Source organism: Candidatus Margulisiibacteriota bacterium, assembly GCA_003242895.1.
In the GTDB taxonomy this organism is placed as follows: domain Bacteria; phylum Margulisbacteria; class Riflemargulisbacteria; order GWF2-39-127; family GWF2-39-127; genus GWF2-39-127.
Genome location: QKMY01000023.1, coordinates 1 through 82,303, shown reverse-complemented (window position 1 = coordinate 82,303; position 82,303 = coordinate 1). Strand labels below are relative to the sequence as shown.

The window sequence follows — 82,303 nt, the reverse complement described above, 5'->3', positions numbered from 1 at the left end:
TCCTATTCCGGCTGGATGACTACTTCCTCCTACCAGACGACTTATAACGATGCCGGGACTCACAATGTACTGCTGACCGTTTACGATAACTATGGAGGACTCGTTACCCGCTCAATCCTTGTTGTCATCGGTAGTATCAACCGTATTCCAAGTGTCTCAACTGCTGCACTGATCACGGCCAATGAAACTGAAACTGTCTCAATCAATCCCCTCTACTCAGATCCTGACGGCGATACCCTTTCGGTTTCCTATTCCGGCTGGATGACTACTTCCTCCTACCAGACAACCTATAACGATGCCGGGACTCACAATGTACTGCTGACCATTGACGATAATAATGGCGGTATCGTTACCCGCTCGATCCTCGTTATCATCGCTAATGTTAACCGTATTCCGATTATTACCGTAACCGGACACATGGCAGTCAGCGAGAATACCATAATAAGCTTCTCGGTTACAGCCTCAGACCCAGATAATGGCGATAACATAGCGACTCTGGGTATAGGGAATCTTCCCATCGGAGCAACCTTCAACACCGGGACCTTCAACTGGAAACCTGATGGAACTCAGTCCGGAATATACCTGCTGCTGTTTTATGCGGAAGACAGCTACGGTTCAAGAGTAACAGGATCTGTCACAATAAATGTACTGGACGCCAACGGTTTATCTTCAAATGAATACATTATTAGCAAACCGTCTTCGAATAGTATCGTAATGATTAGTCTTCCGGTTGGAACCATTCCCAACAATCCGCTCATGTACTCCTGGAAAAGTGACTTGTATAACGATATCGGTGGATACATAAGTGTAACGCCTCTTGACCTCACTCCTGGAAAAGCTGTCTGGATCAAGTTATCAAACAACCTTACTATCGACCTTTCTACCTGTATTTTTGACGCGAAGGAAAAACAAATAGCCATCCCTGCGGGGTGGAACCAGATCAGCAATCCACAACTTACAGATCTCGAATGGAGCAAAGTAAAAGTACTTCATAATGCTACAGAGTATTCAATTAATAACGCTATTATTAACGGATTAGTAGCGAATGGACTGCACGAATACAGAGACGAATCCTATTACGTTTCTACGACAATCAAACCTTGGAAAGGCTACTGGATAAAAGCCCTTCATCCGCTGACACTTATATTTCCTCCTACAAACAATTCAGAATTCACACCACAAGCTTTCAATCAAACCGATGGCGAACTCAAACTATCATTAGCTATAGAAGACCAAAACCAACAAAAATCGGTTATTTCGTTAATCGGGACAAATAAGCTCCCGATCCTCATTGACGTTTTAGCTCCGCCTGAAGCGCCAGGACAGGTACTGAAAGTTTTCGCAGCAAAAAACAATAACTGCTATGCGATACTCGCAGCTACTCTCAAAAAGGATTACGTTGAATGGGACGTACAGATTTCCTCGAAAGAACCAGGTACAATAAGAATAAACGTCTTGGATCTCGTCAATAACACGGATACTAACTATACCTGGGTTTTACTTGACATGAAATCCGGCAAATCGTATCCCATTGAGACCAAAACATTGAGTTTGACAATTGATAAGGGAATGAACTATTTTAGAGTCCAGGCCCAGGGACCGACAGATAACTCTTTATTTTCAGTAACAGACATCAAGAATTACCCGAACCCTTTCGACCCGAATACCGGCGAAACCTCGAAAATTGCATATACACTAACAGGTTCTAATGCGAATGGGAGTTTTAAAATATATAATAATCGCGGACGACTAATGAAAAAAACAACCATATCCGCAGCACAAATCGGAGGCACTATCAATTATAATGTAATAACTTGGGACGGAACAGATGAGAATGGAATAATGTTGCCATCTGATGTATATATTTATTTACTTGAATTGAACAGCACCAACGGAACTGGTAGCATCAAGAAAAAAGGCAAAATAGTATTATGGAAAAAATAAAAAGATTAACATATGTCATCGTAAATATCGTAATGGCTATCGTAATTATTACCCTCACCGGATGCGGCAGCAGCAATGATACTACAGAAAACATTTCGACTATTAATCTGTCCGGAATATGCCGGCTCGAAGGGATAGCGTCAAACAATGCAGGAGTCATTGTAAGTCTGGCAGGCACGAATACTTATCAAGCATCGACATGCCCAACAGGGCAATTCGCGATGACAGTCCTTCCCGGCGCTTATATTCTAACTGCAACGACATCGAATTTCGAGGAAAATACCCGTACCATATCAGTGACGGAGGCGACTGCAAACTACAATATAGGAACAATAAATTTAAAAAGGATACTCCCTCCCTTACCACCGGAATTTTAGGAAAGTTTATGAATAAAAAACTATTATATTTACTATTAGCAGCTTTAATTATCACAACAAATACTACTGGGTATGCTGCTTTTTTCCTTGACCACGGGCTTGACCTCAAAGGGATGCAATATGGTGGCGCATATACGGCAAACCCGGAAGGCAGCGGTGCACTCTATTGGAATGTCGCCAATCTTTCATTCCAAAACAAGACGGAACTCTACACTGCCTATTCAAAATTGTTTTCTGAAGTGAACGACTTTTCGTTATTAATGAATGGCAATATACGTGGGATCGGTTCCTTCGGCATTGCCTACTACCGCTCAGGAGTTGAAAACATCAGTTATACTGACAATTATGGCAACCCTATCGGTAGCGGTAATTTTTCATTTGTTAATCAAGCATATTACCTCGGTTATTCCTGCAATTATAATGAAACACAAGCACTCGGCATAACCGCAAAAGGAATCACGCAGACTGCTGGTACAATAGGTCAAAAAAAGTATCTTTCCTGCGATTTCGGTTATAAAATTAAATTATCCGGCACCCTTGCCCTAGGCATCTTATTACAAGACGTTGTTAGCACTTCACCAAAAGAACTATACGGCATTTACAGATGCGGGATTTCTTATGACCTCGCGGTTTTAAAATTCAATATAGACTATCTCAGCCACCAACTCTTCAAAAAAACCTACATTAATCTAGGTGCCGGATACGAACCGTTCGACTTTTTTAAAATCCGCGGAGGGTATAATGCCTATGAGAAAAACTGCTACCTAGGGATTTCAATAATCATCAATGAATTAGGCTTTGATTATCTCACTTCAGAACAAGAATTAGGAATAATCCAAAAATTCGGATTAAGCATCCGGATTTAATCCTAAATAATTTTACAGTTGCGTTGAACTGAGTTACACCCCCCGACAACCGCCATACCTGCAAAACAATATTCATCCTTGACGTATATGTTGAACTTCATACAATACATCAAGAATCATCTCTACCATAAAAAATATCAGGTTATTAATAGGATATTTGAGATTCTAGGACTAGATAATGTCATTAGCCAGGGAAAAAACAGATAGCTTTTTTTTACGCCCTGCCATATTAATTCAATTAAATTATAAAAGGAGGAATAATTATGGACTATCAAGAATTCATCAGGGAAGTTGAATCTCTGGATTTTATAAAGGACCAAGAGACCGCCGATGCAGCTATTAAGGCATCATTAGGCATTCTAGTCAGCAGGATACCTGAACCGCAAGCAAAAAAGTTAGCGGAGGAACTACCGGACCCGTTAACCTATGAAAAGTTACGAAGCCATCAAAAAGGGATACAGCTTTCGATCTCTGTTGACGAGACTGTTGCAGAGCTCAGCAAACAATTCGGATTTAACAATATACAGTCACGACAATTATTGAACATTGTATTTGGTGCCGCAAAGGATGCTGTCGGTGACGATACCATAGACGATATAGAAGAAAAATTGCCGGATGATTGGGTAGAAATGCTTGAAGCGGCTTAACGAAATAAATCCATTCACGTGAGTAAGTCCGCCTCGTCACGCTGCTCCAATAATTCGGAGAAAGCTGTGCTGAGGCGGCGATGCGGGATCAGTAAGAAAATAGGCAACAACTACATATATATATCGTTGACTCGGATACTACAAAGGAGTAGTATCCTCACCAATACAAATTAATAATAGTTACAAGGCTACTAAACCCGGAAAAGCAAGGGGCTATTTATGGTAAATAATGCCGAAAAAGTGAAAGATTATTTAATACAAGTTCATTAAGTATCCGGACAACCATACCCTCAAGATAAAACGAATTAATTTTTTACTAGAATAATCCTTCATCTCAAGATCGTATATACACATCCAAAAGTAAGTTGGAATAAACCCTTCAAAAAAGAAGGTTATTCTAATTTTTTGCAAACGGAAGGAGTTATTATGGATTATCCGGAATTTATAGAAGAAATAAAAAAATTGGATTTCATTAATGATCAAATAACAGCAGATGCCGCAATAAAACTCACATTAAAAATCCTGGTAGATATGATACCTGAACAGCAGGCCAGATTGTTGACCGAGAAGTTACCGGAACAATTTCACTTTGATAGACTTGGCAAGCTGCCAAATGATATAATCAAACCAATTTCAATTAATGAATATATACTCGATATAAGCAAACAATTAAGATTAAATATTAAACAATCGCGACTGCTCATTAACCTGGTCTTGCGTACTATCAAAACTGCGATCAAAGAAGAAGCTCATAAGACAGAAAACGCAGGCGATTTAGATAATTTCTTTAAAGTGGCCTGATTACAAATAATTGCGCTTTCTTGCAAAGAACAGCGCAGAATAAAATTACCGTAATAATTAAGCTAATGTCTTATTTTCTTAACAATATAAAACACAAGAAAAATAACCGCAAAAAAAAGTACCAGGAAAATAGCAAAATATATTTTTGCTAAAGCAAAAGCAAAATTAGAAACCGTACTAAACCCTAAAAACATAGCAATAAGAGCTATAACAATAAAAGCTATTATCCATCGCATCATGGTTATCCCCCCTCCAAGATTCTTGCAGGCACTCTATATCGAGGAAAGCACATTGTCAACTAGCTCGCAAGGATGTAACCATAGAGAGGCGTACCAGCGGCACGCCCCTACCAGAATCCCCGGATCACACAAATTTAGCTATTAGGGCTACGATATCAAGAAGAGCTTTGACCCGACAAAAGTATCCGGGACCTAACGCATTGACCGAACACCCCAGCAGCAGTAGTATCGCCCCAACACAGAAACCGGAAAAATAATATAGTCCTTTGAGAAAAACTGATAAAGGAGCAGTCCTATGCCAGGAAATCCGCAAACAAAAAGATACCTATCAGTTTTTGACAGCATCGCAATTGTAATGGGGATCGTTATCGGTGCAGGAATATTCAAAACTCCGTCACTGGTAGCTGCAAGTGCCGGGAACGAGGTAACGATAATTATGGTATGGCTGGGGGGCGGGATTATCTCGCTTATCGGAGCATTATGTTATGCAGAACTTACATCTACTTACCCAAATATCGGAGGAGAGTATTTTTACCTGAACAGAGCCTTCGGCAAAGCACCCTCATTCTTATTCGCGTGGGCCAGAATGGCTGTCATTCAGACCGGCTCAATCGCCATGATGGCATTCCTCATCGGCGACTACGCTTCAAATATTCTCAACCTTGGACTCTACTCTTCTTCATATTATGCCGCATGCACCATTGTCATACTGACAGCAATAAATATCGCCGGAGTGAGCCAAGGAAGCTGGATACAAAAAATTCTTATTATATCAACCATTTCCGGTCTCTTATTTATCTCATTCTCAGGTTTCTTTCTCGCATCTTCAGACAAAATTCTAAGCCAGATATCACCATCAAGCGCTTCAGGAATAGGGAAAGCGATGGTCTTTGTCCTGCTGACCTACAGCGGATGGAACGAAGCTGCTTATCTTTCTTCAGAGGTACGGGATCCGCAGCGGACTATGGCAAAAACCCTGATATATAGCATTGCAATAATAACAGCTGTTTATGTCATGATTAATATAGCCTTCATTGAAGGCTTAGGCATTCAAGCGATGTCGAAATCTGAGCTGGCAGCAACCTCTTTAATGGAAAACGTATTTGGAGGCTTGGGAGCAAAACTCACAGGGCTCTTGGTAGCGATTGTAGCCTTAAGCACGATCAATGGGATTATCATCACAGGAGCCCGAACGAATTATGCTCTCGGACGGGATTTCAAACCGTTCGAATTTCTTGGAAAATGGAAAGAACAAGTCGGGAATCCTGTAAACGCCTTAATAGTTCAGGGAATCATTTCGATCATGCTCATCGGAATTGGGACCGGAACACGCAACGGATTTGTAATGATGGTCGAATATACCGCTCCGGTGTTCTGGCTTTTTTTCTTGCTGGCAGGCATATCAATTTTTGTCCTACGAAAAAAAGAGCCCTCCATAAATCGCCCGTTTAAAGTCCCATTATATCCGATCCTCCCCGCAGTTTTCTGCCTGATATGTATGTATATGATGTATTCAAGTATCATCTATACCGGAATAGGCGCAGTAATCGGAATAGCCGTCCTACTTACCGGTTTACCAATTTTTTTTCTAAAATATCTTTGCAGCAAAACATCAAAGGAGGTATAAAAATGAAAAAATCAGTAATGGTCTTATTATTTGCAACCATCATAATGATCCAGGGCAGCGGGGCAATCGACAGAATAAGCACCGTGGATACAAATCCAAGCATTCTATCAGCAGCAGAAAAAGAACTCGATGTGCCCTACGTACCGACAGATGAAGAAGTCGTTAATAAAATGCTAAACATAGCCAATATCGGAAGCACGGATATTCTCTATGACCTGGGCTGCGGTGACGGCAGGATAGTAGTAACAGCCGCAAAGCAGTATGGAACAAAAGGTATCGGAGTTGATATCGATTCGGACCGCATCAAAGAATGTCATCAGAATGCTGCATTGGCTAAAGTCGAAGACAGAGTTGAGTTCTTACAACAAGACCTCTTCCTCACTGATTTCAGCAAAGCAACTGTCCTGACAATGTACCTTCTTCCGAGCGTAAACTTAAAGTTACGACCGAAAATACTCAGTACGCTCAAACCAGGGACGCGGGTGGTATCTCACGACTTTGATATGGGCGAATGGAAAGCCGATCAGGTAGCAGAATTAAAAAGCCACACGATCTATTTCTGGATTGTCCCGGCAAACGCCACCGGTACCTGGTCCTGGTCAGAACCGAATAAAAAAAGCGCAAGCATACAATCATTAACAATCGATCAGGAATTTCAAAATATCAATGGAAACGTCATTTCTGAATCAGCAAGCGCACCGATAAAAGATGCAAAAATAACTGGAGACAAAGTACAATTCACTATTGAACAGGAAATAAACGGTCAGTCAATTCCGTTAACATATGTTGGAAAAATTGTTGGCAACTCGATTGAAGGAACGATACAGTCCGGCAACAAATCAATTATCGCAGATCGTACCTGGAAAGCAAGTCGGGAACCTTCGACAGCAACCACACTCGAAGGTACCGATGAAGGTAATCTCGACATTATCCGCATTTAACCTGATTTAAATCAATTCCGGCGGCAATGGTAATAAAGACTATTGCCGCTATTTTTTCTGTTTTAGAGTATCGAGGACCATTCTCAGATTGACCTTTGCATATCTTGAAAAAGAATCGGATACGGCATACGGGATACACAAGTATCCATTATGCACGAGCGATCCGCAGGAATAGACAACGTTAGGGACAAGTCCTTCTCGTTCTTCATCCTGAGCGACTATGAGCGGACACGGCAACCGGCCGATTATCTTCGTCGGATCATTGAGGTCAAGCAGTGCAGCACTTATAGTATATTCTCTCTTCCAGGCAACGTCATGAGTAATAAGTAGCCATCCGTCATCAGTCCTGATAGGAGAACCGCAATTCCCCATATGAACGATTCCCGGCCACTGCGGTTGTAATAACAGCGCAGATCCTCCCCAGCGGTAGAGGTCATAAGAGAACATGATATAAATGTTCCGGCCATCTTTTCGAGAGATCATTGCATACCGGCCATTAATCTTTTCCGGAAAAAGAGCGAACCCTTTATTCATTATTTCCGGACCATGAAGCTTGCTTATAGTAAACCTCACGAAATCCGTAGTCTCGATCAAACTCGGGACCGCATCCCGCCCATCATAAGCATTATACGTAGCAAAATATGTAACCTGTCCTTCATCATGAACGAAACGGACAAAGCGAGCATCTTCCATTCCCCCGGCTTCATATGGAGCAGAAGGAAATAAGACCCGCTCAGTCAATGAAGTCTCAGAATCGAATTCCGTTGTGTAGGAATCCTCCAGGGATAACCGGATGAGGTCGAGCGCTTCTTTCTGGGAACGGGTTAATTGCACTTGCATCCCTAGCTTATAAAAATGAAATTCCAGTTCATCACACTTCAACTCGTCCGGCATTATGGATATAAGATATTTTATCTCACTATATACTGCAAGATTGACTGCCGCTGTTACAAGATCATTTCTAGTAACCATCAAAGGTGAAGGTACTGTTGCGTACCGGCTAGAGAATTCTTCTTCCAAAGTACTATTCTCCATCCTGATGAGACACTCACTGTCGATAATCGCCTGGACAAAACTGATTGTCGAGAACTGCCCTTCTCCCATTGAACGCTGGCTAACTATTACCCGGAGTTCCCCGTCCCGAAGAGAACTTTGATCAGGATGAGGGACCATAGAATGGTTGAATGTCGCAACGTTTTCGAAAGAAATCTCTTTGGTAAACATCGCACCGATGAGCAGCTTTTTATCGTATTCAAGGAAATCAGGAATTAAGTTTTCGTCACTTCGAAGACGCACGATTTTTTGATAATTCCGAACGATAACATCACGATACTTTCGATGCCGCGACTCGTAGTTGTCCATTATCTCAGAAAGATATTCAGCTGCCTGATTGCCGCTCATCTCCAGTACCGACCGGATAACGTCACTGTCATTCTCATCCCCTTTACACCAGAAAACCAGAAGAACCCTGTTCGTCGGCTTGAGCTCGAAATCCTTTTGCTTAAAAACATGAACGCCGCCATTACGGCGCTTCGCGATACGCTGTCCTAATATATCCCGTGCCATAGCAATTCCCCCTTTTGCCCACAGCTATCTATAAAAATATATTTTCTGGATTATTGACGTTGCAGTAGGATACTATAAGTCGCCATATTTCTCTATACCAAATAAATGAGGTAACGAAGGCGGGGAAAGTAAAAAAGTCTGATGCAATAACGAATGTTGGATTGTGTTGAAACAATGCTATCTTCTAATGATTTGCCAGAGCAAGACCGACCATGCTAGCAAAAGATTCTAATAAGCGAATCTGGTCAGCTGTAAGGAAATGCTCTTGATTCGTACTTCGAATACCGACGACACCTATAGTGCTTTCTTTAACATTCATCGGTAAAAAGTACCACATTGAAGACGATAACGTACGTGTATTTCTTCCAGCCGGCTGACCGTTTTTATAGACCCAGACGGCGATAGCCTTTTCGGCTTCATCAATAATTGATCGAGTATGAATGTGCGTAGCGAGTGTAAGATTACCGTCAGCGTCAGGAACGAATATCACGGCGTCGCTACTAAAGGCCTCCGAAATATTCGTCGCTGAACGGCTGAGAATATCCTCGACATTTTTAGACATCATCATTTCCCTGCTAAACGTATAAAGAGAAGAAAGAAACCGTTCCCGGCTGTGAGAAGTCTCGTACTGCCAACGGAACATCTTCGCTAAAAAGCTGTTAATTAAAGCGATGGCGATAAACACCAGAAAGCCCGGCAAATATTTATAATCCCCGATACTAAAAGTAAAGAACGGAGGAATAAAAAAGAAATCATACAAGCTAATAGCTATGGCTGAGGTAAATAGTCCGACTCTGGTACCCCAAAGAACACTACTGGCTATCACAGGAAACAGCAGTAACATTCCAATATTAGCAGGGTCAAGCCATTGTCGTAATGGCCAGCTAATTCCTACGGCAATTGCCACTGACAGGCAACTCGCCAGATAAGATTTATAGTCTTTTTTGTTGAGTGCCTTGTACTTTTCATATAACGTTTTCCTATAGCTCTCACTTCCAACGATCAGGACGTTAATCGGGCTGCTTTTACGTACCAGCTCATTGATAACTGAGCCTTTGAACAGCTCCTCAATTCTTGATCGATGAGAAAGTCCGGCGATTATAAGCGTAACATTTTTTTGGCGGGCAAAATGAATAATCTCATCAGCAATTATTGTGCCGCTCAGTGGAAATACTTTTGCACAAAGCTCGGTTGCCAACAGTATATTTTTTTCCAGTTGATTTCGAGAGTTATCGTCTAAATTCGTCTGCTGGGGTGAGTCAACATAAACAGCGTACCAATCGGCGTTAAGGTCCGAGGCCATTCGGTGGGTAATCCTCAACAATCTCTCTGACGAAGGACTGCCGCTGATACTCACAAGTAATTTCGATCCAACCGGCCATGGTCCTATAATTCCACTTTTCTCCATATAGGACTGCATGTCTTCATCAACCTGCTTTGCCGTATAACGCAAGGAAAGTTCCCGCAATGCCAGCAAGTTGCCCATACGAAAAAATTTCTGCATGGCAAGCTGAGCTTTCTGGGGAATATAGACTTTGCCTTCTTTCAACCTCTCAAGCAGCTTTTCCGGAGTCAGATCGACCAATTCAATCTCATCAGCCAATGCTAAAAAACTATCAGGGACCGTTTCATATACTTTTATCCCGGATGTTTGGCTGACGATATCGACAATGCTTTCCACATGCTGGATATTGAGGGTCGTAAACACATCGATTCCGGCATTAATCAATTCTTCAATATCCTGATAACGTTTACTATGCCTGGATCCTGGCACATTTGTATGAGCGAGCTCATCCATAAGCACAAGCTGAGGAGCACGGGAAAGGATTCGATCGATATCGACCTCCTCCAAGTCCAACCCTGAATAAGCTATTTTCTTTCTGGGAATACATTCCAGACCTGCCAGTAATGCCTCGGTTTCTTTCCGGCCGTGAGTTTCGGCAATACCGATGGCAACGTCAATACTATTCTTCTTGCTGAGTGCCCCGTCCTGAAGCATTCGATAGGTTTTGCCAACTCCGGCACAATAGCCAAGGAATATTTTTAAACGTCCTTTATTCTGACGAATTAAATCTTCATCTTCCTTTTGTATCTGCATGAGCACTACGTCAGGATCTGTTCGTTTATAATCTTCCATAAATAACCCTACTATTCATTATATAGAATCCATTGCCAGATTGAGAAGTAAAACATTAACGCCTTTTTGACCCCAAATTCCAATAAAATCCGGTTCAACATGCTTGTAGATTAAAGTTTTGATCGTGGCTAGGGGAATATTTCTATAACGTGCAACACGAGGCGCCTGAAGCATGGCGTTTTCAATCGAGATATTGCGGTCAAGCCCACTGGCAGAGGTTAATACCATATCAGCGGGAATCAAATTATTTTTTGGTAACGCGTTATCTTTCCTGGCCTGTTCAAGTCGTTGAGTAACTTGAGCCATAAGTTTTTTACTGGACGGACCAAGGTTGCTTCCTCCTGAACCGGCACCATTATAATCCACCGCTGACGGTCTGCTATGGAAATAAGTAGGCTTGCCAAAATCCTGGGCAATCAATGAGGAACCGGCCACAACTCCGTTAACATGAACTAAGCTTCCATTGGCTTTTACTGGCATAGTTCTCTGCGCGATAGCAGTTATTAGCAAAGGGTAAACAATTCCCAAAAAAAACGAAAAAACAATAAATACTTTAATGGCCCTGACAAATTCCTTCATACTCAACCTCCTCAATTTTTTATGTCCCTGTCACTTGTTACGTGTCACTTCTTTGTTCCCCTTCAGGGGTTATGCCAAATGAAGCGCAACAATTAGAATGTCTATAATCTTTATTATAATGAAGGGAAGCAGCAGCCCTCCGAAACCGTAAACAACCAAATTACTGATTAACAATTCTTGAGCAGACGCATGTTTGTATTTGACACCTTTAAGCGAAATGGGTATGAGCAGGGGTATAATAACGGCATTAAAAATAACCGCGGAAAGGATTGCACTCTGAGGAGAGGAAAGCCGCATGATATTAAGTATATTTAACTGCGGATACGTTATCGCAAATATTGCCGGAATAATAGCAAAATATTTAGAAACGTCATTCGCTACACTAAAAGTTGTCAAAGCACCTCTGGTGATTAATATCTGTTTACCGATTTCGACAATATCAAGCAGCTTGGTAGGTGAAGAATCCAAATCAATCATATTCGCTGCTTCGCGAGCTGCCTGTGTTCCAGCGTTCATCGCAACAGCGACATCCGCCTGAGCCAGCGCCGGAGCGTCATTCGTTCCATCGCCGATCATCGCGACCATATTTCCTTCACTTTGATATTTCCTGATCCATTCCAGTTTTTGCTCCGGTTTTGCCTGAGCTATAAAATCGCTAACACCTGCCTCAGCGGCAATAGAAGCAGCAGTAAGGGGATTATCTCCGGTGACCATGATTGATTTGATACCCATAAGATGAAGTTGATGCAGCCGCTCTTTGATCCCTTGTTTAAGAACATCTTTCAAACGAATGACCCCGACAACTTTACCGTTATCAGCAACAACGAGAGGTGTTCCTCCTTCACTGGATATGAGTTGAACAGCTTGCTTCACGTCAGATGGGAACGTATTTCCATACGTTTTAACGAATTCTTCTATAGCTTCGGCAGCACCTTTTCTTATCTTTCTATTCATGATATCAATACCGCTCATGCGAGTGTCCGCACTGAACTGAACGAACTGAGAATTAGCAGGGGTCCGGATATCTCTTCCCCTTACCTGTATTTTTTCTTTGGCAAGAATAACGATGCTTCTGCCTTCAGGCGTATCGTCAGATAATGATGCTAACAAAGCAGAGTTAGCAAGTTCCCCAACCCGAATACCCTCAGAGGGAATGAATTCTGTTGCCAACCTATTCCCAAGAGTTATCGTGCCGGTTTTATCCAAAAGAACAATGTTAACATCCCCTGAAGCTTCAACCGCTCTTCCGCTGAACGAAATAACATTATGGGAAAGAAGCCTGTCCATCCCGGCTATGCCAATAGCAGGAAGCAAGCCGCCAATAGTCGTCGGCATCAGGCAGACCAGCAGGGCGACAAGAACTGTGATCAATATAGGGATATTCATATAATGAGCGAAAAAGTGTAAGGTGATGACTACCACAAGGAACAGCACAGTGAGGCCGATAAGCAGTATCTCCAGTGCTCGTTCGTTCGGGGTTTTGTGCCGTTTAGCACTCTCAACCATCTTAATCATTTGATCAAGGAACGTCTCACCGGGCTCAGTAGTCACCCGGATATTCACATTTCCCGAAAGAACTCGAGTTCCTCCGGTTACCCCGCTTCTATCACCGCCAGATTCTCTAACCACAGGAGCTGATTCTCCGGTTATAGCTGATTCATCGACGAGTGCTACTCCATCAATAAGTTCTCCGTCACAAGGAATAATCTCGCCTTCTTTAACAAAGACCGTATCATCTTTTCTTAGAGATAAAGCTGAAACATTTTCTGTTTTTCCACTGGCAAGTAGCCTATTCGCAAAGGTCTCACTTCTGGCCTTTTTTAGCGAATCCGCCTGAGCCTTACCCTTCCCTTCAGCTAATGCTTCGGCAAAATTGGCAAAAAGCACAGTAATCCATAGCCATAAACTGATCTGAAGCTCAAACCCAAAACCTTTTCCGGCTATTACGGTTTGGATAGTAATAATTGTAGTGATAACTGACCCTATTTCCACAGCAAACATAACAGGATTTCTGATTGTGGCCCTGGGATCTAAACGTTTGAAAGAATCTTTTATCGCCTGTATGACAATATCAGGTTCCCATATACTTTTTTTATTTCGTTCCATTATATATTCTCCTTGTAATCCATTGTAGTAGGGAACGGTCTCGACCGTTCCCTACGTCATTTTAAAAAACCGTTCCCTATGTCATTTAAAAAAACCATTCCTTACGTCATTTAAAAAGTCACTCCCGCTGAAATAAACAGGTGTTCCAGGAAAGGGCCTAATACCAGAACCGGAAAAAACGTAAGCGCACCAACAATAATGATAACGCCAATCAGAATGAAAACAAATAATGGAGAAGCAGTCGGGAACTGTGCCACTTCCGGCACATTTTTTTTCTTTACCAGCGAGCCTGCTATTGCCAGGGCAGGAATGATGGTTCCAAATCGTCCTACAAGAATAGTGAACGCGAGGACCAGGTTATAAAAAACAGTATTTGCGTTTAGCCCGGCAAAAGCCGAACCATTATTCCCTGCCGCAGAGCCAAAAGCATACAGTATTTCGGACAATCCATGTGGTCCGGCGTTATTCAAGCTGGACAGACCAAAGGTCGTTGACACCGCAATTGCAGCAAAACCAAGTTGTACAATAGATGGCACGATAAGAGCAATGACAGCCATCACCATCTCGTACGGTTCAAGTTTTTTACCGAATATTTCTGGAGTTCGACCTATCATCAGGCCGACAAGGAACATGGCTAAAATAGCATAATGTAGTATCCCGATCAGACCGACGCCAACACCCCCGAAAACAACTTCGCCGATAAACATATTAAAGAGGAGAATAAGGCCCGTTATCGGCATGAAACTATCATGCATCGTATTAACCGCACCACACGAGGTTACAGTCGTCGAGTGAGCAAAAACAACAGAAGCTAACGGCCCGAACCGAACTTCTTTTCCTTCCATATTCAGACCATGCTCAACGCCCAGGTTGGTAAGCAAGGGATTGCCATGGAATTCAGACCATAAAGCGATACTTAATCCTGCCAGGTAGAGGGTCATCATTACCGCAAAGATTGCCCATCCCTGTTTTCGTTTTCCCAGAAGTGCTCCAAAAGCAAACGGCAATGCGACAGTGATAACTAAAAGCCCCAGAATCTCAAGATAATCTGTCATTGGAGTCGGATTTTCATAAGGATGGCTCGAATTAGCATTAAAAAACCCGCCGCCGTTTGTTCCTAGCATTTTTATGGCCAGCTGAGACGCTACAGGTCCCTGTGCGATTATTTGTTGATTTCCTTCAAGCGTATGTGCCGCTACATAAGGACTAAAATTCTGGATAACTCCCTGGGACACTAAAACCAGAGAAAAAACAAAGGCGAAAGGAAGCAAAACATAGAGAACAGCTCGGGTCGTATCAACCCAGAAATTGCCAATATCAGTTGTTGTTTTCCGAATGAATCCTCTAATGAAAGCCATAACAGCAGCAATACCCACAGCTGCTGAAAGAAAGTTTTGAACAGCAAGTCCAAGCATTTGCGTCAGATAGCTCATGGTCGATTCCGGAACATACGACTGCCAGTTGGTATTTGTTACGAACGAAACCGCCGTATTAAGTGCACTATCCCAACGAATAGAACCTAATTTTTGAGGATTGAGCGGGAGCAAATGTTGTAACAGTTGCAGCAAAAAAAGAACTACGATACCGATGACATTAAAAACAACAAAGCTCACCACATAAGTTTTCCAGTTCATCTCTTCGTTTTCATCGACTCCGAAAAGACGATAACATAGGTTCTCTATAGGCCGGAGAATAAATGACATCCAGGTGCGCTGCCCGGAAAAAACCTTTGCCATGTATTCCCCGAGAAAATAAGCGACGAAAGTTAATATCGACAAAAACACTCCTAATTGAACTAACATTGTTATGGTAAACATGCTATCTCCTCCTTTATCCCTATATATACCTAAGAAAGGTTTTTGTCACTTCAGCACGCACTATAATTGAGTGGCTTTCAAATGGCAAGAATTCCCCATCATAATTAAAATTTAGCCTGAAGTCTATTACTTTTCACTTAAACTGTCAACAATATTGTGGGAATTCATGTAGAGGGCGGACGCTACAGCACTTCCATAGAAGGCACACAATTCCTTCGTCCGGGTGAGGCGCAGCACGAGAGCTGTGTTCTTAAGTTAGCGCAGGGGCATAGCTCGCTATGCACTTACTGTCTGCTATGGGAGAAGCGGCTGGATACTAGGCAAATGGAAGGATAAAGTTTCTTACAACGACAATATCAATAAACGTTCACTGTCACACTAACAAGCTCAGTATCCAGTTTCAATTGATTATTATTATCGGTTATCGTAATAACCCGGAACCTGCTGGGGAATTCGACGAGTGCCGGAGTGCTTATATGAGTGATGCTTCCGACCTTCCTGACCTTTTCCGCATGATAGTGTCCACTTAATACGGCAACTACGTTAGAATATTTATTTAAAAGGTCGAGATATTCTTTCTTGTTCACTACGTCGTGATCGTAACTTTTCGTGGGTTCAATCAAGGGAAAATGCTGGACAATTATGACTTTGGAATCTCTGTTATTTGTGAGCTGTTCTTCCAGCCAGTTTAATTGTTGACGGTCAAAATTGCCATGAGCAGTAGCTCTGGAATCAATCACACCATCCATCACAACTATTAGATAGCCTTTTTTGGGTACAAAACTATAATAGGGAGAAGTGTTCTTCTGAAACCTGTTAACCTGATTCAGCAGCTCAAAAAACTTACCTTTCGTAAGACTGCCGTATACGGCGATGTCATGATTCCCCAGAGCAACATACCAGGGACAATTCAATTGGCTGGCTATCTGAGCAAAAGAAGTAAGGGATTTCTCCCTGGGCGAGTTAATGGAATCGCCGGAGAAGACTGCAAAATCAACATTCATACTGTTAATCGTAGCCACCGCATTAGCCAATAAACCTCTTGATTGTGAAAGCAGCCTTTTCCCAGATGGTTTATCACGAAGATCAATGTGCACGTCTGTCAATTGCACAAATCTCAAAACCTGGTTCGGGGTTGCTGCCTCAACTGCATCAGATCTGGTTATTAAGTCAAACCCCATTAGGCCAAAAATCAGCAGCAGTAACAGTACAAACGAAAAAGTTTTTGTTCTGTTTTTTTTATTCACACATTTATCCTCCTAATGTTATTGCCCGTTCGCAATTGTTAATACCCGTTGCTAACTGAGCAGCTATATTTCATCTTAACATTAGCCTATGATCCGGGTCTATCTTCCAGGCTACCATTAGTATCGATTCTAATAGCTATCCCTGTGTAAAATAAATAGTTATGAAGTTACATTCTTAACTTTCTGCCTATAAATTCTATTTACAATTTTTCTATAGCGTATTAAAACCTCCGAACAGGAGAACACCATGTATTACCAAAAGAATATAAATGAAGTTTTAGAAGCTCTTCAAACACACTTTCACGGCCTCTCAGGTGAAGAAGCCAATGAGAGACAAAAAAAATATGGCCCGAACTCAATTCAAGAAGAAAAAACCGAACAGGTATGGCTAATTTTTCTCAAGCAATTCAAGGACCCTTTGATATATATTTTGCTTGTTGCAGCACTATTCACTCTCTCGATTAAACATTATATAGATACTGCCGTAATAATCACGGTCATTTCGGTTAACGCCCTGCTGGGACTATTTCAAGAATACAAAGCGGAAAAAGCCATGCAGGCAATAAAGAAACTCGTCGAACAAAAAGCATCGGTTATCAGAGAAAACCAAGAACAAAGAATAAGTTCTGAGGATCTGGTGCCAGGAGACATCGTTATTATAGCTGCTGGAAATAAAGTACCGGCAGACATAAGACTTATCGAAGTAAAAGAAATCGAGATCGACGAATCAATGTTTACAGGAGAATCCGCTGCTGTAACAAAACAGGTACAGGAGATGACAGGAATAAACATATCCCTGCCGGATCAGCTCAACATGGGGTTTATGGGTACCGTGATTTTGAAGGGAAGAGGAAAAGGAGTTGTTGTCAATACAGGTGATCGGACTGAGCTTGGCAAAATATCAAAATCAGTTAAAAGTACAATAAAAGAACTAACCCCCTTACAAAAAAAGCTGGCAGATTTCAGCAAAAAAGTTGGAATACTATCGGTAACGGTCTCGGCAATTGTTTTTATTCTAGGGCTGTTCGAAGGCATCCCTGTTGACAATATGATCCTGTTTTCGATTAGTATGGCTGTTGCTATCATCCCGGAAGGACTTCCGGTAGTAATAACGGTTACCATGTCAGTCGGATTAAAACGCATGGCAGAAAAGAATGCTATTATCAGGAAACTTATCGCGGTAGAAACCCTAGGCAGCTGCAACTATATATGTTCTGACAAAACCGGCACTCTTACTGAAAACATGATGACCGTAACCAAAGCGTACGCTAATGGAAAAGAATTCTCTTTATCAGGAACAGGCTATAATCCGCAGGGAAAGATCTTTTTTAATGATAGCCCGATTAAGCAGGATAAAGACCTTGAAGAGTTGCTGCTAACAGGCCTGCTGTGTAATTCATCCGAAGTGTATGAGGAAGATAACACATGGAAAATCGATGGAGATCCTACCGAAGGTGCACTTATTGTTTCCGCTATAAAATATGGGATAGTCCAGGATGATCCGGACAGCCGGTATCAACTGGTTGACGAGATAGCCTTCAGCTCACAACGGCAATATATGGCTACACTATATAAACAGGAAAACAAATACATATTATTTGTTAAAGGCGCACCAGAAAAGATCCTGGCTTTTTCCAACGAGCAGAATAACCACATTATCACGCAACAATACCATAGCATGGCAGAAGAAGGGCTGCGGGTCCTCGGTTTCGGGATAAAAGAACTAAACCGCCTGGATACAGGGCAATTTGACCTGGAACAAGAAGCAACCCGCAATCTGAGCTTTGTTGGATTACAGGGAATTATAGACCCGCCAAGACCCCGAGCTATAGAAGCTATCAAAAATGCCCACATAGCAGGCATAAAGGTTGTGATGATAACAGGAGATCACAAGATCACTGCTACTGCAATTGCAGAACGAACAGGGATTCTTGAAAAGGGTGGCATTGTGCTTACAGGACAAGAACTAGATCTCAAAGGAGTTACGTTCTTAGCAGAGAACGTAAATAAGGTCATGGTTTATGCTCGGGTTTCTCCTCAACACAAGCTTAGCATTGTCGATGCGCTGCAACGTAAAAACAATATTGTTGCCGTAACCGGAGACGGAATTAATGATGCTCCTGCCTTAAAAAAAGCCAATATAGGCGTTGCCATGGGGAAAGCCGGCACCGATGTTGCCAAAGAAGCAGCAGACATGGTATTGAAAGATGACAATTTTGCGTCAATATTTGAAGCAGTCAAAGTCGGAAGAGTCATTTACGACAATATCAGGAAAGTAATTTTTTTCTTATTAGCTACTGCCGCTGGGATTCCGCTGGCAATTATTCTATGCCTTATCCTCGACTTGCCGTTACCCTTTATTGCAACACAGGTATTGTGGGTCAACCTGGTAACCAATGGATTGCAAGATATAGCGCTTGCCTATGAACCAGGAGAAGAAGATATCGCAAACAGGCCTCCCAGGAACCCCAGGGAAAATATCATTAACCGTGAAATGCTCTCAGGAATTGTTTTGGTCGGAATCGTATCTGCTTTTGCGATGGTCCTGATTTACCGGTATGAGCTGAACAATGGAACCGGGCTAAGATATGCAAGGTCCGCAGCACTCAACACCGCAGTGTTCCTCCAATTCTTCCACGTCTGGAATTCCCGTTCCTTTAAGAAATCTATATTCAAGGTACCTCCATTATCAAATCCGTTCCTGTTTATCAGCCTTACCATTGCGATTATTGCACAGATAATTGTTATAAATGTACCTTTCTTCCACTATATTTTCGGTACGGCACCGTTAACACTTCTCTCATGGGTACAAACAATTTCCGCTGCCCTGTCGATCATAGTTGTAATGGAGATTGCCAAGTGGATTTCGAGAAAAAAGAGCGGATAGGATTAGTCCAGCCGCTCCGGTGAAACGCATACCCGCTTAACTATTTTTTTGCAGGTTTTGATTTCTTCAGTTTTTCCGGTACCGGTTGAGGACTAAGAACTCGCCAGGTGCCATTGGTTCCTTTTGCATTTGAAGTCCCGACAGCATACTGCTGAGGCCCGGAACCCTGATCAAGTAACACCTGCCAGGAAATGGTGTCTTTTTTAATTTCCTTTTTTATAACATTTACAGTGACCGTAGCATTCCCGGAAGTGAACTGAAAAGACCAGTTACCGTCATTTTTAGAAACAGCGTTTACAGGACTGATAAGCAAAAGAAATACTAATAATCCACCTGAAATCAAAGCATAGATTTTGTTCATAATAATCCCCCCTTAAGGCGGTTTTATAATAAATCTATTTTTCAGTCAACAGGAGGAAGGTTTTCGGGCCATGGCAATCGAATACTAATTCTATGTCATACCTGTATCCATAGGGAAATCTTTCAGAAATACTTATTAGTTTAATGCAGAGCTAGATTCCTGTTTTCGAAGGTGGGGCAAAATTAAGGCGTTATAATAACAAGTAAAATCAAATAAATACGATTAATTGTGACACAGCATATTCACGGAATGACGAGGGAAATAATTGAATTAGATATCTAAACCCTTTTCAGTAGGCACTTCTATCCCTACTACATTCTTTATGCTTTCTTTCCATTTAATAATAGGATTATCCTTTAGATTATTATACAAATCCACAATATTATTATCAGCCTGAATATTTAACAATTCTGTAGCTCTTCGAATTGTTTCAGTATCGTCACATCCATTCATTTTTATTCTTCTTAAAAGGAAATTTACTTTACCTATCCAAATATGATCTGTAATATAATTCGATGTATCAATTATTACTTGGTTAATATTATCATCAAGCATCGGCTCACAAGACAAACTAGTTTTGAATCCGTTATTATATGCATACTGAAGAGATGCTAGACGCTCTTGATAAAGAGGTGCACCAGGCTCCCAAAATGATAAAACTTCATTATTAGCAGATCCGATTGTAAACCTAAATAGAATTTTATTTTTATAAAAAGATAGTTTATCAGAAATAGCCTTTATGCACCTCAAATGAGGTTTAGTTACAATCAATACACGATTACCAGCATATAACATGTTTTCCAAAAATATCATTGAACTAGTTAAGTTTTCAGGATGAATATCATGTGAAGAGGGAAACATTATTGTGCCTGTCATTTTTTTAAACTTTTTGTTAACTTGGCGTCTTCTCACAATTTCCTCAGACCAGGAATCAGCAGTTTTGCGCTGAAATCTTATTGCCATTTCTTTACTATAACAGTACTTGCAATTATGCTTGCATCCATCAATAAAGTTTTCAGTATACGCAGCCCATTCAGCAGTACCAAAAACTGCCTTTGCTCTACAATTTGTGTCATTTTTCTCTTTTACTAAAATACTCATATTATTCCTCATTTATTCTCTTGCTACTAACATTTTATCGCTAAATAATTTATATAAAACTATTCACATATAATCATTACATTATGATATAATCCAATTATTGTTATTTTTACATCAAAAGGATAATTATGGGAAGTCCAAAACTTCAATCATGGAACAATGTACCATTCAAAACCTGGGAGTATCAAGACCAAACAGAAATGAAGCACAAAGTTTTCAGCTATTATCTACCTCTTTGGTTACAAATACTTGGTACATTCAGTAATAAGCTCAACTACATTGATGGATTTGGAGGTATTGGAGCTTATCACTCAAGTTTAGATAAAAATGGTACGTATTTATCGAATCAATTTGGATCACCAATACGTACCCTAGAAACAATCAATAGTCTACAGGCAGAAAATAGAATTGGCAATGTTAATGTAATGATAATTGACCAAGATAATGATAACTTAAACAATATTAAAAAAATAATAAATTATAAAGGGATTAATACCTATGGAGAACTCTTATTAGTAAATGGTAGTTTCGACAAAGAAATAAATGAATTTCTCGATACTTGCAAAAATATTGCACCAACATTTTTTCTTATTGATCCGTTTGGGTTTAAAGATATAAAAATGAGCACAATCAAAAGGATAATGTCAAACAACAAAACTGAGATATTACTGAACTTTATGTACAGCTCAATTCATAGATGGACTGAACATCCTGATGAAAAAATTTTAAAACACTTTGATGAATATTTTGGGACTACTGAATGGAGAGACCTTTGTGGCCAAAATGAAAAAGAAATACAGATGATTAATTTATTCAGGCAACAATGCAAGCACTTTTGCAAGTATGTTTATCCATATAAAATGAAGTATCCTGATCAAGACAAAACAATATACTATCTATTCCACCTGTCAAATCATTGGCTAGGATGTTCGAGAATGAAAGACAGTTTTGGTAGGTTTAATAACGGGAAAACCGAATATACCGGAAACAATGGTACGCAAATGGGCTTGTTTTCTCCCAGCCCCGAATCGATAGACAAAGATTTGTTGATTAGAATATTTACAGAAATATTTTCAAATTCTACTTATACTTACGAACAAGTACTCTCCAAGATAATTGACGAAACAGATTTTACTGAAAAAGAGATCAAAATAATACTTAATGAACTAGAAAATAGCATGATAAAAATAGTTCCACATAATGGACGCAAACGAAGAAGTGGAATCAAATACCAAGATGTTATATCTTTTAAGTAGTTTTAAGCCTAAACGCGTCCTGCGCTACGACCGTTGAACGAATATTCCCTCTATTTTCATCAAAAATATATGCTCGGCTCGATGAAAGAAAATACTTCCATATCTATTTTCCGTCTCGCCAGTCTCTCCCATTTACCACCGATACCCATAAGCAGCTATATTTGTAAGCCTTCTCAGGTCGTCGATGGAGAAGGCAGCGGGGGTGACATATATCAGTACCAGATAATGCTTTCCGCTGGATGAGGCTAAATTACACCCTGCTTTTGCAATTGACTTTGACAAACAAGAGTTGTAAAAGACACACCCAGAATTGCTACTTGCATGTATAGGGAGGTTAGTTATGGCAAAAACGAAATTCTTATATATCATAGTAGGCGCAGGGCTTGCAGGAGCTTCTGCTGTTGAAGGGATTCGAGAGTATGACAAAAAAGGTGCTATCCTGGTCATAGGTTCTGAAAAACATTTACCTTACGATCGCCCTCCACTTACCAAAAAACTCTGGTTTGGAAAGAAAAAAGTAGAAGACATCTTCGTGCATGACCGTAATTTTTACGACCAGAATGGCGTTATACTGGCTCTGGGGAAACACGTTATTTCAATTAATACAAATCAAAAAACGCTCACAGATAGTGAAGGGAAAGAATATGCTTACGAAACCCTGCTTCTTGCTACCGGAGGAAGTCCCCGTCACCTTCCGATTCCTGGAGGTGATCTTGATGGGATCTGCTACTACCGGTATCTAGATGATTATTTACGAACTAGACAGGAAGCTCAGCAAGGCAAATCGGCAGTGGTAATAGGCGGCGGATTTATCGGCTCAGAAATTGCAGCGGCATTGAGTATAAACAAGGTCGCAGTGACAATGATTTTTCCCGATAATTATCTGTGCAGCAGAGTTTTTCCTCCATCTCTGGGGCAAGCTATACAAGAGCACTATTTAAAACGGGAAATTAACATATTTAACAGGGAAAAACCAGTTAGGATTGCGAAACAAGGTGACAAATTCATTACATACACCGATAGCGAAAAACTTATCGAATCGGATATGGTAATAGCAGGCATTGGTATTGCACCGGAAAAAAACCTGGCAACTTCGGCAAATCTGGATTTTAATAATGGTATTGTTGTAAACGAATATCTGCAGACTTCGAATCCTGATATATATGCAGCGGGAGATAACGCACTATTTCCATATCAGGCGCTAAAAAAACAAATGCGCCTGGAACATTGGGATAATTCAATTCATCAAGGAAAATACGCAGGCCGGAATATGACAGGTGCAGGAGAACCATTTACCTATATACCCTATTTTTTCTCAGACCTTTTTGAATTTGGGTATGAAGCGGTAGGTGATACGAATGCAGAGTTTGAAACGTTCGCCGATTGGACAAAGGAAAATGATACCGGAGTCATTTATTACTTAAATAAGGGTGAGTTAAAAGGCATTATGCTGTGTAATGTATGGAAAAAAGTCGATGAGGCTCGATCACTATTAAGCCAGGGGGGAAAAATAACGGCTGAAGAATTGAAGGGTGCCATTCGGAAATCACCCTTAGCAGCGTAAGGAGAAAAATATGAAGCTTGCAGAGCAAAATTGTAAACCATATAAACAGGGAGATCCAGCTCTTTCCATGAACGAAGCCAATAGACTCTTGAAAGAAGTCCCGAACTGGTCTCTTAAAGAAAAGCAACTAATCAGGGAATTTGCTTTTAAGGATTTTAATGAAGCAATTGATTTTGTAAACAAAATAGCCGAACTTGCTCAAGCTCAGGACCATCATCCTGATATTTGCATTTTTTACAGCAAAGTAACCCTGTCATTATCCACACATAAAGTTGGAGGGCTTTCACAAAACGATTTCATTTTAGCGGCAAAAATCGATTTGAGGAATTAACTTTGAGCCAAGAAATATTATCAGGTAAAACTGCCTTGATCACAGGCGCCGGGAAACGCATTGGCCGGTCGATAGCTCTAGCACTGGCTGACGAAAGAGTTAACATAGTCATTCATTATCCGAAAGAAATCGAAGAGACGAAAGAACTGAGTGACCGTTTGACAGAGCGCAAAGTAAAATGGTGGCTAATAAAAGCAGATTTCGCGAATTTGCAGGAAACCGAAACCCTAATCCGGAGGACAGCAGATATGGCAGGGCCATTCGATTTCCTTATTAATAACGCTTCGATTTTTTCCCGAAACACTCTTATGGATATGACTTTCGAAAATATAGTTCAGCAAATGCAAGTCAACGCCTGGTCCCCTTTTAATCTCAGCCGGGAGTTCGTCCGCATAATGGGCAAAGGTAAAATAATTAATTTGCTTGATACAAAAATCTACAGTTATGATTGGGACCATACCGCTTATATTTTAAGTAAAAACATGCTCTTACTCCTAACCAAAATGACTGCCGTCAGTTTTGCTCCGAAGGTTTCCGTCAATGGAATTGCCCCCGGGCTTATTCTCCCGCCAGCAGGCAAAGATGAACATTTTCTTGAAAAATTAGCAGAAACCGTCCCTTTAAAAAAACACGGCAATCCTTCTGATATAGCGCAGGCGGTTATCTATCTTCTCAAGAGTACTTACTTAACTGGACAGATAATCAGCGTAGACGGAGGAAAACACCTCAATGGATAAAATATTGATTAATGATCTTCGTACGCGCTGTATCATTGGCGTGAACGACAAAGAACGCCGGGAAAAACAAGATGTCGTAATCAACATAAAACTGTCTCTAGACCTTCAGAAAGCAGGGAAAAGTGACCGCTTCGAAGACACCCTCGATTATCGCACACTCAAGAAAGCAATCCTGAACAACATAGAAAATTCGAGCTGCTATTTAATCGAGGCTCTTGCAGAATCTATCGCCGGAATTTGCTTGGCAAACCCTATAGTGGCAGAAGTCAACGTACTGGTTGAGAAGCCAATGGCGCTACGTTTTGCCCGAAGTGCCGGCGTAGAAATTGTACGAAAGCAAAAGGCAGAACAATGACAAGGGCATTCGTAAGTATCGGTTCAAATATCAGTCCGGGTAAAAATGTTAAAAGTGCAATCGGGATGCTCTCAGCCAAGGAACATGTAGTAAAAATCTCTACCGTCTATCGGACAGAACCCGAAGGTCATAAAAACCAGCCCGCCTACTATAATTGCGTAATAGAAATAAATACGGAAAAACCTCCGCTGCAATTAAAAAATTCCGTGCTCAAACCCATCGAAAAAAGTCTGGGAAGAGAAAGAAGTGCTGATAAATATGCCTCCCGTACCATTGATCTTGACTTAATCATATATGACAGTCTTGTCCTAGTAACCGATAAAATGACACTTCCGGATCCAATGATCGTATGTCGGTCGTTCTTAGCAATTCCCTTAATGGAATTATCTCCGGATTTGGTCTTGCCCGGATGGAACGTCCCAATAGATAAAGTAGCCGGGAAATTATCACAAGCAAATATGGAACCTCTAAAAGAATATACAGAACAAGTGAGAAAAGAGATTTCACATGCCTAGGAATAATGAACGAATTGAAATGCTGGTAAAGGAATTATTAACTGAACTTGGTGAAGATACCAACCGTGAAGGGATAGTGAGAACGCCCAATAGGCTAGCCAAGTCCTTAAAATTCCTTACCTCGGGATATTCTGTAGATATGAAAAAATTAATCAATAATGCAATTTTTACTCAAGAAGTAGATAGTATGATTATCATAAAAGATATAGAGCTCTATAGCCTTTGCGAACACCATCTCTTACCCTTCTATGGGCGCTGCCATATTGGTTATCTTCCTAATGGAAAAGTAATTGGTGCAAGTAAACTTGCCCGCATAGTAGATACCTACTCACGGAGATTACAAATCCAGGAACATTTAACTGAACAAATTTCAAATGCCATTAAGGATGCAATCGGTGCGGCTGGAGTGGGAGTCATGATTGAAGCCCGGCACCTTTGCATGATGATGAGAGGCGTACAAAAACAGAACTCAATGCTTGTCACGTCATCACTTCTGGGGAGTTTTCGCGATCATCCCGCTACCAGGCAGGAATTCCTGTCTTTGATAGGGAAAACCCAGCAATAAAGAAGAAGCCAAGCCATTCTCAGTGGAAATTTGAAAAGTATTATCCGGACTCACTGACAACGGTGAGACTATAAAAGCCCCTTAATGCGCTACAACCTGAACACTAGACCCTATAGAATTGCCTGTACCAGATCACGAACTCTTGTATACCTTTGCTTACCGGAGTATCAGGTTTGTAATTCAGATCGCTCATCAGGTCAGACACATCAGCCCAGGTAGCCGGAACATCCCCATCCTGCATAGGTAAAAAATTTTTCCTGGCGGGTTTACCGACTTCTTTTTCAATAGCTTCAATAAAATCCATCAAATTAACAGGAGCGGAATTCCCGATATTATAAACTTTGTAAGGCGCCTTACTAGCGGAAGGATCTCCGTCTCTGCCTGACCAGTTGTCGTTCTTTACCGGAGGAGTATTAATAACTCTCGTCACACCTTCTACAATATCGTCAACATAAGTGAAATCCCTAATCATCTTTCCATTGTTGTAAATATCAATAGGTCGTTCCTCAAGAATAGCTTTAACAAATAAGAACAGCGCCATATCAGGACGGCCCCACGGGCCATATACCGTAAAGAACCTCAATCCGGTCGTCGGAAGACCATATAAGTAACTATAGGTATGTGCCATAAGCTCGTTGCTTTTCTTGCTGGCCGCATAAAGGCTGATCGGATGATCGACATTATGCTTTGTCGAAAAAGGCATTTCTTCATTGAGCCCGTAAACAGAAGAACTGCTGGCATACGCCAAATGCTTGATATTATTATGCCGGCAGGCTTCAAGAATATTAATAAACCCGACAATATTACTGGAAATATATGCATAAGGATTGGTAATAGAGTACCTCACACCAGCCTGTGCAGCGAGGTTGCATACCTTATCAAACTTCTCGTTCTCAAAAAGCTTAAACAGATTATCTTTGTCTTCAAGATTTAATTTAATGAATTTATAGTTTTCGTAATTTTCGCTCTGAACTATCGTGTTGTATTCAGTCTTATCTTCAGCAATTCCAACCTCTGTCAATCGCCCGTATTTTAGCCGAACATCATAATAATCATTAATATTATCAAGACCGGTAACAACGTGGCCTTCCGTAACCAACTTCCGAACCAAATGAGAGCCGATAAAACCTGCAGCCCCAGTTATTAGAATTTTCATATTTTAATCCTATACTTACTATTGAATTATGAATAATATTATTAATTATTCCCAGGTAACTTTTTAATGCGATATCGATTATTTGTCAAGACAATATTCCAACACTAACACTAAGTTTTAATCATGAGAGTTCGAAAATGACAAAAAATAGTTTCCGGCAATAAGCAGCTGCCGGCAGACAATATTCATCAACCAGCAGCATATTAGTTTAATTGACTGCCGGGATCAATGAATTAACGTATTCTTCAATCCAGCTATATCCGCTTGGCGCATTCTCATTCGGATCAATTCCGATCACGCTACCACCTTGTGACAGTTCGAAGCTATCCGGCAACCCGTCATCATCTGAATCAACAGGGGCGGAACCGCTTTCTAAAACCGGATAATCTCCGTCACTTACGCTTGAACGGATTTCGCCTGTTCCGTTCTGCACATCCGCAATTATGCGAGCATCCACGGAATCAACAATGGGGAGCCTTGCCCCAACATTATTTAGGACCGGAGAATAGATACTGTCAGCAGGACCGGCTTTAATCCCTGACAAGCCTATAACCGGAGATTCGGACTTATATGAGCTGCCGTTTCCACCGCCTTCAAAAGAGACGATATCCCAGTCCCGACTGCTATTAGCAACATTAGCATTACCTTCTAAATAAAACTTAGAATTTTCATGAATATAGTACTCTTTGTTCCAGCCCGGATAATTAAAAAGCAATAGAGGTTTGGGGTTGCCTTCGGTACCTTTCTTTTTATAATAATTACCGACCAGGTTCCAATAAGAAGGCTGGAAATCGTAGAAACCGGAATTAGGGCTCTCTTTTGGACTGCCGATGAAATCCGTTCCTTTATTTGACCAATTATAGACTACATTATTTACAATTTCACCTTTAGTATCAGCATTGCATTCCGGATTCCTCGCCTTATTATGAGCAAACAAATTATGATGGATACTAATGTTGTGGACCCGACTTCCTATCAGGAGTCCATAGCCTGTAATCTCAGGATAAGCAGGCGACCAGATAGACTCGGCAATAATATTCCATTGCCAGGTAATATCGTGAGCTGCATACCATACCTGCCCATTTTCATCACTCCCCCAAGTTATCGAACAATGGTCTATAATGATATTATTAGGTTCACCATTCGGACAGGTATACCCTCCTGAAGCTTCAATAGAAAGGCCATCTCCATTCTGGAAATCTGTACTGGTACGTAAATTTCCATTCCGCACCCGAAGCCCTCTTACGATAATGTTATGACTCTTTATCCTTATCGGCGCACCCTTAATGCAGATACCCCCACCCGGAGCAGTTTGTCCGGCAATAGTCAGGTAAGGATGCTCAACAGAAATCTCCTGATTAAGCTTTATAGTCCCCCCGGTGTTAAAAACAACAACTCTGGGACCATCATATTCTAATGCCCACCTTAAACTACCATTCCCGCTATCATTCAAATTAGTCACTTTCAAAACCACCGGACGTTGATTTGGCAACGCATAAGCGCCTCGCGTTTTTGCCCCAAACCCTTCAGCACCAGGAAAAGCTGGAATCGCTGGAATCGTCGGACCGGGCAAAGGAAATGGTCTTTCCTCAGAAATAAATAAAGAACTATACCCTACAGAGAGGAACACACTCGCAATTAAGAATAATGTACTTATTGCTATTTTGATTCTGTTTTTCACAATAATTCTCCTTATTATTATATTACTCTATTTGCATCTCATACTATATACTTACAATATTTTGGATTTTTTACGACAATGAAGATGTTTTATTGGAAATAACCACAAGAGCAAACGCAGAGCATTTTAACGGGCTACAGAATAACAACTATACCGCAACAAGTCAACCCTGACAGGGTGACACAATATTTTCCTATAACAACATTAAAAATACCGTTCAAATATTTGATCCCCTCCAAAAACAGCACTACTGATCTTAATTTTTTTGATATACTTTAATTACAATTCAAAGAAACCGCAACTAAAATTTTCTCAGCAGAATTAACATCATAACAGAGAAGATTGTTGAGACTAATTCAGGATAACGACGATATACCTTTCGAACAAGAAAATATATGTCCTTTACAAAGGCTGTTGAATTTTAATATAATATCTATCAAACTTTACTATTTTTTTGAAAAGAATCCTATGACCCACAATAAACCCAAATTATTACCTATTGCAAAAGAAGGCTATCCATTTATAGCAATATCCTTGGTATTCTATTATTTCTCATATGCGCTTCAAAATAGCTTACTTACGTATTTCTTCCTATTCCTGTCCCTTTTCATAATATATTTCTTTAGAGATCCGGAAAGAACGGTACCAACCGAAGAAAATCTTATCGTATCTCCGGCCGATGGCAAAGTTGTAGCAATTAAGCCTGTCATCGTTGGAAACGAAACATACAACCAGATAAGTATCTTTCTTTCCGTTTTTAATGTACATATCAACCGTGCGCCGATTACAGGAATGATTTCGGACAAAAAATACAATCCCGGAAAATTCCTTGTGGCTTTTGCAGAGAAAGCCTCGGAAGTAAACGAACAAACATCCTTAACAATCACAAATGACAACAAAAAAATCATTGTAAAACAAATCGCAGGACTCATAGCGCGCCGAATCGTCTGCTGGCCGCAAAACGGTGATATGATAAAAAAAGGCGACCGCTTCGGACTCATCAAATTCGGGTCCCGCGTCGACTTATTATTACCTTCTCAATGCAAAATAAATGTTAATGTTGGGGAAAAAGTTAAAGGTGGGAGCACAATAATAGGAGAGCTCAGATGAAGCGAGGAATTTATATCCTGCCTAATTTACTAACAATTAGCGGCATGTTCTGTGGATTCTATTCAATCATAGCTTCAATTAACGGGCATTTCCTAACAGCTGCTTTAATTATAATCGCAGCAGGTATATTTGATGTACTTGATGGCAAAATAGCCCGGCTAACACATACGACATCACATTTTGGCATAGAACTTGACTCACTTTCCGATATTTTATCATTTGGCATAGCTCCTTCACTATTAATCTATTTATCAATGCTAAAACCATTCGGGAAAATTGGTTGGATGGCAGCATTCCTTTTTGTTGCATGTTGTGCAATGCGCCTTGCCAGGTTTAATGTAATCACAAAAAATTCCAGTATTAAATGCTTTGTTGGACTGCCAACCCCTGCGGCGGCTGGAGTAATTTTATCTTATATAGTCTTTAGCCACTCCGAATATTCATCCTTTCTTAGTCCACTAATCAACAATCCGGCGCTCATCGCTGCAATAGTGTACCTTTTATCAATACTCATGGTAAGCAACTTCAAATATCACGGACTCAAAGAGCTTGACCTGAAGAATCGAAAACCATTCAGCGTACTCATAACAATAGTCTTCCTTGGGTTTACAATAATTTCATACTACAAATTCTCTCTCCTAATAATTGGACTTCTGTATATGATCTCCGGCCCTTGCGAATACATCGTTACACTCCTAAGAAACAAACAGCCACACCCCATCGAAGCGAAAATAGAAATACAACAGTAAAAATTACTATATTGATTTTTGAAGGCTTTCGTTGTACGATGATTTCTGTTATTCTTTTTTAAATTTCACTCATTTATTCATTCTGGACCCAAAGGAGTTTATTCTATTCATGAAATTATTTGGCAAGTTTTTTGGTAGATTTTCACACGACTTAGGCATAGATCTTGGAACCGCAAACACTCTTATATATATTAAAGGTGAAGGAATTGTCCTGAGAGAACCTTCTGTAGTTGCGATTGATCAAAGAACCAATATGACACTAGCAGTTGGAAACGAAGCCAAAAGAATGATAGGAAGAACTCCAGGCAATATCACTGCTGTAAGACCAATGAGAGACGGCGTTATAGCAAACTTCGAAGTTACCGAAACAATGATCCGTTATTTTATCCAGAAAGTCCACAACCGTTCATCATTAATTAGTCCACGAGTAGTCATCGGAGTACCTTCCGGCATCACTGGTGTCGAGAAAAGAGCAGTACTAGATGCTGCCGTTCATGCTGGTGCGCGAGAGGCTTATCTTATTGAAGAGCCTATGGCAGCAGCAATTGGAGCAGGACTCCCGGTATCCGAACCAGAAGGAAATATGATCGTAGACATCGGCGGAGGCACAACAGAGGTTGCCGTTATCTCATTAGGCGGCATCGTCATATCCAAATCCGTCCGAGTTGCAGGTGACGAGCTTGATGAAGCGATTATCACCCACTGCCGTGATAATTACAGACTACTTATCGGAGAAAGAACAGCTGAAGAAATAAAAATGGAACTTGGATCAGCGTTCCCGTTCGAAAAAGAAAAAACCATGGAAATACGAGGAAGAGATCTCGTTACCGGACTTCCAAAAACATTTAATATTACTTCAACCGAAGTAAGAGAAGCAATCTCCGAGCCAATCAATACCATAGTTAACGCTGTCCGCACAGTTCTCGAAAAGACCCCTCCTGAACTATCATCTGATATTATGGAAAAAGGAATAGTTCTCGCAGGTGGAGGCGCATTACTTCACGGCCTTGATAAGTTCATTGCAAAAGAAACAGACATTGATGTCGTGATTGCCGAAGACCCTTTATCTTGCGTTGCCTATGGAACTGGAAAAGCGCTTGATGAAATGGACATTCTCAAACAAATCATGTCAAACGAGATATAGTGTATTCAATTATTTCAAAATGAGCACTATATATTATTTATCGTTATGAGAAGCCCACTCCTCATACATTGGAACAAGGTCACAATAAGTACGAGAAGCGGACCCCTCCTAGCTAGCTGCTAAGATAATATCTCAAAAATATTATACGTCAAGAATATCTTTCAACAGGGCTATCGCATACTAAAATTCCGTCATTTCTGAATGCCCTCATCAGGGATCTATAAACTATAACCTATAATAAAGGTCATTCCAATCAGGATTATTATCCTGAAATAGGATATCAATTATTTATTCTTCATTTTGATTAGTTTTACAGAATGGATCCCAGCTAATACATGCTGGGATGACGTCATTATTGAAAAGTTTCTTTATTTAGTATGCGATTGCCCTGTACATACACCAACAATAACTTGACTTCATAAAAAAAAAATTATAAGCTCAAATATAGATACTTCATAAATCAACTTTTAAGATAACAAAAACATGACCACTGATAGAAGTAAATAAACAGCCGATCGCTGCTCACTGATTATTGGCAATTACAAGCAGCGAAAGCTTTTTATACTTTTCAGAAATTTTAGTTAGCAATATTGCTATCAACTACTCAGACGGAGGTTAATTCTTTGAATATATCATTGTTCTTAGCAATACTATGTTTTATGGGCGTTATATATTTTGGTACCCCGGAAATATTTCATGATCCACACAGCTACGCAGACATAAAAGCATTTCTAGTCGTATTTGGCGGCTGTTTGGTAGCTACTATACTTGGCAGTGACATTAAAACATTAAAAAGCCTGGCACGCGTCTTTAGCTTTCTGGTCATTCCACCAAAAACACAAAAACCGGAGGCTATTATTACGTCATTAGTAAATATAGCCAAAATAAACCAATCAGGTGGGAAAATTGCTCTAGCCGAAGAAGTTAACAAACTGAAAGATCCATTCATGATCCATGGATTAAACATGATCGTGGATAACATGGATACAGAATTCATACGATCGGCATTAACCAATGATATGGATCAAATGGATAGCCGCCACCTGAAATTTATTTCAATTGTAAAAAACATGGGGGCAATAGCTCCGATGCTTGGTATTCTAGGTACAATTATCGGTATTGTTATGGTACTTAGGAACATGAATGACCCCAGCGCGATTGGTCCTGCGATGGCTTTGGGATTAATTGCTTCACTATACGGTGCGGCAGCTAACGGTTTAATATTTACTCCAGTTGCTATAAAGCTAAGAATCATGAATGATGACGAAATGTTAACAAAAACCATGATAGCCGAAGGAATAATTTTCATTCAAAAGAAAGAACTACCTATTAAAGTAGAAAAATACCTTCTAGGTTTTTTAAGCGACAAGCAAAAACTCAATAAATACAAAGGCAAGAAATAACCATGGGGAGAAAAAAACATCATGAAGAGGCTGAAGAAGGCTGGATTACCTCTTACGCTGACTTGATGACCAACTTATTTGCATTTTTTCTAGTACTATTTATATTTGCTACAAATAGCAAAGAAGAGACGAATATGTCGGTTGTGTTACAAGAGATTCGCACAGGCTTTCTTGAAAGAGTAGATAAAAAAGCCGCAAAAGTGCTCAAAGATGAACTAAAAAAAGCACAAACACCTAGTATGCCGCAAGTAGATTCCAAAAAAGCCGAAATTGCTAAAAAAGTTGAAAAAGTAATAATCGAGCAACAACTAAAAAATTACGTCCATATCATAATAGAAGAGAAAAAAATACGAATTGTTTTTACTGATCCGGTTATTTTCAAAACCGGCAAAGCTGAGTTAAACCCTCAGGCTAAAAAAATCTTAAAAGAAGTCGCTTCAATACTTAAGCCAATCCCGAACCCTATTTTTGTCGAAGGACATACCGACAATGTTCCTATTCATAATAAAGAATATGACTCAAATTGGGAACTCTCATTTTCACGAGCCTACAGTATAATTAAATATCTGCAGAAAGTGGAGAACATCCCCCCGGACAGGCTTTCTGGAACCGGGTATGGAGAATACAAACCACTGGCGGGAAATGATACAAACATTAATCGAGCTAAGAATCGCAGAATCGAAATCAATGTTATATTCTTTGATGAAAAAAAATCAGAAGAAACCAGCGGCAAGACCAATAACCAAGCAACAAAAGCAGAAACTTCGCATACTTCAAAACCTGGACATTAATTACCTGGTTAACTATAGAATATACCAACAAATTTCAATACAAGAAATAAGCACAGATCCACGATATTACTATTAGAAGTTTGATTACGCATAACGAAAGCACGTAACAATTGTTACTGGCAATGACAAAGGAGGATATCGATGACAAAAATAGAAGGACTAAAAGGGCTGGACAACCAACAAGCCGGACAAATAAAACTCGATTCGCTAAATGATATAAAAGACTTTCTTAAAAACTTCTCCAGCATAAGCGAAGCAAAAGCTGCCATTGGATCTATAATTGAAGAAATCAGAAAAGTAAACCCACAGTTAGCCCAGAAATTAGATAATTTATTAGCAGCCCTCGACAAAGCAGAAAAAAGTGGCATGACCCTTGAGGACTTCATGAAAACCCTTGAAAAATCCGTAGGGAATGATGCTGCGGCTGCCCAAGGAATGTCCCTTATTCAGCAGTCTCAAGCCGTTTTTAATGACAACACTTCTAAAGTTGACACACACGCTTTAACAAAAACCAGCTCTATCGCTTAGAAATGTGGCTCTAAAAAAAGTAGGAGAATAAATCATTCTCCTACTTTTTTTTATAATTATTTCCCAGATCTAATTCTATTACGATTTCGATTTCTTTTTCTCTAGCTTTGCCTGTTTTTTTTCTTTAACGGTTTTAGCAGGTTTCTTCTTATCTTCTTTTTTGGTATCCATTGATTTAGCCACGTGCGGACCCTCCTCTATAAAGTTTTGGTTACTACTAGTATACCAATAAAAACTAATAATGTTAACAATATTTCTATTATAATCAGCTAGTTATTACCCTATAATTGCAGTAGCTTTGCAGATAAGATATTAATCTATGCTTGACGAGATATTTTTTGGGAATAGAATTCTCAAGAATAGTTCTAGACAATATCAATCCAAAAACTACCAAAAAGGAGAAAAACCAATGATAGAAAAAGACAAAGCTAACATCTTCGAGCTTCTTCGAAAAGATCATCAAGAAATCAGAAGAACACTAGCAAACCTAACAGGCCTGAACGAGCTAGCCTGGAAAGCCAGGCAAGAGGCGTTCTCCAAACTTCAAAGGCAGTTGCTGCTACACATGCGATTAGAAGAAAAAGAGTTCTATTCTGCCTTTATAGACAATCACATGTCATATTTTGAAGTACTTAAATCCCTTGAAGAACACCATATCGCGGATATATTGTTAAATGAGCTTGATATTAAACCTGTCGATAGCGATAGTTGGAAAGCAAAACTCCTGGTATTAAAAAATATTATTGAGAGACATATGCAAGTTGAAGAAAACAGGCTCTTCGAGATCGCGCTCAATATATTAAGTAACCAAAAAATTTATTTAATCGGCAAAAAATTTGTTGAAAAAAAAGAAAAAGCAGAAGAACATGGACTAGCTGCGGCGTAAGTATCTGATTACAAATACATCAGTTTATGAAAATATTTTTGTAAATATTTCTAAAGAGTAACTATTTGCATCATAATTCGGCAAAATAATTACAAAAATAGCTATACTAAGAAGTCATCTCCGGAGTGTCGAGCCGGCGTTCCCAGTAAAAATCTCCATAATTGACTAATAGCTGTTCATTTTTAGAAATAGCTTTAATTGCTACGTAGCCAAAGTGCCAATAGTCCTTAAAATAGATGCTTCTGGCGACAACATTCGGCTTAAAAGAATGGTTAACATATCGGGTATAGTTGCCATACTTCGATGCTTCAATTGTAAAGATATTGTTTTTCATTGTTGGATAGAGCCACCCATATTCAGACTCTTCTCTCTTTCCATTTGCCAAATGCAGTCGACCTGAATACTCTCCGATCCAGGAATTTTTTTTGATATCCTCGTCTGCAAATAATCCGTATCCAATTCTTTCATTTATATAGGAAATATATACATTTGCAGTAATTCCCTTATCAATAAAATAATAATACTTTCTATTTCTAAGATAGTTTAAAATTAGAGCCAACCTATCAGTCACACTCATATTCGCAAATTCAACGTTGTGAATATCAATTATATCCGGATCAATATGCAGATTATTTGTGTATTTTATACCGAATATTTCCTCAAAAGAATCAGGGGAAATAGCTTGAACACTATCATTAAACTTAACGCGGATGCTCTCTATAGGTGCTGCGATAATTTTAAGGTTAAATACTCTCATAGTAATATATCGAACGAAATACGATAACGGACTCGAAGAAATTACAAGAAGACTCCCTGACCAATAAGTTCTTGTCGTATTTCGCTTGAGTCCAATAGAGAAATCCTGGTATTTTTCCTTACAGAAACAGCAGCAGCAGTTCCGGCAGCTTCCCCTAGCGCCATACATGTAGGAGCCAACCGTGCGGAAGCACTGGCTTCATGAGTTGCTGAAATAGACCTCCCAGCGACAATTAATGATTCAATATTTTCAGGAATTAAACACCGATAGGGAATTGTATAATATGTGCCCTGAGGCATCTTTTGCATGTTTATAGCTGAACCGTCGGGAGAGTGGATGTCAATCGGGAAGGCACCGCAAGCTACACCATCATCGAATTTCCTGCCAGACAACACATCTTGTGCTGACAAGGTATATTTTCCAACTATATGCCTCGTTTCCCTAACTCCGATTTTAGGAGCAATAGTATGAATATATGCATCTTCGAAACCTGGAATATAGTGTTTGAATAGCCTGTAACATTCTTGAACTTGCAATAAAGCAGTTCCCCTCGCCTTTTCAACCTCATTTTCATTCGATCCGTCCATATCAAATATACGTGTCATGTTTACAGAAACTTCACCTTTTTGTGCTGTTTCGAAATACAAAACACGGTCTCGGAAAGAAACCAGTCCCTCTTTTTGCTGTGCTTCCCGGACCAGTCGAAAAAAACCTGACACGGCTAAATACGGAACTTCCACAATATTGTTCCTGGCTTCATGACTCAAAACAAATTCAGTAGGATTATCTTTGATATATTGTCGCACAACATTATTATTAACGTTTCTCATCGTAAAGATCAGCGTCATAGGCTGTGTCTTATTGTCAGAAATACGGCCATATACGTATGGAACCCCAGCCAGGCATGCAATATCGGCATCTCCTGTAGCGTCAATAACCACTTTAGCGTTAATAGATACTATTTGATTATCATCAGTATGGGCGATAACTCCAATAATTGCTTGCTCATCGCGAATTATATTGACAACTTTCGTATTATTAATAATGATAACCCCGGCCTGCATCATTTTTTGGTAGACACAAGAACTGAATTGTTCCGGTTCAATCATTGTAATTGTCGGCGCACATCCTAGCGGATCAGGAATATGACCCTGACTACCTTCACGTACAGCCGTTCCAACTATTTCTTCGGGAATTCCCTTGATAACTTGAAGATTTGGTGCCGCATGAAAAGTCATTAACGGATATACCAAGCTCTGCACGATAGTCCCGCCAATTATGTCTGATTCTTCTACAACTATTGTCGAGACGCCATTTCTGGCAGCAGCAATCGCGGCGCAACAACCAGCGGAACCAGCGCCACAAACTAATACATCACATTCATAATCATTGATCATATCGTAACTTCCACTTCAAATGTTCGTTGCCAAGGAAGGTTAAACCGAATGTTTGATAATTCCGCTCCAAATTGATTACCTAACTTTTTTCGCTGCCATTCCCGCATTGCCTTGTTCAAAAAATCCTCAGCTGAATTAACCTGTTCAGGAGTTAAATTCCAAATATCATAGCCATTGGTCTTAAGAACCTCATTGAGCACCGGTCTAATCTCAGACTGATACCCCCAATCTTCCAAAAACCTCAAAGCAAGAAATCTTTTATTATTCAATGAAAGTACTCCCTGAGCCAGAGCATGCCCGACACTATTTGCTGCAGTATTCCAAGCCGCATAGCCTGCCAAACCGGAGATCTCGATATGTGTTGATAATTTGTCGCAAAAATCCTTATCAGAGCCATTAGAGTATGCGAGATCAGCAATAACAAGAGGGTATTTCTCTTCAATTAAAATGTTTATTTTATCTAAAAATACAGAGATATCCTGTTCATTGGGCATAAAAGGCTTCGAGAACATAAGGTCGATCCCCGGATGATCCGGACACCAAACAGCGAGAACAAAATCGGCCGATTCCAGGTCAAGACAAGTATCACAACCAATAGCTCTGATCTGCCCGCGCACAGTATCACATATACATCTGTCTTCGTACAATGCAACTCGGCGAGAGCCATTTTCAGAAGAAAAAAGAACATACACCTTTGGTTTTATTTTACTTAAATCGCACATTAACCGAGACATAAGGACAGCAGATCCTTCATCGGTTCCAGTTGTTATGCACGTATTTTGAGAAATTCCTTTTTCCTTAATATATTCTTGCAATATTTTGTGTTCTTCCTGATGAGGACCGTCAAGATTAGCATCTTCCTGCAATAGCAAAACAAAATCAAATATTTTTTTCGATAACTGTTCCAGACTATACAGGTTAACCTTATGATTCCTCGTACGCAGGTCACTGAGGACTCCGGTTCTATGACTAATTTCCCATTTTTCAAGATCATCAGAAGATTTAACTGTGGTAGAAAGTCTGCGGATAGACTGAAAAGCGTATAATGGAATGGTCGGATAGGCTATTTTAATCAAAGCTAAGCGCTGTAATCTTAAAAGTATTAACGCCAGATCCTCAGTTATCTCTCGAGAAGCTACCAGTCCCCCGTACGCCAACATATCCAAAGAAATCACCCAACCATCTACAGAGGAAACATTTTCGAAGAACCACTTTAGAATTGCATCAGGATTACCGCTTATCATTCTATGGCCAAGAAGCTGAATTGGCGGCAACATCACCTCATATCCAGCCATCTGTGCAAGCATCACTGACTGTTGCAGGGAAACCGGTCGATCGTCGAGAGGTATGAACCCAAGTACCTTAGCCATTAATAAATAGCGGAAGCCTTTCCCTGAAGCTCTGCGGTGAATCTCCCAGAGAAATTGTACCCAGTATCAACCCTTTTATGCCTATTTCTTTAAACAAAGGGACATCTGCCGGTTCAAGTTTTTTCTGGCTGGGCACAAGAATTGGCTTCGAAGTTGACTGGGTCATCGTGTAATATATTTCGAGATCTTTTACTGTTAACGGTTGGCGGTACGATGTCGACGGTACGATTGACGCTTCGATAAAATCAGCACCGATTTCTTCTAGTGATCTCACATCATTCAAGGTATAATTGCTGCCGACAGCAATCATTTTGCCTATCTTCTGTAAGGACAGCATCCACAACGGCATGTCATAGTCATATATATCAATAAAATCGACACCGCAATCTGAAGCTTCCTGTAATTCATAGTAAGTAGGAGTTATCGTCGCTCCCGGCATCAAGCCGACTGGACAGTCAACGGAAGCAATTATATCGAGGATAGTCTCTTTTTCTTCCGACCAACTCCCGAAGCGTGTACCGCTTGCCTTATGCTCGACATTAATATGGACCTTAATTGCATCTGCACCACACTCAAACGCCGCTTTTGCCAGGTCTTTATCATTTCTTGGCAAACTGACAACGATAACAAAACCTTTTTGTTTCAACACTTCGGTTAACCTACCCATCAATTTCTCCTATGTTTGTATTATTAATTAATAAAACTTAAATAGTTCTTTTCAAATTACTTCTTGTTTCTTCATCAAAAAATATTCAAAAAAGATGAACTTATCTATTATCTATATTTATGGCAAGAACAACATTATCATCATCACTTAATCGCTTCTGTTCCTCCTGGCAAATAGAAATCATTTGTTCAACGCTTACAAGACCTGAAAGGTCGACAGTCCGGCTATTCGTTACTAAAAAAACCGAAGGAAGTATCTGTCCGCCATCCCCATAGATCGAATATTCATTGACACTCTCGCTGAGTTTTGCCGCCAATTGACCCGATTTGAGGATGAGAATCTTACCATGGGCAGCCCCCATTCTGACTCGTCCTCTCAGATCTAAAACCGTCCAAGGCTCCTGATGCTTCTTAATCAGGCCCCAAAATTGCTTCTTGATTATTTTACCTTGAAAAACAATAAAGTTGGAAGTCATCGCAACTAATGCGACATCTTCTTTCGATACATTAAGGATCTTTTCCGCGCGCAACAGCAGCTCGGTTTCTGATAGCGTCTCTTCTTGCACGACCATATGCAAAGAACCAACAGCCGTAGCACGCAAAACGCCCCGCTGGGAATCAACCTCGACCCTAACCTCAATTGATTCCGGGTTAGCGCCACCACGAATCAACGAAGTCTCAGCCTTTTCTCTAATATCTATGAAATCCTGCGGACACGGATCAATAATTGTCCGTTCGACAGTTTCCTGTAGTAGGGCCATCGCAGCACCTATCGCAGAAATTACAGGTGCATTCTCAACAAGCGTCGACTGGCAGCCTATTTTCCCCCCGATATAATTAATCCATACACTCGCACCGCCACCGCCACCAACCAGAGCTAATCGTGAAATCTCAAGTTTTTTCTCTCTGATAATTTCTGTTACGGTATCAATAATCGGAGCAGCCCCTATTTCCATAATTTCTGATGCAAGCGCATTGGGAGACTCCGTTCCCAGGAAATCAGAAAATTTTTTAAAGGCAGAATTTACGAGTTCTTTATTCCCTTCGGCATAATCACCTTTTGGGACCAGATCAAGCTGATTCGCCGCACACGTGGTTGTCACTGTCCACTGAGACCTATCCTCAGGATGCTCCAGTGCAAGGTACTGACAACTATCGGATTTCAAGGAAATAAGCTTCGGGACGGATGTATCAAAAGTTTTATCGTGCCCGGCAAAAGCGCTGTACTTTAATCCTGCAATATGAGCACTTCTGGGCCCAACACCAACAATTTTGCTATCCTTTATCGCTGCTAACGATCCACCGGCGACACCAATTGTTCGAATGTCTATAGTATTAAGATAAATTTTGTGATCTCCGATGCGTGCCATTTTGATTGACGGATGACCATTAATAATACAGGAAATGTCAGTAGAAGTACCTCCGACTTCCAGAAATATGCCATCCGCGATCTTGGCTGCCATCAACGCAGCGGCAACACCCGCGGCTGGTCCGGAAAGAAGCGTCAGAATCGGCCGCTTCTTCATTTCTTCAATATTCATAGCACCACCATCAGAACGCATCACAACTAATGGCGCATGGATGTTCATGGAGAGCGCTGCGAGTTTGGTCATATCTGCGGTATAGATCATTTTTGGCATAATCGCTGCATTAATAGCCGCAGTACGGGTTCGGGCTGTAAGCCCATAAAGGGAAGAAATTTCATGCGTCGCAGTAGCCGGCAACCCGTGTTCCCGTGCTATTTCTGCAATCTCGTTTTCAATTACCGGATTATCAACACTAAAAGCAGTAACTGCCACAATTGCTGCTACACCGTTTTGTTTCAATTCTTCGATAGCTGTTGCTAATGTCAAAGGATCAACTTGAGCGCCCTTTTCAAGCTCTATATATTTGTGATAGCTGGTCAAAAAACGTCCCGGCGCAAGTTCAATTGGCTGAAGGATAGTCTCAGCCCTTACCATTTTACCCTCAATGCCGCAGCCTACAGCTATAATTCCAACTGGACTAACATCGCCCTCCAATAAGGCATTAGTAGCTTGTGTCGTCGAATGGGCAATGCAAGAAATCTGGTCCGGATTAATGTTGCCCAATTCCATGAGTTCCCGAAGTGCATGAATTATGCCAAGCGCCACGCCTTCCTTGGCATCGTGAGTTGTCGGAACTTTCGATTGAGCAATGAGAGCGAACCGATCCGCAGTGAGAGCCGCTGCATGAGTAAAAGTCCCCCCGACATCGATTCCTATTCTAACTTTATTTAACATAAACCCCTAAAAGCAAACCGCATAAAGCTATTACCCACATATAAGGTAATGTTTTCCGCAAGAGCGCATTGAGCTCTATTTTCAGTTGATTAGCGACCCAGACATTGTGAGTATTTGTAGGATCACAGACCCCCTGAATCTGACCGGTTGACATGAACGCTGCCATAATTGACATACTGCTAAGCCCACTCACTTTAATAAGTTGCATGAGCCCGCTTCCCATCCCCCAGAGATTAAGCGGTCCCCGATACAATGCTAAAGGAGCAAGGATGGTGAAAATAATCACATATCCGGCTGGACTCGTAGGCAACACCGCATTTAACAACGGCGACAAACTCTGGCTTACCGGAGGCTGAACTACAGCTATCAAGACCATACCAATCCCTATCATAATAGCTACCGCAGGTGCTACGCCCTGTATTCCTTCGATGGAGGACTGGATCAAGAGCTTCGAACGAGAGGAAAAACTATCAGATTTACGGATGTTCATGGTGGTAATAAATAAAAATATGATACCGAGCAGAAACGCCGGATTAATGTTCCAACCAAGAAAAAGCACAAGGCTGATCGGCACGAAAGGAGCAAGCATAGCTATCCATGAAAACTTTCTGCTAAATGCAGGAATAATGAATAAAAGAAGTAATAGAGCCTTATAAGCCCACTTAAGCATAAGGAACATTTCAGGGCTGATCGGATTAGTAGCTTTAAACCATACGAATACGGCACAAATAGTTGCTAAAATTGCAAATATTTTGACAACAGCAGCAGTCGGAACCGGGATCCGCGCTTTTTTGAACTCTATAATCATAAAAAGTATCATAACAACTAAAAAAACAACACCCAACGGGAGCGCATATATCATAATTTGTTGTTGGGACAGTCCCAGGATGTCAACATAAAGCGCCCAGTTCACCATATTGAATATCCCGCCAAAAGAAATGGACATTAGGAACAGACTGCCGATAAGCAACGGAGGTATCCCTATTGATAACAGGACGGGCAGATAAATATTCGCAACAAGAATAATCGCACCCAAGCCACCCAATGTAGTAAACAAAAAACTCACCACGAGCGTAAGGACAAGAGCTATGACAAAAGGCTTATCTCCAGCCAATTCAGCTACTTTGCGAACTAATGATTCGCTTATCCCAGCGGCTTTTAAAAAATACCCAAAAATTCCGCCTATCATGACAGTTAAAATAGCGACATGTAACCGTGGAATCCCATCAGAAATAACCGTTGATGAGACAAGATGCTGTGAGTCTAATATCGATTTTCCAAATTTTAGAATAAAGCTCATTTCTGCCGGATACTGATTAAAATAAAATGGCACTCCCGCAATAAAAGTAAGCAAAAAAGCAAGTACCGGAAGCGCAAGTAAGGCGGGTATTTTGCCTAAGTACATTAAAAACGCAAGCAATGCAAAAACAAGAAGAAGCACGAAACCTATCATTTGGGATTTCCTAACTTTTATATTGAATAACAATGATTTTCTAAGTTTATCATATACTTAGAATTTTATAAAATACTATTGGAAAGCAATGCAAAAGAAGAATGCGCCAGGAAGCACGTCAGAGGCTCAAAGGGAAAGCTGGGCCCTGCGTCAACTAGGAAAAAGGAATTCTACGCTACGGATAGAAGCGCTATAATATTAAAAAATATGCGAAAAAAAGAAGCTAAACCACGAGCATCATCAATGCATTCTATTAATAACCAAAAGCCAAACGGCTGCCGTATTTTTATATCCTTAACATATCTCAGATTTAACGTTATTATAGCTGACAGGTTAAAATACATTCTAAAAAGGAGCGTTCATTATGACAGGGACCTATAAAGAAGAGTTTAGAGTTAAAAGTGAACAATTAGTCCAAAAGATCAAAATGCTCATTCAAGAAGGAAATGTGAGAAAAATCATAGTCAAAGGTAAAGAAGGAAATATTATCATGTCGTTGCCCCTGACGATTGGCGTTATTGGCGCTGTTATAGCTCCAATGTTAGCGGCTATCGGAGCTGCGGCCGCACTGATTGGAGAATGCACAATCGCGGTAGAAAGACATAATGGGAAAGAAGAGTAAAGGGGAAATTTTCCAGATATCTCTTTAAACTAAAACCGTGAAAAGAATCAGAGCCTTAACAAGTTAAAATATTTAGGGAGCGGCTAAGAATATTTAAGCGACTTTTTTATCGTAGTCCTGAATCAAATCAGCAAATGACTTGTCAACCTTGTCCATAGTCAAAGCGTAGGTGTCATTGATCAAATCCCGGACTGGAGAGCTAATAGTATTACTAAGAATGTGCAGAGCTTGTGAAAACCCTTCTTCAATCGAACTTTTCAATTTATTTAGAAATTCCTGGAATTCATTCTGATCTTTATCCGGATTTTGAGTTTTCCACATCCCAGCTAAAGAAGTTGCCAAATCTGCTATCCTGGACGAGGTATTCTCAGCATTCCAATAGTCGGGGACAAGCGATGAGTTGATATATCCTGGGATTTTAGATGAGTTCAACCTATCAGATAGCTCAGGAAGGCTCGTTTTAAAAGATTTATTGATTTCAATTTCTAACGTTCTATGTACTATTTCAACCTTATCATCATTAATTGTCAGAAGAGTACTTTCAGCGTAAAGGGTTTCCTTTGAATAAGACGAGAATTTATTGCCGGAAGTAGCTTCTCCACGAGAAAACGAGTATTGTACTTTTTGTTGTTCAAACGTCAGGTTATTTATCATAGTAGTTACATTATCGGTAAAAAAGAACAGACACAAAATGAAAAAGCTAGAATACGGTCGATACTTTCAGCGTTAAAATTGATTCCGAAAAATTTTTGTCTCTGTAATCAACATCTTCCGACTTAGATTTCGCATCAGTTAGAGTAATAAGATCCCAGTTCACAGTTAACAACGAATCGTAGAAAATCCATGCCTGCTGATCGAATTTGTAGGAACCCCCAACAGTAAGAGTCATATTTGTGTTATCTATACGTTTGGCAATGTCATTACCGTTATTATACCCTTTAGAAAGCTTCAATCCGGCATAAGAAGTGAAGATCTTTGGTATAACGTCATAAAAAGCCTTCCCGCCTAATGTCGTGTAAGTCGTGGTATTGGGTGTCGTGCTTTTCGCCAGTTTATCTGATCTGCTAAAATCAACTTTTAGTTTAAAGGGTAAAATCTCTGTCTGGTAATTAATGCCGAAGGCTGTCGCATCAAAACTATTAACAGTAATCGCGTCATCCGTATATTTGTTATAGTTATAGTTAATATTGATTTTATTAGCAACCGAAGCAATATCAAAAGTTATCCCGCCAATTCCCATCATAACAGTCAACAGCTTATTGGATACCCGTCGATCACCGGTAACAACCTCATTGTCATTTGTTTTATTCTCTTTATCAGAATTATTGAATCCGAGATACAGAATAGCCACATTTGGAATAACCAGGGTTGAATCGACATTATAGCCTAACGTATAGGTGGTATTTTCGCTGGCAGACTGCATAACATTATCATTCTGCTTCTTAATGCCTCCTCGCAAAGAAAAAAGATTTTTAAGCAATCTAACACCAAGCTCACCGGAATACTCAAAATTATCCTTTTTAACAGAACTGCTCCCTAGACTGGTAAAACTGGGATGCGCCCATTTCGTTCCACCTTTAAAGGTTAATTCCCGGAACAGGACCGGGGTTCTGACCTCAAGATTTGTTGCAGCTCCGACAGTCATACTTGATTTTATCGGGATTGTTTTTTCATACTGTTTGATTGTTTCTTCTTTTATTGGAAGATTAAGGTCAGAAACGTTGATAGATCCGGCAGTAGAATCACTGTAATAAACAGATGCAGCTGTTTCTAACTTAATATCAGTCAGATCAAACAACCTCATGTTATTCTCAACCGACACAACATGGTTCTCTCGTGGCTTTAGTAGCCTGTCGCTCGACGGTAAGCTAGAATACAAAGGCAAGCTGTTTTCGTTGTCTTTAATATGCATATAGCTGACATTATTCTCGAACCCAAAAAGGTTCGTAGATATTTTATACGCGCTTATATCTTGTTCATAAGACACATTATCCATATTGGCAGTTGAAGAAGTATCGATGGCCTTTCTGGTTATACCTGAAATATACTTTATTTTTACCAACTTATTTAAACCGACAACTCCAAAGACATCGAGATCGATATCATTTCCCTGTACTAACATACCATTAAGAGCCATATTCGACATCACCGGATTAGTATCTCCGCATTTGATATCGATATTTTTTTTATCATCCCAGATACCGAATGATACCCTGTTTAACGGCTGGTTATCCGAAGACTCTTTGCTATCGCGTTTAACATTAATATTTGAGTTCAATATCCACGATTTAAGGTTAATATCGGCGACTGCCTCAGATTCAAACGGTTCGCGAATAACTTTTTCGGCATATTTATCTGTATTATAAAAATAGTTATCAAGGGAAAGTGACCCATTATATGTCAGGAAGTCCTGGTCTTTTCGTCTAAAAGTAAAAGAGGAATTAATCGAATGAACTTTCCCCCTGACATCTTTAATAGTAACTTTTATAGAATAAACATCTTCTTTGAGTTCTTTCTTAGGAACATAATTAGCAAATGTCTGACTTAATGACACATAATCAGTAACATCCTCCCCATTAATAGTCATTTTAAAGGTTTTCATGTCCAATTGGGACAATTCGTCATCAAACGTGAGAAGAACGCAAGGGAATCCGTTCCTTACGACCTCGTTATTTGCCGGGGTCAAAAAACGCACTTTGGGAGTGAATTCGTCGCTGGTAACATTCACAATAAAAGGATATTCTTTCGGATTCACTTCCGGCAATGACAGCATCAATTTATTATCCATTTTAACAGCTATATAATAGGAAAAAACATCATCTTTTGCGAAAACCGGTGTTAACGTTGTCGTATAAACGTTATTCCCGATAGAAAGCATACTTGCTTCATTATAAAGATTTTCCTTACCGATTTTATAATAAATTACAACCTCTACGTTTGAGGTTATCCCTTCAAGCTCTACGGTAAATTGTGCCGGTTGATCTGCAATTATTTTATCAATTCTGGTATGAATAATACCATCAGCATAAGACAAATTAATAATGATCAAATAGAAAAACACAAAAAAGAAAAGCACATGGATTCTTTTCATAATCTACTTTCTCTCAAACTCAAGATCTAAATTCTTTTCTTTATTATCGCTATCTATATAACTTAAAGAAATCTTTTTGGCTTTTATTTCAGGCTTGATAGTCACTTCGACCGATATTCCCGGAAGGTTCTTACCAATCACCATAAATTCGGATTGTCCTGACTGACCTTTGACTTTTAGTTCGCCCTGACCATCAGTTATTTTCACAATTACTTCATCATTCCACTCTTTATTGTCGCTACTAAATTTCATTCTTTTATCATTGGACACAAACCTGACTTCGACAACCTCACCCTTATATAATTTTTCAGTTTTATTGTCTTTAACAGCAGCTTTAATAATAAACGGCTTATCCTCAACTTTGTCACCGACAAAATTAAGCATGAGCGATAACTTGGATTGCATGTCATCTCGTTTAGGCAGCTGATCCTGATTTATTGATTCTTTTTTGGGCTCACTATCTTTTTTAATTCTCGTATAGGTATTACGCTCACTCAATACCTTGCCTTTATCATTAGAGATCTCAACCGCGCCATCCGCAACCCATACATCCATTTCGTCTTTCACTGCCACATCGAATTCCGTACCTTTAACAGAGGCTACGCCGTGTATTGACTCTATTTCGAAGTTAGTACCTTTTGTTACCTTGTTCCAAACTTTTCCAAAAACAAGAAATACCGAACGCTTCTTTTTATTGTCCTGGATAGTGAATTCCATTTCAGACTCATTAGCAACCCGAAGTATTGATCCGTCAGTGAAATATATCTCAGCTTTCCCATCCAGTTTCGTCGCGATCCGGTCACCAGGGTAGAAAAACATTCCTCGTTTAACGAGTGCCCAATTACTCCCGGAAGCATTCTTATAGAGGACCTCACCGAAAAAAACAGTTAAGGTCGCAACCGGTTTACTATCAGCAAAAACAACATTGCAGAGTAAGAACAGAAATAATAGTAACGATGCTATAGTCTTAAATTTCATTATTTAACCTTTATTGACTTAATCTTCAAAATGCCTTTAATGATATCTTTTACTGATTTTTTACTTATTTCTGACGTACCATCGAGAGTTGCTTTCTTTAGCTTAAAGCCGGTTATCAGTTCCGCAACACTAATTTCCTTCACATATCCCTTTAAAAACAGGATTAATTCTTCAATATCTTCCGGGGTAGCCGCCTCAAGCTCATTGTTATCTTTAATACTAAACTTACCCGACACGCTCATGGCTCCATTAGGTTCACCCTTTAGATCTAAGGGCTGAACCCTCCAAAAATATTCTTTATTATATTCAAGCCCTTTGATCGTAGCTTTGTTTGACTCGCATTGTTCTTCCTTAAACGTCGAGAATTTTTCATCGTTGCTATACTGCAATAGGTATTTCCGGGCTCCTGGATACTCTTTCCATGAAAAACTAATATCATTATTATCTAAAGCCAAATTTAGTGGTGACAAAAGCTCCAGCTTAACCATCGGCACTCTGAACTTACCGATTTTACTTGGCCCTCCAATAACTCCAGCCTTCCCGGTTCCCTGAACTTGCCAGTAATACTGGGTATCCATGGCTAATTCAAGTTTCAATGCTTCATTAGTTATACTGTTATCGTTGACTTTATATTTTGTTGCGTCGGACAAGTCTTCACTTTTGCCAATTGCAATTACATATTCATTAACTGAGGGAATACTCAGCCACTTAAAAGTAACAGATACGCCAGACAATGTCTCATTAATAGGAGAAAGCATCTCAACCCCAGAAAAACTATTATTGTCATGGGAAACTAATTTAAAAATCGCCGGATTACTGGTATCTCCGTAAGGCAATCCGTTAACATCCGATGCTGCTACTGCCCAATAATAGCTGGTGCCCTGTTTTAAAGCTTCTTTCTGTTCAAGAGTATAACTCGTACCGTTTACCTCAAACCTCTTTGCACTGCTTAGCCCGGCATCTTCACTGATTAAGAGCTTATATTTTGAAGCACCTTCAATCCCATTCCAGATAAAACTCACAATAGGTGACTCCAGTTCAGCGTTAACCGGTGAAATTAAACTTATTTTGGGGATCTCTTTCCCTCTAAAGCTACCTATTTCACTGAATTTACTATAACTTTTTCCTTTTTCATCTATCGGTATTACCCGCCAGTAATAGGTCTTGCCTGGTTTCAAAGCAGGCTGGTTCTCAGGGTATTGAACGGCGGCTCGAATAGTGTTAATTGCTATGGCATTTGTCCAATTAGCTATATCGGAGCTGATCTGGACTATATAGTTGTCCGCCCAGTTAACAGATCGGAAACTAAACTCAGGCAAATCGCTCAGGACATTTGTATCCATCGGCGAAATTAAAGAGGGGACCGGTAAGTCAGGCATTTTGAAAAACGATCTTTGTGAAACGGAACCAATTTGTTTCCCATTGCTGCCAATTGCTTTAACGCGCCAGAAATAGGTAGCTTCAGGGTCAAAAATATAATTATCCGGAGTAAATGTTGTCCCTTCACATTTAAAAGCATCAGGTTTTTGAAATAACTCTGTCTTATCAATTTCCAATAGATAGCTGCTTGCGCCAGATAATTCCGACCAGGAGAATTCCGGGGGCACGTTTAAAATCGTCACGGCAACAGGAGTCTTCAACATTATTTCCTGGTTAAATAAAAAGCTTCCAGTCTCACTTTTTTTCCCCCATTTTTTGCCGGAGTCATCATAGGCCTGAACATACCAATAATACTTTGTACCAGGAAGATAATACGTGGCATCTTCCTGAGCAAGCTCAGTCACCTTGACTCCTTTAAAAATCTTCGAAGAACCGAAACTTACATCTTTATCAATATATACATCATAATGAGCGGCACCAGCTACTTCCGACCATTTCATCTGAAATGGAACACTGCTAATCTCAGAAGTTGGCTCAGAAAGCCGTGCCGGCTCGATCGGTGACATTTTAAAGGTGCTATCAACACTATTTCCCACTTTGCCTATCGTATACCCAAGACCATCCGTTGCGTGTATTCGCCACACATAAGTCGTATCAGGTTCTAATCGTTCAGCCGTACCCGGATAATCATATTTATTGGAATTCTCTACCGTATCATCCAGTATTGGCCGACCGCTAAGAGCTATATTCGGGTTCTCATCCGGTTTAACTTTCCAGATCTTAATATTATATTTTACGTCAACCCCAGACCGTACATTTAACCGTTGCCACACAAACGTAGGATATGGATTATCGATACTTACTATAGAGCCTTCGCCCGGAGTTATAATATCAATATTCCCCTTTTCATGGGGCTGATATATGGATTCTTCCGTTGAAGCAAGTGCAAGGGCGGCATCATCCTGAGAATTAGAATCAAAAAGATAGATTTTATAAACAAATGTTTCCGGAGGCATCATCCCATCATATTCGGTGAGAATATTTTTTCCATAACGACTATTTACTCGATCTTTCATATCTTTATTTGTGATCTTATGCGTAAATTGGCTACTGTTGTTCATTTCCAGATCTGTATTCTTAATTATTCTGGACCCGCCCGCAGCTATTTGAATTGGAAATGATTGAGGAACTGAAGTTGCATCTAATATAGGTTCGGAACCTAATGAACTCGTAAATACTTGAATCCTGATTTTAAAACTTTTGTCTGCTTCAGAATTATTAACTATACGAATAGACGCCATCTCATCTAATTGCTGTTTTGCCTGGACCGCATCATAAATTGAATCGATAAAATACGTTGCCCTGGGAATAATAGAAACAGACAGGTCATAGGTTCCGGCAAATACATCACCCGCAGAAAGAATCACCATTATCAACAATATATATATTTTTTTCATTATTTCATTATAGCAGCTATGAATTTTAAATTGCAAATACTTATCTGAAAATTCTGGCATGATACGCGCAGGAGCGTACCCTTAAAAAAATTACTTTCTCCCAACAACAGAATAGATATTAACAGGAATCGTTTTCCCTTTTACAATAATTTCATCGAGATATTCACATATGAAGAAATCCTTCACTAACTTATAGGTATCCTCAGAAATAATTAAATTAACCGGACTCTCTTTGGTCCCATAATTTCTGGTTGTCGACTCTAATCTGGCAGCGAGATTGACGGAGTCCCCAATAACCGTATAATCCTTATGCATGGTAGAGCCAATATTTCCGATAACCACTTCCCCGGTGTGAATTCCCATCCCGATACCGAATTGATCCCGGCCTTCCCTCGCTCTTTTTTCATTAATTTTTTGCAGCATATCCAACTGGCTTAGCGCAGCTTCTACTGCAACTTTTGCGTGGTCAGGCATCTCAAGCGGTGCACCGTATATTGCCATGATCTCATCGCCAACATATTTATCCAGCGTCCCTTTATGCTCAAAGATCACTTTGGTCATGGCATCAAGGTATTCATTAAGATACTCGACAACCACTTCAGGAGAATGCCGTTCGCTAAACGTAGTAAATGCCCTGATATCACTAAAAAAAATAGAAACCTGTTTCTTTTCCCCACCTAAAATAATACGAGACGGATGTTCTAGGAGCTTGTTAACAACGCTGGGATCAACATACTGAGAAAAAACGCTCTTAACATATCGCTTTTCCTCTTCTTCTTTGTAATACCTGTAACCAATTAATCCGATAAAGGGAAACAATAGCGCCGAAAAATATTCAAACGATTTAAGAATATAATTCATTTTTAAAAAAACAACCAAATCTACTGCCATAATAACAATCGTACAGGCAAGGAAAAACACAAAGGCTCTTCTGGATGATAAGCTTAAGAAAAACTTTATCGAGATAATACACAAAGACAGGACTACCAGAAAATCAAACCATGGAGGACTTTCGTACAAATAATTACGATCTAAAACAGTTTGAATGGCATTAGCATACATTTCCACTCCCGGGACGATATTCGAAAACGGGGTGGCGATATAGTCTTGCAATTCAATAGCTGTAGCACCGATTAAAACGATTTTATCTTTCAGGAAGTTGGGATTTTTCTTGATAAACGAGCCATCAATCACCCTATCGAATGGAATATATGGAAATGATTTAGCCCCACCGCGATAGTTAATAACGAACCGCCGGTCTTGGGAAATAGGCATTGCGTATTTACCCACAACTATAGAAGAAGATAAATGCTTAATAGGAGGCTTATCTGCTTGAATATAACGGACAGCCTGCAATGTTAGGTTCGGATATTTTATATCTCCTGAAAACAACATCGGGATTTTTCTTATTACCTGGGATTTGTCAAAACTAATGTCTACCATTCCGATATCAAGTGCAGAATTTTTCAATAGTTTTATCGGAGGATTAAATGGATCCTGAACATAGCGAACAAAGCTATTATTTTCAGTATTTTTGAAATACGCAGCCAAGAGGACATTACCGGATTTTTTGATCGACTGGGCAAACTTGACATCATCATCAGGATCAAAGCTCGTGGGAGAATCAAATAAAATATCGAAAAAAATCAATTTCGCGCCAGCCAACTTAAGCTGATCAACTAATTGAGCATATTTATTTCTTGGCCACGGCCAGGTACCTAACCAAGCAATGGACTCATCGTCTATAGCGATAATAACAATATTTGTCGGAGTCTTTATCGGGCCTCTCACGACAAACTTCAAATCAGTTAGTTTCCAGTGGAACAACTTAAATAAGGGCAACTGGTTTAATACGACAATTGCAAATACAATAAGAATGCACAATATAACCTTAATAGATTTTCTCTTCATTCAATAATCCACACTGTAATGATTAAATTCAGACCTGTTTAATCTATTATGATAATTATGGCTTTTTTTTTCAATGGGTGAGAACAAGACTATTGACTACAAAATATTGCACTGCTACTGACTCTTTTTTCGTACTAATTTCATATTTTTCATGATATATTAAAATTATGTCCAACTTAAAACTTATCTGGGAAAATCTAAAAATACCTATAATTGCACTTATAAGCTCTTTTCTAGGAGGTGCAGCAGGCTATAAATTATTGTTTTCCGATCAAAGCTGGAACCATATTTTTTTTATGACCGGGATAACACTTTCTACAGTCGGTTATGGAGATATATTGAATGTGCAGAATAATCCGGTCGCTATCTGGTACACAATCATCTTGCTAGTAATCGGCATGGGAATAGTTTTATATTCCGTTTCCGCGGTTTCAGCTTTTCTCATAGAAGGCCACTTAAATAACCTCCTATTAATAAACTCCATAAAAAGGAAAATACTAAAAATGAAAAATCACTATGTAATCTGCGGTGCCGGTGAAACTGGCATCCATGTAATTCGAGAAATGCACATCAACAAAAAAAACTTCGTCGTAATAGATTCCGATCAGGATAAATTCAAACAGTTAAGAGAAGAATTTCCACGATGTCTGGTTATCATAGGCGATGCTACAAGTGATGCAATTTTAGAAGAAGCTAACATTAAACATGCAAATTCACTGGTAACAACACTGGCAAACGATAAAGACAATCTATTTTTGGCAGTTACCGCACGGATGTTGAACCCGGAGATTCAAATAGTCTCTACGGCTACCGAACTGAGCATGAATGAAAAGTTACAGAAAGCCGGAGCTAACTATATCGTAAGCCCTAACTATATTGGCGGAATGAGGATTGCTTCGCACATTTTACGTCCAAATGTAGTTTCTTTCCTCGACAGGATGCTTTACACGAAAGAGGAATCCATCAGGGTTGAAGAGGTGGTAGTCCCGGAACATAGCAGTATTGCGGGAAAAACTTTTTCTCAAACACATATTCACGAAAAAACAGGGCTTAACATCATCGCCTATTCTTCGAGTGAAGATAATGGCAATTACCGATACAATCCACCTGACAGCACTATTTTGACAACCGGATCAGTACTTCTCTTCATCGGGACAATTGAACAGCAAAAAAAGCTAGAGCACCTTGTCAAATAAACCGAGGAAAAACTAGTATGCTTACAAATGAATATTCCCGCTACATAGCGGGAATATTCATTTAATAGTAAAAAAATTTTTATGTGACTTATTGAACTTGTTGATCAGGAGTACCGGTATCAGCCTGGTCATGCAACATCTTTAGCTCTCTGTTTCGATAGATAAACCAGGAATGCCCAGTCATCTTGTCGATTTTATATGCATACATCGGATTGTTACTCACAACAATATCATACCGTTGTGACAGAATTCCAACGCCAGCAACAACTGCAATCACAAAAAGTGCTACATAGGCAAAAGCAAGCCAGGATTTAACTTTCGATCCATCGTTTTTATTATCAGACATTATTTTACATCTCCTTGCTATGAATTAGTTACTGCTAGAATAATATCATACAAACAAAGGAAACCACAACCTTATCAGGCTGTCTCATTACCACGCTCTTCGCTCTTCGAACGTTTCCGATCTGCTTCGTTAAGCTTTATCTTTCTCAACCTGATAGATTTTGGAGTTATTTCAACAAGTTCGTCATCGTTAATAAACGCAATGCACTTTTCCAGGCTCATCAGAGTATGAGGAGTAAGCACTACAGCATCATCAGACCCTGCGGCTCTCACGTTTGACAACTTTTTGCCTTTGCCCGGATTAACAACCATATCTCCTTCACGGGCGTTTTCTCCAACAATCTGACCTTGATAGACTTTCTCGCCAGGTCCCAGAAATAGTTTGCTTCTTTCTTGAAGATTAAATAAAGCATAGGCGACGGTGGCGCATTCTTCTTTCACAACCAGAACGCCCCGCTTTCTATTTTTAATCTCTCCGGCAAAGTCATCATATTTCATAAAAATATAGTTCATTACACCCATACCCTTAGTTTCGTTCATAAATTCCGAACGGAACCCAAGCAACCCTCGGGTAGGAATCTTATATTTCATTCGAGCCATACCATTCTCCTGGTGCATTTCCAGCATAAGCCCTTTTCTTCCACCAAGGTTCTCGATTACGTTACCCATAAAATTTTCGTCAACATCAATAGTTAATTCTTCGTATGGCTCCTGTTTCGTTCCATTTTCTTCTCTGAATATAACTTGAGGCCTTGTTACCTGAAACTCATACCCTTCTCTTCTCATTTTTTCGATAAGGATTGATAAATGCAATTCTCCTCTGCCAGATACCGAATACCCAGTTGTATCACTTATTTCTTCAACAACTAAGGCGACATCAGAAAGAGTCTCTCGAAATAATCTTTCCCGAATATGTCTTGAGGTAACAAATTTCCCTTCTTTCCCGGCAAAAGGAGAATCATTAGGAATAAAGTTCATAGAAATTGTTGGCGGATCAATCTCGATACTTGTAAGACATATCGGATTATCAGGATCAGTCAAAGTTTGTCCCACGGTTATTGATTCCATTCCTGCCACAGCAACTATTTCACCGACACTGGCGATAGCAGTTTCACTTTTTTCTGTCCCTTCAAAACGATACACTTTCGTTATTCGGGCTGGGAAAAGAATCTCACCGTTTTTCGCAACAACAACATCTTTGTTAATATTCAGTTGGCCGGAAGTTATTTTCCCAATAGCCAAACGGCCAAGGAACGGCGAATAACTCAGCGAATTCACTAACATTTGCAGTGGTCCGTCAGGATCTCCTTTAGGTGCAGGAAGGCAACTGACAATTTTATCGAATAACGGCTCCATAGAATCTGCATCTTCGGCATAATCATGAGAAGCATAGCCGTCACGAGCTGAAGCGTAAACAACCGGAAAATCAAGAATGTCGTCCGGAGCACCCAGCTTGACAAAAAGATCAAAAACACTATCCAATACCCATTCGCATCTGGCATCAGTCTTATCAATTTTATTGATAACCACTATTATCGGCAAATGAAACATCAAGGCTTTTTTGAGTACAAAGTAAGTTTGGGGCATAGGACCTTCAGCCGCATCAACCAGAAGTAGCGCTCCATCAGCCATTTTAAGGACTCGCTCTACCTGACCGCCGAAATCAGCATGCCCGGGAGTATCAATAATATTAATAAAATGATCTTTATATCGAAAAGAACCATTCTTCGAGGTTATCGTGATTCCCCGCTCTTTTTCCAGGTCCATTGAATCCATCAGCCGTTCTTCGACTACTTGATTCTCACGAAACATCCCGCTTTGTTTAAAAAGTTGATCGACCAACGTAGTCTTTCCATGATCTACGTGGGCTATAATTGCTACATTTCTTATTTTACTTTGTTCCATAGTGAATCTCTTTACCTTCCATAAATTAAAAACATTCCCTTTCGATAAAAACTCGAAAAAGACCATTACGTGATATGTAAATCACGACTCAAGCTTACTGCCTTCTATTTCGCAGTATTTCTCTTTAAATCTTTAAGAAATAAGTTATAGAATAAGTCAGAAGTGTTGACTTTAGGTTATAAATAAACAAACCGCATACTATTATACACTTTTTTTGACAGAAAGGAACTCGAGATTTATAGAATTATATAAATAAGCACAAAAGAGACCGGTAACAGCCATATATGCCTAATGGAATCCCTCCACCGAAGGTTCTTATGCTTAAGTTAACAACCAGAAATGAATATCATCAACCACTTTTGGGTCGATGCCTATATAGACTAATTGTTTTCTTAAAAAACCTTCAATATGAGGTATATATTTATTTGTCCGACGATAATAAGGGGAAATAAGACGCTCATTATTAGCATTCCTTCTTATAACTGCAGGTCCGGCATTATAAGCCGCTAATGCCATTCGAAGGTCTTTATAACTCTTAAGTTGCCGGTGTAAGTATTTTACCCCACCTTTTATGCTTTGCTCAGGATCTTGGCGGTTAACAATTCCAAGTTCTCTCGCTGTAATTGGCATTATCTGCATGATGCCAACGGCTCCAGCATAAGAAGCTGCCTTTGGCTTGAACCCGCTTTCACGCCACCCCACAGCCACAGCTAGAAGAGGATGAACCTGGTATTGGCGAGAATATCGCACAAACAACCGGGCATATTTTTTTGCCACAACATCTTCCAAATTATTATCAGAATTCTTGATAATACGAAAGATCATATTCTCCATTGTCTGATCATAACTGCTAAAACCGGCATTCAACGTTTTTAGATCATTGCTCCCTTTAATACAATTCTTCCGAAGATAGTCGTCCATATTAATGACATCCGATAGTTGGGATTCCATATCTCCATCTGCCAGCAATAACTTAATAACGTTGCTTTCGTTTCCAAAAGATAACTGAGAGTACTGGCTATCATAATAACTAATGTCGTCCGCCGGGATAATCTCAACTTTTTTTTCTGAAAGAGCACTTCGTCCAGGTACAACTTTTTTGATTACAACTTTAGGTTCCTTAATGATAAAACTACGATTATAGCTTGCTGGAGCCAAAAAGCCACAAACAAACAACAACAAATAAATAACCAGTACTGATGTATGTTTTTTCATTCGAACCACCCCTTTCAAAACTATGCTTCATTTCATTTTTTAACTGTATCTATAAACAAAAACAACATTTTAGATTCTATTATGTTTTTATTCCGAATATTAACCAAGCAATGTATACTTATTCCGGAAATTTGTCAAATGCCAAATGAAATATTCCATGTAAATATTTATTTTATTAAAATCTATATTTATATTACATAATATTAAACTATATATATTACTATTTTAAAATATCCCACCCTTTTATGAAAATACCAACAATTCAGTCCACCCATCATCATTCCTCGAATATTGTACTTCGCAGCGTGTTCCAAAACAAATTCTCGTAGGCAGCAAAAAGAAATGCCGGTGCCGCACAAGCCATCGTATACTGTTTCCTATTGCAAAAAGTCACTAATTCTAACATTTTTATAAAGTCACTATTATATGAATATGAATAAAGGAACCAGATAGCGCTTTTATTATTTATCCGGGTTATTCCATTGTCATGGAGCACTGCACCGGAATATTTATTTTCAATCGAGCAAAAGACCTCTTTAATTATAATTTCCAACTGTTCTGAGGAGAAATCCCCCAATGTAAAGTTTTCGATATCCTTAGGTAAGGGTTTTGAAAGTATAGTAATAGAGCCACCATTACCACACGTCGATGCAGCAATAATCTCGGGTTTGTTACTTGGCTTTTTTTTCCATCCACTGGGAAAATCAATATGAAAAGATTTTTTTCTACGGAAGTAAGCTTTGCCAGTGACTGGCTTCTTACTACTTCTAAAATAGAAAAGATAAGCAACCCCCAAAAACATAGCCATAAAAACGACAAAAATAATAATTTCATTACACATACTAACCCTCCATAATTTTGCCATGTGTTACAGACCAATTTACAAGTGGCAATATTATGCCAGAAATATAACAGGCACTTAAATTATTGCACTATTTAACACAATAAAAAGATGGTGTAAATAGAGATTTCGATGACAACACTCTATTACGCGGCACAATTCAATAACGATTAAACCTGATCATTATTCGATTAAAAATTTCCAGTATCTTTCCAATAAACACCGACTAAAAACAAAGAATTCACTGCGGCATTTAGCCAATTGACTTCTCATAATAATTGACTAAGATTGTGACAATATTTTTTGAGGAGTGGAAAACATGGAAAGTATTAATACATTAGAATCAGGAATAACCATAGAAGGTCCGTCAATAATTTCACTTATTACAGCTTTTGTCGGAAGTATGACCATGGCAGTTTGCGGTGGAATACTGTGGGGACTGCTCAGTGTTTTGACGAAACATGAAATCAGGTTCATGATTCTATTCGTAGGCATGCTAGGCAGCTTGTCAGTTATCATTTTATCAAATAAAAACAAATTATTCATACTTCAAATAATCGCGATTTCATCTATTATCCCAGGATTTCTTGCCAGTAAATACATTGTATTTTTTTATCATATTAAAAATCTGATTATAAAAGAGTACGGAGCCGATATAGCTTCATACTTGCCAATGATACCTGGACTCTCAAAAGTGACCATCCAATTTTTCTTGAAATCCCTTATCTTCTCAATAAATAGTTACGATATGGCTTGGATTATCATTACTTCCATAATGGTTTGGGAAATACCTCGGATAGCATTCTTATACGTTAAAAAGCATGAATTCAAGTGAATCAGGAAGAGTAGGCAACCTACAATGAATTATTTTATAGAACTGATATCCAACTTTATAGTCACTAGCGCGAAGATAATCTACTTATACTTCGCTTATCTGGTAATGATAATAATTTTTTTGCTGATAATCTTCTCTCCGGCAGTAGTTCTTGTGATCTATGCGAACAACCTGTTATTCATTGGAATTATCATTTTTTTCTATCCTCACTTCCTTAGTTTTTTCTTTAGCAGCAACAAGAAGATTACTAATCCGGATAGCTTAGAAGAAGAAGTAGAGAAAGACACCTACAGCAAGTCAGATAACAGTATTGGCATAATAGCAGCAATCATCTTCGCTACTTTTCAACTCATCCTTTTCTCGCTAAAGGTGGTTGAGAATAGCTCCGGCATCATAATGCTCATACGGAACGCTCCTTCCACACAAATATTACTCATAGGGGTAATTTTCTTAATAACTACGCTCCTTAAGCTAGATAAAAAATTCTGATACCTTTTTTGAGGGTAATTATGGCAGAAAACAAAATCAAACCAATTATCAACACGATACTATCTTCGGCAGGAATCACCATTAATGGAAGCAATCCGTGGGATATAAAAGTCTATGATGACAGGCTCTACCAACGAATATTAATCGATCATTCATTAGGTCTTGGAGAGGCATATATGGACGGCTGGTGGGATTGTCAGCAGCTTGATATATTTTTTCATCGCATTTTAAGCCACAACGTATCACCAAACATAAAGATAAATAGAACAGTTCTCTTAGAAATTATAAAATTCAAACTTTTCAACAAGCAAAACAAAACAAGAGCGAAGCAAGTCGCAGCAAGGCATTACGATCTTGGAAATGACCTATTTAAGCACATGCTGGGTAAACATATGGCCTATAGCTGCGGCTATTGGAAATCAGCAAAAAATATCGATCAGGCACAGGAAGCCAAATTCGATCTGATTTGTAAAAAGTTACAATTAAAGCCGGGAATGAGTATACTTGATGTCGGCTGCGGTTGGGGAAGTTTATCAAAATTTGCTGCTGAGAAATACAAGGTAAAAGTAACTGGAGTTACTATCTCCAAAAAACAGTCAGAATTCGGAAGATCATTATGCCAGGGCTCTGCAGTTAATATAAAAATTCAGGATTACAGAGATATTCAGGAAAAATACGATAGAATTGTCTCTGTAGGGATGTTTGAGCATGTAGGATTTAAGAATTATAATACTTATATGAAAGTTATTGAACGATGCTTAAAAGATGATGGGTTATTTCTGTTACATACGATAGGCGCAAATAATCTGGGAAGCGGCATCGACATTTGGATCGACAAATATATTTTCCCAAATGGGATGATACCATCTAGCATACATGTCATAAAAAACATAGAAAATCGATTCATCATAGAAGACTGGCACAATTTCGGAGCTGATTATGATAAAACGCTCATGGCCTGGCAATCAAATTTTGAAAACAATTGGGACAAAATCAGGAACAACTATGACAATACTTTTTATAGGATGTGGAAATTTTATTTATCTTCATGCGCGGCCATGTTTCGCGCGCGTAATTTACAATTATGGCAGATTGTACTGTCGAAAAAGGGCGTTCCCGGAGGTTATATTTCAATACGCTAATATGCGGAAAGTGCCCTGAAATAACGAACACAACTCTCACATCTTCCGCAGAGTTGTGCGCCGTTATGATAGCAAGGCCAGCAATACTTGAAAGGAACAGCTAACCGTTTTCCAAGATTTACAATCGCTATCTTATCGAAATCAGTTGTAAAAGAAATCACTTTGACCTTAGATAAGGTAGAGTACGCTAATGCATCATTCACTTTTTCAAGATACTCTTTCGTATTATCAGGAAACGTTGCGGCTTCTTCTTTATTAAATCCAACGATTATCTCATCTATCCCTTTAGCTTCGGACACCGATGCAGCAATATTTATAAAAGTTCCGTTTCTATTCGGAACCCATACTGCTTTGGCTGTGGAATTAATATAATCGGTATCATTAATTCTTTCTTCATTGAACACCGGCACTTCATTTCTTGAAGCTACCAAAGAGGTTGTTGTGACTTCAGCCAGCCAGGGAAGTTCAATTACCCGATGTGGTATGGAATAAAACGTGCAAATGTTCGCTGCATGTTCTAGTTCTTTTTGAGCAGCTTTTTGACCGTAATCAAAGGTTAACGCTTCCAGCTCATAGCCGTTATCCAATGCCTGAGCCATATTAACCAGGGAATCTAGCCCCGCTGATAATAATACAAGTGCCTTCATAAATCGATAACCCCTTACTAAGGTAAAAAAACAGATAATCCATCGTCTGTATTCAAAATAATTACTGGCTGTAACTAGCCCACGTACTCGCTGACTCCCAAATGGTCACTTTTTTTAAATGTACATTTTCAGGCATTTTCAGCGAGATTCTCTCAAACAAATATTTAGAAAGGTTCTCAGAGGTAGGAGAAAACTCCACTATTTTGTTAAGATACGAATGGTCCAGAATATCTCGTTCTTCTTTCAAAATAGCTTTGAGCACTCTGAAGTCAACAAGCATCCCAGCCTTATCAAGAACATCGCCTTCTACAAATAATTGAATTTTCCAGGTATGACCATGAAGGTTCTCGCAAGGACCTTTATAATCGTACAATTGATGAGCTGCGGAAAATGTATCTTCCACCATTAACGAAAACATATTTTATCCTCCTTAACAAACAAGCTATGTCACAAATATTTTTACTAATTCTCTTATTATCGAACTCTATGTAAAAAACAATAATTAATTATGCTATACCTTAAAATGATTTATGCTGAACATTTTCTAATGAAAATCCTAATAATCTACTACCGCATTCCTGGAATTTGATAGTATCCCCGGAGGTATAATACTCATAATTGCCATTACAATTTGATTTATTTAACAATTCGTTTTTTTCCAAATATTTTTTAATATATTCAGAAGCACCTACTGCCGGGTCAATAAAAGTAACATGTTCAGGTGCTATCTTCTGTAAAACCGGAACCAGAAAAGGATAGTGAGTACATCCCAAAATTACTACATCAGCCTGTTGATGTAAAGCTTCAGACAAGTATTGCGAGGCTATATCTCTGGTTTTTTCATCATGAATAGAACCATTTTCAATAATCGGAACAAGCAACGGACAGGCAATCTCCATAACCTTAATATTGTCAAACCGAGAAGTTATCGAAGCAGTAAACGATTTTGACCGTACTGTTCCTTCAGTTGCCATAACCGCTACGTTCCTGGTTTTAGATATCTCCGATACCATATCAATTCCACGTTCGATAAGGCTCACAAAAGGAACATCAAAATGATCCCGATTATGCTGAAGGGCATGAGAGGTAGAAGTATTACAGGCCATAATTATCGCTTTGACCTGCTTTTCAAGCATGAATTCTACTATTTCATGGTTAAAACCTATAATCTCTTCTTTGGTCCTTCCCCCGTAGGGGGCACGGAGATTGTCTCCATAATAAAGAACATTTTCTTGAGGCAATAGTTTTTTGACCTGAGCAAGCACTGTCAATCCGCCGAACCCAGAATCAAACATCCCAATAGGCCGTTGATCTAGACGATACATTTACTTTTTGCCCCCTTTTACATTTTTAAAATACTCTTCGATACCCTGGCATACTGCCAGAGCAACTTTTTTCTGAAAGTTCTCATCATTTGCCAATAGCTCATCCCATTTATTAGATAAAAAAACCGGTTCGATGCAGATAGCCGGCATCGTCGTATAATTCAGGACATAGAGCATTGCTTTTCTTGTTCCCTTATCTGTCCTTTTCAGTTTCTCTACCATCGCTTTATGAACAGCACTAGCCAGCGCCTGGTCTATGGGCTTGGAATAAAATGTCTCAGTACCGGAAATGGTTCCATTAACAAACGAATTATAATGAACACTAATAAAAACGTCCGCACGATTCTTATTAGCAAAAAACACCCTGTCATTAAGGCTCATATAAACATCAGATTCCCTGGCCATCATTACTTTTGCTCCACGTTGAGCTAATTCTTCCTGGATAATCTTTGATGTTTTAAGCGCAGGTTCTTTTTCTAATGTACCGCCAATGCCAATACACCCGGGATCACGGCCTCCATGCCCGGCTTCAATAACAATGATCTTATCTTTAAGCAAAGGAGAAAGCGACGGTTCTTTTTTCGGTATAATCGCCTTCAATTCTTCAACTACTTTTTCTTTAAGTTCTTTAATATCTTTCAGGCTCAAAACCACTGAAAGCAACTTGTCATCGCCGTTACGCTGTGTATTATAGTACGCATCCTTCTCTAGCTCAACAACGACTCTTGTTACCAGAGGATTCCATTGATATTGAGATGCCCTCACTCTTTTTATTATTTTCCCATCTCCTTCATAAAACTGGGGCGTCTTAAGAACAATATCAGGAACATCAATTACCAACCGAAAAGGATCATTGATTTTTTGAATTATCGGAGTGATCTTCGATGAGCTTTGCAATACTATTTCTGAAACATCCTTGTTTGATTTCAAAAGGACACTGGTAAGTTCTCCCGCAAATCGAATAGTGCCTTCCAGGATATTATCGTTATCCACTACACCATAAGGAATTTTCCCCTTCGTATCAATGGCGATCCGGCAATTATTGTTGGTCAATTGGGCCAATCGATAAGATTTTATTTTTTCATCATTAATTTCAATGATCGGATCAGGCACATCCAGGTTTGTATTTGGAATAGTAATTAATAACATGCTTGGACTAACTACCTCAAAAACACTATCCAGCCTAATTTCTCCGGTACATTTAATTGTTATCTGGCGCGTTCCAGCCGATTCCTCATAGACAACTTCATAAATTCGATGGTTAACAAATACTTTTTCGAGCTTGGAATCCCATCTGACTCCCATTCCAATAATTCTGGCAAACGCGATAAGAGGAACGTACATATCTCCATTTATAATTTTAGGAGGTGTATCAAGGATTAAAGCTCCATTTTTATTTACCCCACGATTCTGTATTTCCAACTGTCCGGCACTAATCAAATAATCAATACCGTCATCCCGGTAAATTGTTGCCTGGTGCTTATCAGCATTAATATGGACATTATATCCCGCCTTCTCAAAAACAAGCTTCAACGGGACCATGAGCGACTTGTCTTGATACGTAAACGGTGCCTTCAACAACACATCTTTTCCGCTAACGGAAAAATCAAGTTGCTTTCGATCTTTAAGATTCGGCAGCCAGATGGAGTTATGAGAAGGTTTATCAAAGCGTGAAGTTGTAGTAATAACTTTTGTTTGCTCAACCTTAATATTATTAGTTAACGGCTCGTTCTCTTTTGGTTTTGCAGTAACATTAATGCTCTTCTCGATATTTTTCTCTTTGTTTTCGAATATAGCTTTAATGTCTTCTTTTCTTTTAGCCAACGCAGCAGAATTATGGGGAATAACTTCAAGTTCTATAACGTTCCGGCCTTCGTATTTGTATAAGTTGTACTTTGTTCCTTCGAGAAATGTAACTTCAAACAGGGTATCAAGATTACTCTTATCGACCTGTTTCACAGCAACGGACTCAATTCCACGATCTTCCAGCTTTTCCTGGGAAACAGTTTTGTTCGAAATATAACCCCTCAACCTGATTTGTAATTTTCTTTTTTGTTTATAATAATCTACTTTATACTCAAACGGGGCGACGCCCTCAATGATGAAAGAATTATTCTCAACCGAAATAGAATTAATAACCGGCACTATTGTAAAAAGCTTTTTGTCCTTTTGTGCTCGATAGCCGATTTTTTCAATAAAATTTATAAAAGGAACGTATATCCTGTTCTTGATAATTCTCACATCATTGGAAATGTTTTCCTGTTTTCCACCTACAGTAATGATCGGGCTTCCCTCTTCAATAATAATCTGAAAATTATCACTATGCCGCTGTAGCGTCGTCAATAATGAACGTCGATTAGTAAAAAGGGAAAAGTCTAGAACCGGCATGAGGTCTCTGAGTGGCACATAGAGGATACTTTCACAGTATACCGGCTCAGTCCCCCAAACGATATGCTGTCCATTGTAGTCGATAACTATGTTAGAAGCTTCAATAAATGTAAAATTATCTGCAAACCCAACACTGACAAACGATACAATTGCTGCAATAACTATAAAAACTAAGAATTTGATATGTTTCAATGATATAACTCCACCAGCTAAAATCAACAATAGAAAAGATGCAAACAAAGACATACAGATACCAACCCATACAAGGATTCATAAGAATTACCAAGGTATCTTCATTACAAAGGGTTCCATTTTAGGAATATATTTAGATAATTTTGAACAACGCAATAACAACAAAAAGCTTGATCGTTATTTGCAATAGTTCTATTTCCATTTTATCATAGCAAAAAGGCTTTTAGTAGATAAAAAAATCATGATTATTCTTTATAAAACCAAGACATGACAAGAACACCGAGAACATCGACCGAAAAATCTGCGGCAGAAGCGTCTCTTCCAGGCACAAAATACTGATGCAGTTCATCAAAAAAAGCAAAAAGCGCAACAAAAGCAATAACAGCTCCTGATATTTTTTTAAACTGCCATCTTTTATCAGCGAAGAGAGCCCGATAACACAAAAAGGACAACCCCAAATATTCAGCAAAATGCAAAAGCTTGTCGATATTGGAAAATTCTGGCAGGTGAAGACTGCTTCCCGGCCGGCTGGATAAATAAAAAATTATCCCCATATACAAAATCGGCGGTAAATAATAGATAGCAACCTTCTTCGATATAATCATAGGCCAGATTATATTATAGATTAGAGTATAAGTTAATAACTAATTTTGCACCCACTGCCTCCCTGGAAATTGATAATATGAGCAGAGTATGTGTATAATATTTTAAGTATAAATTTTTGTAGTATTTTAGTAGTATTCCCAATGAACTAAATTTAAATATTTTGAGGATACCAATTATGAATGCGTTAGCACTTTATCAAATTAATTACGGAGTCTATATAGTAAGCTCAATTAAAGATGGGATATTGAACGGACAGACAGCTAATACCGTCTTTCAAGTAACAGCGAAACCTCCTATGTTAGCAATAAGCATTCACAAAGAGAACCTCACGCATGAATTTATTACAAAAAGTAATCTTTTCAGTGTTTCTATCTTAGAAAAAGAAACCCCTACCAGCCTAATAGGAAAATTCGGATTCAGATCAGGCCGTGAAATCAACAAATTCGAAGGGATTAACTACCTCATTGGTAAGACTGGAGTTCCGATTGTTACTGAGAATACTTTGGCATATCTTGAACTTGAAGTGGCAAATGCTCTAGATGTCGGAACACACACGTTGTTCCTCGGAAATATAGTTGAAGGTGAAATCATTAGAGAAGGTGAGCCTATGACGTATTCATATTATCATGAAGCAAAAAAAGGCACTTCTCCCAAAACAGCACCTACTTTCAGGAACCCGCAATAAGCTGTGGATATCGATTCATATTCGATGCCGCATAGAGTATAATGTGAAAGAGAATATATACCGGCTAGAAATTAACTAGCAAGAGTAATTTGTAGTAAAATATTAAAAATTATTTAATTTGCATTTTTAGGTACGGAGGAGAACCCTTGGCAACTATGAATATAGGAAAAAAAAGAAAAAACAAACCGATGATATGTCTTACAATTCATGGACATTTTTATCAACCTCCAAGAGAAAATCCCTGGAGTGAGCAAATAGAAATACAGGATAGCGCAAGCCCTTTTCATGATTGGAATCAAAAAATCAATGATCAGTGCTATCGCCCTAACTCTGTGTCCCGCGTTCTTAATAACGCAGGGAGAATAATTCAAATAATGAATAATTATGAGCATATTAACTTTGATATAGGTCCCACGCTTATACAATGGATAGAAGCAAAAGATCCTCACACGTATTATAGGATCTTAGCAGCAGACAAAAAAAGCATCAAAGATAATAACGGTCATGGGAATGGTATCGCCCAAGTATATAATCATATTATTATGCCGCTGGCTAATAAAAAAGATAAAATCACCCAGATAAAATGGGGAATGGCTGATTTCACACATCGGTTCAAAAGGATACCGGAAGGAATATGGCTGGCAGAGACGGCAATAAACAAAGAAACTGCTGAGTGCTTAATTGCTGAAGGGATTAAGTTCACAGTTCTCTCGCCGACACAAGCGCTTAAGGTACGATCATTCGGCAAAACAGAGTGGGCCGATGTATCAAACAGTTCGATAGATCCCAAGAAACCTTACCGCATTTATCTTAAGGATAAAAATGATAAAAACATTTCCGGCAAATATCTCGATGTATTCTTTTATGATGGCCCAATATCCCAAGCAGTCGCATTTGAGCATATATTAAAAAGCGCTTCAGCGTTTTCGAACAGGCTTCACACTGCTATCGATCACAACCGCAAACCGCCACAGTTAATTAATATAGGTACTGATGGAGAATCATACGGGCATCATGAAGCCTTTGGAGACATGTGCCTTGCATACATGTTCTTCAAAGAAATCAAAAACACAGAATTCACTGTAACCAATTATGGAAACTACCTTGCTATGTACCCACCGACAGACGAAGTAGTCCTCAAAAATTGGGGAGGCGAAGGTACTGCCTGGAGCTGTGCACACGGCGTCGGCAGATGGTATCGTGATTGCGGCTGCAGCACTGGAGCTCAAGAAGGCTGGAACCAGCAATGGAGAGCTCCGCTTCGCCAGTCGCTAGACTTACTCCGGGATCATATGATTATGATATTTGAAAAAGAAAGTAAAGGGCTAGTAACCAACCCATGGGATACCAGAGATGACTATATTAACGTTATCCTGAATAGAAGCACTTCATCAATAGATAGTTTTCTCAATCGCAGCAAGCTAAAAGACCTAACAGAAAAAGAAGAAAGCAAAATCCTTAAACTGCTCGAAGGGCAAAGAAATGCACTACTCATGTATACAAGCTGCGCATGGTTTTTTGCCGATATCTCCGGCATCGAGACAGTACAGGTAATCAAGTATGCAGCAAGAGCAATACAAATCTATCAAGAATTTACAGATATTGATCTTGAAAAATTATTTCTTTCAAAACTAAAAGAAGCAGAATCGAACCTGGGAAATGGCAATAATGGTGAAAACATATATGTTAATTGGATAAAACCTCACATTATATCGCCTCAAATGATAGTAAATCAGTTCGGGATTAACTACCTCATCTTACAGAAATTCCCCAAAGATGAAATATGCCTGCATTCAATCAAAGTTCTGGATAAAAGCTTTCACCCAGACGAAGAGATAATTGAAGCAGAAAATTACAATCTTATTTTTCTTTATATTGAAACAACCGACAAGTTAACCCGGGAAACAGCGAAATATTTTTCTTATACCGTACAGCTTGATTTCAATAACTTTCGAAGCTACATAAAGAAAATAAGCAACCACGAAGATTTTAATAAATGCAAGACCAATGCCTTAAAAATTATCAATCAAAAAGGAAACGCCACTCCTTATGAAATAGAACAGATGTGCGAAGACAGGTATTACACACTAAAAGACATTTACATGGAAGAGAGCCAGGAACTCATACAAAGTATTCTGGAACAGAGGACCGATGCAATCAATGAATCCTTCATTAACATTTACCATCACAATATTGATCTTATTGGATCGGCGGTCTCTCTTGGAATTAATCTTCCTGTCCAGCTAAAATTCACTGCTGAGCTTTCAATTGAGATGATGCTCCTGTCCGAACTTGAGAAAAACCGGGAGAACTTCAATTTTTCCGCATATGAAGATGCCTTTGAACTATGGAGATTAGCCAAACGTTATAAACTAACGATAAATAATTCCAAAATATGCCGGATGCTTGTAAAATCGCTAACTAATTTAATGATTTCACTGCAGAAAAAATATTCATTCGAAACAACAAAAGACATCAGGATGTTGTTTAAAATAGCAAAAGAGTTTGATATCAACCTAGAATCTATGACTGCGCAGAATATAATGTTCGAGTTATTGCTTAATGTTGAGAAAAAAACAAGCAAAGTAATAAACCCGGAAAAGAACACACGTGAGATTGAAGAAATAAATGATATGCTCTCTATTGCGGAATTGCTAAACTTCGAGGTAGAAAACTACAAAAAACAAATTAGTCCATTCCTTGAGCATTTATTCAACAGTCCGGAATATTGGCCGTAGTTAAGCCACAAAAAATCTTTATTATCTATCTCAGTCCCGCTTTTGGAGCAGGACTGAGGCTATAACCAATCGAAATAGAATTTGTCCAGGATATATTGTGGTTATGAGCTTTACTATGATATAATGACTCAACAAATTATTGACTCAAAAACGCAAGAAAAACAATGAGGTGCCAAAGTGACTATCGTTAAAGATTCCAGTGGTTTATTTGCAAGCAAGCAAAGAATTAAATTTGACCTTCAAGACGTCAAAGAACCTCAATTGTATAGAGATACTTTTCCCTTTGATGAGGTATGTAAAATCGACTTTGACAGTTCGATAATACTCCCATCGCCGCCAAAAGATGTCTGGATAACAGACACGACCTTCCGTGATGGACAGCAAAGCCGTCCACCCTATACCGTTGAGCAAATAGTACAGCTCTATAAATATCTGCATAGACTTAGCGGGCCTCATGGACTCATTAGAATGACCGAATTCTTCCTTTATAGCAAAAAAGATCGCGAAGCTGTAGAAAAATGTATGGAACTTGATTATAAATATCCAATTATCTCGAGTTGGATCAGAGCAGTTAAAAGTGACTTTAAACTTGTCAAAGAAATGGGAATAAAGGAAACAGGGATACTCACTTCAGTCTCTGACTATCATATTTTTCTGAAACTCGGCAAAACAAGAAAAGAAGCGATGGACTCTTATTTAGACATCGTGAGAACGTCTTTAGAAGAAGGAATTATACCTCGCTGCCACCTGGAAGACATTACCAGGGCAGATATCTATGGATTCGTAATCCCCTTTGTGCAGAAGTTAATGGAGCTGCAGGAAGAATCCGGCATTCCTATAAAAATAAGGGCCTGCGATACAATGGGTTACGGGGTACCATATCCTAATGCTGCGCTCCCACGAAGTGTTGCCAAGATAATTCATAGCCTTGTCCATGACGGGGGGGTTCCATCCGAACATCTTGAATGGCACGGACACAATGATTTTCACAAAGTTCATGCTAATTCTGTAACAGCGTGGCTCTACGGATGCGCCGCTGTTAACGCTTCATTGCTTGGAATTGGAGAAAGAACCGGCAATTCTCCCCTTGAAGCAGCAATTATCGAATATATAAGCCTTTATGGAAATGACAAAGAAATTGATACAACCGTTATCACCGAAATCGGTGAATATTTCGAAAAAGAACTTGAGTACACTATCCCTTATAACTACCCATTCCTAGGCCGTGACTTCAACACCACAAGAGCAGGAATTCATGCAGATGGCGTTATTAAAAACAGAGAAATATACAGTATTTTTGACACTGACAAATTGCTTAACAGGACTCTTGATGTTTCTGTATCAGACAAGTCAGGTGTTGCTGGTGTTGCGCATTGGATTAACGTTTACGTGGTTAAAGATAAAAAAGTCGAATCGATTAATAAGCGACACCCGGGAGTTAAGAAAATATATGACTGGATTCTGGAAGAATATGATAATGGAAGGACCACTGACGTTTCGAATGAAGAGTTGCTTGAACAGGTCAAAATACATATTCCTGGGCTAGTAGAATCCGACTTCGATCGATTAATTGACGAAGTAAAAGAAACTGCATTCGAAATACTTGAAGAAATCAGCAATAGAGACGAACTAAAAACCATGAAGGCATCAATTATAGAAAAAATACTTCTTAATTATGCCAACAAGTACCATTTTATCCAGTTTATTTACGTCGTCAATACTGATGGACAGAAAATAACCAAAAACATATCTCAGTTAGAAGACAAAGGAAAATACGATCAATCCATCGACATGAATACTAATTTTTCAGACAGAACATGGTTCCTGACTCCGCTACAGGACGGTCAGCATCATGCGACAAAATTCTATACTTCAAGAATAACTGGCGCCTGGTGTATAACAGTGTCCGCGCCGATTGTCGATTTACAAGACAATATCTGCGGTATTATTGGAATGGATATTCGCTTTGAAGAAATTGCAAAATTAGATTAATCTGGAGGCAATCAATGGGGAAAACGTTAGTAGAAAAAATAATTAGCGCACATGCAGACAAAGACGTTTCTGCAGGTGAAATCGTTATTGCAAAGGTTGACATCTGTATCACTCAAGACGGAACAGGCCCTTTAGCAATTAAACAACTGCAAAAAATCGGGCTGGAAAAAGCTTCAAATCCCGAGAGAACAATCCTATTTATCGATCATTCAGCGCCCAGTTCACGAAAAGAACTCTCGAACGATCATATGGCCTTACGTGAATTCGCAAAAAAAACAGGAGCAATACTGAGCGATGTTGGCGAAGGTGTATGCCATCAGATCACAGCAGAAAAATACATTAATCCCGGGGATATAATAATAGGAGCCGATTCTCATACGTGCACCGGTGGAGCCTTAGGCGCTTTTGCTACCGGAATGGGATCAACCGATGTAGCAATCGGGATAGCACTTGGCCGAACATGGCTTAGAGTCCCTGAAACATTTAAAATTGCCGTTACAGGAGATTTCCCCAAAGGAGTATACGCCAAAGATTTGATGTTACATCTCATCGGGTTGATAGGCGCTGACGGTGCAACATATAAATCTCTCGAATTTTGCGGCCCAACAATAGATAAAATGCCGATGCATGACAGACTTACACTTGCGAATATGGCTGTTGAAGCCGGCGCTAAATGCGGTTTATTCAGTTCTGACGAGATAACTAAAGATTATTTAGAAAAAATGGGCAGAGGCGATAAATGGGTTTCCCTGGAACCAGACAATAATGCAGACTACGATAGGGTTATCGAAATTGATGTGACAAAACTGGAGCCAATGATTTCGCACCCTCACACTGTCGATAACACAAAAACAATCAAGGAAAGCCTTGGGATCAAGGTCCATCAAGTATTTATTGGGACCTGCACTAATGGACGGCTCGAAGACCTGAGAATTGCGGCCCAGATACTTAAAAACAAACAAAGGCACCCAGCAACCAGACTCATTGTAACACCTGCTTCAAAGCAAGTTTTTCTTGACGCCGTACGCGAAGGCCTCATTGAAACATTTATTGAGGCTGGAGCAGCGATCAACACTCCGGGTTGTGGCGCTTGCGTTGGTGTCCATCAAGGAATATTAGGTGACGGAGAAAACTGTCTCGCGACACAGAACAGGAACTTCGAAGGAAGAATGGGAAATGTAAAAGGGAATATCTTTCTCTCTTCTCCTGCTACAGCAGCAGCAGCAGCAATTAAAGGTGAAATTTCTGATCCTAGAGATCTTATGTAAGGAGGACTTTTAATCAATGTCTTTAACAGGTAAATCGTGGAAATTTGGAGATAATATTAGTACGGACCACATAGCCCCCGGGCGATTGTTTCATCTTCGATCTAATTTGCCGGAATTAGCAAAACACGTATTAGAAGATGCAGATCCTAACTTTGCATCGAGCATGTCCCCGGGCGATATCGTAGTCGGAGGAAGCAACTTTGGTCTTGGTTCCAGCCGGGAACATGCACCAACAATCATTAAACTGTCAGGGGTATCAGCAGTACTGGCAAAATCATTTGCAAGGATTTTTTTCCGAAATGCGATAAATGTCGGACTTCCAGCTTTAATATGTGATACCGATTTGATTAATCAGGGGGACACTTTGGAAATTGACCTTTCACTAGGCATCATTAAGAACATAACAACTGGTATCGATATTACTTTCGTTCCCTTACCTGACGTTATGATAACAATCCTCAATGATGGCGGACTTGCTTCCCACATTGCTAAACATGGAGACTTTAAGCTTTCAATATAACAAATAATTATTCCCAGTTTCATCATAAGTAAAAATTTAGCGGATAAACTATTGAATTTCGCTCGACCTAAAACTACGAGATGACAACAAGACCAGGAATTAGAAAGGATCAAACAATGTCAATGTTCAACTATTCATATGAAAAGATCACGCTTCCGGAGGAAGGCTCAAAAGTAAATACAAAGAATGGAATTCTATCCATACCAGACAATCCGATTATTCCTTATATCGCAGGAGATGGTATTGGCCCTGATATAACTAAGGCAATGATTGCAGTAGTCGATGCGGCCGTAGCAAAAACTTATAACGGAGAAAAAAAGATTATTTGGCTCGAAATCTTTGCAGGCGAAAAAGCAAACAAGCTGTATGACGGCAACTACCTTCCAAAAGATACACTAAATGCGCTTGAAGAATTCGCAATATCGATTAAAGGACCTCTTGCAACTCCAGTCGGAGGTGGAATGCGAAGCCTTAACGTAGCCATTCGGCAGAAACTTAACCTCTATGCCTGTGTTCGCCCGGTCCGTTACTTCACGGGGGTTCCGGCACCTGTCAAGCACCCTGAAAAAATGGACGTTGTCATTTTCAGAGAAAATACCGAGGATGTCTATTCAGGGCTAGAATGGGAAAAAGACTCAAAAGAAGCAAAAAAAATAATCAGATTCCTCGATAAAGAATTTGGTATTAATATTAACGCAGACTCCGGAATAGGAATAAAAAACATTTCGAAAACTGCTACGGAACAATTAGTAAGGAAGGCAATCAAGTTTGCAATCGAACATAACCGAAAAACGGTTACGATCGTACATAAAGGGAATATCATGAAATTCACTGAAGGCGCATTTAAAGAATGGGGGTACGAACTCGCAAAAAAAGAATTTGCGGACGCCACTATTACCGAAGCAGAAGTAACCAGCATCTATAATGGTATCGCACCTGAAGGCAAAGTAATTATTAACGATAGAATTGCTGATAACATGTTCCAGCAAATTCTTATAAGGACCGATGAATATGACGTATTAGCCATGCCTAACCTTAACGGAGATTATTTAAGTGACGCGTGTGCTGCGCAAGTTGGCGGACTGGGAATGGCACCAGGCGCAAATATTGGAGATTACACCGCCGTTTTCGAGGCTACACACGGTACTGCACCGAAATATGCAGGGCTTGATAAAGCTAACCCAGGATCTTTGATACTTTCAGCAGTTATGATGTTAGAATATATGGCTTGGGATCTTGCGGCACAAGCTATAAACAAAGCAATCGAGAAAACTATACAAGCAAAAACAGTAACCTATGATCTTGCACGACAAACAGAAGGTGCAAAAGAATTAAAAACATCGGAGTATGCACAAGCAATTATTAAAAACCTTTAATGAAAATAATAAATTGTAATCAAATAATAAAAGCAATAAGAGATCTCTGTATTAATGCCTGTTTATATTTACCAACGGATGTACAGAAAGCTCTTGAACTGAGCAAAACTACTGAAAGCTCTTGTTTAGGCCAAGAGATACTTGATCTTATTATCCAGAATACAAGGATAGCAGCAACGAATCAGATTCCCTTATGCCAAGACACTGGATTTGCTGTTTTCTTTATTGAACTGGGACAGGAAGTCCACATTAGCGGCGGGGATCTCTACTCTGCGATTAATACCGGAGTAAGCAAAGGATATCAAGAAGGCTACTTAAGAAAATCGATTGTCAAAGATCCTCTTCGACGGAAAAATACTGAGAATAATACGCCAGCAATCATACATACTTCAATCGTTCCCGGAGATTCGCTAAAAATATCGTTCTGTCCCAAAGGCGGCGGAGCAGAAAATATGAGCAAGTTAGCAATGCTAAAACCCTCCGATGGCTGGGAAGGAATCAAAAGATTCGTAATAGCTACGGTCACTGAAGCTGAAGCGAATCCATGCCCTCCAATTATCGTTGGAATTGGTATTGGCGGCACATTTGAATACTGCGCATTATTAGCAAAAAAAGCCCTTCTACGACAAATCGATGACATAAATGATGATGATTTCTATGCTAAAAAAGAGATAGAGCTCCTACAAGAAATCAACAAACTCAACATTGGTCCAGCCGGTTTTGGAGGCACGACAACTGCACTTAGCGTCAAAATTAATTCTTATCCTTGCCACATAGCATCCTTACCGGTCGCTATAAATATTCAGTGCCATAGCTCAAGGCATAAAGAAATAATTCTATAAGACAAAGACTGATACATATGAAACAAGCTATCAGACAAAGCATATTAGAAAAAAGAAAAAACCTTTATCCTGAGGAAGTAACCATATTAAGTACACAGATCCAGAATAATTTACTCAAAATTGAAGCAATTAATACATCAAAAACAATTTTTACTTATATATCCTGCAAAAATGAAGTAGATACCATAGCCTTGATTAAATCATGGATACCAGAGAAAATCATATATGTTCCGTATATTATTGATGCTAATCACTCTCAAATGGTACCATCCAAAATATCGTCACTAAAAGACATTGTAACGCATACTTACGGAATTCCAGCCACTCAGAACCTCAACGCAGATAGCATCAACGATATTCAAATAACTATCGTTCCAGGGATCGCGTTCGATAAACAGGGCCATAGAGTAGGATTTGGGAAAGGCTTCTACGATAGGATACTTCATAACTATCATGGGATAAAAATTGGATTGGCTTATTCATTCCAAATTGTCGACCAACTCAAGTCTGGCTCACACGATATCCCTATGGACTTTATTGTAACAGAAAAGGAGATAATACATGTCTAAGATAAGCGCTCCACTCACGAAAGATATCCTCAACAAACTACGTGCCGGCGAAAAAGTATTCCTATCAGGCACCATTTTCACCGCACGTGATGCTGCCCACAAAAAACTCATTGAACTCATAGAAAGTAACAAGAGCCTTCCGTTTGAGCTCAAAGGGCAAATAATTTATTATGTCGGGCCAACCCCAAAGAAACCTGGACAAACCATAGGGTCAGCGGGCCCAACAACCAGCTGCCGGATGGATGCTTATACCCCTGCCCTCCTCGACCGCGGCCTTGCAGGAATGATAGGCAAAGGAAATAGAAATCATGAAACGATAGAATCAATCAAAAAAAACAAAGCAGTATATTTCACATGTATTGGAGGAACTGCAGCACTGATTTCCTCATATATTAAAGAATCCACTATTATTGCATTTCACGATCTAGGGCCAGAAGCAATACACAAATTAGTCGTTGAAGATCTCCCTTTATTTGTAACTATTGACTCTCTAGGAAATAATCTCTACCAACATTAACCCAGACAATTCCTGAACTGTCGAAATCTTTTACACACATCCATATTTCGACAATCGTTAATCTGGAAATAAACTGGAAATATATTTTATGCTAAATTAGTGGTCCACGTCACTCAAGGGACTATAGGTCCTTATGCATTAATAATTTCTTCGGTATATTCTATGTCCATATATCAGCTTTCACAAAGTTGGCACAAATTATGCTTCTTGTTAAATAAAAATAAATTCAAGGAGTATTTTAAAAATGAAAGAAAATGTTTTAAACTTAAATAAGAGAAAAATGAAAAAAAGCACTGAAATTAGATCCATAAAAAGCATTGAAGAAAAAATTAAACTATTTCAAATTTACAAAAAAATCACAGAAAGTAGAATCTTTTGATATGAGTATTAAAAAAAAAATCATAATTAATGTATTAATCTCACTATTACTTATATCAATACCACTAATATTCTTTGCAAATCATTGGATGCATTCATCACTTCCGGCAACTGTTAAAGGCTATATCTACGAAAAAAATATTTATGTAAATTACGGACACGGTGTTACTGCCGTCCAGAACAATAACAAAGAAAAACGAATAACAAGCTACAATGGGCAAGTAGAGTTTTATTCAATAGATCCCCGATCCCCCTACCAAATAATTGTCACAGACAAATCAGACAAACTAATTACAAGCAAATATTTCAATAAAAAAGAAACCAAATTTGCTATTGTTTTACCCAAGAAATCAAGGAACTACAAGTTAGCGATAACCCTGATCGGATTAATGACGACATTCTTTTTCCTTACTATTTTTGTTATCATTATAATCAGAGACAGGCATCACTACCTTGGATTACCATTTTTTATATCCATACTTGGGCCTTTTAGCTTCTATCTTGCCTCGTTCATCCAGCATATTCTTGCACAGCTTGGCTATGAGACTATAGCCGGGAATATATTTGCTTTTCATCGACTAGGGTACTTGTTTTTTCCAGCTTCCTTTTTGCACTTTTGTTATACTTTGTCTTATAAAAGAAATTTACCTTCTATTTATTCAAAGATATTGTATGCTCCTGCCCTACTATCTGTACCGGTCCTTATGAGCTGGCCAATCTGCCAAAGTGATACGCTGTATACCTATCTATGGGGATTCTCGTTTGACAATTTCAATCAAGCCTTCATTATTTACACATTCGTGTGTTTTCTGTTTGGAGTCAGGGGATTGTTCCATACCCGGATAACCGATACCAAAAAATACTACAAAAAAAAGATACAAAAAATTATTATAGGAATTCTTTTGTCATTATCAATTTTTATATGTCTTTTTCTCTTACCTCAATTATTTTTAATTCCTGAAGCTTTTCAAGGCTACTATGACCTCGTAATCATGATCTCACAACTTATTCTCTACGGAACCCTGACTTATGGGATAATTAACAATCATATATTGGATTTTAACCTGCTCATAAATAAAACATTGCTATATACAACGTTATCGTTAAGCTTCGCTAGCATCTATATTATTGTTTTAGATTCCCTCGTAGTTAGCTTGAGCACAGAAAGCCTTATTTTATTTTCAACCATTTATATTTTTGTACTATTTATCTTTCTTGAACCCTTACGATATATCTTACAAAGGTACTCCGACCATTTCTTTTTTCCCGAACAAACGATACTAAAACCTGCCATGGATTACTATTCTGACCATATAGCTACCAGTCTCGACAAAAAAGTACTAATAGAACATGCAAATAAACTTTTTAGAAAATACTTTCTTATAACTGAATTATCAGTGTTTTTTTATAACACAAAAAACTCATCTATCCATAATTATATCGAAACAGACCAGTCCCAAATAAACAAATACAATATTTCTCATGAACAAATCAAAACAATAAAGTCTCTTAATTTCATTACAAATTACGATGAAGATATTTTACAAAATTTACCCTTTATTAAAGATATTATAGATTCACTGAAATCTGAAGTTGCTACTATTCTTTGTTATAAAAATGAATTTATCGGCATCCTCTTTTTTGGCAGCAAATCAAACAAAAAAGCATACTCTGCTGGTGAGCTAAAATTATTGGCATCATTATCACGCCATATTTCACTAGCACTGGCTAACTGCTTCAATAATGAAAGAATGATCGAGACAGAAAAATCTCTCTTGCACAGCGAGAAATTATCAATCGTAGGAAAAATCTCCGCAAGCCTTGCACACGAAATAAAAAATCCTCTCGCTGTTATTATCCCTCTCGTTAAAGTGTTACCTGAAATGATCAACGATCAGGATTATCTTAAAGAATTCATGGATATTGTTCCAAGGCAGCTTGAACGGATTGATAATAAAATAAAAACTCTACTGACTTATTCTAAACCCGGAAGTGGAAAAAAAGAACAAGGTTTCATTGAAGATATAATCGAAGAAGCTGCGACTATTTTCTACCATCAATTAACTATAAAAAATATCAAACTGGAGCTGGGCCTATCCAGAACCTATCCGATATTTTTATGTAAAGAGGACTTTATATCCGTCTTCAACAACTTGATACTTAACTCGATTGAATCAATTGGCTCGAATGGGGTCATAAAAATAGAATCATACGCTGATGAAGAAAAAATTACGATAACCATTTCGGATTCAGGGAGAGGGATTGTTCCTGAAATACAAGAACGTATTTTCGAACCGTTTTTCACATCGAAACAAAACGGAACAGGGATTGGCCTATGCACAGTAGCACAAATTATAAACAGCCATAATGGATCAATAACTGTCAATTCTAAAGTAGGCAAAGGAACTGCCTTTATAATAAACCTGGCATTACTTAATACCTAATAAATCAATTTTTGAGATCAAAGTTGTACGTGAAAGGCCAAGCATCAGAGCAGTTTTAGTTTGGTTATTATCACATTTCTTTAAAGCACCTGCAATGAGATGCCTTTCAAAATCCGAAACCAGTTTTTTAAAGGTAGAATCCTCTTCTTGTATGACCCGTTTAACAAACATTTCTAAAGGGAGGACTGACGACTTAACAATCCGGTCTTCTTCCAGAGATACAATCCGCTCCATCAAGTGCTCCAACTCTCTCACGTTACCTGGCCAAAGATATGAGTTCATTACGGACAAAGCATCATCCTCTATTACCGAGAAGTTTTTGTTATATTTAGTGTTAAACTTATCAAGAAAATAATATGCTAATAACCGGATATCGTCTTGCCTTTTACGCAAAGGCGGAATTGTTAACGGAACCACTGCTATTCTATGATAAAGATCTTCCCGAAACTCGTTTTTCTCTATTTTCCGGCTTAACTCTTCATTACTAGCTGATATAATCCTCACATTTGTAGCGAGGGATTTAGTTGAGCCAACGCGGTATATCTCTTTCTCCTGAAGGACTCGCAGAAGTTTTACTTGCATATCGAGCGGCAATGTTGCTATCTCATCCAGAAATAAGGTACCTCCGTGTGCTGCTTCAAACTTTCCAATCCTTGTTGTTAGCGCTCCTGTGAAAGCTCCCTTTTCGTAACCAAAAAACTCGCTCTCGAATAATTCTTTAGGGATAGCGCCACAATTAACGGTAATAAAGGGATTGTTTTTTCTTGGAGAAAGACTGTGAATTGCTTTTGCAATAAGTTCTTTTCCTGTTCCAGTCTCACCTAATACCAATACTGAAGAATCATTTTTGCTGACTTTTTTTATTAAATCAAAAATATTCTTTATTGGAGTTGATTCACCAATAATATTGCTGAAGGTTGATTCTCTGATATGAGATAGCTTTGATTTTAAGAGTTCATTTTCTGCAATAAGGATTTTTTTTTCGTATGCACGTTCAATAGTTATCCGCATGGCATCAGGATCAAAAGGTTTAACGAGGAAATCATAGGCACCTTCTTTGGCTGCCTGGATAGCAATTTGTGTATCATTAAGCGCAGTAAGCATGATTACTTCTATAGAAGGATCAGATTTCTTTACTCGCTTCAAAACTTCCATACCGCTAATTTCGGGCATGGAAATATCACAAATAATTATATCAAAATTACCATTTTCCAGCAGCGATAATGCTGAGATTCCGGAATTGCTTGTGGAGATATCAAAATATTTTTTTAAGACGATTGAAACTGTCCTTAGCAGATCTTCTTCATCGTCAATAAATAATACCTTGATTTTCGAATTGCTTAGCATAGTGTTATTGTATAAGTATATTTTTAGCGATAATCACAAGGCTATCATTAGGTTTTACGATGTCGCGGAAATATAGCTTTTTGGTGGACGTTACGCTCATTTCACCTAAAACATTCCCAATTATTGGAGCGCTGCAAACACAATTTTTTAATTCGGCAGTGACAGTTCCATCTGATTTAACGATATCAATATCAGCAGATAACGTCACTGAAGTGCCGGCAATATTACCCGCTGCAAGCTGTTTGCTGGCGTAAAGCCATAGAGCATCGGCTCCTGCAATCCATTGTGAAATGCCCATCATTACGGGATTACCGGGAAAATGTCCTTGAGTAAAAACATGGTCCTGAGGATAGGTATATTCGGTAACAATTGTACCTTCTTCATTATAATTCACTATTTTATCGACAAAAACCATTGAAGAGGATTTCCATGAAAAATGGTTTTTTTGAACTATTTCCTCCATAGTTTTATTAGGGATTTCGATTTGCTTCTTATCGCTGTCGGCCACTCCTAAACTCGCATTCATTGCAAAGGCCATAAGATCACCTTCAGCGATGAGATCATTATTCTCATTTTTAATCACGCCGCTAAAACGGTGAAAATCACCCTTAGCTTTTCCTTTCTCAACTTCGCCAATAAGTAACTGGCCTTCTTTAATATCACCATTTTTTTTATAATTAGTTATAGCAGAGAAAAAAGCGGTAATTCCTTCAGGCAAGGTCCCCATTGAAACAATAGAACCAAGAGCAAGTATCTCCATGTAAACAGGCTCAATAAAAACTTTATTATCTTTTGTTTCCTTAAAAAAAACATCTCGTTTGAGACTATCATTTTTATTTACAGTGAGCTTTAAAACTCCTTTTTTAATTGCTTCTTCTTCATAAATATCTTCTTCGTCAATAAGCAAATTCTCGTACCGATGCGGCAATAAATTTTTTATTTCTTCTTGATTCAGGTTCTTCATACAATATTCTCCTTCGGGGAAATTAGGCATATTAATTCTACCATAATATTATTATTAGGCATAGCCATGCAACTATAATCACAGTAGTTCTAATTATAAAGAGCAAAGGTTAACAGAAATAGTTAGTGAGTTAAAAAAATAAACAGGCTAGCATCAAGTAATCATAAAAAAACATCTCCA

General features: G+C 39.1%; 70 protein-coding genes. 37 read left to right on the top strand and 33 right to left on the bottom strand.

Translation table 11 applies throughout. From position 1 onward, the window contains the following. The first annotated feature begins 15 nt into the window (after positions 1–15). From DKM50_03565 to DKM50_03545, 5 genes are all read left to right on the top strand, one after another. Positions 16–1,944, top strand: a complete 1,929-nt coding sequence (locus DKM50_03565; protein PZM83056.1) for a hypothetical protein — start codon at positions 16–18, stop codon at positions 1,942–1,944. Beyond that, positions 1,932–2,321, top strand: coding sequence for a hypothetical protein (locus tag DKM50_03560; GenBank protein PZM83055.1), 390 nt, complete (start codon positions 1,932–1,934; stop codon positions 2,319–2,321). The genes DKM50_03565 and DKM50_03560 overlap by 13 nt, the downstream gene beginning before the upstream one ends. 8 nt (positions 2,322–2,329) lie before the next feature. Next, positions 2,330–3,187, top strand: a complete 858-nt coding sequence (locus DKM50_03555) for a hypothetical protein (GenBank protein PZM83054.1) — start codon at positions 2,330–2,332, stop codon at positions 3,185–3,187. A gap of 263 nt (positions 3,188–3,450) precedes the next feature. Continuing rightward, on the top strand, positions 3,451–3,834 hold the full coding sequence (locus DKM50_03550) for a DUF2267 domain-containing protein (GenBank protein ID PZM83053.1): 384 nt from the start codon (positions 3,451–3,453) through the stop codon (positions 3,832–3,834). 426 nt (positions 3,835–4,260) lie between these two features. Continuing rightward, the gene (locus tag DKM50_03545) at positions 4,261–4,635 is read left to right on the top strand and encodes a hypothetical protein (protein PZM83052.1); all 375 of its coding nucleotides are present in this window, start codon (positions 4,261–4,263) and stop codon (positions 4,633–4,635) included. A 62-nt stretch (positions 4,636–4,697) separates the two neighbouring features. Here DKM50_03545 and DKM50_03540 read toward each other — a convergent pair whose 3' ends face one another. Further along, positions 4,698–4,874, bottom strand: coding sequence for a DUF1328 domain-containing protein (locus DKM50_03540; GenBank protein ID PZM83051.1), 177 nt, complete (start codon positions 4,872–4,874; stop codon positions 4,698–4,700). 295 nt (positions 4,875–5,169) lie between these two features. Between DKM50_03540 and DKM50_03535 the strand changes: the two genes are divergently transcribed. Further along, positions 5,170–6,501 (top strand): amino acid permease, encoded by a 1,332-nt coding sequence (locus DKM50_03535; protein PZM83050.1) that lies wholly within the window; start codon positions 5,170–5,172, stop codon positions 6,499–6,501. A 2-nt stretch (positions 6,502–6,503) separates the two neighbouring features. After that, positions 6,504–7,442 (top strand): SAM-dependent methyltransferase, encoded by a 939-nt coding sequence (locus DKM50_03530; protein ID PZM83049.1) that lies wholly within the window; start codon positions 6,504–6,506, stop codon positions 7,440–7,442. Positions 7,443–7,490: 48 nt separating this feature from the next. Here DKM50_03530 and DKM50_03525 read toward each other — a convergent pair whose 3' ends face one another. The 6 genes from DKM50_03525 to DKM50_03500 all read right to left on the bottom strand — a co-directional run bounded on the left by DKM50_03525 (position 7,491) and on the right by DKM50_03500 (position 16,894). After that, on the bottom strand, positions 7,491–9,008 hold the full coding sequence (locus DKM50_03525) for a glycosidase (protein ID PZM83048.1): 1,518 nt from the start codon (positions 9,006–9,008) through the stop codon (positions 7,491–7,493). A gap of 184 nt (positions 9,009–9,192) precedes the next feature. Beyond that, on the bottom strand, positions 9,193–11,145 hold the full coding sequence (locus DKM50_03520) for a sensor histidine kinase KdpD (GenBank protein PZM83047.1): 1,953 nt from the start codon (positions 11,143–11,145) through the stop codon (positions 9,193–9,195). Positions 11,146–11,163: 18 nt separating this feature from the next. Beyond that, on the bottom strand, positions 11,164–11,724 hold the full coding sequence (locus tag DKM50_03515) for a potassium-transporting ATPase subunit C (GenBank protein ID PZM83046.1): 561 nt from the start codon (positions 11,722–11,724) through the stop codon (positions 11,164–11,166). Between the two features lie 69 nt (positions 11,725–11,793). After that, positions 11,794–13,830 carry a K(+)-transporting ATPase subunit B gene (gene kdpB, locus DKM50_03510; protein PZM83045.1) on the bottom strand — a complete coding sequence of 679 codons (2,037 nt, stop codon included), beginning with the start codon at positions 13,828–13,830 and terminating at the stop codon, positions 11,794–11,796. Positions 13,831–13,940: 110 nt separating this feature from the next. Then, positions 13,941–15,647: a potassium-transporting ATPase subunit KdpA gene (locus DKM50_03505; protein ID PZM83044.1), complete on the bottom strand. Its 1,707-nt coding sequence runs from the start codon at positions 15,645–15,647 to the stop codon at positions 13,941–13,943. A 356-nt stretch (positions 15,648–16,003) separates the two neighbouring features. Continuing rightward, the gene (locus DKM50_03500; GenBank protein PZM83043.1) at positions 16,004–16,894 is read right to left on the bottom strand and encodes a hypothetical protein; all 891 of its coding nucleotides are present in this window, start codon (positions 16,892–16,894) and stop codon (positions 16,004–16,006) included. Between the two features lie 247 nt (positions 16,895–17,141). On the opposite strand from DKM50_03500, the gene DKM50_03495 reads away from it, so the two are divergent. Then, on the top strand, positions 17,142–19,781 hold the full coding sequence (locus DKM50_03495) for a cation-transporting P-type ATPase (GenBank protein PZM83042.1): 2,640 nt from the start codon (positions 17,142–17,144) through the stop codon (positions 19,779–19,781). Positions 19,782–19,821: 40 nt separating this feature from the next. On the opposite strand, the gene DKM50_03490 is transcribed toward DKM50_03495, so the two are convergent. Together DKM50_03490 and DKM50_03485 are read right to left on the bottom strand one after the other, a co-directional pair. Then, positions 19,822–20,142 (bottom strand): hypothetical protein, encoded by a 321-nt coding sequence (locus DKM50_03490; protein ID PZM83041.1) that lies wholly within the window; start codon positions 20,140–20,142, stop codon positions 19,822–19,824. Between the two features lie 270 nt (positions 20,143–20,412). Further along, positions 20,413–21,243, bottom strand: coding sequence for a hypothetical protein (locus tag DKM50_03485; GenBank protein ID PZM83040.1), 831 nt, complete (start codon positions 21,241–21,243; stop codon positions 20,413–20,415). Between the two features lie 128 nt (positions 21,244–21,371). Between DKM50_03485 and DKM50_03480 the strand changes: the two genes are divergently transcribed. The 7 genes from DKM50_03480 to folE all read left to right on the top strand — a co-directional run bounded on the left by DKM50_03480 (position 21,372) and on the right by folE (position 26,566). After that, positions 21,372–22,499: a hypothetical protein gene (locus DKM50_03480; GenBank protein ID PZM83039.1), complete on the top strand. Its 1,128-nt coding sequence runs from the start codon at positions 21,372–21,374 to the stop codon at positions 22,497–22,499. 340 nt (positions 22,500–22,839) lie between these two features. After that, positions 22,840–24,063 carry an NAD(P)/FAD-dependent oxidoreductase gene (locus tag DKM50_03475; protein PZM83038.1) on the top strand — a complete coding sequence of 408 codons (1,224 nt, stop codon included), beginning with the start codon at positions 22,840–22,842 and terminating at the stop codon, positions 24,061–24,063. 10 nt (positions 24,064–24,073) lie between these two features. Continuing rightward, positions 24,074–24,394, top strand: a complete 321-nt coding sequence (locus DKM50_03470; GenBank protein ID PZM83037.1) for a 4a-hydroxytetrahydrobiopterin dehydratase — start codon at positions 24,074–24,076, stop codon at positions 24,392–24,394. 14 nt (positions 24,395–24,408) lie between these two features. Then, positions 24,409–25,131, top strand: coding sequence for a dehydrogenase (locus DKM50_03465; protein PZM83059.1), 723 nt, complete (start codon positions 24,409–24,411; stop codon positions 25,129–25,131). Further along, positions 25,124–25,486 carry a dihydroneopterin aldolase gene (gene folB, locus DKM50_03460; protein PZM83036.1) on the top strand — a complete coding sequence of 121 codons (363 nt, stop codon included), beginning with the start codon at positions 25,124–25,126 and terminating at the stop codon, positions 25,484–25,486. The genes DKM50_03465 and folB overlap by 8 nt, the downstream gene beginning before the upstream one ends. Further along, positions 25,483–26,001, top strand: a complete 519-nt coding sequence (folK, locus tag DKM50_03455; GenBank protein ID PZM83035.1) for a 2-amino-4-hydroxy-6-hydroxymethyldihydropteridine diphosphokinase — start codon at positions 25,483–25,485, stop codon at positions 25,999–26,001. The genes folB and folK overlap by 4 nt, the downstream gene beginning before the upstream one ends. Continuing rightward, positions 25,994–26,566 (top strand): GTP cyclohydrolase I FolE, encoded by a 573-nt coding sequence (gene folE / locus DKM50_03450; GenBank protein ID PZM83034.1) that lies wholly within the window; start codon positions 25,994–25,996, stop codon positions 26,564–26,566. The genes folK and folE overlap by 8 nt, the downstream gene beginning before the upstream one ends. A 103-nt stretch (positions 26,567–26,669) precedes the next feature. Here the strand turns inward: folE and DKM50_03445 are convergent, their stop codons facing one another. Together DKM50_03445 and DKM50_03440 are read right to left on the bottom strand one after the other, a co-directional pair. After that, on the bottom strand, positions 26,670–27,722 hold the full coding sequence (locus tag DKM50_03445) for an NAD-dependent epimerase (GenBank protein PZM83033.1): 1,053 nt from the start codon (positions 27,720–27,722) through the stop codon (positions 26,670–26,672). A gap of 208 nt (positions 27,723–27,930) precedes the next feature. Then, positions 27,931–29,403: a hypothetical protein gene (locus DKM50_03440; protein ID PZM83032.1), complete on the bottom strand. Its 1,473-nt coding sequence runs from the start codon at positions 29,401–29,403 to the stop codon at positions 27,931–27,933. 468 nt (positions 29,404–29,871) lie between these two features. On the opposite strand from DKM50_03440, the gene DKM50_03435 reads away from it, so the two are divergent. The 7 genes from DKM50_03435 (at position 29,872) to DKM50_03405 (ending at position 36,014) form a co-directional block, all read left to right on the top strand. Beyond that, positions 29,872–30,513, top strand: coding sequence for a phosphatidylserine decarboxylase family protein (locus tag DKM50_03435; protein ID PZM83058.1), 642 nt, complete (start codon positions 29,872–29,874; stop codon positions 30,511–30,513). Continuing rightward, positions 30,510–31,262, top strand: a complete 753-nt coding sequence (gene pssA, locus DKM50_03430; GenBank protein PZM83031.1) for a CDP-diacylglycerol--serine O-phosphatidyltransferase — start codon at positions 30,510–30,512, stop codon at positions 31,260–31,262. Before DKM50_03435 ends, pssA begins: the two co-directional genes overlap by 4 nt. A gap of 109 nt (positions 31,263–31,371) precedes the next feature. Then, positions 31,372–32,406: a rod shape-determining protein gene (locus DKM50_03425; GenBank protein ID PZM83030.1), complete on the top strand. Its 1,035-nt coding sequence runs from the start codon at positions 31,372–31,374 to the stop codon at positions 32,404–32,406. 623 nt (positions 32,407–33,029) lie between these two features. Continuing rightward, a complete protein-coding gene (locus DKM50_03420; GenBank protein PZM83029.1) occupies positions 33,030–33,809 on the top strand; it encodes a hypothetical protein in 780 nt (259 codons plus the stop codon). Positions 33,810–33,811: 2 nt separating this feature from the next. After that, on the top strand, positions 33,812–34,600 hold the full coding sequence (locus DKM50_03415) for a hypothetical protein (protein PZM83028.1): 789 nt from the start codon (positions 33,812–33,814) through the stop codon (positions 34,598–34,600). Positions 34,601–34,741: 141 nt separating this feature from the next. Beyond that, positions 34,742–35,128, top strand: a complete 387-nt coding sequence (locus tag DKM50_03410; protein ID PZM83027.1) for a hypothetical protein — start codon at positions 34,742–34,744, stop codon at positions 35,126–35,128. A gap of 319 nt (positions 35,129–35,447) precedes the next feature. Further along, positions 35,448–36,014: a hypothetical protein gene (locus DKM50_03405; GenBank protein PZM83026.1), complete on the top strand. Its 567-nt coding sequence runs from the start codon at positions 35,448–35,450 to the stop codon at positions 36,012–36,014. Positions 36,015–36,120: 106 nt separating this feature from the next. Here DKM50_03405 and DKM50_03400 read toward each other — a convergent pair whose 3' ends face one another. The 6 genes from DKM50_03400 to DKM50_03375 all read right to left on the bottom strand — a co-directional run bounded on the left by DKM50_03400 (position 36,121) and on the right by DKM50_03375 (position 43,918). After that, a complete protein-coding gene (locus DKM50_03400) occupies positions 36,121–36,939 on the bottom strand; it encodes a hypothetical protein (GenBank protein PZM83025.1) in 819 nt (272 codons plus the stop codon). Next, entirely contained in the window at positions 36,813–38,168 is a 1,356-nt protein-coding gene (locus DKM50_03395; protein PZM83024.1) for an FAD-dependent oxidoreductase, read from the bottom strand. Before DKM50_03395 ends, DKM50_03400 begins: the two co-directional genes overlap by 127 nt. Continuing rightward, positions 38,165–39,538 (bottom strand): hypothetical protein, encoded by a 1,374-nt coding sequence (locus DKM50_03390; GenBank protein ID PZM83023.1) that lies wholly within the window; start codon positions 39,536–39,538, stop codon positions 38,165–38,167. The genes DKM50_03395 and DKM50_03390 overlap by 4 nt, the downstream gene beginning before the upstream one ends. Then, positions 39,531–40,205: a hypothetical protein gene (locus tag DKM50_03385; protein PZM83022.1), complete on the bottom strand. Its 675-nt coding sequence runs from the start codon at positions 40,203–40,205 to the stop codon at positions 39,531–39,533. The genes DKM50_03390 and DKM50_03385 overlap by 8 nt, the downstream gene beginning before the upstream one ends. Before the next feature lie 100 nt (positions 40,206–40,305). Beyond that, positions 40,306–42,465: a hypothetical protein gene (locus DKM50_03380; protein ID PZM83021.1), complete on the bottom strand. Its 2,160-nt coding sequence runs from the start codon at positions 42,463–42,465 to the stop codon at positions 40,306–40,308. Beyond that, positions 42,455–43,918 (bottom strand): hypothetical protein, encoded by a 1,464-nt coding sequence (locus DKM50_03375; protein ID PZM83020.1) that lies wholly within the window; start codon positions 43,916–43,918, stop codon positions 42,455–42,457. Before DKM50_03375 ends, DKM50_03380 begins: the two co-directional genes overlap by 11 nt. A gap of 364 nt (positions 43,919–44,282) precedes the next feature. Between DKM50_03375 and DKM50_03370 the strand changes: the two genes are divergently transcribed. After that, positions 44,283–44,540: a hypothetical protein gene (locus DKM50_03370; protein ID PZM83019.1), complete on the top strand. Its 258-nt coding sequence runs from the start codon at positions 44,283–44,285 to the stop codon at positions 44,538–44,540. Between the two features lie 93 nt (positions 44,541–44,633). On the opposite strand, the gene DKM50_03365 is transcribed toward DKM50_03370, so the two are convergent. Genes DKM50_03365 through DKM50_03345 form a run of 5 tightly spaced genes read right to left on the bottom strand, consistent with a single transcriptional unit; the run spans position 44,634 to position 53,357 of the window. Then, on the bottom strand, positions 44,634–45,194 hold the full coding sequence (locus DKM50_03365; protein PZM83018.1) for a hypothetical protein: 561 nt from the start codon (positions 45,192–45,194) through the stop codon (positions 44,634–44,636). A 46-nt stretch (positions 45,195–45,240) separates the two neighbouring features. Continuing rightward, a complete protein-coding gene (locus tag DKM50_03360; GenBank protein ID PZM83017.1) occupies positions 45,241–47,631 on the bottom strand; it encodes a hypothetical protein in 2,391 nt (796 codons plus the stop codon). Positions 47,632–47,634: 3 nt separating this feature from the next. Next, positions 47,635–48,609: a hypothetical protein gene (locus DKM50_03355; protein ID PZM83016.1), complete on the bottom strand. Its 975-nt coding sequence runs from the start codon at positions 48,607–48,609 to the stop codon at positions 47,635–47,637. Beyond that, entirely contained in the window at positions 48,609–51,506 is a 2,898-nt protein-coding gene (locus DKM50_03350; GenBank protein ID PZM83015.1) for a hypothetical protein, read from the bottom strand. Before DKM50_03350 ends, DKM50_03355 begins: the two co-directional genes overlap by 1 nt. A gap of 30 nt (positions 51,507–51,536) precedes the next feature. Further along, positions 51,537–53,357, bottom strand: coding sequence for a hypothetical protein (locus DKM50_03345; GenBank protein ID PZM83014.1), 1,821 nt, complete (start codon positions 53,355–53,357; stop codon positions 51,537–51,539). Positions 53,358–53,524: 167 nt separating this feature from the next. Between DKM50_03345 and DKM50_03340 the strand changes: the two genes are divergently transcribed. After that, positions 53,525–54,553 (top strand): hypothetical protein, encoded by a 1,029-nt coding sequence (locus DKM50_03340; protein ID PZM83013.1) that lies wholly within the window; start codon positions 53,525–53,527, stop codon positions 54,551–54,553. Positions 54,554–54,641: 88 nt separating this feature from the next. Here the strand turns inward: DKM50_03340 and DKM50_03335 are convergent, their stop codons facing one another. The 4 genes from DKM50_03335 to DKM50_03320 form a co-directional block, all read right to left on the bottom strand. Then, positions 54,642–54,899 (bottom strand): hypothetical protein, encoded by a 258-nt coding sequence (locus tag DKM50_03335; GenBank protein ID PZM83012.1) that lies wholly within the window; start codon positions 54,897–54,899, stop codon positions 54,642–54,644. A gap of 74 nt (positions 54,900–54,973) precedes the next feature. After that, positions 54,974–56,803, bottom strand: coding sequence for a translational GTPase TypA (gene typA / locus DKM50_03330; GenBank protein PZM83011.1), 1,830 nt, complete (start codon positions 56,801–56,803; stop codon positions 54,974–54,976). A 321-nt stretch (positions 56,804–57,124) separates the two neighbouring features. Further along, positions 57,125–58,018 carry a hypothetical protein gene (locus DKM50_03325; GenBank protein PZM83010.1) on the bottom strand — a complete coding sequence of 298 codons (894 nt, stop codon included), beginning with the start codon at positions 58,016–58,018 and terminating at the stop codon, positions 57,125–57,127. 277 nt (positions 58,019–58,295) lie between these two features. Beyond that, complete coding sequence (locus tag DKM50_03320) at positions 58,296–58,859, bottom strand: hypothetical protein (protein ID PZM83009.1); 564 nt, start codon at positions 58,857–58,859, stop codon at positions 58,296–58,298. 319 nt (positions 58,860–59,178) lie between these two features. Between DKM50_03320 and DKM50_03315 the strand changes: the two genes are divergently transcribed. The 3 genes from DKM50_03315 to DKM50_03305 are packed head-to-tail and all read left to right on the top strand — an operon-like array spanning position 59,179 to position 61,325. After that, positions 59,179–59,694, top strand: coding sequence for a hypothetical protein (locus tag DKM50_03315; protein ID PZM83008.1), 516 nt, complete (start codon positions 59,179–59,181; stop codon positions 59,692–59,694). A gap of 24 nt (positions 59,695–59,718) precedes the next feature. Next, positions 59,719–60,183 (top strand): hypothetical protein, encoded by a 465-nt coding sequence (locus DKM50_03310; GenBank protein ID PZM83007.1) that lies wholly within the window; start codon positions 59,719–59,721, stop codon positions 60,181–60,183. A gap of 20 nt (positions 60,184–60,203) precedes the next feature. After that, on the top strand, positions 60,204–61,325 hold the full coding sequence (locus DKM50_03305) for a cyclopropane fatty acyl phospholipid synthase (protein ID PZM83006.1): 1,122 nt from the start codon (positions 60,204–60,206) through the stop codon (positions 61,323–61,325). Here the strand turns inward: DKM50_03305 and queC are convergent. From queC to DKM50_03280, 5 genes are all read right to left on the bottom strand, one after another. Then, on the bottom strand, positions 61,322–61,972 hold the full coding sequence (queC, locus tag DKM50_03300) for a 7-cyano-7-deazaguanine synthase QueC (protein ID PZM83005.1): 651 nt from the start codon (positions 61,970–61,972) through the stop codon (positions 61,322–61,324). The genes DKM50_03305 and queC overlap by 4 nt on opposite strands. A 61-nt stretch (positions 61,973–62,033) precedes the next feature. Next, positions 62,034–62,390 carry a 6-carboxytetrahydropterin synthase QueD gene (gene queD / locus DKM50_03295; protein ID PZM83004.1) on the bottom strand — a complete coding sequence of 119 codons (357 nt, stop codon included), beginning with the start codon at positions 62,388–62,390 and terminating at the stop codon, positions 62,034–62,036. 100 nt (positions 62,391–62,490) lie between these two features. Further along, entirely contained in the window at positions 62,491–63,297 is an 807-nt protein-coding gene (gene murI / locus DKM50_03290; GenBank protein PZM83003.1) for a glutamate racemase, read from the bottom strand. After that, positions 63,298–65,931, bottom strand: a complete 2,634-nt coding sequence (locus DKM50_03285) for a hypothetical protein (protein PZM83002.1) — start codon at positions 65,929–65,931, stop codon at positions 63,298–63,300. 191 nt (positions 65,932–66,122) lie between these two features. Continuing rightward, positions 66,123–66,482: a VanZ family protein gene (locus DKM50_03280; protein ID PZM83001.1), complete on the bottom strand. Its 360-nt coding sequence runs from the start codon at positions 66,480–66,482 to the stop codon at positions 66,123–66,125. Positions 66,483–66,658: 176 nt separating this feature from the next. Between DKM50_03280 and DKM50_03275 the strand changes: the two genes are divergently transcribed. The 10 genes from DKM50_03275 (at position 66,659) to DKM50_03230 (ending at position 79,812) form a co-directional block, all read left to right on the top strand. Next, positions 66,659–67,168, top strand: coding sequence for a flavin reductase (locus DKM50_03275; protein ID PZM83000.1), 510 nt, complete (start codon positions 66,659–66,661; stop codon positions 67,166–67,168). Positions 67,169–67,323: 155 nt separating this feature from the next. After that, positions 67,324–69,906 carry a glycoside hydrolase gene (locus tag DKM50_03270; GenBank protein PZM82999.1) on the top strand — a complete coding sequence of 861 codons (2,583 nt, stop codon included), beginning with the start codon at positions 67,324–67,326 and terminating at the stop codon, positions 69,904–69,906. 225 nt (positions 69,907–70,131) lie between these two features. Then, positions 70,132–71,898: a histone-lysine N-methyltransferase gene (locus tag DKM50_03265; protein ID PZM83057.1), complete on the top strand. Its 1,767-nt coding sequence runs from the start codon at positions 70,132–70,134 to the stop codon at positions 71,896–71,898. Positions 71,899–71,912: 14 nt separating this feature from the next. Then, entirely contained in the window at positions 71,913–73,166 is a 1,254-nt protein-coding gene (locus DKM50_03260; GenBank protein PZM82998.1) for a 3-isopropylmalate dehydratase large subunit, read from the top strand. A gap of 16 nt (positions 73,167–73,182) precedes the next feature. Then, the gene (locus DKM50_03255) at positions 73,183–73,686 is read left to right on the top strand and encodes a 3-isopropylmalate dehydratase (protein ID PZM82997.1); all 504 of its coding nucleotides are present in this window, start codon (positions 73,183–73,185) and stop codon (positions 73,684–73,686) included. 116 nt (positions 73,687–73,802) lie between these two features. Then, positions 73,803–75,062: an NADP-dependent isocitrate dehydrogenase gene (locus tag DKM50_03250; GenBank protein PZM82996.1), complete on the top strand. Its 1,260-nt coding sequence runs from the start codon at positions 73,803–73,805 to the stop codon at positions 75,060–75,062. After that, the gene (locus tag DKM50_03245; protein PZM82995.1) at positions 75,062–75,904 is read left to right on the top strand and encodes a fumarate hydratase; all 843 of its coding nucleotides are present in this window, start codon (positions 75,062–75,064) and stop codon (positions 75,902–75,904) included. Before DKM50_03250 ends, DKM50_03245 begins: the two co-directional genes overlap by 1 nt. Before the next feature lie 17 nt (positions 75,905–75,921). Further along, positions 75,922–76,473 (top strand): 5-formyltetrahydrofolate cyclo-ligase, encoded by a 552-nt coding sequence (locus tag DKM50_03240; protein ID PZM82994.1) that lies wholly within the window; start codon positions 75,922–75,924, stop codon positions 76,471–76,473. Beyond that, positions 76,466–76,990, top strand: a complete 525-nt coding sequence (locus DKM50_03235; protein PZM82993.1) for a Fe-S-containing hydro-lyase — start codon at positions 76,466–76,468, stop codon at positions 76,988–76,990. The genes DKM50_03240 and DKM50_03235 overlap by 8 nt, the downstream gene beginning before the upstream one ends. A gap of 380 nt (positions 76,991–77,370) precedes the next feature. Then, positions 77,371–79,812: a hypothetical protein gene (locus tag DKM50_03230; GenBank protein PZM82992.1), complete on the top strand. Its 2,442-nt coding sequence runs from the start codon at positions 77,371–77,373 to the stop codon at positions 79,810–79,812. On the opposite strand, the gene DKM50_03225 is transcribed toward DKM50_03230, so the two are convergent. Both DKM50_03225 and DKM50_03220 read right to left on the bottom strand, forming a co-directional pair. Then, positions 79,798–81,159: a sigma-54-dependent Fis family transcriptional regulator gene (locus DKM50_03225; protein PZM82991.1), complete on the bottom strand. Its 1,362-nt coding sequence runs from the start codon at positions 81,157–81,159 to the stop codon at positions 79,798–79,800. The two genes, DKM50_03230 and DKM50_03225, sit on opposite strands and share 15 nt — an antisense overlap. A 4-nt stretch (positions 81,160–81,163) precedes the next feature. Further along, positions 81,164–82,153: a hypothetical protein gene (locus tag DKM50_03220; protein ID PZM82990.1), complete on the bottom strand. Its 990-nt coding sequence runs from the start codon at positions 82,151–82,153 to the stop codon at positions 81,164–81,166. Between the last annotated feature and the right edge of the window lie 150 nt (positions 82,154–82,303).

Coding starts and splice junctions, on each gene's coding strand:
- DKM50_03565 (PZM83056.1), top strand. CDS start 16: ATGACTACTTCCTCCTACCAGACGACTTATAACGATGCCGGGACTCAC.
- DKM50_03560 (PZM83055.1), top strand. CDS start 1,932: ATGGAAAAAATAAAAAGATTAACATATGTCATCGTAAATATCGTAATG.
- DKM50_03555 (PZM83054.1), top strand. CDS start 2,330: ATGAATAAAAAACTATTATATTTACTATTAGCAGCTTTAATTATCACA.
- DKM50_03550 (PZM83053.1), top strand. CDS start 3,451: ATGGACTATCAAGAATTCATCAGGGAAGTTGAATCTCTGGATTTTATA.
- DKM50_03545 (PZM83052.1), top strand. CDS start 4,261: ATGGATTATCCGGAATTTATAGAAGAAATAAAAAAATTGGATTTCATT.
- DKM50_03540 (PZM83051.1), bottom strand. CDS start 4,874: ATGATGCGATGGATAATAGCTTTTATTGTTATAGCTCTTATTGCTATG.
- DKM50_03535 (PZM83050.1), top strand. CDS start 5,170: ATGCCAGGAAATCCGCAAACAAAAAGATACCTATCAGTTTTTGACAGC.
- DKM50_03530 (PZM83049.1), top strand. CDS start 6,504: ATGAAAAAATCAGTAATGGTCTTATTATTTGCAACCATCATAATGATC.
- DKM50_03525 (PZM83048.1), bottom strand. CDS start 9,008: ATGGCACGGGATATATTAGGACAGCGTATCGCGAAGCGCCGTAATGGC.
- DKM50_03520 (PZM83047.1), bottom strand. CDS start 11,145: ATGGAAGATTATAAACGAACAGATCCTGACGTAGTGCTCATGCAGATA.
- DKM50_03515 (PZM83046.1), bottom strand. CDS start 11,724: ATGAAGGAATTTGTCAGGGCCATTAAAGTATTTATTGTTTTTTCGTTT.
- kdpB (PZM83045.1), bottom strand. CDS start 13,830: ATGGAACGAAATAAAAAAAGTATATGGGAACCTGATATTGTCATACAG.
- DKM50_03505 (PZM83044.1), bottom strand. CDS start 15,647: ATGTTTACCATAACAATGTTAGTTCAATTAGGAGTGTTTTTGTCGATA.
- DKM50_03495 (PZM83042.1), top strand. CDS start 17,142: ATGTATTACCAAAAGAATATAAATGAAGTTTTAGAAGCTCTTCAAACA.
- DKM50_03490 (PZM83041.1), bottom strand. CDS start 20,142: ATGAACAAAATCTATGCTTTGATTTCAGGTGGATTATTAGTATTTCTT.
- DKM50_03485 (PZM83040.1), bottom strand. CDS start 21,243: ATGAGTATTTTAGTAAAAGAGAAAAATGACACAAATTGTAGAGCAAAG.
- DKM50_03480 (PZM83039.1), top strand. CDS start 21,372: ATGGGAAGTCCAAAACTTCAATCATGGAACAATGTACCATTCAAAACC.
- DKM50_03475 (PZM83038.1), top strand. CDS start 22,840: ATGGCAAAAACGAAATTCTTATATATCATAGTAGGCGCAGGGCTTGCA.
- DKM50_03470 (PZM83037.1), top strand. CDS start 24,074: ATGAAGCTTGCAGAGCAAAATTGTAAACCATATAAACAGGGAGATCCA.
- folB (PZM83036.1), top strand. CDS start 25,124: ATGGATAAAATATTGATTAATGATCTTCGTACGCGCTGTATCATTGGC.
- folK (PZM83035.1), top strand. CDS start 25,483: ATGACAAGGGCATTCGTAAGTATCGGTTCAAATATCAGTCCGGGTAAA.
- folE (PZM83034.1), top strand. CDS start 25,994: ATGCCTAGGAATAATGAACGAATTGAAATGCTGGTAAAGGAATTATTA.
- DKM50_03445 (PZM83033.1), bottom strand. CDS start 27,722: ATGAAAATTCTAATAACTGGGGCTGCAGGTTTTATCGGCTCTCATTTG.
- DKM50_03435 (PZM83058.1), top strand. CDS start 29,872: ATGACCCACAATAAACCCAAATTATTACCTATTGCAAAAGAAGGCTAT.
- pssA (PZM83031.1), top strand. CDS start 30,510: ATGAAGCGAGGAATTTATATCCTGCCTAATTTACTAACAATTAGCGGC.
- DKM50_03425 (PZM83030.1), top strand. CDS start 31,372: ATGAAATTATTTGGCAAGTTTTTTGGTAGATTTTCACACGACTTAGGC.
- DKM50_03415 (PZM83028.1), top strand. CDS start 33,812: ATGGGGAGAAAAAAACATCATGAAGAGGCTGAAGAAGGCTGGATTACC.
- DKM50_03410 (PZM83027.1), top strand. CDS start 34,742: ATGACAAAAATAGAAGGACTAAAAGGGCTGGACAACCAACAAGCCGGA.
- DKM50_03405 (PZM83026.1), top strand. CDS start 35,448: ATGCTTGACGAGATATTTTTTGGGAATAGAATTCTCAAGAATAGTTCT.
- DKM50_03400 (PZM83025.1), bottom strand. CDS start 36,939: ATGTATGGCGCTAGGGGAAGCTGCCGGAACTGCTGCTGCTGTTTCTGT.
- DKM50_03395 (PZM83024.1), bottom strand. CDS start 38,168: ATGATCAATGATTATGAATGTGATGTATTAGTTTGTGGCGCTGGTTCC.
- DKM50_03390 (PZM83023.1), bottom strand. CDS start 39,538: ATGGCTAAGGTACTTGGGTTCATACCTCTCGACGATCGACCGGTTTCC.
- DKM50_03385 (PZM83022.1), bottom strand. CDS start 40,205: ATGGGTAGGTTAACCGAAGTGTTGAAACAAAAAGGTTTTGTTATCGTT.
- DKM50_03380 (PZM83021.1), bottom strand. CDS start 42,465: ATGTTAAATAAAGTTAGAATAGGAATCGATGTCGGGGGGACTTTTACT.
- DKM50_03375 (PZM83020.1), bottom strand. CDS start 43,918: ATGATAGGTTTCGTGCTTCTTCTTGTTTTTGCATTGCTTGCGTTTTTA.
- DKM50_03370 (PZM83019.1), top strand. CDS start 44,283: ATGACAGGGACCTATAAAGAAGAGTTTAGAGTTAAAAGTGAACAATTA.
- DKM50_03365 (PZM83018.1), bottom strand. CDS start 45,194: ATGATAAATAACCTGACGTTTGAACAACAAAAAGTACAATACTCGTTT.
- DKM50_03360 (PZM83017.1), bottom strand. CDS start 47,631: ATGAAAAGAATCCATGTGCTTTTCTTTTTTGTGTTTTTCTATTTGATC.
- DKM50_03355 (PZM83016.1), bottom strand. CDS start 48,609: ATGAAATTTAAGACTATAGCATCGTTACTATTATTTCTGTTCTTACTC.
- DKM50_03350 (PZM83015.1), bottom strand. CDS start 51,506: ATGCCAGAATTTTCAGATAAGTATTTGCAATTTAAAATTCATAGCTGC.
- DKM50_03345 (PZM83014.1), bottom strand. CDS start 53,357: ATGAAGAGAAAATCTATTAAGGTTATATTGTGCATTCTTATTGTATTT.
- DKM50_03340 (PZM83013.1), top strand. CDS start 53,525: ATGTCCAACTTAAAACTTATCTGGGAAAATCTAAAAATACCTATAATT.
- DKM50_03335 (PZM83012.1), bottom strand. CDS start 54,899: ATGTCTGATAATAAAAACGATGGATCGAAAGTTAAATCCTGGCTTGCT.
- typA (PZM83011.1), bottom strand. CDS start 56,803: ATGGAACAAAGTAAAATAAGAAATGTAGCAATTATAGCCCACGTAGAT.
- DKM50_03325 (PZM83010.1), bottom strand. CDS start 58,018: ATGAAAAAACATACATCAGTACTGGTTATTTATTTGTTGTTGTTTGTT.
- DKM50_03320 (PZM83009.1), bottom strand. CDS start 58,859: ATGTGTAATGAAATTATTATTTTTGTCGTTTTTATGGCTATGTTTTTG.
- DKM50_03315 (PZM83008.1), top strand. CDS start 59,179: ATGGAAAGTATTAATACATTAGAATCAGGAATAACCATAGAAGGTCCG.
- DKM50_03310 (PZM83007.1), top strand. CDS start 59,719: ATGAATTATTTTATAGAACTGATATCCAACTTTATAGTCACTAGCGCG.
- DKM50_03305 (PZM83006.1), top strand. CDS start 60,204: ATGGCAGAAAACAAAATCAAACCAATTATCAACACGATACTATCTTCG.
- queC (PZM83005.1), bottom strand. CDS start 61,972: ATGAAGGCACTTGTATTATTATCAGCGGGGCTAGATTCCCTGGTTAAT.
- queD (PZM83004.1), bottom strand. CDS start 62,390: ATGTTTTCGTTAATGGTGGAAGATACATTTTCCGCAGCTCATCAATTG.
- murI (PZM83003.1), bottom strand. CDS start 63,297: ATGTATCGTCTAGATCAACGGCCTATTGGGATGTTTGATTCTGGGTTC.
- DKM50_03285 (PZM83002.1), bottom strand. CDS start 65,931: ATGTCTTTGTTTGCATCTTTTCTATTGTTGATTTTAGCTGGTGGAGTT.
- DKM50_03280 (PZM83001.1), bottom strand. CDS start 66,482: ATGATTATATCGAAGAAGGTTGCTATCTATTATTTACCGCCGATTTTG.
- DKM50_03275 (PZM83000.1), top strand. CDS start 66,659: ATGAATGCGTTAGCACTTTATCAAATTAATTACGGAGTCTATATAGTA.
- DKM50_03270 (PZM82999.1), top strand. CDS start 67,324: ATGAATATAGGAAAAAAAAGAAAAAACAAACCGATGATATGTCTTACA.
- DKM50_03260 (PZM82998.1), top strand. CDS start 71,913: ATGGGGAAAACGTTAGTAGAAAAAATAATTAGCGCACATGCAGACAAA.
- DKM50_03255 (PZM82997.1), top strand. CDS start 73,183: ATGTCTTTAACAGGTAAATCGTGGAAATTTGGAGATAATATTAGTACG.
- DKM50_03250 (PZM82996.1), top strand. CDS start 73,803: ATGTCAATGTTCAACTATTCATATGAAAAGATCACGCTTCCGGAGGAA.
- DKM50_03245 (PZM82995.1), top strand. CDS start 75,062: ATGAAAATAATAAATTGTAATCAAATAATAAAAGCAATAAGAGATCTC.
- DKM50_03240 (PZM82994.1), top strand. CDS start 75,922: ATGAAACAAGCTATCAGACAAAGCATATTAGAAAAAAGAAAAAACCTT.
- DKM50_03235 (PZM82993.1), top strand. CDS start 76,466: ATGTCTAAGATAAGCGCTCCACTCACGAAAGATATCCTCAACAAACTA.
- DKM50_03230 (PZM82992.1), top strand. CDS start 77,371: ATGAGTATTAAAAAAAAAATCATAATTAATGTATTAATCTCACTATTA.
- DKM50_03225 (PZM82991.1), bottom strand. CDS start 81,159: ATGCTAAGCAATTCGAAAATCAAGGTATTATTTATTGACGATGAAGAA.
- DKM50_03220 (PZM82990.1), bottom strand. CDS start 82,153: ATGCCTAATTTCCCCGAAGGAGAATATTGTATGAAGAACCTGAATCAA.